The 109,307-nt window shown below is 57.2% G+C and carries 113 protein-coding genes, 3 tRNA genes, 1 other RNA gene, 1 pseudogene and 1 riboswitch (1 of these 119 only partly in view); of the genes and pseudogenes, 61 read left to right on the plus strand and 57 right to left on the minus strand.

Translation table 11 applies throughout. The annotated features are described in order from the left end of the window. Positions 1 to 31: 31 nt before the first annotated feature. The 4 genes from ACMWJS_RS00805 to ACMWJS_RS00820 form a co-directional block, all read right to left on the minus strand. Positions 32 to 250 carry an acyl carrier protein gene (locus tag ACMWJS_RS00805; RefSeq protein WP_414746457.1) on the minus strand — a complete coding sequence of 73 codons (219 nt, stop codon included), beginning with the start codon at positions 248 to 250 and terminating at the stop codon, positions 32 to 34. Between the two features lie 17 nt (positions 251 to 267). Continuing rightward, entirely contained in the window at positions 268 to 1,701 is a 1,434-nt protein-coding gene (locus tag ACMWJS_RS00810; RefSeq protein WP_111966963.1) for an AMP-binding protein, read from the minus strand. Further along, positions 1,698 to 2,816: an MBOAT family O-acyltransferase gene (locus ACMWJS_RS00815; RefSeq protein ID WP_234084137.1), complete on the minus strand. Its 1,119-nt coding sequence runs from the start codon at positions 2,814 to 2,816 to the stop codon at positions 1,698 to 1,700. The genes ACMWJS_RS00810 and ACMWJS_RS00815 overlap by 4 nt, the downstream gene beginning before the upstream one ends. Before the next feature lie 128 nt (positions 2,817 to 2,944). Continuing rightward, a complete protein-coding gene (locus ACMWJS_RS00820) occupies positions 2,945 to 4,081 on the minus strand; it encodes a D-alanyl-lipoteichoic acid biosynthesis protein DltD (RefSeq protein WP_048027280.1) in 1,137 nt (378 codons plus the stop codon). 278 nt (positions 4,082 to 4,359) lie between these two features. On the opposite strand from ACMWJS_RS00820, the gene ACMWJS_RS00825 reads away from it, so the two are divergent. Continuing rightward, positions 4,360 to 4,447 (plus strand) — tRNA-Ser (locus tag ACMWJS_RS00825). A 69-nt stretch (positions 4,448 to 4,516) separates the two neighbouring features. Here the strand turns inward: ACMWJS_RS00825 and ACMWJS_RS00830 are convergent. After that, positions 4,517 to 5,398 (minus strand): helix-turn-helix domain-containing protein, encoded by an 882-nt coding sequence (locus ACMWJS_RS00830; protein ID WP_414746458.1) that lies wholly within the window; start codon positions 5,396 to 5,398, stop codon positions 4,517 to 4,519. 229 nt (positions 5,399 to 5,627) lie between these two features. Here ACMWJS_RS00830 and ACMWJS_RS00835 point away from each other — a divergent pair, with 229 nt between their 5' ends. From ACMWJS_RS00835 to ACMWJS_RS00850, 4 genes are read left to right on the plus strand one after another with little or no spacing between them, the layout of a single operon-like run. Beyond that, positions 5,628 to 7,466, plus strand: coding sequence for a DUF2264 domain-containing protein (locus tag ACMWJS_RS00835; protein ID WP_414746459.1), 1,839 nt, complete (start codon positions 5,628 to 5,630; stop codon positions 7,464 to 7,466). After that, positions 7,463 to 8,743: an oligosaccharide MFS transporter gene (locus ACMWJS_RS00840; RefSeq protein WP_063621329.1), complete on the plus strand. Its 1,281-nt coding sequence runs from the start codon at positions 7,463 to 7,465 to the stop codon at positions 8,741 to 8,743. The genes ACMWJS_RS00835 and ACMWJS_RS00840 overlap by 4 nt, the downstream gene beginning before the upstream one ends. A gap of 13 nt (positions 8,744 to 8,756) precedes the next feature. Further along, positions 8,757 to 9,947 carry a glycoside hydrolase family 88 protein gene (locus ACMWJS_RS00845; protein ID WP_414746460.1) on the plus strand — a complete coding sequence of 397 codons (1,191 nt, stop codon included), beginning with the start codon at positions 8,757 to 8,759 and terminating at the stop codon, positions 9,945 to 9,947. A gap of 22 nt (positions 9,948 to 9,969) precedes the next feature. Further along, positions 9,970 to 10,569, plus strand: a complete 600-nt coding sequence (locus ACMWJS_RS00850) for a DJ-1/PfpI family protein (RefSeq protein WP_262810329.1) — start codon at positions 9,970 to 9,972, stop codon at positions 10,567 to 10,569. A 123-nt stretch (positions 10,570 to 10,692) separates the two neighbouring features. On the opposite strand, the gene ACMWJS_RS00855 is transcribed toward ACMWJS_RS00850, so the two are convergent. From ACMWJS_RS00855 to hpxO, 3 genes are read right to left on the minus strand one after another with little or no spacing between them, the layout of a single operon-like run. Continuing rightward, complete coding sequence (locus tag ACMWJS_RS00855; RefSeq protein ID WP_406915442.1) at positions 10,693 to 11,628, minus strand: PDR/VanB family oxidoreductase; 936 nt, start codon at positions 11,626 to 11,628, stop codon at positions 10,693 to 10,695. A gap of 11 nt (positions 11,629 to 11,639) precedes the next feature. Then, positions 11,640 to 12,677 carry a molybdenum cofactor-independent xanthine hydroxylase subunit HpxD gene (gene hpxD, locus ACMWJS_RS00860; protein ID WP_048027296.1) on the minus strand — a complete coding sequence of 346 codons (1,038 nt, stop codon included), beginning with the start codon at positions 12,675 to 12,677 and terminating at the stop codon, positions 11,640 to 11,642. A 14-nt stretch (positions 12,678 to 12,691) separates the two neighbouring features. Then, the gene (gene hpxO / locus ACMWJS_RS00865; RefSeq protein WP_262750103.1) at positions 12,692 to 13,846 is read right to left on the minus strand and encodes an FAD-dependent urate hydroxylase HpxO; all 1,155 of its coding nucleotides are present in this window, start codon (positions 13,844 to 13,846) and stop codon (positions 12,692 to 12,694) included. 239 nt (positions 13,847 to 14,085) lie between these two features. On the opposite strand from hpxO, the gene uraD reads away from it, so the two are divergent. Continuing rightward, the gene (gene uraD, locus ACMWJS_RS00870) at positions 14,086 to 14,586 is read left to right on the plus strand and encodes a 2-oxo-4-hydroxy-4-carboxy-5-ureidoimidazoline decarboxylase (RefSeq protein WP_196346100.1); all 501 of its coding nucleotides are present in this window, start codon (positions 14,086 to 14,088) and stop codon (positions 14,584 to 14,586) included. Beyond that, positions 14,583 to 14,906 carry a hydroxyisourate hydrolase gene (gene uraH / locus ACMWJS_RS00875; RefSeq protein WP_414746461.1) on the plus strand — a complete coding sequence of 108 codons (324 nt, stop codon included), beginning with the start codon at positions 14,583 to 14,585 and terminating at the stop codon, positions 14,904 to 14,906. Before uraD ends, uraH begins: the two co-directional genes overlap by 4 nt. Here the strand turns inward: uraH and guaD are convergent. Both guaD and ACMWJS_RS00885 read right to left on the minus strand, forming a co-directional pair. Continuing rightward, a complete protein-coding gene (gene guaD / locus ACMWJS_RS00880) occupies positions 14,886 to 16,205 on the minus strand; it encodes a guanine deaminase (protein ID WP_414746462.1) in 1,320 nt (439 codons plus the stop codon). The two genes, uraH and guaD, sit on opposite strands and share 21 nt — an antisense overlap. A 101-nt stretch (positions 16,206 to 16,306) precedes the next feature. Beyond that, on the minus strand, positions 16,307 to 17,803 hold the full coding sequence (locus tag ACMWJS_RS00885; protein WP_008499855.1) for an NCS1 family nucleobase:cation symporter-1: 1,497 nt from the start codon (positions 17,801 to 17,803) through the stop codon (positions 16,307 to 16,309). A 144-nt stretch (positions 17,804 to 17,947) separates the two neighbouring features. Between ACMWJS_RS00885 and ACMWJS_RS00890 the strand changes: the two genes are divergently transcribed. From ACMWJS_RS00890 to puuE, 3 genes and pseudogenes are all read left to right on the plus strand, one after another. Beyond that, positions 17,948 to 18,664: a GntR family transcriptional regulator gene (locus ACMWJS_RS00890; protein ID WP_325818647.1), complete on the plus strand. Its 717-nt coding sequence runs from the start codon at positions 17,948 to 17,950 to the stop codon at positions 18,662 to 18,664. Continuing rightward, positions 18,664 to 19,533, plus strand: a pseudogene (locus tag ACMWJS_RS00895) (aspartate/glutamate racemase family protein); the annotation flags it as partial. The gene ACMWJS_RS00890 and the pseudogene ACMWJS_RS00895, both read left to right, overlap by 1 nt. After that, positions 19,454 to 20,353 (plus strand): allantoinase PuuE, encoded by a 900-nt coding sequence (gene puuE, locus ACMWJS_RS00900; protein ID WP_414746654.1) that lies wholly within the window; start codon positions 19,454 to 19,456, stop codon positions 20,351 to 20,353. The pseudogene ACMWJS_RS00895 and the gene puuE, both read left to right, overlap by 80 nt. A 115-nt stretch (positions 20,354 to 20,468) precedes the next feature. Here the strand turns inward: puuE and hpxZ are convergent, their stop codons facing one another. The 4 genes from hpxZ to hpxW are packed head-to-tail and all read right to left on the minus strand — an operon-like array spanning position 20,469 to position 24,028. Then, positions 20,469 to 20,855: an oxalurate catabolism protein HpxZ gene (hpxZ, locus tag ACMWJS_RS00905; protein ID WP_095442421.1), complete on the minus strand. Its 387-nt coding sequence runs from the start codon at positions 20,853 to 20,855 to the stop codon at positions 20,469 to 20,471. Continuing rightward, positions 20,852 to 22,249 (minus strand): AtzE family amidohydrolase, encoded by a 1,398-nt coding sequence (locus tag ACMWJS_RS00910; protein WP_414746463.1) that lies wholly within the window; start codon positions 22,247 to 22,249, stop codon positions 20,852 to 20,854. Before ACMWJS_RS00910 ends, hpxZ begins: the two co-directional genes overlap by 4 nt. Further along, the gene (hpxX, locus tag ACMWJS_RS00915) at positions 22,246 to 22,434 is read right to left on the minus strand and encodes an oxalurate catabolism protein HpxX (RefSeq protein ID WP_334762591.1); all 189 of its coding nucleotides are present in this window, start codon (positions 22,432 to 22,434) and stop codon (positions 22,246 to 22,248) included. The genes ACMWJS_RS00910 and hpxX overlap by 4 nt, the downstream gene beginning before the upstream one ends. Before the next feature lie 10 nt (positions 22,435 to 22,444). After that, positions 22,445 to 24,028 carry an oxamate amidohydrolase gene (hpxW, locus tag ACMWJS_RS00920; RefSeq protein ID WP_414746464.1) on the minus strand — a complete coding sequence of 528 codons (1,584 nt, stop codon included), beginning with the start codon at positions 24,026 to 24,028 and terminating at the stop codon, positions 22,445 to 22,447. Positions 24,029 to 24,172: 144 nt separating this feature from the next. On the opposite strand from hpxW, the gene hpxU reads away from it, so the two are divergent. The 7 genes from hpxU to hpxK all read left to right on the plus strand — a co-directional run bounded on the left by hpxU (position 24,173) and on the right by hpxK (position 30,521). Continuing rightward, positions 24,173 to 25,012, plus strand: coding sequence for a MurR/RpiR family transcriptional regulator HpxU (hpxU, locus tag ACMWJS_RS00925; RefSeq protein ID WP_048027314.1), 840 nt, complete (start codon positions 24,173 to 24,175; stop codon positions 25,010 to 25,012). A 192-nt stretch (positions 25,013 to 25,204) separates the two neighbouring features. Then, entirely contained in the window at positions 25,205 to 25,987 is a 783-nt protein-coding gene (locus ACMWJS_RS00930) for a transporter substrate-binding domain-containing protein (RefSeq protein WP_334762589.1), read from the plus strand. 4 nt (positions 25,988 to 25,991) lie between these two features. Continuing rightward, positions 25,992 to 26,657: an amino acid ABC transporter permease gene (locus tag ACMWJS_RS00935; protein ID WP_414746465.1), complete on the plus strand. Its 666-nt coding sequence runs from the start codon at positions 25,992 to 25,994 to the stop codon at positions 26,655 to 26,657. Then, positions 26,657 to 27,313: an amino acid ABC transporter permease gene (locus ACMWJS_RS00940; RefSeq protein WP_083261469.1), complete on the plus strand. Its 657-nt coding sequence runs from the start codon at positions 26,657 to 26,659 to the stop codon at positions 27,311 to 27,313. Before ACMWJS_RS00935 ends, ACMWJS_RS00940 begins: the two co-directional genes overlap by 1 nt. Next, complete coding sequence (locus ACMWJS_RS00945; protein ID WP_023327069.1) at positions 27,294 to 28,031, plus strand: amino acid ABC transporter ATP-binding protein; 738 nt, start codon at positions 27,294 to 27,296, stop codon at positions 28,029 to 28,031. Before ACMWJS_RS00940 ends, ACMWJS_RS00945 begins: the two co-directional genes overlap by 20 nt. A gap of 13 nt (positions 28,032 to 28,044) precedes the next feature. Next, entirely contained in the window at positions 28,045 to 29,286 is a 1,242-nt protein-coding gene (locus ACMWJS_RS00950; RefSeq protein ID WP_414746466.1) for a pyridoxal-phosphate-dependent aminotransferase family protein, read from the plus strand. Beyond that, a complete protein-coding gene (hpxK, locus tag ACMWJS_RS00955) occupies positions 29,283 to 30,521 on the plus strand; it encodes an allantoate amidohydrolase (RefSeq protein WP_414746467.1) in 1,239 nt (412 codons plus the stop codon). Before ACMWJS_RS00950 ends, hpxK begins: the two co-directional genes overlap by 4 nt. Here the strand turns inward: hpxK and ACMWJS_RS00960 are convergent. Further along, a complete protein-coding gene (locus tag ACMWJS_RS00960; protein WP_167212583.1) occupies positions 30,518 to 31,633 on the minus strand; it encodes an ABC transporter ATP-binding protein in 1,116 nt (371 codons plus the stop codon). The two genes, hpxK and ACMWJS_RS00960, sit on opposite strands and share 4 nt — an antisense overlap. 321 nt (positions 31,634 to 31,954) lie before the next feature. Here ACMWJS_RS00960 and ACMWJS_RS00965 point away from each other — a divergent pair, with 321 nt between their 5' ends. From ACMWJS_RS00965 to ACMWJS_RS00990, 6 genes are all read left to right on the plus strand, one after another. Beyond that, the gene (locus ACMWJS_RS00965) at positions 31,955 to 33,169 is read left to right on the plus strand and encodes an extracellular solute-binding protein (RefSeq protein WP_167212586.1); all 1,215 of its coding nucleotides are present in this window, start codon (positions 31,955 to 31,957) and stop codon (positions 33,167 to 33,169) included. 57 nt (positions 33,170 to 33,226) lie between these two features. Further along, positions 33,227 to 34,531 carry a carbohydrate ABC transporter permease gene (locus tag ACMWJS_RS00970; RefSeq protein WP_024909615.1) on the plus strand — a complete coding sequence of 435 codons (1,305 nt, stop codon included), beginning with the start codon at positions 33,227 to 33,229 and terminating at the stop codon, positions 34,529 to 34,531. 11 nt (positions 34,532 to 34,542) lie between these two features. Beyond that, complete coding sequence (locus ACMWJS_RS00975; RefSeq protein ID WP_042715482.1) at positions 34,543 to 35,394, plus strand: sugar ABC transporter permease; 852 nt, start codon at positions 34,543 to 34,545, stop codon at positions 35,392 to 35,394. A gap of 2 nt (positions 35,395 to 35,396) precedes the next feature. Further along, complete coding sequence (locus ACMWJS_RS00980; protein WP_414746468.1) at positions 35,397 to 36,599, plus strand: arabinogalactan endo-beta-1,4-galactanase; 1,203 nt, start codon at positions 35,397 to 35,399, stop codon at positions 36,597 to 36,599. A 29-nt stretch (positions 36,600 to 36,628) separates the two neighbouring features. Beyond that, positions 36,629 to 38,686: a beta-galactosidase gene (locus ACMWJS_RS00985; RefSeq protein WP_414746469.1), complete on the plus strand. Its 2,058-nt coding sequence runs from the start codon at positions 36,629 to 36,631 to the stop codon at positions 38,684 to 38,686. Between the two features lie 139 nt (positions 38,687 to 38,825). Further along, positions 38,826 to 39,068 (plus strand): PTS transporter subunit EIIB, encoded by a 243-nt coding sequence (locus tag ACMWJS_RS00990; protein ID WP_167212595.1) that lies wholly within the window; start codon positions 38,826 to 38,828, stop codon positions 39,066 to 39,068. A gap of 104 nt (positions 39,069 to 39,172) precedes the next feature. Here the strand turns inward: ACMWJS_RS00990 and ACMWJS_RS00995 are convergent, their stop codons facing one another. Next, a complete protein-coding gene (locus ACMWJS_RS00995) occupies positions 39,173 to 40,438 on the minus strand; it encodes a maltoporin (protein WP_334762586.1) in 1,266 nt (421 codons plus the stop codon). Between the two features lie 269 nt (positions 40,439 to 40,707). Between ACMWJS_RS00995 and ACMWJS_RS01000 the strand changes: the two genes are divergently transcribed. Continuing rightward, the gene (locus tag ACMWJS_RS01000) at positions 40,708 to 41,784 is read left to right on the plus strand and encodes a LacI family DNA-binding transcriptional regulator (RefSeq protein ID WP_010429458.1); all 1,077 of its coding nucleotides are present in this window, start codon (positions 40,708 to 40,710) and stop codon (positions 41,782 to 41,784) included. A 42-nt stretch (positions 41,785 to 41,826) separates the two neighbouring features. Here the strand turns inward: ACMWJS_RS01000 and ACMWJS_RS01005 are convergent, their stop codons facing one another. Then, positions 41,827 to 42,828, minus strand: coding sequence for a magnesium transporter (locus ACMWJS_RS01005; RefSeq protein WP_414746470.1), 1,002 nt, complete (start codon positions 42,826 to 42,828; stop codon positions 41,827 to 41,829). Positions 42,829 to 42,888: 60 nt separating this feature from the next. After that, a riboswitch (M-box (ykoK) riboswitch) is annotated at positions 42,889 to 43,058 on the minus strand. Between the two features lie 159 nt (positions 43,059 to 43,217). On the opposite strand from ACMWJS_RS01005, the gene ACMWJS_RS01010 reads away from it, so the two are divergent. Next, positions 43,218 to 43,721, plus strand: a complete 504-nt coding sequence (locus tag ACMWJS_RS01010) for a DedA family protein (protein WP_048222448.1) — start codon at positions 43,218 to 43,220, stop codon at positions 43,719 to 43,721. 1 nt (position 43,722) lies between these two features. On the opposite strand, the gene ACMWJS_RS01015 is transcribed toward ACMWJS_RS01010, so the two are convergent. Further along, positions 43,723 to 44,472 (minus strand): SDR family oxidoreductase, encoded by a 750-nt coding sequence (locus ACMWJS_RS01015; protein ID WP_045908319.1) that lies wholly within the window; start codon positions 44,470 to 44,472, stop codon positions 43,723 to 43,725. A gap of 100 nt (positions 44,473 to 44,572) precedes the next feature. Between ACMWJS_RS01015 and ACMWJS_RS01020 the strand changes: the two genes are divergently transcribed. Beyond that, a complete protein-coding gene (locus tag ACMWJS_RS01020) occupies positions 44,573 to 44,932 on the plus strand; it encodes a winged helix-turn-helix transcriptional regulator (RefSeq protein WP_414746471.1) in 360 nt (119 codons plus the stop codon). A gap of 1 nt (position 44,933) precedes the next feature. Here the strand turns inward: ACMWJS_RS01020 and ACMWJS_RS01025 are convergent, their stop codons facing one another. Beyond that, the gene (locus ACMWJS_RS01025; protein ID WP_414746472.1) at positions 44,934 to 45,728 is read right to left on the minus strand and encodes an SDR family NAD(P)-dependent oxidoreductase; all 795 of its coding nucleotides are present in this window, start codon (positions 45,726 to 45,728) and stop codon (positions 44,934 to 44,936) included. Positions 45,729 to 45,852: 124 nt separating this feature from the next. Next, on the minus strand, positions 45,853 to 46,296 hold the full coding sequence (locus ACMWJS_RS01030) for a winged helix-turn-helix transcriptional regulator (protein WP_045908316.1): 444 nt from the start codon (positions 46,294 to 46,296) through the stop codon (positions 45,853 to 45,855). 152 nt (positions 46,297 to 46,448) lie between these two features. Here ACMWJS_RS01030 and agp point away from each other — a divergent pair, with 152 nt between their 5' ends. Beyond that, positions 46,449 to 47,690 carry a bifunctional glucose-1-phosphatase/inositol phosphatase gene (gene agp / locus ACMWJS_RS01035; protein ID WP_414746473.1) on the plus strand — a complete coding sequence of 414 codons (1,242 nt, stop codon included), beginning with the start codon at positions 46,449 to 46,451 and terminating at the stop codon, positions 47,688 to 47,690. Between the two features lie 33 nt (positions 47,691 to 47,723). Here agp and ACMWJS_RS01040 read toward each other — a convergent pair whose 3' ends face one another. Together ACMWJS_RS01040 and wrbA are read right to left on the minus strand one after the other, a co-directional pair. Next, positions 47,724 to 47,951: a YccJ family protein gene (locus tag ACMWJS_RS01040; protein WP_008499832.1), complete on the minus strand. Its 228-nt coding sequence runs from the start codon at positions 47,949 to 47,951 to the stop codon at positions 47,724 to 47,726. A 20-nt stretch (positions 47,952 to 47,971) separates the two neighbouring features. After that, entirely contained in the window at positions 47,972 to 48,568 is a 597-nt protein-coding gene (gene wrbA, locus ACMWJS_RS01045; protein ID WP_006809323.1) for an NAD(P)H:quinone oxidoreductase, read from the minus strand. Positions 48,569 to 48,959: 391 nt separating this feature from the next. Between wrbA and ACMWJS_RS01050 the strand changes: the two genes are divergently transcribed. Both ACMWJS_RS01050 and ACMWJS_RS01055 read left to right on the plus strand, forming a co-directional pair. Further along, positions 48,960 to 49,130 carry a general stress protein gene (locus ACMWJS_RS01050; RefSeq protein WP_023311077.1) on the plus strand — a complete coding sequence of 57 codons (171 nt, stop codon included), beginning with the start codon at positions 48,960 to 48,962 and terminating at the stop codon, positions 49,128 to 49,130. A 117-nt stretch (positions 49,131 to 49,247) separates the two neighbouring features. Beyond that, a complete protein-coding gene (locus tag ACMWJS_RS01055) occupies positions 49,248 to 50,168 on the plus strand; it encodes a DMT family transporter (RefSeq protein ID WP_334762583.1) in 921 nt (306 codons plus the stop codon). A gap of 106 nt (positions 50,169 to 50,274) precedes the next feature. On the opposite strand, the gene rutG is transcribed toward ACMWJS_RS01055, so the two are convergent. The 7 genes from rutG to rutA are packed head-to-tail and all read right to left on the minus strand — an operon-like array spanning position 50,275 to position 55,709. Continuing rightward, positions 50,275 to 51,597 (minus strand): pyrimidine utilization transport protein G, encoded by a 1,323-nt coding sequence (gene rutG / locus ACMWJS_RS01060; protein WP_414746474.1) that lies wholly within the window; start codon positions 51,595 to 51,597, stop codon positions 50,275 to 50,277. A 21-nt stretch (positions 51,598 to 51,618) separates the two neighbouring features. Then, positions 51,619 to 52,113, minus strand: coding sequence for an NADH-dependent FMN reductase RutF (gene rutF / locus ACMWJS_RS01065; RefSeq protein WP_023327078.1), 495 nt, complete (start codon positions 52,111 to 52,113; stop codon positions 51,619 to 51,621). A gap of 9 nt (positions 52,114 to 52,122) precedes the next feature. After that, entirely contained in the window at positions 52,123 to 52,713 is a 591-nt protein-coding gene (locus ACMWJS_RS01070; protein ID WP_414746475.1) for a malonic semialdehyde reductase, read from the minus strand. A 9-nt stretch (positions 52,714 to 52,722) separates the two neighbouring features. Continuing rightward, complete coding sequence (gene rutD, locus ACMWJS_RS01075; RefSeq protein WP_414746476.1) at positions 52,723 to 53,523, minus strand: pyrimidine utilization protein D; 801 nt, start codon at positions 53,521 to 53,523, stop codon at positions 52,723 to 52,725. A gap of 7 nt (positions 53,524 to 53,530) precedes the next feature. After that, the gene (gene rutC, locus ACMWJS_RS01080; RefSeq protein WP_167212620.1) at positions 53,531 to 53,917 is read right to left on the minus strand and encodes a pyrimidine utilization protein C; all 387 of its coding nucleotides are present in this window, start codon (positions 53,915 to 53,917) and stop codon (positions 53,531 to 53,533) included. An 11-nt stretch (positions 53,918 to 53,928) separates the two neighbouring features. Continuing rightward, positions 53,929 to 54,618: a pyrimidine utilization protein B gene (rutB, locus tag ACMWJS_RS01085; protein ID WP_414746477.1), complete on the minus strand. Its 690-nt coding sequence runs from the start codon at positions 54,616 to 54,618 to the stop codon at positions 53,929 to 53,931. After that, positions 54,618 to 55,709 carry a pyrimidine utilization protein A gene (gene rutA / locus ACMWJS_RS01090; RefSeq protein WP_414746478.1) on the minus strand — a complete coding sequence of 364 codons (1,092 nt, stop codon included), beginning with the start codon at positions 55,707 to 55,709 and terminating at the stop codon, positions 54,618 to 54,620. Before rutA ends, rutB begins: the two co-directional genes overlap by 1 nt. Before the next feature lie 245 nt (positions 55,710 to 55,954). Between rutA and rutR the strand changes: the two genes are divergently transcribed. After that, on the plus strand, positions 55,955 to 56,593 hold the full coding sequence (rutR, locus tag ACMWJS_RS01095) for an HTH-type transcriptional regulator RutR (RefSeq protein WP_008499819.1): 639 nt from the start codon (positions 55,955 to 55,957) through the stop codon (positions 56,591 to 56,593). A 70-nt stretch (positions 56,594 to 56,663) separates the two neighbouring features. Here the strand turns inward: rutR and ACMWJS_RS01100 are convergent, their stop codons facing one another. Both ACMWJS_RS01100 and putA read right to left on the minus strand, forming a co-directional pair. Next, complete coding sequence (locus ACMWJS_RS01100; RefSeq protein ID WP_262789925.1) at positions 56,664 to 57,053, minus strand: lysozyme inhibitor LprI family protein; 390 nt, start codon at positions 57,051 to 57,053, stop codon at positions 56,664 to 56,666. A 101-nt stretch (positions 57,054 to 57,154) separates the two neighbouring features. Then, entirely contained in the window at positions 57,155 to 61,117 is a 3,963-nt protein-coding gene (gene putA, locus ACMWJS_RS01105; RefSeq protein ID WP_414746479.1) for a trifunctional transcriptional regulator/proline dehydrogenase/L-glutamate gamma-semialdehyde dehydrogenase, read from the minus strand. Between the two features lie 423 nt (positions 61,118 to 61,540). Between putA and putP the strand changes: the two genes are divergently transcribed. Together putP and ACMWJS_RS01115 are read left to right on the plus strand one after the other, a co-directional pair. Continuing rightward, on the plus strand, positions 61,541 to 63,049 hold the full coding sequence (putP, locus tag ACMWJS_RS01110) for a sodium/proline symporter PutP (protein WP_045908304.1): 1,509 nt from the start codon (positions 61,541 to 61,543) through the stop codon (positions 63,047 to 63,049). Positions 63,050 to 63,164: 115 nt separating this feature from the next. Beyond that, positions 63,165 to 63,584, plus strand: a complete 420-nt coding sequence (locus tag ACMWJS_RS01115; protein WP_414746480.1) for a DUF3574 domain-containing protein — start codon at positions 63,165 to 63,167, stop codon at positions 63,582 to 63,584. A 70-nt stretch (positions 63,585 to 63,654) separates the two neighbouring features. On the opposite strand, the gene ACMWJS_RS01120 is transcribed toward ACMWJS_RS01115, so the two are convergent. Then, entirely contained in the window at positions 63,655 to 64,839 is a 1,185-nt protein-coding gene (locus ACMWJS_RS01120) for a NupC/NupG family nucleoside CNT transporter (RefSeq protein ID WP_196346118.1), read from the minus strand. Positions 64,840 to 65,090: 251 nt separating this feature from the next. Here ACMWJS_RS01120 and efeU point away from each other — a divergent pair, with 251 nt between their 5' ends. The 4 genes from efeU to phoH all read left to right on the plus strand — a co-directional run bounded on the left by efeU (position 65,091) and on the right by phoH (position 69,670). Further along, positions 65,091 to 65,924 (plus strand): iron uptake transporter permease EfeU, encoded by an 834-nt coding sequence (gene efeU / locus ACMWJS_RS01125; RefSeq protein WP_237423814.1) that lies wholly within the window; start codon positions 65,091 to 65,093, stop codon positions 65,922 to 65,924. Positions 65,925 to 65,964: 40 nt separating this feature from the next. Then, positions 65,965 to 67,092 carry an iron uptake system protein EfeO gene (efeO, locus tag ACMWJS_RS01130; RefSeq protein WP_045908300.1) on the plus strand — a complete coding sequence of 376 codons (1,128 nt, stop codon included), beginning with the start codon at positions 65,965 to 65,967 and terminating at the stop codon, positions 67,090 to 67,092. A 5-nt stretch (positions 67,093 to 67,097) separates the two neighbouring features. Continuing rightward, positions 67,098 to 68,381: an iron uptake transporter deferrochelatase/peroxidase subunit gene (efeB, locus tag ACMWJS_RS01135; protein ID WP_414746481.1), complete on the plus strand. Its 1,284-nt coding sequence runs from the start codon at positions 67,098 to 67,100 to the stop codon at positions 68,379 to 68,381. Between the two features lie 500 nt (positions 68,382 to 68,881). Next, positions 68,882 to 69,670 (plus strand): phosphate starvation-inducible protein PhoH, encoded by a 789-nt coding sequence (gene phoH / locus ACMWJS_RS01140; protein WP_024908976.1) that lies wholly within the window; start codon positions 68,882 to 68,884, stop codon positions 69,668 to 69,670. A 153-nt stretch (positions 69,671 to 69,823) separates the two neighbouring features. Here the strand turns inward: phoH and ACMWJS_RS01145 are convergent. The 4 genes from ACMWJS_RS01145 to ACMWJS_RS01160 all read right to left on the minus strand — a co-directional run bounded on the left by ACMWJS_RS01145 (position 69,824) and on the right by ACMWJS_RS01160 (position 71,799). Continuing rightward, positions 69,824 to 69,961, minus strand: a non-coding RNA gene (locus tag ACMWJS_RS01145) — RtT sRNA. A gap of 44 nt (positions 69,962 to 70,005) precedes the next feature. Beyond that, positions 70,006 to 70,093 (minus strand) — tRNA-Ser (locus ACMWJS_RS01150). 147 nt (positions 70,094 to 70,240) lie between these two features. Further along, the gene (locus ACMWJS_RS01155; protein ID WP_048027360.1) at positions 70,241 to 70,918 is read right to left on the minus strand and encodes an isochorismatase family protein; all 678 of its coding nucleotides are present in this window, start codon (positions 70,916 to 70,918) and stop codon (positions 70,241 to 70,243) included. Positions 70,919 to 70,938: 20 nt separating this feature from the next. Further along, positions 70,939 to 71,799 (minus strand): pirin family protein, encoded by an 861-nt coding sequence (locus ACMWJS_RS01160; protein WP_262764400.1) that lies wholly within the window; start codon positions 71,797 to 71,799, stop codon positions 70,939 to 70,941. Between the two features lie 109 nt (positions 71,800 to 71,908). Here ACMWJS_RS01160 and ACMWJS_RS01165 point away from each other — a divergent pair, with 109 nt between their 5' ends. Then, positions 71,909 to 72,814: a LysR family transcriptional regulator gene (locus tag ACMWJS_RS01165; RefSeq protein WP_032651284.1), complete on the plus strand. Its 906-nt coding sequence runs from the start codon at positions 71,909 to 71,911 to the stop codon at positions 72,812 to 72,814. A gap of 134 nt (positions 72,815 to 72,948) precedes the next feature. On the opposite strand, the gene ACMWJS_RS01170 is transcribed toward ACMWJS_RS01165, so the two are convergent. Then, a tRNA-Ser gene (locus tag ACMWJS_RS01170) sits at positions 72,949 to 73,036 on the minus strand. A gap of 232 nt (positions 73,037 to 73,268) precedes the next feature. Here ACMWJS_RS01170 and ghrA point away from each other — a divergent pair. The 4 genes from ghrA (at position 73,269) to ACMWJS_RS01190 (ending at position 76,184) form a co-directional block, all read left to right on the plus strand. Beyond that, positions 73,269 to 74,207, plus strand: coding sequence for a glyoxylate/hydroxypyruvate reductase GhrA (gene ghrA / locus ACMWJS_RS01175; protein ID WP_414746482.1), 939 nt, complete (start codon positions 73,269 to 73,271; stop codon positions 74,205 to 74,207). Between the two features lie 84 nt (positions 74,208 to 74,291). Next, positions 74,292 to 75,029: a phosphatase gene (locus tag ACMWJS_RS01180; RefSeq protein WP_008500850.1), complete on the plus strand. Its 738-nt coding sequence runs from the start codon at positions 74,292 to 74,294 to the stop codon at positions 75,027 to 75,029. 21 nt (positions 75,030 to 75,050) lie between these two features. Beyond that, a complete protein-coding gene (locus ACMWJS_RS01185; RefSeq protein ID WP_414746483.1) occupies positions 75,051 to 75,605 on the plus strand; it encodes a molecular chaperone in 555 nt (184 codons plus the stop codon). 96 nt (positions 75,606 to 75,701) lie between these two features. Next, a complete protein-coding gene (locus ACMWJS_RS01190) occupies positions 75,702 to 76,184 on the plus strand; it encodes a DUF1097 domain-containing protein (RefSeq protein ID WP_139125294.1) in 483 nt (160 codons plus the stop codon). Positions 76,185 to 76,227: 43 nt separating this feature from the next. On the opposite strand, the gene csgG is transcribed toward ACMWJS_RS01190, so the two are convergent. The 4 genes from csgG to csgD are packed head-to-tail and all read right to left on the minus strand — an operon-like array spanning position 76,228 to position 78,569. Then, positions 76,228 to 77,061, minus strand: coding sequence for a curli production assembly/transport protein CsgG (gene csgG, locus ACMWJS_RS01195; RefSeq protein WP_045357119.1), 834 nt, complete (start codon positions 77,059 to 77,061; stop codon positions 76,228 to 76,230). Positions 77,062 to 77,087: 26 nt separating this feature from the next. Continuing rightward, a complete protein-coding gene (gene csgF / locus ACMWJS_RS01200) occupies positions 77,088 to 77,501 on the minus strand; it encodes a curli production assembly/transport protein CsgF (protein WP_023311106.1) in 414 nt (137 codons plus the stop codon). Between the two features lie 23 nt (positions 77,502 to 77,524). Continuing rightward, complete coding sequence (csgE, locus tag ACMWJS_RS01205) at positions 77,525 to 77,914, minus strand: curli production assembly/transport protein CsgE (RefSeq protein ID WP_008500845.1); 390 nt, start codon at positions 77,912 to 77,914, stop codon at positions 77,525 to 77,527. A 4-nt stretch (positions 77,915 to 77,918) separates the two neighbouring features. Further along, the gene (gene csgD / locus ACMWJS_RS01210) at positions 77,919 to 78,569 is read right to left on the minus strand and encodes a biofilm master transcriptional regulator CsgD (RefSeq protein ID WP_021240790.1); all 651 of its coding nucleotides are present in this window, start codon (positions 78,567 to 78,569) and stop codon (positions 77,919 to 77,921) included. 764 nt (positions 78,570 to 79,333) lie between these two features. Here csgD and csgB point away from each other — a divergent pair. The 5 genes from csgB (at position 79,334) to ymdB (ending at position 81,806) form a co-directional block, all read left to right on the plus strand. Then, positions 79,334 to 79,789 carry a curli minor subunit CsgB gene (gene csgB / locus ACMWJS_RS01215; protein ID WP_048027369.1) on the plus strand — a complete coding sequence of 152 codons (456 nt, stop codon included), beginning with the start codon at positions 79,334 to 79,336 and terminating at the stop codon, positions 79,787 to 79,789. A gap of 41 nt (positions 79,790 to 79,830) precedes the next feature. After that, the gene (gene csgA / locus ACMWJS_RS01220; protein ID WP_063621360.1) at positions 79,831 to 80,283 is read left to right on the plus strand and encodes a curli major subunit CsgA; all 453 of its coding nucleotides are present in this window, start codon (positions 79,831 to 79,833) and stop codon (positions 80,281 to 80,283) included. 61 nt (positions 80,284 to 80,344) lie between these two features. Then, positions 80,345 to 80,677 carry a curli assembly chaperone CsgC gene (gene csgC, locus ACMWJS_RS01225; protein ID WP_104948888.1) on the plus strand — a complete coding sequence of 111 codons (333 nt, stop codon included), beginning with the start codon at positions 80,345 to 80,347 and terminating at the stop codon, positions 80,675 to 80,677. Positions 80,678 to 80,837: 160 nt separating this feature from the next. Beyond that, positions 80,838 to 81,158 carry a type 1 fimbrial protein gene (locus tag ACMWJS_RS01230; protein ID WP_196352605.1) on the plus strand — a complete coding sequence of 107 codons (321 nt, stop codon included), beginning with the start codon at positions 80,838 to 80,840 and terminating at the stop codon, positions 81,156 to 81,158. 105 nt (positions 81,159 to 81,263) lie between these two features. Beyond that, positions 81,264 to 81,806: an O-acetyl-ADP-ribose deacetylase gene (gene ymdB, locus ACMWJS_RS01235; RefSeq protein WP_045908290.1), complete on the plus strand. Its 543-nt coding sequence runs from the start codon at positions 81,264 to 81,266 to the stop codon at positions 81,804 to 81,806. Between the two features lie 32 nt (positions 81,807 to 81,838). Here ymdB and mdoC read toward each other — a convergent pair whose 3' ends face one another. Continuing rightward, a complete protein-coding gene (gene mdoC, locus ACMWJS_RS01240; RefSeq protein ID WP_048027372.1) occupies positions 81,839 to 82,978 on the minus strand; it encodes a glucans biosynthesis protein MdoC in 1,140 nt (379 codons plus the stop codon). A gap of 254 nt (positions 82,979 to 83,232) precedes the next feature. Between mdoC and mdoG the strand changes: the two genes are divergently transcribed. The 3 genes from mdoG (at position 83,233) to ACMWJS_RS01255 (ending at position 87,619) form a co-directional block, all read left to right on the plus strand. Beyond that, positions 83,233 to 84,786, plus strand: a complete 1,554-nt coding sequence (mdoG, locus tag ACMWJS_RS01245; protein WP_045357108.1) for a glucans biosynthesis protein MdoG — start codon at positions 83,233 to 83,235, stop codon at positions 84,784 to 84,786. Further along, on the plus strand, positions 84,779 to 87,307 hold the full coding sequence (mdoH, locus tag ACMWJS_RS01250; protein ID WP_045908288.1) for a glucans biosynthesis glucosyltransferase MdoH: 2,529 nt from the start codon (positions 84,779 to 84,781) through the stop codon (positions 87,305 to 87,307). The genes mdoG and mdoH overlap by 8 nt, the downstream gene beginning before the upstream one ends. A gap of 84 nt (positions 87,308 to 87,391) precedes the next feature. After that, complete coding sequence (locus ACMWJS_RS01255; protein WP_008500835.1) at positions 87,392 to 87,619, plus strand: YceK/YidQ family lipoprotein; 228 nt, start codon at positions 87,392 to 87,394, stop codon at positions 87,617 to 87,619. A 6-nt stretch (positions 87,620 to 87,625) separates the two neighbouring features. Here ACMWJS_RS01255 and ACMWJS_RS01260 read toward each other — a convergent pair whose 3' ends face one another. From ACMWJS_RS01260 to ACMWJS_RS01270, 3 genes are all read right to left on the minus strand, one after another. After that, on the minus strand, positions 87,626 to 88,000 hold the full coding sequence (locus ACMWJS_RS01260) for a MysB family protein (protein ID WP_008500834.1): 375 nt from the start codon (positions 87,998 to 88,000) through the stop codon (positions 87,626 to 87,628). Positions 88,001 to 88,096: 96 nt separating this feature from the next. Further along, positions 88,097 to 89,314 carry a multidrug efflux MFS transporter MdtG gene (gene mdtG / locus ACMWJS_RS01265; RefSeq protein ID WP_048222502.1) on the minus strand — a complete coding sequence of 406 codons (1,218 nt, stop codon included), beginning with the start codon at positions 89,312 to 89,314 and terminating at the stop codon, positions 88,097 to 88,099. 143 nt (positions 89,315 to 89,457) lie between these two features. Further along, positions 89,458 to 90,384 (minus strand): Kdo(2)-lipid IV(A) acyltransferase, encoded by a 927-nt coding sequence (locus ACMWJS_RS01270; RefSeq protein WP_045910183.1) that lies wholly within the window; start codon positions 90,382 to 90,384, stop codon positions 89,458 to 89,460. A gap of 221 nt (positions 90,385 to 90,605) precedes the next feature. On the opposite strand from ACMWJS_RS01270, the gene ACMWJS_RS01275 reads away from it, so the two are divergent. Continuing rightward, positions 90,606 to 91,655 (plus strand): rhodanese-related sulfurtransferase, encoded by a 1,050-nt coding sequence (locus tag ACMWJS_RS01275; RefSeq protein ID WP_008500831.1) that lies wholly within the window; start codon positions 90,606 to 90,608, stop codon positions 91,653 to 91,655. A gap of 41 nt (positions 91,656 to 91,696) precedes the next feature. Here ACMWJS_RS01275 and ACMWJS_RS01280 read toward each other — a convergent pair whose 3' ends face one another. From ACMWJS_RS01280 to mdtH, 9 genes are all read right to left on the minus strand, one after another. After that, positions 91,697 to 92,275: a YceI family protein gene (locus tag ACMWJS_RS01280; RefSeq protein WP_045401851.1), complete on the minus strand. Its 579-nt coding sequence runs from the start codon at positions 92,273 to 92,275 to the stop codon at positions 91,697 to 91,699. A 1-nt stretch (position 92,276) separates the two neighbouring features. Further along, the gene (locus ACMWJS_RS01285) at positions 92,277 to 92,843 is read right to left on the minus strand and encodes a cytochrome b (protein WP_414746484.1); all 567 of its coding nucleotides are present in this window, start codon (positions 92,841 to 92,843) and stop codon (positions 92,277 to 92,279) included. 207 nt (positions 92,844 to 93,050) lie between these two features. Then, positions 93,051 to 93,164: a DUF2770 family protein gene (locus tag ACMWJS_RS01290; protein ID WP_032645429.1), complete on the minus strand. Its 114-nt coding sequence runs from the start codon at positions 93,162 to 93,164 to the stop codon at positions 93,051 to 93,053. 60 nt (positions 93,165 to 93,224) lie between these two features. After that, positions 93,225 to 94,343 carry an N-methyl-L-tryptophan oxidase gene (gene solA, locus ACMWJS_RS01295; RefSeq protein ID WP_063621365.1) on the minus strand — a complete coding sequence of 373 codons (1,119 nt, stop codon included), beginning with the start codon at positions 94,341 to 94,343 and terminating at the stop codon, positions 93,225 to 93,227. Between the two features lie 116 nt (positions 94,344 to 94,459). Then, positions 94,460 to 94,714: a biofilm formation regulator BssS gene (gene bssS / locus ACMWJS_RS01300; protein ID WP_008500827.1), complete on the minus strand. Its 255-nt coding sequence runs from the start codon at positions 94,712 to 94,714 to the stop codon at positions 94,460 to 94,462. Between the two features lie 272 nt (positions 94,715 to 94,986). Beyond that, complete coding sequence (dinI, locus tag ACMWJS_RS01305; RefSeq protein WP_008500826.1) at positions 94,987 to 95,232, minus strand: DNA damage-inducible protein I; 246 nt, start codon at positions 95,230 to 95,232, stop codon at positions 94,987 to 94,989. 74 nt (positions 95,233 to 95,306) lie between these two features. After that, complete coding sequence (gene pyrC / locus ACMWJS_RS01310; protein WP_414746485.1) at positions 95,307 to 96,353, minus strand: dihydroorotase; 1,047 nt, start codon at positions 96,351 to 96,353, stop codon at positions 95,307 to 95,309. A gap of 126 nt (positions 96,354 to 96,479) precedes the next feature. Further along, a complete protein-coding gene (locus ACMWJS_RS01315) occupies positions 96,480 to 97,040 on the minus strand; it encodes a lipoprotein (protein ID WP_045910186.1) in 561 nt (186 codons plus the stop codon). Between the two features lie 267 nt (positions 97,041 to 97,307). After that, complete coding sequence (mdtH, locus tag ACMWJS_RS01320) at positions 97,308 to 98,516, minus strand: multidrug efflux MFS transporter MdtH (protein WP_063621367.1); 1,209 nt, start codon at positions 98,514 to 98,516, stop codon at positions 97,308 to 97,310. A 236-nt stretch (positions 98,517 to 98,752) separates the two neighbouring features. On the opposite strand from mdtH, the gene rimJ reads away from it, so the two are divergent. The 4 genes from rimJ (at position 98,753) to murJ (ending at position 102,588) form a co-directional block, all read left to right on the plus strand. After that, positions 98,753 to 99,337, plus strand: a complete 585-nt coding sequence (gene rimJ / locus ACMWJS_RS01325; RefSeq protein WP_008500822.1) for a ribosomal protein S5-alanine N-acetyltransferase — start codon at positions 98,753 to 98,755, stop codon at positions 99,335 to 99,337. Between the two features lie 9 nt (positions 99,338 to 99,346). Then, the gene (locus tag ACMWJS_RS01330) at positions 99,347 to 99,997 is read left to right on the plus strand and encodes a YceH family protein (protein WP_414746486.1); all 651 of its coding nucleotides are present in this window, start codon (positions 99,347 to 99,349) and stop codon (positions 99,995 to 99,997) included. Positions 99,998 to 99,999: 2 nt separating this feature from the next. Next, positions 100,000 to 100,923, plus strand: coding sequence for a Gfo/Idh/MocA family protein (locus ACMWJS_RS01335; RefSeq protein WP_262750233.1), 924 nt, complete (start codon positions 100,000 to 100,002; stop codon positions 100,921 to 100,923). 129 nt (positions 100,924 to 101,052) lie between these two features. After that, positions 101,053 to 102,588: a murein biosynthesis integral membrane protein MurJ gene (murJ, locus tag ACMWJS_RS01340; RefSeq protein WP_048975864.1), complete on the plus strand. Its 1,536-nt coding sequence runs from the start codon at positions 101,053 to 101,055 to the stop codon at positions 102,586 to 102,588. Between the two features lie 59 nt (positions 102,589 to 102,647). Here murJ and flgN read toward each other — a convergent pair whose 3' ends face one another. The 3 genes from flgN to flgA form a co-directional block, all read right to left on the minus strand. Beyond that, on the minus strand, positions 102,648 to 103,073 hold the full coding sequence (gene flgN, locus ACMWJS_RS01345; RefSeq protein ID WP_008500818.1) for a flagella biosynthesis chaperone FlgN: 426 nt from the start codon (positions 103,071 to 103,073) through the stop codon (positions 102,648 to 102,650). 4 nt (positions 103,074 to 103,077) lie between these two features. Continuing rightward, positions 103,078 to 103,371 (minus strand): flagellar biosynthesis anti-sigma factor FlgM, encoded by a 294-nt coding sequence (gene flgM, locus ACMWJS_RS01350; protein ID WP_008500817.1) that lies wholly within the window; start codon positions 103,369 to 103,371, stop codon positions 103,078 to 103,080. A gap of 93 nt (positions 103,372 to 103,464) precedes the next feature. Continuing rightward, positions 103,465 to 104,124, minus strand: a complete 660-nt coding sequence (gene flgA, locus ACMWJS_RS01355) for a flagellar basal body P-ring formation chaperone FlgA (protein ID WP_023327100.1) — start codon at positions 104,122 to 104,124, stop codon at positions 103,465 to 103,467. A 157-nt stretch (positions 104,125 to 104,281) separates the two neighbouring features. Between flgA and flgB the strand changes: the two genes are divergently transcribed. The 7 genes in view from flgB to flgH are tightly spaced (at most 57 nt apart) and all read left to right on the plus strand, a layout consistent with a single transcriptional unit that may run on beyond the window. Continuing rightward, positions 104,282 to 104,698, plus strand: coding sequence for a flagellar basal body rod protein FlgB (gene flgB / locus ACMWJS_RS01360; RefSeq protein ID WP_008500815.1), 417 nt, complete (start codon positions 104,282 to 104,284; stop codon positions 104,696 to 104,698). Positions 104,699 to 104,701: 3 nt separating this feature from the next. Continuing rightward, positions 104,702 to 105,106, plus strand: coding sequence for a flagellar basal body rod protein FlgC (gene flgC, locus ACMWJS_RS01365; RefSeq protein ID WP_008500814.1), 405 nt, complete (start codon positions 104,702 to 104,704; stop codon positions 105,104 to 105,106). 11 nt (positions 105,107 to 105,117) lie between these two features. Further along, complete coding sequence (gene flgD, locus ACMWJS_RS01370; protein ID WP_032650840.1) at positions 105,118 to 105,828, plus strand: flagellar hook assembly protein FlgD; 711 nt, start codon at positions 105,118 to 105,120, stop codon at positions 105,826 to 105,828. 26 nt (positions 105,829 to 105,854) lie between these two features. Then, complete coding sequence (gene flgE / locus ACMWJS_RS01375) at positions 105,855 to 107,105, plus strand: flagellar hook protein FlgE (protein ID WP_032650841.1); 1,251 nt, start codon at positions 105,855 to 105,857, stop codon at positions 107,103 to 107,105. A 20-nt stretch (positions 107,106 to 107,125) separates the two neighbouring features. Beyond that, positions 107,126 to 107,881, plus strand: coding sequence for a flagellar basal body rod protein FlgF (locus ACMWJS_RS01380; protein ID WP_008500811.1), 756 nt, complete (start codon positions 107,126 to 107,128; stop codon positions 107,879 to 107,881). 11 nt (positions 107,882 to 107,892) lie between these two features. Further along, the gene (gene flgG / locus ACMWJS_RS01385; RefSeq protein WP_008500810.1) at positions 107,893 to 108,675 is read left to right on the plus strand and encodes a flagellar basal-body rod protein FlgG; all 783 of its coding nucleotides are present in this window, start codon (positions 107,893 to 107,895) and stop codon (positions 108,673 to 108,675) included. A 57-nt stretch (positions 108,676 to 108,732) separates the two neighbouring features. Next, positions 108,733 to 109,307, plus strand: the 5' portion of a protein-coding gene (gene flgH, locus ACMWJS_RS01390) for a flagellar basal body L-ring protein FlgH (protein ID WP_032666985.1). Its footprint extends 124 nt past the window's final position; 575 of the gene's 699 nt are visible here — the first part of the coding sequence; its start codon is at positions 108,733 to 108,735; the stop codon falls past the right edge of the window.

A 109,307-nucleotide genomic window follows, 5' to 3' on the forward strand; every position in this document is an offset into this window, starting at 1 on the left:
CCCTTCAGGACAGGATTAACAGCAGAGGCGTTTAGCGGTTTTCTTCAATATAGCGGGCCAGGTCCGCCGGGGTTTTCAGCACCGTCGCCACGTCTGTCGGCGGGATCATGCAGCCGTAAACGTCCTGCACCTCCATGACCATATCGACCGCCAGAATGGAGTCGAGAATGTCGGATTCAATCAGTTCATCGTGAAAGCCCACCTTGCGGGATAACACTTTTTCGAACAGGGCGAGAATTTCTTGTTCCATAATTTTTCCTGGGGTCATTAATTTGTGCGGGCGTAAGCGTCCAGCAGCTTGCGGTCAATTTTGCCGTTAGGATTCAGCGGCAAAGCGTCTTTTACGATAATTTGTGAAGGCACCATATAGTGGGGAACCACCTTCGACAGCGAGGTTTTAATGGTATCCGGCGCCAGCTCCGTCACGCAGAACGCGGCAATGCGCAGCACGCTGCCGCAGGATTTCATCAGCGGCAAAACCACCGCTTCGTTGATGCCGGACATCGCCAGCAGGCGGTTTTCGATCTCGTTAATTTCAATACGGTAGCCATTCAGTTTGACCTGGCTGTCGTTGCGGCCCTGACAGTAGATGAGCCCCGCTTCATAACCCAGATCGCCGGTCCGGTAGCCGCGAAACGCCTCGTTTTCCCGATGAAGTAATTTCGCCGCGTTCTCCTGCGGCAGGCCGAGGTAGCCGCGCATGACATTTTTCCCCCAGATGATCAGCTCGCCTTCAGCGGAAATTTCCATTCTGCTCTCAGGCATCATGACCCCCACCGGCAGCACGGCGCTGTCGCTGTTCAGGATCGCATCCGTGATCTCGACGACGGTTGTTGCGATGGTCGCTTCCGTTGGGCCATAGGAATTAATAATTTTGGCCTGCGGGAAACGGCGGCGCAGCTGTTTGACCAGCGCTTTATTCAACACTTCACCAATGAAGATAAAGACGCTCAGCGCAGGCAAATACTCGCTGTTGAACTGCGGGGAAAGCAGCTGCTGATACGCAAAAGAGGGGGTGGAAACCCAGGCGGAGACGGCGTTGCTTTTCAGTCGCTCCAGCCAGTTCTCTTTCTGAATATCGTCTTTGGCGTTCAGCACGATGTGTCCACCCATCGCCAGATTCGCCAGCAAAGGGATCAGGGAGAGGTCAAAACTGAACACCGCGTGGTTCATCAGCACCGGTTTTTCCGGCAGCGAAAAGTCCTGGCTGACCCATTTCATGAAGTGCCACACGCTTTCACGCCCAATCTGCACCCCTTTAGGCTTGCCGGTGCTGCCTGAGGTAAACATGATATAGGCCAGATCCTGCTCCTCCAGCACCTTGCCCGGTTCACCCGTGGCGATGAACTGCCGGGTCGCGACGTCGTAATAGTAAGGGGCGCTGGCCAGATGGCAGATCTCCCGCAGGCGCTCCTGCGGGTAAATGCAGTCCACCGGAATGTACGGAATGTTGTGTAGCAGGCAGCTATAAATCGCCACGGCGAACTCGGCCTGCTGGTGTCCGTACAAGACGACCGGCGTACCGGCAACAGGCTGGCAACCCTGATAGCGCTGTGCCCAGTCCGTCACGGCAGCGGAAAGCTGCAGCCAGCTTAAGGCTTCGTCGCTGCCGCTGATGGCCAGCTGCTGCGGGGAGGCGGGATCGTATAATGCCGCACGCAAGAAATCCTGCAGTTCCTGAAGATCGGAGTGATTTTTCATAGAGGTGACATTCCACTAAAGATGTAAAGGGAGCCCGCGGCGCTTCCCAGCGTCAGAATGCGTCCCAAAAACGCAACAGCCGGATACTGCAACCCGCGGTGTAACGCCGGGCTGCGTTTGGCTGACCACAGCAGCATGTTGTGAGCGACAGAGATGGCGCCAAACAGCGCGCCGCTGATGACGTAATGGCGTTCCAGGCCATTCCATGCCCCCATGCAAAACAGGGTGCAAAAAATACCGATATTTTGCGCCAGCGTTTTGTTCTGACGGAAAAAGTTGAACTTCATCAGGTTCATATAAACGGGCATAAAGACCACATCGCGCAGCCATTCAGACAGGCTAATGTGGAAGCGGCGCCAGAAGTCCTGCGGATTCTTTGCCAGAAGCGGCATATTGAAGTTTGCCGGAATATTCAACCCAAAAAGGCGGCCCGCACCGATGGCCATATTGCTGTAGCCCGCAAAATCAAAGTAGAGGTAGGCGCTATAGGCAATCGACATCACCACGCCCACGGTCAGCGTAAACGGCTTATGGCTCCAGGGCTGCACGACAAGTGAATCAACCAGCATGGCAAACAGGAACTTCTGGACAATGCCGGTAATAATTTGCTCCAGTGCCACTAAAAACTGTTCGCGATTAAGGGCAAAGACGGGCTTACTGACGTCGCTCATCCATGTCCGCCAGCGATACATTGGGCCCGCCAGAATAATAAAGGGCATAAACAGATAGCAGAAATAATGCAGGAAATTCCGCCCTTCTTTTTTACTGCGATAGAGCAGCACGTCCACCGCGCGGAACGTCATAAAAGAGAGGCCGATCATGCCGAGATGATGATTAAGATGCAATTTCACCAAAAATAAAGGCAGCAGCGTTAACACAATCGCCTGCCAGGTTTTTAACCATCCTTTTTCTTTTAACGTGGCGACAAGGTAAAAACTGAAAAAAACGACCGCGGGAACACGGTAATCACCCTGAAAAATATAGCCCCAGCCTAATGCGGCGAGGACGGATAACGCCGATAAATACGTCAGGCGATGACGTAATACGCGATTGACCAGCGCAAACGCCAGGGCGGATGAAAATAAATAGACAAAAAACATGCCTGAGCTATACATCATTCGGCCTCAGAACTTTTGATATTCAAAATGCAGCTGCATACTCATGCTGTCATCGACAGAGGTCCACGCGACGATGGTGATCGCCAGCAGGAGATAAAGGAAAAAAAGACGGATCGCGATTTTCATTATTTAAAGCTCTGTGCAATAAAGCGAATCATAGGAACCCAGGCCAGCTCGGAAGGGTGCAAACGATCCCAGTTCCAGCCATTCTGATAAGGCATGGCGTACATATCTAAATAGGGGATCTGGTTCGCTTCCAGAATGGTTTGAATTTGCTTATCAACCGGGCGGAAGGTATCGGTGTTGTAAAGTGCCCAGGGGTTAACCGGGTCGACGATAGCAATCACCTGCACGTGACGGTCTTTCAGCAGCTGGACGGTTTTTCTGAACGCGGCGATTTGCGCAGGTACGACCGGCGTGTCATCCCACTGCTGCCGCGTACCGTCCTCCTCGTAAATCGTTTTGTCCATCCACAAGGTGGCCGCGCTCTGCTGGCGTTTTTTATTTAACTCGCGGGCATTCGCCAGCTCTTTATCCCAGTCTGGGGCAATATGGGTGGTTGGCTGCGGCGGCCACGGCTGTACCGTCCGGGGCGTGACGTGAAGCAGTGCCAGCCAGTCGTTTTTTATCAGGGTGCAGACGTTGGCAAACTGGAAACTCACCTCGTCCCATATCAGATCGGGGTGCCAGCCAAAGACACGCATTTGACCAAAGGTTAAATGGCTTATTTCTTTACTATCAATATGTTTTAAATAATTGACTAATATTGGGCGCGCCTGCGGATCCTTCATCAAAGGATTAAAAACAGAGCCCGGGAAATTATCGGCATAGATAGCGGGTGGCAGACCTTTTGAGTAAAAGCTGTCAGGTGCCAGAAGCAAAACAACTTTACTGTTTGCGTTAAGGCTATTTTTAAAACGTGAGAACAGTAAAAACTGCGTTTCGTCATCGACAAACGCATCGCCATACGCCACGACGGGTTTGTGTAATTGCTTATTAAAATAATTATAGACAGCGTAATGTTCATCTTCTGAGGTCGCCACCTCAGACGCACCAATGAAGAATATCGCATTCCCTTCTAAGGCATGAGAAATAGTGGCAATTTTTTCCGCTTGTTCTTTAGGCGTGCCCGCCATTGATTTAATCAGCGGCTGGAAGGCGAGCGGTGGATCGAAGCTCGTCACCAGCGGGTGAATACAAAGGAACAAAATGGCCAGGGTTGCCATCAGGATATGTAAGCAAAGCGTATTCTTGATTTTCATCATCAACCCGTAACACTGCATGGCAGTAATGTCTAAAATCTGCGGGAATTCAGATTTATAACAATTACACTACAAATGACCGTCTATTTTTGTGGCATTCTATACCAGAGCGATTTAAAAGGATGAGCGTTGCTATGTTACGGTATGTACAAGGTCGTGGAGAGTGACGTAGGGTCAGCGTGCGGGTGACTTTTTGCGCAGTCAAACGCGTGTGGGGAAAAATAGAAAAATTCCTGCTTTACAAGGCGCTAATAGATGTTTATAGTGCGCCTCACTTTGGAAGCGTGGCCGAGCGGTTGAAGGCACCGGTCTTGAAAACCGGCGACCCGAAAGGGTTCTAGAGTTCGAATCTCTACGCTTCCGCCAAATTCGAAACCCAGGTCGTTATGCGACCTGGGTTTTTTTGTGCATAAAACCTCCGGCCAGGCTGGAGGTTCAGCAAACCTGTCCAAAATCGCCCTGAGAGAGAATCCTGGTGCAGCGGATACTGCGCCGATACTGCAGTGGCGTCTGACGCATCATCTTTTTAAAGCAGGTAATGAAATAGGTCACCTCGCTAAACCCGACTGCCAGGGCAATAGCGTCAACAGGCTCATCGCTGTACCGTAACAGTTCGCAGCTGCTTTTTATTCGCCGGGTCAGCAAATATTCGTGGATGGTACCGCCGGTCTGCTGGCGGAAAATTCGTGAGGTATAGCAGCGTGAAAGCCCCAGGTCGTGAGCTAACTGGTCGAGCGAAAACTTGCTGGCATAGTGGGCTTCGACCCAGCTCATAATCCGCGAGGCGACGGTCTGCTGGCGCGGCGGGTAGGGCTGCGGCTGCTCGGGCAGAAACGTCATGAGCTGCATCATCAGAAAGGCCACCTCGCAGGCCTCTGTCTGCTCGTTGCCCTCCAGGCGCTGAAATTGTTCAAGGATCCTCTCGATAAACGCCGCGTGATTGCTGAGATCGTAAATCTGTGCTGGCAGATTGCTGGCGGCCAGCGCGGCGAACCGGGCCTGATGGCGCGGGAAGGCGCCGAGCGCACTTTCGACGACCGATTGCTCAATGTGCATCGTCGTGCGGTGATAGGGGTTCTTATCGCTATGATCGACCTGCACTTTGTGCAAACGGAAGGGCGGGAAGATAAAGAGTCGCCCCGGACGGGCGGTGTAGTGCTGGTTATCCACCACCACGATGCCGTAGCCGCTGGAGATATAGAGCAATTCAACGCATTGATGCCAGTGGTAGTAAATCGCGCTGGTGGTGTACATGCGGTTAAAAGAAATGGCCTGCCGATCGAGCGTAATGCGTTCCAGTAGTTGCGTTTCACCCATATTACCTCCAGAACAACAGATTTAAATTTTTAGGCCATCATTTGTAATTTATCCCCCTCGCGTTCGACAAAATCCAGAAAAAATGAAATGGCGGTTTAATTTTGTGAGTCTGCTCACTCAGCGCCAGGAATAAAAGCAGTTACTCTTCATTCAGACGTCGCACTCGTGGCTTTAAAAAAGCCTAATAACAATAACTTATCTCTACCCTCGTGTAATGCGGGAGGACCCTGTGCAACCTGAAAATATTCATCTGGATAATCCACTGACAAGCCGGGAAGAGGTGCTACGGCTGGTCAACGACATGCTGAACGCGGTGGCGCCCTGGTTTAAAAAAGACGCCAGCCGCATTGATTTAGCGAACTTTACCGCTCACTACGGTCAGCAGGTGGCGAGCATGGAAACGTTTTCCCGCCTGCTGTGGGGCGTGACGCCGCTGTTGGCTGGCGGCAGCGAGCCGCAGCACTTCTTATTCTATTTACAGGCGATAAAAAACGGCACCGATCCGCAGCATGCTGATTACTGGGGCGATGTCGGGCCTTACGATCAGCGAATCGTCGAGATGGCGGCCTACGGGCTGCTGCTGGCGCTGGCGGGTGAAACCGTACTGGCACACTTCACTGAGACGGAGAAAGAGCATTTATGGCGCTGGCTAAAGCAGTGCGAGACCCAGGACATCCCCGATAACAACTGGCACTTCTTCCCGATTCTGGTGCAGGTCGGCTTCCATTATTGCGGCATGCCGACCAACCCGCAGGCGCTGGAAGATCATTTTGCTGCCATGGAGCACTACTACCTCGGCGATGGCTGGTATTCCGATGGTCCGGGACGGCCGCGCGACTATTACATCTCGATGGGCTTCCATTTCTATGGCCTGATTTACGCGAAGCTCATGGCCGGGGTCGATCCGAAGCGCTGTGCAACGCTGCGCGATCGGGCCGCGCGTTTCTCCTCTGACTTCATCCATTTCTTTGCCGAAGACGGCGCGGCGATCCCGTTTGGCCGTAGCCTGACCTACCGCTTTGCCGAGGCGGCGTTCTGGAGTGCGGCGGCCTTCGCCGGACTGGAGGTCTTTTCGCCCGGCGTGATGAAGGGCATCGTCCTGCGTCATCTGCGCTGGTGGCTGAAGCAGCCGATATTCGACCGCGACGGCGTACTGAGCGTCGGTTACAGCTATCCGAACCTGGCGATGGCGGAAGACTACAACGCGCCGGGGTCGCCGTACTGGGGCCTGAAGACCCTGCTGGTGCTGGCATTAGATGAGGGTGATGCCTTCTGGCAGGCAGCTGAGCTGCCGCTGCCGCCGTTGCCCGCGCAGCACACGATAGCCCACGCGGATCAGGTGGTGGTACATCAGGCCGACCACCTGTGGATGCTGACGTCCGGCCAGCTGGAGCTGAACAACTTCGTGAACACCGAAACGAAATACTGCAAATTTGCCTATTCCACCCGCTTTGGCTTCACCATCGAACGCGGCCGCTACGGCCTGAACCATGCCGCGCCCGATTCGATGCTGCTGCTGGCCGAAAAGGACAACTACTGGCGTGGCCGTCGCGAATGTCAGCACGTGGTCACCGCTGACGGCACTATTTATAGCCGCTGGCTGCCGTGGCACGACGTGGTGATTGATAGCTGGCTGCTGGCGCTGGGCGACTGGCAACTGCGCGTTCATCGTATCAATACCCGGCGCGCGCTGGACTGCGCGGAAGGTGGCTTTAGCCTGGCAAACCGCCCGCAGCCGCAGGTCCTCGAGAGCGACAGCGCCTGCTGGTTACGCAATGCCCGGGATGTCTCAGCCATTTTCTGTTTACATCCGCACGCTCGCCGCGGCGAGACGGTGTTGACGCCGCCAAACAGTAATCTGCTGTTCGCCGAGCGCGCGGCGGTGCCGGTGCTGCGCGGCGAGCTCGACCCCGGTACGCATGTGTTAATCAGCGCGGTGTGGGCGGGAAATGCCGCCGACTTCGATCCGCAACGCTGCCCGCAGGCCTTCATTAGCGATGACGCGGTACGCTTCGTGACGGCACGACAAGAAACGACGCTCCTTCTGGCTCCGGAGGCATCGCTATGAGCACATCATCGTCCGTACGCGCCGCGCAGTACAAAATGAGTACCTTTATTTTCCTTTACTTCTTCACGTGGTCATCCAGCTTTGGCCTGTACGCCCTGTGGCTGAGCCAGAAAGTGGGCCTCGATAGCGTCACCATCGGCAGCGTGTTCGCTATAAATGGCGTCTTCGCGGTGGTCCTGAAGCCGGTGTACGGCTACATCATGGACAAAATCGGCATGAGCAAGTGGCTGCTCTATTTTGTCTGCGCCATTTCTGCGCTGATGGCGCCGTTTTTTGCGCTGGTTTACCAGCCGCTGCTGCAAAGCCATGCGATGGCGGGGATTATCATCGGCGCGCTGTATCTGAGCCTGGGCTGGTACGCCGGTGTGGCGGCATCTGAATCTTACGCCGACCGCTTTAGCCGCCTGTACGGGCTGGAGTTTGGCCGCATCAGAATGTGGGGCTCACTGGGCTGGGCGATGGCGGCGTCGGTCTCCGGGCTGTTGTTTAACGTCACCCCGCTGGCCAACTTTCTCCTCAGCAGCGGTACCTCGGTACTGATGCTGCTGGTGCTGATTAGCCTCAAAATCGGCGATGAGCAACTGCGCAATAACAGCGTCATTTCCGCTAATAAGATCGTCTTCGCCGATGTGCTGATGCTCCTGAAAAACCGCAAATTCTGGATGTTCAGCCTCTATGTCGCTGGAGTGGCGTGGATGATGTTTATCGCCGAACAGCAGTTCCCGCGCTACTTCGTCTCGTTCTTCGCCACCAAAGAGCAGGGGAATGCCTGGTACGGCTACCTGAGTACCGTCCAGTCGGGGATGGAGTTCGTGATGATGATGTTTATCCCGTGGCTGGTGAACCACTACGGCGCTAAGCGCGGCCTGCTGTTCTGCGGCTGCGTGGTCGGGGCACGCCTGATCGCCTCCGGGCTGACCAGTGACCCGATTGTTATCTCCATCATCAAACCGTTTTATGGCGTCGAGATCGCGCTGCTGCTCATCTCGGTCTTCAAATACATCGCCGAACATTTCCATCGTCGGGTTAACGCCACGATGTACCTGCTGGGCTACCAGGCGATGATTTACGTGGGTTCGATTGTGGTCGCCCCACCTGCCGGCTATCTGTACGACAAGATTGGCTTTGAGCATACCTATCTGCTGATGGGCAGCTGCGCCCTGGTATTTACGCTGATTTCCGCCTTTACGCTGTCGCGCTGCCAGTCGACGCGCGATGACTCACGATCCTTTGCTCCGGCTTTAGATACCGCCCCGGTTGAACCGGCCAAACATTAATTCAGGAGTTGTTATGACCAAATCTGTTATCACCGAAGCGCTGCGGCCGATCGAACTGCATCAGGTCGATCGCCTGGCACTGAGCCAGAAGCTGGAAGCGGCGTTAGCCCGCGTCACGCGCAAGCTCGACAACAATATTGTCGCCTTCGGCGATAAGTTCCCCGGTGAGGCCTGTGAGAAGGGGGTCTGGCCGCGCACCGATAACGTGGAATGGACCACCAGCTTTTGGCCAGGCCAGCTCTGGCTGGCGTGGGAGATGACTGGCAAAGCGCATTATCGCGAAGCCGCCGAACGCTATTTACCTTCGTTCGCCCGGCGTATTGAGCAGCGCATCGATACCGCAACGCACGATCTCGGGTTCCTCTATTCGCTCTCCTGCATCAGCGCATGGCGCCTCACCGGCAACGAGGCCGCTCGCCAGTCGGCGCTGCTGGCAGCCGAGCGCCTGATGGAGCGTTTTAACCCGACGGCCAACATTATTCAGGCGTGGGGTGATTTAAACGACCCGGAGCAGCAGGGGAGAATGATCATCGACTGCAACATGAACCTGCCGCTGCTGTACTGGGCCAGCGAACAGACCGGGGATCCGCGCTATGCGCAGGCGGCGACGGCTCATGCCGGACAGGCCGCGAACTATATCGTGCGTGAAGATGCCTCGACTTATCACACTTACTATATGGATGTGCAGACGGGTGAGCCGCGCTTTGGCAACACCCATCAGGGCTACAGCGATACCTCGTGCTGGTCGCGCGGCCAGGCATGGGGCATTTACGGCTTTCTGCTCAGCTATCAGCACACCGGTGATAAGCTGATGGTTGAGCTGTCCCGCAGCCTGGCGCATTACTTCCTCAACCGTCTGCCGGAAGATGATGTTTGCCACTGGGATTTGGCGCTGCTCGGTACCGACGCCGTGCGCGACAGTTCAGCGGCGGCGATTGCCGCCTGTGGCCTGCTGGAGCTGGTCAAGGCGCTGCCGACGCTCGACGCAAACCGTGCGTATTATGAAGAGATGGCGCTGCGTATTGCGCTGTCGCTGACCGATAACTACCTTGCTCACGACGACGATCCGACCGAAGGGCTGCTGCAGCACTCGGTTTATCATATGAGCAGCGGTAAGGGCGTCGATCAGTGCTGTAGCTGGGGAGACTATTTCTATCTTGAACTGCTGGCGCGGCTGCGACAGATTTGGCACCCGTACTGGTAACCCTTAAGCAATGGAGAGCAAAATGAAAAGCGTAGCCGTGCTATTAGCCCCTGGTTTTGAAGAGGGGGAAGCGATTGTCACTATCGATATCCTGCGCCGCCTGAATATTTCGGTGCAGACGATTGCCTGCGGCGAGAGTCGCGAAGTGGTGAGCTATCACGCCATCCCTATGGTGGCGGACAGTACTCTGCAGGCCAGCCTCGACCGGACCTTTGACGCCGTGGTGTTACCGGGCGGCCCGCAAGGCAGCATTAACCTGGCGAAAAGCGCGGAGGTCATTGCCTTCGTCCGCCGCCACGATGAAGCGGGCAAATATATCTGCCCAATTTGTTCCGCCGCCGCCCGCGTACTGGGCGGCAATGGACTGCTGAAGGGGCGTCGCTATGTCTGCTCCGGCGATCTGTGGAAAACAGTCAGCGATGGCATCTACGTTGATGCCGACGTTGTCGAAGACGGCAATCTGCTGAGCGGCCGTGGGCTGGGTAAAGTATTTGATTTCGCCTTTACCCTGGCGGCACGATTGCAGGGCGATGACGCGTTGGCGCGCGAGCAGGCCAGCCATATTGATTATGCGTGGCAGGATAGCGAGCCCGTTTACGGGCTGGCAAAGTGCGATTTGTAAGTTTCGCCCGGCGGCGCTACGCTTGCACGGGCCTACAATGAATAGTGCAATATATTGATATTGTTAAGGATTGTAGGCCGGGTAAGCGCAGCGTCACCCGGCAAGAAAGCGTGTGCAGACGGTTTACAGCCCTATCACCAGCTCCCCGGAATGGCTCCGCGAGCAGCACAGCGCCACCTGCTGGTCCGTTGCGCTTTTTTCCGCCTCCGACTGCACGCTATCCCGGTGATCCACCACGCCGTCAATCACCGGCGTCAGGCAGGCTCCGCAGATCCCCATCTCACAGGAAAGCGGGACCGCCACGCCATTTTCCTGCAGCACCTGGGCGATGGTTTTATCCGCAGGCACCGGCCAGCGCTCCCCGGTGGAGGCCAGCTTGACCGTGAAGATCTCACCGGTTTCACCGCCTGCGGCGGGCGCAACGGGCTGAAACGCCTCGCTGTGAAGATGGGCGTCAGCCCATCCCTTTGCCGTGGCGACCTCACGCACTTTTTCCATAAAACCTGCCGGACCACAGACCCAGGCGTGAAGGCCCGATTCGGCCGCCGGGAGATGTTCCGCCAGCGCGGTGCGCGGGCTGGCGGTATGAATGATGCACTCATCGCACAGCGAGAGTTCGCGCGCAAACGCCGCGTTTTCCCGGTTCCTGACGTAGTAGTGCAGCGTGAACGGCGTTCCGGTCGCCTTCAGCTGCAGGGCCATCGCGTACAGCGGTGTAATGCCAATTCCCGCCGCCAGGAGCAAAACCCGCTCTGCCTGCTGAAGCGGAAACAGGTTGCGAGGGGCCGATATCATCAACTTCTGCCCGGGACGCAGCGTCTCGTGAACGTAGCGCGACCCGCCGCGCGAGGCGGTTTCCCGCCCCACGCAGATCAGGTAGCTCTCGCCGCCACACGCTCCGGTCAGGGAATACTGGCGAACCACGCCGCAGGGCAGGTGAACATCAATGTGCGCACCGGGCTGCCACGGTGGCAGCGCTTCGCCATCTTCCGCCACCAGCCTGACGGCGAGGCTTTTGTCGCCCTCGCGCCACAACCCGTCAACAATCACGCTCAGCATATCGGCCTCCGTCATACCAGGAAAAACTCGCCAAAGCCCATCTTCTTCAGTCCCCGACGGTAGGCAATCGAGCTTTTATCTGCGGGGATATGCGCTTCCAGGGTCAGGTCCAGCGGCAGGCTTTCCGGGCGCTGGGTTTCCACCATCAGACGGTCCTCTTCAAAAATCCGCAGATTGAAGGCATGCACATCCTCCACCGGAATATGCAGGTCAAAATTGCGGGCGATAGGGGCGAACATGCGGGTCACGCGCGATGACACCGGCGATGCGGCGTTCATAATGACCAGTCTCGATTCACCCGGAAAATGAATCGTCAGGGTGGCGGTGAACGGCAGGTGCATCTCAAAATGGCGCAACCACTGGAACCCTTCCGGAGCCTGCACGGGGGAACTGGCGGGATAGTTGCTCACGGAGCTCCAGTAATCCGCCACGAAGCCAAACGGCGTCTCCTGCGGCTGATAGTGGGGCACCAGCGGGTTATTGGGGTCCGCAAAAGTATCAGTGTGGATCCAGGCAAAGTGCGCCACGTCCAGAAAACCCTCTACCTGACGTCCGGCAAAGCCGTTGACCTCAAATGCCGGGCAGTTAATCTGCTGAAATCCGTCGTCATCCCAGTGCGGCATGGTGGGCAGCGGCGCGGGGTTTTCCGGATCAAACGCCAGGCAGGTCCAGATGAGCCCGAACCGTTCCTCCACGGCGTAGTTAATCAGGTTCAGCTTCGCCGGAACGGGCTGGTCGGGGCTGGAGGGAATACGGTTGCAGCGCCCGTCCTCCCCAAAGCGTAAGCCATGATAGGGGCAGATAATCCCGTGCTCGTCGTGAAAGCCGAGCGTCAGCGGCACGCCGCGGTGCGGGCAAACGTCACGGGCGACCACGACCTGGTCGTTAATGCGGTAAATCACCAGCTGTTCATCCAGTAGCGTCGCTTTGACCGGCGCCGGACCGACGTCGCAGGCACGCGCGACCGGATGCCAGCATTTCGCCAGACGCAGCCAGTCCTCTGGCTCAAACGTACAGTGGGCGGGTGGAGTCGGTTCTCTTTTCATCATTATCCCTCTTACATTCAGCCTAACGGGCCGCCCTGAATGGTCTCGCACAGACCGTTGATGATGCGCTCTCCGGTCTCCTCACGAAGCTCCTGATACCAGGCCTGCGTCAACGCCATGTCTTTGCCGTGAGTGACGTCACAGCGCTTACGCGCCTTCAGCACCAGGTCGCGCACCCGGTCGCAGCGCAGCGCCTCGTACTGTCGCAGCGCCAGCGTGATGTTGTGGTTTTCACGCAGGCATTCCCCCAGCACCACGGCGTCTTCCATCGCTGCGCAGCCGCCCTGGCCGATATCCGGTGTGGTGCTGTGTCCGGCATCGCCCAGCAGCGCGACGTTGCCGCGTACCAGGCTGTCGAACGGCTCAATGTCGTGGATTTCAATGCGGTTGGTGGTTTCAGGATCCAGCGCCGCGATAAGCGTCTGCACCGGCGGCGCCCAGCCGCGGAAGTAGCCCGTGAGGTCGGCGCGCAGGGTAGTGCGATCCTCCGCCAGACCCGCAGGGAGCGGCACGTCAAAGAAGAAGTAGAAGCGTCCACCGGAGACGGGCATCAGCGACACGCGTTTGCCTTCGCCAACGAAGGTGGTCCACTGGTGCGCCGGGGCGATCTCCTCGTCAATCTTCACCAGCCCGTTCCAGTTCACGTAGCCGGCGTAGCGGCGCTCCGGCGTGTACCCCAGCACGTACGGGCGAACCGCCGAGTGGCTACCGTCGGCGGCAATCAGGAAATCCCCGGCAGCTGTGCTGCCATCGGTGAAGGTGACGCTCACGCCTGCGTCGTCTTCATGAACGCGTTCGACGCGCTTGCCGAACTGCACCTTGTCGCGCCCCCAGAAGTCCAGCATTTCGCGCTGAAGCTCAGCGCGCGAGACGGGGCAGGGACGCCCGCCGGTACGCTCAACCAGCGGGGCAAGGCTAAAGCGGGTCAGGGTATCGCCGCGCCGGTAATCCTTATAGGCCATAAAACGCATCGGTCCGCCCCAGGTCTCGATGATGTCGCCCATGCCGAGGTGCTGCATGCATTTCACGCCGTTCGGCCAGATGGAGATGGCCGCCCCGACGGGTCTGATCTCCTTTACGGCTTCAAACACGGTACAGTCGATACCCGCTTTCTTGAGCGCGACGGCGGCGCTCAGGCCGCCAATACCCGCACCAATAACGATTGCTCTCATGCTTCTCTCCTTTTGCAGGGTGTAAAGACATTCAGCAATTTGCGTACCAGGCTGCAGAGTGGTGAAAACGGCGTTGTGAGGGAGATGTTTGCACTGCTAAGGTGCGCAAACGCGGTGAGCGTGCCTTTTTATGAATCAAAAATTTCCTGGTCAGCCATCCGGAATCGACTGTTTCACGTTTGTCTCAAGAGTGGCGTGGTTTGTGCACTAACCTGAAGGAGGATAATCAAGGAGAACCTATGATCGCACTGCACGACTTCAATCAGCTGCCTGAGAAAGACGCTTTTACGCTGCTTCAGCCCTGCGTGGCGATACCCGGCTGGGCCGACGCGCTGGTGAGTGGGCGGCCTTATTCGAGCCGGGACGCGTTGTTCATTGCGGCGCAGGCTCTGACGCAACGCTGGGATGAAGCGGCCTTAACGCAAGCCCTGAGCGCCCATCCGCGCATCGGGGAAAAGCCCGCGGGTTCAGCGGCGGAGGCGGCACTGTCGCGCCAGGAACAGGGCGCGGTGAACGATCGCGATACCGCCCTTGCCAAGGCGCTGCGTGAAGGTAATGCCCGCTATGAAGCCCGCTTTGGGCGCGTCTTTCTGATCCGCGCGAAGGGACGCAGCGGCGAGGAGATATTACAGGCCCTGCACGCGCGGCTGGAGAACAGCGACGCGCAGGAAATCCGTGCCGCGCTGGAACAGCTGCGGGAAATTACGCTGCTGCGACTGGAAGGAGTCATTCACGAATGAGCACACTCAGCACCCATATCCTCGATATTTCGACGGGCAAGCCCGCTGAGGGCGTGACGGTTCATCTGCAACAGGACGGGAAGACGCTGGCCACGGGCGTGACCAACGTCCAGGGACGCATCGCCGCGTTCGCTCCCTCTCTGCCCGCGGGCCGCTATCGGCTGGTGGCGGAGATTGGGGCATGGTTTAGCGATACCGGCCGGGAGACAATCTATCCCTGCGCGCACATTGAGTTTGTGACGGGAGAAACGGCAGACGAGCATTTCCATCTGCCGTTTGTGATAGCCCCCGGCGGGTGGTCAACCTACCGGGGCAGTTGACCACACCCGATCGCCGTTGACCCAGGTCTCACTGATGTTGCGCTCGTCGCCGAGGGTCATCAGCACAAAGAGCTGCTCGTAGATATCCTGGCAGCGGCGATTGCGCAGGCGCTGCAGCGGCGTTACGTCGGGGTCGATAACCACGAAATCCGCCTCTTTGCCTGCCGCAAAGTTGCCAATCTTATCGTCCAGCCGGAGGGCGTGCGCACCGCCCAGCGTGGCGTGATAAAACGCCTCGCTGGCGCGCAGGCGGTAGCTCTGAAGCTGGCCCACCTTGTAGGCCTCCCCCAGCGTGCGCAGCATGCTGAAGGTGGTGCCCGCCCCGACGTCGGTGCCGATGCCCATCCGCACCCTGTGCTGCCAGCAGGCGGGCAGGCGAAACAGCCCGCTGCCGAGAAACAGGTTCGAGGTGGGGCAAAACGCCACCGCCGAGCCGGTGTCATGCAGGCACTGCCACTCGCTGTGGTGCAGATGGATCGCGTGGGCAAACACGCTGCGCTCGCCGGTCAGGCCGTAGTGGTGATACACGTCCAGATAGCGCTCATGCTCCGGCCAGAGATCGCTCACCCAGGCCACTTCGTTGGGGTTCTCGCTCAGGTGGGTCTGCAGCCAGGTGTCCGGGAACTCCTCTCTGAGCAGGCTGACCGCCGCAAGCAGCTCGGGTGATGATGTCGGCGCAAAGCGCGGCGTAATCGCATAGCCCAGCCGTCCACGGTGATGCCAGCGCTGGATCAGCGTCCGGGTCTGCCGGTAGCTCTGCTTCGCGTCTTCGCTCAGGTAGTCCGGCGCGTGCCTGTCCATCATAACCTTACCAGCGATAAGGCGCATGTTCAGGCGCAGGGCCTCGGTAAACAGTGCCTCGACCGATTCCGGATGCAGCGTGCAAAACACCAGCGCGGTGGTGGTGCCGTTGCTCACCAACTGGTTAATGAAAAATTCGGCGATCTCTTTTGCGTAGGCCTCATCGGCGAACTGGCTCTCCACCGGGAAGGTGTAGGTGGTCAGCCACTCCAGCAGCTGTTCGCCAAAGGCGCCAATCATCTCCGTTTGCGGATAATGGATGTGGGTGTCCACAAAACCGGGTAGCAGCAGCCTGCCGCGCAGGTCGGTATAGCCTTTGTGCGGGTCAAGATACTGCTCGCCCTCCTGCCACGGCATCTGTGCCAGAATTTTTCCGTGCTGGATAAACAGCAGGCCGTCCTCAAGGTAGCGCGCGTGCTGGGCAATGGCGTCTGCGCTGTCGCAGACCCGGGCAATATCAAAAAAAGCACCGCGTATCGCAGTCTGGTATTCCATCATGGTTCCTGCCTTCGTGTGTGCGTAGCGGGGGGGTAAGAAGGCTCAGCAAGAACGGTGCCAGAATGAACGGGCCGCAGAGATGCTGCGGCCGAAGGGAAAGGTTACTCTTTTTGCGTCGCCACGCGGGAGCCAAACGACGTCGCGCCTGCCGTCTCGCGCTCTTCCCGCGCCAGCCAGCGGTAGGTGACGCCGCCGAGGAAGACGCCAATAAACCAGCTGAAGTTTGCCACCTCATGCAGGGCCGGGATAAAGCTAATGACCAGGCCCACGGCAACGGACGGGATCAGCGCCCCAATGGCTTTCGGGTTAAAGCCGTTGCGGTACCAGTATTTGCCCTTTGGCGTGTCGTCGAACAGATCGTCAACCGACACCTTGCCGCGTTTAATCAGGTAGAAATCGGCGATCAGGATGCCGAACAGTGGGCCGATAAACGCCCCGAGCACGTCCAGGGTGTAGTGGATAAGCTCCGGCGAGTTGAACAGGTTCCACGGGGTGAGCAGGATCGAGCCGACGGCGGCAATCATGCCTCCGGTGCGGAAGCTGATTTTCTGCGGCGAGCAGTTAGAGAAATCAAACGCCGGTGAGACGAAGTTCGCCACGATGTTGATCCCGATGGTGGCGGTGATCATCGTCAGCAGGCCAATCGCCACGGCCAGATCGTTGCCCACGCGGCTGACGGTCTCAATCGGGTCGGTGATCATGCGGCCAAACAGCGACTGGGTGCCGGAGACAATCACTACGGTGACGATGGAGAACAGCAGGAAGTTAAACGGCAGCCCCCAGCGGTTGCCGCGGCGGATCTCACCCATGCTTTTGCCGTAGCGGGAGAAATCGCCAAAGTTGAGCAGCGGACCGGAGAAGTAGGAGACCACCAGCGCCGTGGCGGTGATCATCTGCCAGGTCTGCTCGCCCGCGCTCAGAGATTTGCTGGCGAGGGTAAAAGAGATCCCGTCAAAACCGGTCTTGTATACAATCCAGCCGGCGAGGGCCAGCATCACCACATAGACCGCCGGACCGGCGATATCAATAAAGCGCTTGATGGCGCTCATGCCGTGCCAGAAGACCATCGCCTGCAGGACCCACATAATGGCAAAGCAGATCCAGCCCAGATGTGACAGGCCAAGGAATGCGCCGGTAGTGAGTGAAGAGAGCGACGGCCAGAACTTCAGCGCCACCAGCATCAGCGCGTTGGCGGCGAGATAGGTCTGAATACCGTACCACGCGAAGGCAATCAGCCCGCGGATCACCGCCGGAATATTGGCCCCGAACACGCCAAACGCCTGACGGCTGATCACCGCGTAGGGCACGCCCGCCATCTGGCTCGGTTTGGCCACCAGGTTGGCGCACAGCTGCACGATGCAAATCCCCACCAGCAGGCAGAGCAGCACCTGCCAGCTTGCCAGCCCGAGCGTAAAGAAGCTCGCGGCGACAACATAACCCCCCATGCTGTGAACGTCCGACATCCAGAACGAAAAGATGTTGTACCAGCTCCAGTTCTGGTCACGCGTCGGTGCCAGATCCTCATTGCAAAGACGTGGGCTGTAAACCGCACCGGAATCAGCGGCCGTACCTTGCTGTGCGTTTTGACTGTTTGGCATGAAACCTGCTCCTGTGAATGAAAACCCGTTGAGTGGGAGTGCAAACGGTGTTGCAGGATCCAGGCCAAAATAATAAATCTTGTATGCAATATTTTATTTTTATGTATACGATTCGATAACGGAAAGTAAAATTCGGAGTGGTGAATGAACAACCTAAACGCCCTGCAGACCGCGCCAGACCTGCATGACAAAGACGAATCCATCTTCCAGGCGCTGATGACCGCGATTGTCGAACACCAGCTGCTGCCGGGGAGCAAATTGCCGGAAGAGGCGCTGGCCGAGGTCTTTGGCGTGAGCCGCACGGGCATCCGCAAGGTGCTTCAACGACTCGCCGCTGTGCAAATGGTCACCCTGACGCCCAAGCGTGGTGCACACGTCGCCAGCCCGACGGTGGAAGAGGCGCGGCACATCTTCCGCACCCGCGCCCTGCTGGAGGTCGCTAACCTGCCGGACGTGCTGGCGCACTGCCAGCCGCCGCATCTTGCCGCGCTGGAGGCCATTATTCGTCAGGAGCAGCAGGCGCACGAGGCCTATGACGGCCCGGCGGCGATCCGCCACTCCGCCAATTTCCATATTCAGCTGCAGGCCATCTCCGGCAACCAGGTGCTCACTGAGATGGTGACCAGCCTGAGCCAGCGTTCTTCGCTGGTGATTGCCACCTGGGGCGCGCCGTGGCGTCAGGGCTGCCGTTGCAACGATCACGAGCAGCTGGTGGATCTGCTGCGCCAGAAGGCGCTTGAGCCATTAAGCGATGCCCTCATGCACCATTTTGAACATATCGTCGCCAGCCTCTGCTTCGAGCGGGCGGGCGAGTGCCTGCCTGATTTTGCCCGGCTGTTTGCCGGCCACAAGGAGTCGTAATGTCTGTCTGTATACAAGTGATCAACCCCAACACCAGCCTCGCCATGACGGAAACCATCGGCGCGGCGGCGCGTGCGGCGGCGGCACCGGGAACGGAGATCCTCGCGGTCTGCCCAGGCGCGGGCGTGCCGTCGATAGAAGGCCACTTTGATGAGGCCATCGCCGCCGTCGGTGTCCTGGAGCAGATCAAAAAAGGCAGGGAGCAGGGCGTGGACGGTCACGTGATCGCCTGCTTTGGCGATCCGGGCCTGCTGGCGGCGCGCGAGCTGGCGCTGGGGCCGGTTATCGGCATCGCCGAAGCCGCCATGCATATGGCGACGCTGGTCGCGACGCGCTTTTCGGTGGTCACCACGCTGCCGCGCACGCTGATCATTGCCCGTCATCTGCTGCACCAGTATGGCTTTCAGGACCATTGTGCGGCGCTGCACGCCATCGACCTTCCGGTGCTGGCGCTGGAAGACGGCAGCGGTCTGGCGCAGGAGAAAGTGCGCGCGCGCTGTATACAGGCGCTGAAAGAGGATGGCTGTAGTGCCATCGTGCTGGGCTGCGGCGGCATGGCGACGCTGGCGCAAGAGCTGACCCGCGAACTGCGCGTGCCGGTGATCGACGGCGTCAGCGCGGCGGTGAAGATGGTGGAATCGCTGGTGGCGCTGGGGCTGTCGACCAGCAAGCACGGGGATCTGGCGTTCCCGGAGAACAAACCGTTAAGCGGGCATTTTCAGGCATTGAATCCATTTTAATTTTTTGGGGGTGGCAATGGGGCTTTTTGAACAGGATTATCCGCGGGATCTGCGCGGCTACGCGGGCAACCCGCCGCACGCGCGGTGGCCGGATCAGGCGCGCATCGCCGTGCAGTTTGTGCTCAATTACGAAGAAGGGGCAGAAAACCACGTTCTGCACGGCGATGCCGGGTCCGAGCAGTTCCTGTCGGACATCATCGGCGCGGCCAGTTACCCGGACAAACACATGTCGATGGACTCTCTCTACGAATACGGCAGTCGCGCCGGGTTCTGGCGGATCCACAATGAATTTCAGAAACGCAACCTGCCGTTGACGGTCTTCGGCGTGGCGATGGCGCTGGCGCGTCACCCGGAGATAGTCGAGGCGATCAAAGCCGCGGATTACGACGTGGTCAGCCACGGCTGGCGCTGGATCCACTACCAGAATATGGACATCAGCCAGGAGCGCGAACACCTGCACAAGGCGGTGCACGTTCTGACCGACCTGTTTGGCAAGCCGCCAGCGGGCTGGTACACCGGGCGCGACAGCCCCAACACCCGCCAGCTGGTGGTGGAGCACGGCGGCTTCGACTACGACAGCGACTACTACGGGGACGATTTGCCCTTCTGGACGGAGGTGGCCTGCAGTGACGGCTCCCGTAAACCGCACCTGATTGTGCCCTATACGCTGGATGCGAACGACATGCGCTTCGCGACCGCGCAGGGGTTTAACACCGCCGAGCAGTTTTATACCTATCTGAAGGACAGTTTTGACGTGCTGTACGAAGAGGGGGAAAGCGCGCCGAAGATGATGTCCATCGGCATGCACTGCCGCCTGCTGGGGCGACCGGGGCGTTTTCGCGCGCTGCAGCGGTTCCTGGATTATGTGCAGCAGCACGAGCGGGTGTGGGTCTGTACCCGCCAGCAGATTGCCGACCACTGGCGGGAGGTACATCCGTTTCAGAAGTAAGTGTGCGATGTTTTGCCGGGTGGCGGCTGCGCCTTACCCGGCCTACAGGGCCCACATGGCATACGGGACATCGTAGGCCCGGTAAGCGCAGCGCCACCGGGCAGGTTTTTCAGCGTTACACCATCAAACTCACCTGCGCCGCCACGATGCGCCACCCGTAGGCAAACCGCACCCACGTCTGCTGCTGGCGGCCAATGCGTTCTGTGTTCTCCCGGGTAAACTCGGTGCTGCACACGGCATAATCCTCCCCGAAGGTGGTGATGACGGTGTGGCGCAACGTCCGCTGCAGCCCGGCGGCGGGGCGCGCCGCGCGAAAGGCGCGGATTTCATCAATTCCGTACAGGTTTTCCCCCGCCCCCAGCCGCACCGTGTTTTTGTCGTGCCAGAACAGCTCGTCCAGCACCGCAACGTTGTTGCTCACCAGCGCGTCCTCATAGCGGTAAAACGCGGCCGTCACCTCGGCAACCACCCACGGGAGGTTAATGTCATCATGATTCATCATGCTGCTATCTCCGCCGGACGGGCATCGGTGATTCCGCTCTCCTCCAGAACCCGCGCGACGCGCAGGCAGGCCTGCTCGTTAAACGGCGCGGCAATCAGCTGCAGGCCGATGGGCGCGCCCTGCGCGGTGCGCAGCGGAACGGTGGTCACGGGCAGGCCCAAAAACGAAATTGGCTGGGTCAGCATCCCCATGCTGGCGCGAATGGGCAGCGGCTGACCGTTAATTTCCATGGTTTGCTCGCCCGCCAGCGTCGCGCTGCGCGGGGTGGCCGGGGCGATCAGCACGTCGGCCTGCGCGAATAAGGTTTTGAATGCCTGCCGGGCGTGAGCGCGAAACCGCTGGGCCTGAATGTACCAGGCGGAGGGGATCATCGCCCCGGCCAGCAGGCGTTCGCGGGAGTGAGGCTCAAAACGCGCTGGCTCCTGGCGAAGCGCGGGCAGGTACTGATTTCCCCCTTCGGCGGCGCTGATGATAAACGCCGCCGAACGCGCCAGCTCGGCTTCCGGGAACTGCAGCTCATCCTGCACGTCGAGCGCCTTCGCCACCCGCGCCACGGCGTCTCTGGCGTCCGCGTCGCACCAGGTGGTGAAGTAGCCGCCGAGTACCGCGCAGCGCAGGCCGTCAAGCCCGCGATCGAGCAGGGGGCGCGTCTGCTCCCGCGAGCTCTCTGCCTGAAAACCGTCGCTGGTGTCCCGTCCCTGCAGGGCGTCATACACGGACGCCAGGTCACACACGCGGCGGGCGAAGGGGCCGATATGATCCAGACTCGGGACAAACGGATGGCTTCCGGCGCGCGACAGGCGGCCAAAGGTGGGCTTCAGGCCGTAGATGCCGCACAGGGAGGCCGGAACGCGAATCGACCCGTTGGTGTCGGTGCCGAGCGAAAAGTGCACCAGCCCGGCAGCCACCGCGGCCGCTGACCCGCCGGACGACCCGCCCGCAATGCGCGCCAGGTCGTGCGGGTTACGCGTCGTGCCGTAGTGGCTGTTCTCGGTGGTAAAGCCGTAGGCGTAGGCGTCCATATTGACCATCCCGGTCAGCAGCCCGCCCGTGCTGCGCAGCTGGCGTACCGCAAAGCCGTCAGCCGCGGCGGCAGGGCGCTGGCTGAACAGCTCGGCCCCGGCGAGGGTGGGGTGACCGGCAACGTCGAACAGGTTTTTCACCGCATAAGGCACGCCCGCCAGCGGCGGCAGGGGACGCTTTTCCCGTCGCAGGGTATCAATATTATCGGCTTCGGCGAGCATGCGTGCTTCCGTCACGGTGGTCCAGGCGTTGATCTGCGGATTTACACGCGCAATCGCCTCCAGCGTCTGTCGGGCGATCTCATGGGCGCTCAGCTCTCCCGCGCTCAGCGCCTGCTGGATCGCGCTGATACTCATCTCGTGTAGCGTCATGCTTTATACACTCCTGCAATCTCCAGACGGTCGTCGAGCGGCAGCGCCATCAGCGGGGCGGCCATGCTGGCAATGCGGCTGAACTGCAGCTGCAGCTCGGCTCGGCGGGCGTCATCCAGCTCAACGCCGAGTATGGTTTCCATTTGCGCCAGGTACGGCTGCCAGTCGGGTTGGTGTGTCGTCATTGTTTTCTCCTCAGAATCCGGCGGCTGTGCCGTTGCTGCGCGGGTCAAATGCCCCTTCGAACAGCCCGTTGGGGTGGCGGACAATGGCGCCCGCGTGGCCCATGGCTTCACTAAAGTCAGGGAAAAGCTCCACCTCGTGACCGAGTGCCTGCAGGCGCGCGACCGTCTCGGGTGAAAAACGCCCTTCAAGCTTTAGGGTGTCCGAGGTTTGTCCCCAGGTGCGCCCCAGCAGCCAGCGCGGGCGGTTAATGCTCTCCTGCAGGGGGACGCCCTGAACAACGTAGCGGGTAAAGAGCGCTGCCTGGGTTTGAGGCTGTCCGTCGCCGCCCATCGATCCGTAGACCATCACGCGACCGTCCTTCAGACGTGCCGCCGCCGGGTTCAGGGTGTGGAACGGCTGTTTGCCCGGCGCGAGGGCCAGAAGATGGGCGGGATCGAGGCTGAAGGATGCGCCGCGGTTCTGCCAGACGATGCCGGTATCGGGCAGCACCACGCCGCTGCCGAACTCGTGATAAAGGCTCTGGATAAACGACACGGCAAGCCCGCTGCTGTCCATCACCCCCATCCACACCGTATCGCCGGGACCTTTTCCTGTTCCCCACGGCGCGGCGCGTCCGTCGTCAACCCTGTCGGCAAGCGCCTGCAGGGCGGCGGGATCCAGCAGTTGCTGAACATCGGTGTTCAGCGCGCGCGGGTCGGTGATGTGGGCATCCCGCAGGCCAAAGGCCAGCTTGGTGGCTTCCACGATACGGTGAAGGGTGTCGGCGTCGTCGGCCTCCGCCATGTTCAGGCGGTCGGTAATGCCGAGTATCGCCAGCGAGACCAGCCCCTGCGTCGGCGGGGCATGGTTAAAGATCTCCCCCTGCTGATGCTGCAGCTTCAGCGGCACGGTACGTCGGGCGGCGTGCGCGTTGAGATCGGCCAGCGTCACGGGGAGATCCAGCGTCTCCATGCCGCGCGCCAGGACTTCCGCCAGCGGGCCGCGATAAAAGCTGTCCAGACCATCCTCCACCAGGTGCGTCAGGGTCGTGGCCATGGCGGGCTGGTAAAAGCGGCTCCCGACCTGCGGCGGCTTGCCGTCCACCAGCCAGGTTTCCGCGAAGCCGGGGACGTCCTTCAGCTCGTCGAACTTGCTGGCCGTGGCGTGGGCCTGAGAAGCCGTGACCGGCGTGCCGTTTTGCGCATAGTCAATAGCATCGGCCAGCAGGCGGGCCAGCGGCAGCGCCTTGCCGGTCATCTCGCGCGAGACCGTCAGCGCCTCGTCCCAGCCGCTGACGGTTCCGGCGACGGTCAGCGCCGCACGGGGGCCGCGATGGGGGATCTGCGTGAGCCCGTCGTAGGCGGCCAGCGTCGCGCGCGATCCCGCCGCGCCGCTGGCATCGATGGCGATGGGATCGCCTTCCGGGGGCACAATAAGCCAGAATCCATCGCCGCCCAGTCCGTTCATATGCGGATAGACCACGGCGATGGTGGCCGCCGCCGCGACCATCGCTTCGATGGCGCTGCCGCCTTCGCGCAGCACCGCCAGCGCGCTCTGGCTGGCGAGGTGGTGGGGCGCAACCGCCATACCGTGTGTGGAGACATTACTTTGCATGAAGAGTCCTCGTAACCCTGAAAGTCACAAGGTGCTGCAAAAGCTGTTCCAGTTCTGAATAAAAAGTTTCATGCCAGTTGCCGCAGAAGCTGGCATGCTTAATGAATAATGAGCATGAGATGAAACAAACGTTACAGAGGCGTTATGGAACAGCTTGATGAACGACTGAAAGCACAATACGCGTCATTGTCGCCGCAGGAGCAGCGGGTGGCGGATTTTATTTTCGATCATTTTGACGACCTCATTAGCTACAACAGCGCCGAGCTGGCGCAGCTGAGCGGGGTGTCGAAAGCCACGGTGAGCCGTCTATTTAAGCGTCTGGGCTATGAGAAATATAAGGACATGCGCGAAGAGCTGCGCACCCTGCGCCAGAGCGGGATGCCGCTCACCGACAATCGCGACGCGGTGCAGGGTAATACGCTGCTGGCGCGCCACTATAAGCAGGAGATGGCAAACCTGACCCAGTGGGTCAATGCCCTCGACGCGCAGCAGTTTGCCGACGCCATGGCCTGCATGGTCAGGGCGCGCCGGATCGTCATTATCGGCATGCGTAACGCCTATCCGGCGGCACTGCACCTGCGCCAGCAGCTGCTGCAGGCGCGCGGTCAGGTGCTGGTGCTGCCGCAGCCGGGGCAGAGCCTGAGCGAGGAGCTGGTGGACTTAACGCCGGACGATCTGGTGGTGATGATGGCCTTTCGCCGTCGCCCGCGCATCATTCGCCCGCTGATGCAGCAGCTTCAGAGTAGCGGTATTCCGGTGCTGCTGATGTGCGAGCCGCAAGCCCACAGCCTGTTCCCGCTGGCGAGCTGGCAGCTCTGCACCCCGCTGGACAGCGTCTCCGCCTATGACAGCTATTCGTCGGTCAACAGTCTGATCAACCTGCTGGCGAACGCCTTCCTGCATGACATTCTCGATAAAGGCCGCCCGCGCATTCACGAGATTGCCTCCCTCTACCAGCAGCTGGACGAGCTGGAACAGCGATAATGGGGCATCAGGCTGGTGCTTTGCATTAAAACAGTGCAATCAGACGGGGCGTAAAAGAGCGCCCCCTTTTCGCCATTCCCCGATTTATCAGGCTTTATGACAATATCCCCCGTTTCGCCTGGCCTGGCACATTAGTTGCAAAATCACATTCAAAGAATCTTTTGTTTCATGTTAACGTTACGGGGAAGCACCATGAAAAAATTGTTGATTGCACTGGCCGGGGCAGCATGCCTCTTCACACAGCTGCCGGTAAAGGCTGACCAGCTTCAGGATATTGAGAAACGCGGCACCATCCGCATTGCCGTTCCGCAGGATTTCCCGCCGTTTGGCTCGGTGGGAACCGATCTGCAGCCGCAGGGCTATGACATCGATATGGCGCGCTATCTGGCTAAACAGATGAAGCTCAAGCTGCAGCTGGTGCCGGTGACCAGCGCCAACCGCGTGCCGTACCTGCAAACCGACAAGGTGGATCTGGTCATTTCCAGCCTGGGTAAAAACCCGGAGCGCGAGAAGGTAATCGACTTCAGCCGCGCCTACGCGCCGTTCTTCCTCGGCGTGTTTGGTCCGAAAGGGGCTGAGCTGAAGGATGCCGCCGCGCTCAGCGGAAAAACCATCGGCGTAACGCGCGGGGCGGTGGAGGACATGGTGCTGACCGGCCTGGCGCCGAAAGACGCGGATGTGAAGCGCTACGAAGACAACAACACCACGCTGTCGGCATATCTGTCCGGCCAGGTGCAGTACGTGGCGACCGGCAATCTCGTGGTGGCGGCCATTTCGCGCCAGAACGCGGCGAAAGCCCCGGTGCCGAGCTTTATGCTGAAAGACTCGCCGTGCTTCATTGGCCTGAAGAAAAACGAACCGGCCCTGAAGGCAAAAGTGGACGCGCTGATCGAGCAGGGCATTAAGGACGGCACGCTGAACGGTCTGTCTGAGCAATGGCTCAAGGCCCCGCTGCCGGCAAACCTTGGCGCCTGAGCCGATGACTGAGCAACTTGATTTTTCCGCCCTCTGGCCGCACTGGCCGGAGTTGCTGGCCGGGCTGTGGGTCACTATTCAGCTGACGGTGATGGCCACCGTCGGCGGGCTGGCAACAGGGATTGTCGGGGCGGCGATCCGCAGCGGACGCACCACCTGGTACAGCCGGATCTGGGGCGGGTATGTAGAGATCATCCGCAACACGCCGTTTGTGGTGCAGCTGTTTTTCATCGTCTTCGGCCTGCCGAATCTGGGGCTGAAGATGACGGCGGGGGAAGCGGCGCTGCTGGCCATGGTGGTCAACCTGGGCGCCTACAGCACCGAGATTATTCGCGCGGGCATTCAGGTCACGCCGAAAGGGCAGTGGGAAGCCGGTCGCGTGCTGGGGCTGACCCGCCTGCAGACCTTTATCCGCGTGGTGCTGCCGCCCGCGCTGCAGCGTATTTACCCGGCGCTGGTGAGCCAGTGCATCATCGTGATGCTCGGCTCGTCGGTGGTGTCGCAGGTCTCCTATGAAGAGTTGACCTTCGCCGCCAACCTGATCCAGTCCAGAACGTTTTTAAGCTTTGAGGTCTATCTGATGACCACCGGGATTTACTTAGCGCTGTCGATTACCCTGCGCCAGCTGATGATGGCGGCAGGACGGAAATGGCTGGGGGTGCAGGCATGATGACCACCTTTACCGACTGGGACATTATTCGCAATCTGCTGCTGGCCGGACGCTGGACGGTGCTGCTGTCGCTGGTGGCGTTCGTCGGCGGGGCGGTGGTAACGCTGCCGCTCCTGCTGCTGCGCCTGACGGGCGGGCGCACGGTGACGCGCATTATCCGCGGCTATATTGAGCTGTTTCAGGGCACGCCGCTGCTGATGCAGCTGTTCCTTGCCTTCTTCGGCGTGGCGCTGTTCGGCATCGACGTTTCGCCGTGGACCGCCGCCTCGCTGGCGCTGACGTTCTACACCAGCGCGTTTCTGCTCGATATCTGGTACGGCAGCATTCGTGCTTTACCGAAGGGGCAGTGGGAAGCCTCGCGCTGCCTGGGGCTGACCTTCGGCCAGACCCTGTTTCGCGTGGTCGCCCCGCAGGCGCTGCGCATCGGCATTGCGCCGACGGTCGGCTTTGCCGTGCAGGTGATCAAAGGCACCGCGCTGGCGTCGATTATCGGTTTTGTCGAGCTGACCAAGGCCGGGACCATGCTGACCAACGTGACCTATCAGCCTTTTAAGGTCTTTGCGCTGGTGGCGCTGGGCTACTTTATTCTGTGTTATCCGCTGTCGCGCTACAGCCGCTATCTGGAGACGAAATTCAATGCCTCTCATCACCATTAATCAGGTGCAGAAGTACTACGGCGATAACCACGTGCTCAAGGGCGTCGATCTGGATATCGACATGGGCCAGGTGATCTCCATCATCGGGCGCAGCGGATCGGGCAAAAGCACGCTGCTGCGCTGCATTAACGGCCTGGAAGGCTATCAGGACGGCAGCATCAAGCTGGGCGGCATGACCATTACCGACCGGGATTCCCAGGCGCGTGAAATCAGCCGCTCGGTCGGGATGGTGTTCCAGAGCTTCAACCTGTTCCCGCACATGACGGCGCTGGAGAACGTGATGCTCGCCCCACGTCGGGTGCTGAAAAAAAGCGCCGCCGAATGCCGGGCGCTGGCGCAGCAGATGCTGGAGAAGGTTGGCCTTGGCGATCGTCTGGATTACTACCCGTCTAGCCTCTCCGGCGGCCAGCAGCAGCGCGTGGCGATAGCCCGCGCGCTGGCGATGTCGCCGAAAGTATTACTCTGCGACGAGATCACCTCCGCGCTTGACCCGGAGCTGGTGGGCGAAGTGCTCAAAGTGCTGGAGCAACTGGCGGCCGAGGGGATGACGCTCATACTGGTTACCCATGAAATGAATTTTGCCCGCGAAGTGGGCGACCGCGTGGTGTTTATGCACCAGGGGAAAGTCTGGGAGCAGGGCGACAGCAAAACGCTGTTCGCCAACCCGCAGACCACGGAACTGAAGCAGTTCATCTCCTCCGTGCGCGGCCTCAACTGATAAGGACTGAACAATGGATATCGCACACTTTCCGCAAATCAACCCGCCGCAGCGCCTGCTGATGGGCCCGGGCCCGATCAACGCCGAACCGCGCGTGCTGCGCGCCATGTCGAGCCAGCTGATCGGCCAGTACGATCCGGCCATGACCCACTACATGAACGAGGTGATGGCGCTCTATCGCGGCGTATTCCGCACCGAAAACCGCTGGACGATGCTGGTGGACGGCACCTCCCGCGCGGGAATTGAAGCCATTCTGGTTTCCGCCATTCGACCGGGAGATAAGGTGCTGGTGCCGGTCTTTGGCCGCTTTGGCCACCTGCTGTGCGAAATTGCCCGCCGCTGCCGTGCAGAGGTGCATACCATCGAGGTGCCGTGGGGCGAGGTGTTTACCCCGGACCAGGTCGAGGATGCGATAAAACGTATTCGTCCGCGCCTGCTGCTGACCGTGCAGGGTGACACCTCCACCACCATGCTGCAGCCGCTCGCGGAGCTGGGCGCGATCTGCCGCCGCTACGACGTGCTATTTTACACCGACGCCACCGCATCGCTCGGCGGTAACGCGCTGGAGACCGACGCCTGGGGGCTGGATGCCGTCTCGGCCGGGATGCAGAAATGCCTCGGCGGCCCGTCGGGCACGTCGCCGATCACCCTGAGCGCGCGGATGGAAGAGGCGATCCGCCGCCGCAAGTGCGTGGAGGAGGGCATTCGCACCGACGCCCACCGCGACGGCGACGAGGAGATGATCTACTCCAACTACTTCGATCTCGGCATGGTGATGGACTACTGGGGGCCGGAGCGGCTGAACCACCACACCGAAGCCACCACCGCGCTGTTTGGCGCCCGCGAATGCGCGCGGCTGATCCTGCAGGAAGGGCTGGATAATGGCATCGCGCGTCATAAGCTGCACGGCGATGCGCTGCTTAAGGGGATTCAGGCGATGGGGCTGGAGACCTTCGGCGACCTGAAGCACAAGATGAACAACGTGCTGGGCGTGGTCATTCCGCAGGGCATCAACGGCGACCAGGTGCGTAAGCTGATGCTGGAGGATTTCGGAATTGAAATCGGCACCTCGTTTGGCCCACTGCACGGCAAAGTGTGGCGCATTGGCACCATGGGCTATAACGCGCGCAAGGACTGCGTGATGACCACCCTGAGCGCGCTGGAGTCGGTGCTGAACTACCTCAAATTTACCACCACGCAGGGGGCCGCCATGCAGGCCGCGTGGGACCACTATCGCCGCGAGACGCCGCAATGAGCCCGGCGGCAGAACGGGTGATGGCGCGCGCCGACGCGCTGGCCGCCATCAGCGAAACCCCGGATGCGCTGACAAGGGTGTATCTCTCCACGCAGCATCTGCAGGCCAACCAGCTGGTCGGGGAGTGGATGCGCCAGGCGGGCATGACCGTCTGGCAGGACAGCGTGGGCAATATCTGTGGACGCTACGAAGGCGCGCAGGAGGGAGCCCAGGCGGTGCTGCTTGGCTCGCATCTGGACACCGTACGCAACGCCGGGCGCTACGACGGCATGCTCGGGGTGCTTACCGCCATCGAAGTGGTGGATAGCCTGCACCAGCAGGGTGTGCATCTGGCGCAGGCCATAGAGATTGTCGGCTTTGGTGACGAAGAGGGAACCCGTTTTGGGATCACCCTGCTAGGCAGCCGGGGGCTGACGGGCACCTGGCCGCAGGGCTGGCTGGAGACGTGTGATGCTCAGGGCATCAGCGTGGCGCAGGCGATGGTGCAGGCGGGGCTCGATCCTGCCCGCGTGGCGCTCGCGGCACGTCATCAGGACGATTTTAGCGCCTGCCTGGAACTGCATATCGAACAGGGTCCGTGTCTGGAGCAGGAAGGGCTGGCGCTGGGCGTGGTGGAAGCCATTAACGGCGCGCGCCGCCTCAACTGCCGCTTCACCGGCGAGGCCGGGCATGCGGGTACCGTGCCGATGCATCACCGTAAGGATGCCCTGGCCGCCGCCGCCGAATGGATGGTGCTGATTGAAAACACCACCCGACAGCAGGGCGGCAACCGGGTGGCGACGGTCGGTGAACTGCGCTGCCTGCCCGGTGCGGTCAACGTCATCCCCGGCGAGGTTGCGATCTCGCTGGATATTCGCGGCCCGCAGGATGCCCCGCTTGACGCGCTGCTCGCTGAGCTGCTGGCGCAGGCGCAGGCGATTGCCGCTCGTCGCGGGCTGAGCTTCAGCGCCGAGGAGTTTTACCGTATCGCTGCCACGCCGTGCGATGCGCGTTTGCAGGATCTGCTGGGACAGGCCGTTGAGTCGGTGCAGGGGCGCTCATTATCGCTGCCGAGCGGTGCCGGGCACGACACCATCGCGCTGGCAGAGCGCTGGCCGGTCGGGATGCTGTTTGTGCGCTGCAGGGGGGGCGTCAGCCACCATCCGGCGGAATCGGTGATGGCTGAGGATGTTGCCCTGGCGATTGAGGCGTTTGGGCGGGCGGTGAGAAAGCTTGCTGACGGTGGCGCGCGTTAAGCCACCGAACGCACCGCATCTTCGATATCCGCGCTCACCCGGACATCCTGCTCGTCAAAGACCATGCAGTGGCGATCGTCGAAGGCCACGTCTATCTTCTGCCAGGGCGCGAACTTCACGTCGCCCGGCAGCAAGATCTTCACGTTGTCATGGCCGTAGCATTGTCCAAACAGGTAAGTATTGTTCCCCAGCCGCTCCACTACTTCACAGCTAAATTCCAGCCGCGTGCCGCGGTGAAGGTCAGTGGTTAAATGTTCCGGACGGATGCCCAGCGTAACCTGGCTGCCCGGCTGCAGCGGTGTGGTGGTTATCGCGAGCGTGAGCGACTTCTGCTGCGACAACCTGACGGTGAACTTGCCCGGCTGCCAGGCCTCAACGGTCGCCGGCAGAAAGTTCATCTTCGGAGAACCGATAAACCCGGCGACAAACTTATTCGCCGGTTTGTAATAGAGATCCATCGGGGCGCCCATCTGCTCCACTTTGCCGTAGTTCATGACCACAATTTTGTCGGCCAGGGTCATCGCTTCGATCTGGTCGTGCGTGACATACACCATGGTGGTTTTCAGCTCCTGATGCAGGCGGGCGAGGTGCAGGCGCATCTCCACGCGCAGTTCGGCATCCAGGTTGGAAAGCGGCTCATCGAACATAAAGACGCGCGGGTTACGTACGATAGCGCGGCCAATCGCGACGCGCTGGCGCTGGCCGCCGGAAAGCTGTTTAGGTTTGCGGTCTAGCAGGTGGGAGAGCTGCAGCGTTTTGGCGACCATCTCGACCTGATGGCGGATCTGATCTTTCGGCACTTTATTCACCTTCAGCCCGTAGCCCATGTTTTCGGCCACCGTCATATGCGGATAGAGCGCGTAGGACTGAAAGACCATCGCCACACCCCGATGGGAAGGGGCGATGTCGTTCATCACCTCGTTACCGATCAGCACTTCACCCTCGCTTATCTCCTCCAGCCCGGCAATCATACGCAGCATAGTGGATTTGCCACAGCCGGAAGGCCCGACGAATACGGCAAACTCACCGTCCTCAATATCAAGATTAACGTTGTGGAGCGTGACGGTGTCGCCAAAGCGCTTGGTGACATTCCTCAATTGTATGTTCGACATCAGTGTTCCCCAGGTAAACCGCCGAGTATGTTTTACGTATAACAATTGTGTTCAACGTGGCCGGACGGTGCAATTTGTCTGCCTTGACTATAACTTCCAGCATTCATGCGCCCTATATAGATATTCCATTAATGTTATGACGATCACACAACTTACAGTTTTATGTAGAGTTATCATGATGTGAAGGGTAGCGTATAACAAACCAAAAGCATTTGGTGTCAGACGTACAACGCCAGTTTAATCAGGATATATAGCGGGGTTTGTAGGGCGTCATATGCGATAACAACCATAAAATTGTTATACCTTCACATGAGGTTGATAATGAAAAAGAACATACTCGCTGCTCTGATCCTCTCTACGCTCGCGGTACAGGCTCACGCCACCGCGCAGCTTAACGTCTGGGAAGACATCAAGAAGTCGTCCGGTATTAAAGATGCGGTCGCGGACTTTGAAAAACAGTACGACGTTAAGGTCAACGTGCAGGAAACTCCTTACGCACAGCAGCTGGAAAAACTGCGCCTGGACGGCCCGGCAGGCATTGGCCCGGACGTGCTGGTCATTCCTAACGATCAGCTGGGCGGCGCCGTCGTGCAAGGGTTATTGGCCCCCCTGAATCTGGAGGCTAAGCAGACCGAACAGTACACCCCGGCCTCGATTAACGCCTTCAAAATGGATAACGCCCTCTACGGCGTGCCGAAAGCGGTTGAGACGCTGGTGCTGATCTACAACAAAGATCTCATCGACAAGCCGCTCAACTCGCTGCAGGACTGGTATGACTTTTCCAAACAGCAGCGCGCAAAAAACCAGTACGGTCTGCTCGCCAAGTTCGATCAGATTTACTACAGCTGGGGCGCGATCTCCCCGATGGGCGGCTACATCTTCGGTCAAAACGGCAAAGGCGGCTATAACGCCAGCGACGTCGGCCTTAACAAGCCGGGCGCGGTAGAAGCCGTGACGTACCTGAAAAAATTCTACGCTGACGATATTTTCCCGGCCGGGATAGTCGGTGACAACGGCCTGAACGCTATCGACTCCCTGTTTACTGAGAAGAAAGCGGCAGCCGTCATCAACGGCCCGTGGGCGTTCCAGCCGTATGAAGCGGCAGGCATCAACTACGGCGTGGCGCCGCTGCCCACGCTGCCGGACGGCAAGCCAATGAGCTCCTTCCTCGGCGTGAAAGGCTACGTCGTTTCCACCTGGAGCAAGGACAAAGCGCTGGCGCAGAAATTTATCGAATTCATCAACCAGCCGCAGTACGTGAAAACCCGCTACGTGGCCACGCGTGAGATCCCGCCTTTGACCGCAATGATCGACGACCCGGTAATCAAGAACGACGAGAAGGCAAGCGCCGTTGCGGTGCAGGCCGCGCGAGCCACCGCCATGCCGGGTATCCCTGAAATGGGCGAAGTCTGGGGGCCGGCCAACGCCGCGCTGGAGCTAAGCCTGACCGGCAAACAGGATCCCAAAGCCGCGCTGGACAGCGCAGAGAAACAGGTCCAGATGCAAATCGAAGCCATGCAGGCCAGCAACCAGTAATTTTCTGACGTCGCAGAACGGGAGGCCACTCTCCCGTTTTATTGAAAGGAGTTGTCTGTGAGTATCATCCCGGAAAATTTTGCCAGACCGCACGGGGCCGGGCGTCACGCCTGGACCGGCCTGCTGCTGGCGGTCATCCCCGGCTTCGGCCAGTTCTATCACCGCCAGTGGCTGAAGGGCGTTATCTTCCTGGTGCTGCTGGCCAGTTTTATCGGCGTTTTTGCCGATTTCCTGCGCGAAGGACTTTGGGGGCTGGTGACGCTGGGGGAGGAAGTGCCGCGTGATAACTCCATCTTCCTGCTGGCAGAAGGGATCATTAGCGTACTGATCGCCGCATTTGGCGTGATGGTGTATTACCTGTCGATGCGTGATGCCTGGGTCAACGGTCGAAAACGCGATGAAGGGCTGGGGCTAAACAGCGTGCGTAAGCAGTATCAGATGCTGCTGAGCGACGGCTTTCCGTATCTGATGATCACGCCGGGCTTTATTTTGCTGGTGTTTGTGGTGGTTTTCCCGATCCTCTTCGGTTTTGCCATCGCCTTTACTAACTACAATCTTTACCACACGCCGCCGGCTAAGCTGGTGGACTGGGTTGGGTTTAAGAACTTCATCAATATTTTCACGCTCTCCATCTGGCGCTCAACCTTCTTTGACGTCCTGCAGTGGACGGTGGTCTGGACGCTGCTCGCCACCACGCTGCAATGTACCGTGGGCGTGCTGCTGGCTATTCTGGTGAACCAGAAAGACCTGCGATTTAAGCCGCTTATCCGCACCATCTTCATTCTGCCGTGGGCGGTGCCGGGCTTTGTCACCATTCTGGTGTTTGCCGGAATGTTCAACGACTCTTTCGGTGTGATAAACAATGCCATTCTGGCCTTCTTCGGCATTGCGCCGAAAGCCTGGATGACCGATCCGTTCTGGACCAAAACGGCGCTGATCCTGATGCAGACCTGGCTCGGTTTCCCGTTTGTTTTCGCCATGACCACCGGCGTGCTGCAGGCGATCCCTGACGATCTGTACGAAGCCGCCACCATGGACGGGGCCAGCAGCGCGACCAAACTGCGCACCATCACGCTGCCGCTGGTGCTTTATTCCATTGCGCCAATACTGATCACCCAATACACCTTCAACTTCAATAACTTCAACATCATCTACCTGTTCAACAACGGCGGGCCGGCGGTGGTGGGCTCCAATGCGGGTGGGACAGATATCCTGGTGTCGTGGATCTACAAGCTCACCATGTCGTCGTCGCAGTACGCGATTGCGGCGACCATCACTATCCTGCTGTCGATCTTTGTCGTCGGCCTGGCGCTGTGGCAGTTCCGCGCCACCAAATCTTTCAAAAACGACGACATGGCGTAAGGGACGTAACAATGGCTCAATCACAAAGTATTAAACGTGAGAAGTGGGTACGCCTCTCGCTCTCCTGGCTGGTTATCGTGCTGGTGTCGACGATTATCATCTACCCGCTGGTGTGGACGGTCGGCGCGTCGTTTAACGCGGGTAATAGCCTGCTCAGCTCCTCAATTATTCCTGAGAACTTTTCGGTGCAGCACTACGCCGACCTGTTTAACGGCCAGGTGAACTACATGACCTGGTACTGGAACTCGATGAAAATCAGCTTCCTGACGATGGTGCTGACCTTAATCAGCGTCAGCTTTACCGCCTATGCCTTTTCGCGCTTTCGCTTTAAGGGACGCCAGAACGGGCTGATGCTGTTCCTGCTCCTGCAGATGATCCCCCAGTTCTCGGCGCTGATTGCCATCTTCGTGCTGTCGCAGCTTTTGGGCCTCATCAACAGCCATCTGGCGCTGGTGCTGATCTACGTGGGCGGCATGATCCCGATGAATACCTACCTGATGAAAGGCTACCTCGACGCCATCCCGAAAGATCTGGATGAATCCGCGCGCATGGACGGGGCCAGTAATTTCCGGATTTTCATCGAAATTATCATGCCGCTATCGAAGCCGATTGTGGCGGTGGTGGCGCTGTTCTCCTTCACCGGGCCGCTGGGGGATTTCATCCTCTCCAGCACGATTCTGCGCACCCCGGACAAATATACCTTACCCATCGGGCTCTATAACCTGGTGGCGCAAAAAATGGGTGCCAGCTACACCACCTACGCGGCAGGCGCGGTGTTGATTGCGGTGCCGGTAGCGATCCTCTATCTGGCATTACAAAAATACTTCGTCTCCGGCCTGACCTCCGGGAGTACCAAAGGATAATCATGAAAAGACTCAAACCTGCTTTACTTGCCGTTTGCCTCTCATGTGGCCTGGCCGCGAGCGTGTTTGCTGCGGACGGGGTGCAAACGCGTCCTTTTAACGCCATGCCCGCGGACTTTATCAAGGGCGCAGATATTTCGACGCTGCTGGAAGCGGAACAACATGGCGCCAAATTTTATAACCAGAGCGGCCAGCAGCAGGACGCGATTGCTATCCTCAAAGCCAACGGTGTGAACACCGTGCGCCTGCGCCTGTGGGTTGATCCGCAGGATGCCGACGGTAACACCTACGGCGGCGGCAGTAATAATCTCGAAAACACCCTCGCGCTGGCGAAGCGCGTAAAGGCGCAGGGCCTGAAGCTGCTGCTCGATTTCCACTACAGCGATTTCTGGACCGATCCGGGCAAACAGTTCAAGCCAAAAGCCTGGGAGAAGATGGACTACCCGCAGCTGAAAACGGCTATTCATGACTATACCCGCGACACGATCGCCCGCTTTAAGAAAGAGGGCGTATTGCCGGACATGGTGCAGATAGGAAACGAAATTAACGGCGGCATGCTGTGGCCGGAAGGGAAAAGCTGGGGGCAGGGCGGCGGCGAATTCGACCGCCTGGCCGGGCTGCTCAAGGCCGCGATTGGTGGGCTAAAGGAGAACCTGACCGATGGCGAGCAGGTGAAAATCATGCTCCATCTGGCCGAAGGCACCAAAAATGACACCTTCCGCTGGTGGTTTGATGAAATCACGAAGCGCGACGTGCCGTTCGATATCATCGGCCTGTCGATGTACACCTACTGGAACGGCCCGATTAGCGCGCTGAAGACCAACATGGATGATATCAGCAGGCGCTATAACAAAGACGTGATTGTGGTGGAAGCGGCCTATGGCTATACGCTGGAGAACTGCGATAACGCCGAGAACAGCTTCCAGGCCAAAGAAGAAAAGGACGGCGGCTATCCCGGCACCGTTCAGGGTCAGTACGACTATATTCACGATTTAATGCAGTCCGTTATTGATGTGCCTGACCATAGCGGCAAGGGCATCTTTTACTGGGAACCGACCTGGATTGCCGTTCCGGGCACCACGTGGGCCACCAAAACCGGCATGAAATATATCCATGACGAATGGAAAGAGGGTAATGCCCGCGAGAATCAGGCGTTATTTGATTGCCAGGGTAAAGTGCTGCCGTCAATAACGGTATTTAACTAGTTTTTATCTCCATTCAGGACGTTTTAAATATGAATAAATTTGCGCCTTTAAGTCCAAAGGTCGCGGCGTTATTGCATGGCGCCGACTATAACCCGGAGCAATGGGAGAATTACCCCGGTATTATTGAAAAAGATATCGCCATGATGCAGCAGGCGAAATGTAATGTCATGTCGGTGGGGATATTTAGCTGGGCGAAACTGGAGCCGCAGGAAGGGGAATATGATTTTGCCTGGCTGGACAGCATTATTGAAAAACTCTATGCGGCGGGCATTCATATATTTCTCGCTACGCCGAGCGGCGCGCGTCCGGCATGGATGTCGCAAAAATATCCGGAAGTGCTGCGCGTCGGGCGCAACCGCGTCCCTGCGCTGCACGGCGGGCGTCATAACCACTGCATGTCGTCTCCGGTCTACCGCGAAAAGACGATGAAAATTAACAGCCTGCTGGCGGCGCGTTATTCGCATCATCCGGCGGTGCTGGGCTGGCATATCTCCAATGAGTACGGCGGCGAATGCCACTGTAGCCTGTGCCAGGAACGCTTCCGCGACTGGCTAAAGGCGCGCTACAAAACCCTCGACGCGCTGAACCATGCGTGGTGGAGCACCTTCTGGAGCCATACCTACACCGACTGGTCGCAGATTGAGTCCCCCGCGCCGCAGGGAGAAATGTCGATTCACGGCCTGAATCTCGACTGGCGCCGCTTCAATACCGCGCAGGTCACCGATTTTTGCCAGCATGAGGTGGCACCGCTGAAGGCCGCCAATGCTGAACTGCCGGTGACAACCAACTTTATGGAGTATTTCTACGATTACGACTACTGGCAGCTGGCGAAAGCGATCGACTTCATCTCCTGGGACAGCTACCCGATGTGGCACAAGGAGAAAGACGAAACGCAGCTGGCCTGCTATACCGCCATGTACCACGACATGATGCGCAGCCTGAAGGGCGGTAAACCCTTTGTGCTGATGGAGTCCACGCCGAGCACCACCAACTGGCAGTCGACCAGCAAGCTGAAAAAGCCGGGGATGCATATTCTCTCCTCTATTCAGGCGGTAGCGCACGGGGCGGATTCGGTGCAGTACTTCCAGTGGCGTAAGAGCCGCGGATCGGTGGAGAAATTCCACGGTGCAATTATCGATCACGTGGGGCATCTTGATACCCGCGTCGGGCGCGAAGTAACGCGTCTGGGGGAGATGCTGGCACGTCTGCCTGAGGTGGTGGGTTGCCGCACCGACGCGCGCGTGGCCATTATCTTTGACCAGCAAAACCGCTGGGCGCTGGACGATGCTGAAGGCCCGCGGAACATGGGGCTGGAGTACGAAAAAACCGTCAACGAACACTATCGTCCGTTCTGGGAAAAGGGCATCGCGGTCGACGTCATCGACGCTGACGGCGATCTGAGCCGCTACGCGCTGGTGATTGCCCCCATGCTCTACATGGTGCGCGAAGGTTTCGCCGAGCGGGCGGAAGCCTTTGTGGCCGCGGGCGGGCATCTGGTGACGACCTACTGGAGCGGGGTAGTGGATGAGACCGATCTCTGCCACCTCGGCGGTTTCCCGGGCCCGCTGCGCAAGCTCCTCGGCATCTGGGCGGAAGAGATTGACTGTTTGGGCGAGGGGGAGCGAAACCTGGTCCAGGGGCTGGCGGGCAATGCGGCGGGCCTGCAGGGACCGTATCAGGTCAGGCATCTGTGCGAGCTGATCCATACTGAATCCGCGCAGGCGCTGGCGACCTACCGGGATGATTTCTACGCCGGTCGCCCGGCGGTGACGGTCAACCGCTTCGGCAAAGGCAAGGCGTGGCACGTGGCGTCGCGCAACGACCTGCCGTTCCAGCGCGATTTCTTCGCCGGGATTATCGACGAGCTGGCGCTGCCGCGCGCAGTCGAAGGAGATTTCCCTCCGGGCGTGGTCGCCGCGGCGCGCACGGATGGCGAAACCGCGTGGGTGTTTGTACAGAACTACACGGCCCAGCAGCAGCTCATCACGCTGCCGCAGGGGTATACCGACTGCATGACCGACGCCGCCGCGGCGGGCGATACCGTGCTGCTGGCGTGGGACTGTCGGGTGCTCAGGCGTAAAGCGTAAGAACCGCCCGGCGGCGCTGCGCTTGCACGGGCCTACAAAACCCGTAGGCCCGGTAAGCGCAGCGCCACCCGGCAACAAGGCACAAAACGCCTGCTCCCCGAGCAGGCATTTTTTTATCTGCATAAAAGAGAGGCGTATTATGGACAGTCAAATTACTCAGCGTTTAATTCCTGCATTTGGCGGCGACGATAATATCGAGCACGTCGAAGCCTGTATTACCCGCCTGCGCGTGACGGTAAAAGATTTAAATAAGGTCGATTCACAGACGTTACAGAGTGAGGGGGCGCTGGGGGTGATTATTATCGGTCAGCAGGTGCACGCTATATTCGGCAGGCAGTCTGATACATTACGGAAATTATTAGACGAACATTTTAATCAGTAAATATAAAAAAGGGATAGCCAAAGTAATGGCTATCCCAAAGCAGTAAAATAGACTGCAGGTTGCTGGAGATACGATAACGATTAACGCAAATTATGAATTAAGACTTACCACCAGGCCTCGACCTGCACACCAAAGTTCCAGGTATTGTTGGCCGTGCCATCTTCGAAGGATTGCCCTTTTTCGGAGTCATTCAGATAGGAGGCGAATACGCGCAGTTCAGGACGTGACATAAACTCAGGACCGTCTGCCAGGCCCAGCGCGAGGGTGTACTTCTCGCCGCTCTGCTTGTACTTAGTGCCGTCGGTGTAGGTATCTTCCTGGTAGAATCCGCCCACTTCGCCAATCAGACGCACGTACTCGGTAAACTGATACTGTGCGCGCCCCACCAGCGATACCAGGCGTGATTTGTCCGTATACTGCGTGATGTCGTCTGCCGAACCCCATGTCAGGACGTGGTTAAAAGAGAACTTGTCGGTAATCGGAATTAAGCCGGTGTTAATCACGCGGTAGCCGGTGGCGTCGTTCACGTAGTTCCACATGTCGTACCAGCCCCCACCCTGTGACACCATGTTCTGGGCCAGACCTTTATTGGCGTACTGCAGCACCAGCTTGTTATAGCCGCCAAACATATCCTGGCTGATCTCACCGGTGACCATCACGCCGTTATCGGCCTCGTACAGCCCGCCATACTCTTTCTGCTTGTTGGTCGGGTTTGGCATGGCGTAATCAATACCCACTTCCGTCCACGCGCCCGCCCACGGCTTCCAGCCCGCATAGCGAAGGTCGATATAGTTGATGTTAACGTCGCTGTCGCCATCCACGCGATAGTCCACGTCGTTAGCATCGCCGCGGATCCACGCAACGGAGACTGCGCCCGGGCCAAGCGTGTAGTTCTCGATACCCGCACCGGAGCCGGAAATATTCCAGTATTTGGTATCAATGATGTGCAGGTCATGGCGCTGGTAGTAGCGCTTACCGCCCCAAATCACCGCATTGGGATCCCCGGGGATCAGCCCCTTGATCTGCAGGTTAAGCTGGCGCAGGCCGAACTGGGCATCGTCATCTAAGGTGGTTTCATTGTCGTTGGAGCCGTCTGATACCATGCTCACCATGCTGTCGAGATAGAAACTGACGTCGTTCTTTTTGTATACCTCGGAGCCTAGCTCCAGCTCGCCGTAGGTGTCGGCCTCGTTACCCAGACGGCCAATCTTGTTTTTTTGCCACTCCTCCATCCCACCATCCCGTGAGACGCCCACACCGGAGCGAAGATATCCATGAAAATCAATCGGTACTGAAGACGCTGCAAACAGCGAAGGCGATGCCAGCGCGGCAGCCAACGCAACAGATACAGAGCGGATCGTCGTGTTCATTGTAACCCTCTTATTGTTTTGTAATACGTTCACAAATCCGCTGTCATAAAATGCCTAAACCCGTTGGCTGGCAATTACACGATCTGAAATGTGTGATTAACTGCAAATAAAATAGACAATTTTGTTACGAGTAATGAGATTGGACACAAATTATGGCATTGTGAGCGTCATACTTTTTGATGGTGTTATGCCCGCAGCGAGAGGGTGATAAGCGTTTTTTTTCAGCACCCCTGTTACAATCAGCGCATAACAACATAAGGAACCGGACCATGAAGTCGAAAAGCGCAACGTTAGAGGACGTGGCACGCCATGCGGGCGTCTCCTATCAGACCGTGTCCAGGGTACTGAATAAGTCTGCCAATGTATCCGACGCCACGCGCAGCAAGGTGGAGAAATCCATAGAGTTATTGCGGTATGTACCCAACCGACTGGCTCAGCAGCTGGTGGGCAAGCAGAGCCAGACCGTTGGGCTGGTGACCATTTCGCTGGCGCTGCACGCGCCTTCGCAGGTTGCGGCGGCGGTGAAACGCTATGCCAATGTGGAAGGCTACCAGGTACTGATCTCAATGATTGATGAGAACGTCAACCACAGCATCCAGGATTCCATCAACGAGCTGAAATCCCAGCTGGTGAGCAAAGTGATCATCAACGTGCCGCTGGAGGCTGAAGCGGCGCAGAAAATCGCCACCGACAACGATGACATTGTCTGCCTGTTCCTCGACGTGGACCCGTACAGTTCCGTGTTTAACGTTTCGTTTAACCCGGCGGACGGCACCCGCGCCAGCGTCAAATATCTTTACGAACTGGGGCATCGCGACATCGCCCTGCTGGCGGGGCCGACGTCTTCCGTCTCGGCGCAGCTGAGGCTGAAAAGCTGGATCGAGACCCTGAAGGGCTACGGCCTGGAGCCCGCATCGGTCATTCGCGGCAACTGGGATGCGCAAAGCGGTTATTCGGGAGCGTTGCAAATGCTGCGGGAGACGGCGCAGTTTACCGCCGTGCTGGTGGCTAACGACCAGATGGCGCTCGGGGTGCTGAGCGCGTTCCATCAGCAGCAGATTTCAATTCCGGGCGAGAAGTCGGTGATTGGCTACGATGACACCTATGAAAGCTCGTTCTTCTACCCGGCACTGACGACGGTATCGCTGGATTTAGATCTGCAGGGTAAAGAGGCGGTGCGCCGTATTCTCGACAGCGGTGAAGAGAATGCCCAGCGCATGTCCTCGATTTTACCTGCCCGTCTGGTGGTGCGTCAGTCCACCGGCCCAAAAGGGGAGAAGGGGAAAAACCTGCAGGCGCTTGCCCAGCAGTTGCGTGAGATCGCGCATCAGCTCGGCGATGCGTAGCGAAGTGAGCACCTCAATCACGTGAATGAGGTGCTCGCAAGCTTACTCTAGCCCCAGCGTGTACTGGGCAATTTTGAAGTAGATAATCAGCCCGGTCCCGTCAATCAGCGTGGCGATAAACGGCGCGGACACCACGGCAGGGTCGATCCGGCAGCGCTTGAGCACCATCGGGATCACGGACGACACAATCGCGCTCCAGAGCGTGATACACACCAGCGTCAGACTGACGATAAGCGTGATCTCCAGGCCGATACCCATCATCCAGGCGCGGATACACCCGGCGATACCGAGTGTGGCGGCAATCATCAGCGAGGTGGTCATCTCTTTGCGCAGCACGCGCCCGACGTCGCGAAGGTGGACTTCTCCCAGCGCCATCGCGCGCACCAGCGTGGAGGTGATCTGCGTCCCGCTGTTGCCGCCCGTGCCGATCAGCAGCGGAATGAAGAACGCCAGCGCGATGGCGGACTCCAGCGCCTCTTCAAAATGCTGAATAACCGAGCTGGTGTAGGCTTCGGCGACAAACAGCAGCAGCAGCCAGACGGAGCGTTTTTTCCACAGGCTATACGGGCTGGTCTCCAGATAAGGCTTCTCCAGGGGGAGCGTCGCCCCCTGAAGCTGGGCATCTTCGGTGACGTCATCTTCCAGCAGATGGGCGATTTCGCGCTCGGTCAGGCAGCCGACGAGCTTGCCGTGGGTGACCACGGGCACCACATCCGCGCCGCCGTGCGCCAGCAGTCCGGCAACATCGGCACGTTCATCTTCCGGTTTGACCTGCAAAAACTGCGAAATCATCAGCGATTTCAGCGGCTGCACCGTATCGGTGGTCTGCAGCAATTTGCGCACGGCAACCATCCCCGCCAGGCGGCCATGGTCTTCGATAAAAATATGCGACGGAATATCATCGTCTTTTAATTTTTCGAAGAATTGCTCGCGCGCCAGCGCCACGCATAATGCCATATCGAGGACGATAAAATCGGTATTCATATATTGCGCGATCGCGCTGTCATTGAATGCCGGGTTTTGGTTGTGAATAGCGTAAGACATAGTGAATTCCCTTTGAATAATAAAATCTCTCAGGGGCGAGCAAGACAGGGCATGTCGAAGAGGAGATCCCCACGTCCTGGGTTCAGCACTGTACACCGTATCCCGCGAGGGAAGTTATACTGACAAAGCCTTGATTCGACAGTGCCTGTTTTACCCTGTGTCGATTCTCTCGAACCTACCAGAGCGATAACGTGTATTTGTACAGGAGCCTCGCCATAACGAGATCGTTGTAAAACGAGAGGAATAATACGCTTATTTAACGTTGCCGCTCAGGAATTTATAAAATGTTTAAGAACGGTTTAGGAGAATATTATTAATAGAATGTTGAGGTTTTATTTAAGGTTATTCATTTTAAATGGAGAATTAAATAATTAACGGGGGAGGGGAAAATGGCGTGGCTTGATAATCTGCTGAATCATTTTGCGCTGTATCCGGCACATCTGTTCGCGCTGTTATTTATGATGGCGCTGAGCAAGTCGACGGTGCTGATCTCCTCCGTGCTGCCGCCCGCCTCGGTCATGCTGCTGGCGGGCATTACCGTCAGCCAGGCAAGCATGCATCCAGCCCTGGCGTGGCTGGCCGTGGTGATGGGGGCAACGGCGGGCTCGGCGCTGAACTACCACTTAGGGCAGCGGATGGGGCACACGCGCTGGATGACCCGCTTCACGGCAAAACACGCCGGTAAATTTCTGCGGGTGCAGCATCAGCTACAAAAAAACGGGGTGCTGGTGCTGTTCACCGCGCGTTTCCTGGCGGTACTGCGCTACATCGTGCCGCTGGCGGCAGGCATGCTCAGGCTGAACGTGGTGAAAGTTTACGGCGTGAGCCTGGCCTCTGCCGCCGTATGGGCGGCGCTGTATGTCGGCATCGTCACCGGCATCAGCGCCTTTTGAGTTACAGGCTCCCCATTCCGCCGTCCACCAGCAGTTCCGTTCCTACCGTGTAGCTCGACTCGTCGGAGGCGAGATAGAGCGCGGCTTTTGCCAGCTCCGTCGTCGAGCCCATTCTGCCCAGCGGCACCAGCGTGATGATCTCCGCCATCATTGCGTTAAGCGCCTCTTCGCTTAAGCCCGTTTTCGTAAAGGCCGGGGTTTCCACCGGACCGGGGCTCAGGCCGTTGACGCGGATCCCGCGCGGCAGCAGCTCCGCCGACAGCGTGCGCGCCAGCGACAGCAGGGCGGCCTTGCTCGCGGCATACACGCTGCTGGTGGGCAGTCCGATGCGCGCGCTCACGGAGCCGCAGAGGATCACCGACGACGGGTTATTCAGCAGCGGCAGCAGCGCCTGGATTAAAAAGAACGGTCCCTTCAGGTTGATGTTCATCAGACGGTCCCAGGTCTCTTCCTGCCAGGCTTCCAGCGGCGCGTGCGTCACGTCGCCGGCGTTGAGAAAGACCGCGTCCAGGCGTGGCCAGCGGGCGGCGAGGGTTGCCGCCAGCGCTTTTTGCGACGCGATATCGCCCGCATCGGTTGGGATCACCCAGGCCTTATCGCCCAGAATGCGCTCTGCTTCGGCGAGGGTGTCCGGGTTGCGTCCGGTCACGGCGACGTGCGCCCCTTCGGCGATAAATGCCTGCGCGGTGGCGAGACCGATACCGCTGGTGCCGCCGGTAATCAACGTATACTTATCGGTTAAACGACCCATGTTCTTCTCCTGAAATGTCACTGGAGAAAGCACTATAGAAACGTTAGTATCGAAAGGAAACCAGGTACCAAATGGATACTAAAGAGGCAAGAGGTGTGCTATGGCTGAAATGCTGGAGGAGTGCTGTGAAAAAAAATCTGAGGCCTATACCTGCCCGATGACGCAGTTTGTAAACCTGATTTCCGGCAAATGGGCAATCCCGATCCTCTATCGTCTTATTGTGATTAAAACGCCTGTCCGCTTTGGCGACCTGCTGCGGGCGGCTGCCCCCATCACCCAGAAAGAGCTGACGAAGCAGCTGCGTCTGTTTGAACAGCGCGGGCTGGTGACGCGGACGGTCTACCCGGAGATCCCGCCGCGCGTGGAGTATCAGATTACCGGGCTGGGGTTAACCCTGCAGGATGCGCTCTCGCCGCTGGCCGCCTGGATGAGCGAGTACGGCGACCAGCTTCAGCGTTAGGCTACTGTTTTACGTAGCGCGGTGCCGGGATGCCGGTGCGCGCGCTGCTAAACAGCTCAAGGCGCGCCGCTTCGTAGCGGTCCCACAGGCCTGCATCATGCATCGGCGGGATGGTGATCGGTTCGCCCTGATCCAGACCCGCCAGCGACGCATCCACCATATCGTCGGTGGTCATTACCGATCCTTCCGGCAGATCATCCACCGTGACGCCTGAATGGCTCCAGATCTCCGTCGCGGTGGCGGCGGGCAGCACGGCCTGAATGCGCACGCTGCTGTCGGCAAATTCTTCCTGTAGCCCACGGGTAAAGCTCAATACCCACGCTTTCGTGGCGCTGTAGAGCGCGCTGCCCGCCCGGACGTGCAGCGCCAGCACGGAGGCGATATTGATCAGCGTGCCGCGATTGTTCTGTGCCAGACGCGGCAGGATGGCGTAGGTCAGACGCATCAGCGCCGTGGTGTTCAGGGTGTTAATGGCCTGATGCTGCGCCACCTCGCCCGCGAGGAACGGTGCCATCTGCGCGGTGCCCGCGTTGTTAATCAGCGTATCAATGGCGGTATTGCTGCGCAGTTCGTCTTCCACCGCCTGGATCCCGGCTTCATCGGTGAGATCGGCCACCAGAATATCGACGGCCACGCCATAGCGTGCGCGCAGGTCGGCGGCGAGGGCTTTCAGGCGATCCTCGCGGCGGGCGACCAGGACCAGGTTAGCACCGCGCGCGGCAAGGCGATCGGCATAGACGGCACCGATCCCGGAAGAGGCACCCGTAATCAGGGCGGTGGTGATTTGCGTAGTCATCGTGCATTACCTCAGGCAAAGTGGGTTATTTGGTTTCAATATGAAACTGAATTAACTCTCGGCTATTTGGTTTTATAATGCAACCATATTGGCGATCATTTTGTGCTTTTGCCGTCGGGAACGGTCAGGAGGGGAGTTTAGCCACGATCTCTTCAGGCGTCAGTTCGCGGCCATCGTCGGCGATAAGCGCCAGTTTACGCAGGGGTTTGCGCTGTTCGCTATCGACCAGCACGGTGCCGCATTCGTTTTCCGCGAACAAAAATTCATTGCCCCACTGGGACAGGGCAACCAGCACGGTTTGCAGGGCGCGTCCCTTGTCGGTCAGGACGTATTCCTGCCAGGCGCTGCCGTCGGAGGCGGGCTGAAGCCGGAGAATGCCTTCGTCTACCAGCAGCTTGAGCCGCGTGGTCAGCATGTTTTTCGCGATACCGAGGCTTTTCTGAAACTCGCCGAAGCGTTTAATCCCCCGGAGCGCGTCGCGGACGATCAGCAGCGACCACCAGTCGCCGATGATATCCAGCGAACGGGCGACGGGGCAGGTGCTCTCTTCAAGGCGGGTACGTTTCACAGCGAATTCTCCGGTGGGGTATGGTTTTATTATAAAACTAATCCGTACACACCGTAAGCACGTTAATCATCAGTTTGAGAAATGCTTCCCGGAAAATTGTGACGAATCTGTCACACTGAGCGCGACATTTTAAAACGAGTGAGGAATTAGGGATGAGAAAAGCACTACTCGCGCTGGCAGTCGCCGGTTCCATTTCAGCAACGTTTGGCGTGCAGGCGCAAGAGACGCCGGAAGGGTATCAGCTGGAGCAAGTTTTAATCATGAGTCGCCATAACCTGCGTGCGCCGCTGGCTAACAACGGCAGCGTGCTGGAGCAGTCCACGCCGAAGCAGTGGCCGGAGTGGGAGGTGCCGGGCGGCCAGCTCACAACCAAAGGGGGCGTGCTGGAGGTCTATATGGGCCATTACATGCGCGAGTGGCTGGCGCAGCAGGGGATGGTGAAGACGGGAGAATGTCCACCGGCGGAGAGCATTTACGCCTATGCTAACAGCCTGCAGCGCACCGTCGCCACCGCGCAATTCTTTATCACCGGCGCGTTCCCGGGCTGCGATGTGCCCGTGCACCATCAGGAAAAAATGGGCACCATGGATCCGACATTTAATCCGGTGATCACCGATAATTCGCCGGAATTCCGCGAAAAAGCGCTGAAGGCGATGGAGGCGGAACGGCAGAAAATGCAGCTTGGCGAAAGCTATAAGCTGCTGGAGCAGATGACGAACTACGCCGACTCGCCGTCCTGCAAAGAGAAAAAGGTCTGCTCGCTGGCGGACGCGAAAGATACCTTCAGCGCCGACTATGAAAAAGAGCCTGGCGTATCCGGGCCGCTGAAGGTGGGCAACTCGCTGGTGGATGCGTTCACGCTGCAGTATTACGAAGGCTTCCCGGCCGACCAGGTCGCCTGGGGAGAAATCAAAACCGACCAGCAGTGGCGCGTGCTGTCGAAGCTGAAGAACGGCTATCAGGACTCGCTGTTTACCTCCACCGAGGTGGCGCAAAACGTGGCGAAACCGCTGGTGAAATATATCGATAAAACGCTGGTTACCGACCAGGCGAAGGCGCCGAAAATCACCCTGCTGGTGGGGCATGATTCGAACATTGCTTCCCTGCTCACCGCCCTCGATTTCAAACCGTATCAGCTGCACGATCAGCAGGAACGTACCCCGATCGGCGGCAAGATTGTCTTCCAGCGCTGGCATGACAAAAATGCCAACCAGGAGCTGATGAAAATTGAGTATGTCTACCAGAGCTCAGAGCAGTTGCGCAACGCCAGCGTGCTGTCGCTGCAGTCTCCGGCACAGCGCGTGACGCTGGAGCTGAAGGGCTGCCCGGTGGATGCGAACGGCTTCTGTCCTGTTGATAAATTCAATGCGGTGATGAATAACGCGGCGAAGTAAGAGAGAACCCCCCGCTGCGGCGGGGGGAAACGCTTAGACGTTTTTACGTTCGATGGTTTGCTCACCCCAGAAGAGCGAGTCTTTGTCCGTTTTTTCGAAGGCGCGCACCAGCACCTCATCGTTACCTTCCTCCCAAATCTGCTCGGCCAGCTTTTCATCGTATTTCGCGACTTCAAAGATAGCTTCGGCAATCTCCGGAGAGGTGTTGCGTAAACTTGCCCATTCGCCCACGTGGTGAGCTTTGGATTCTTGAGTTGGCATGCTTGTCCTCCTGTTGGGTGTTAGCCGTTCAGTTTTTTGGCCAGACCCGCGACGTATTCACCCTGATAGCGGGCGATAGACAGTTCTTCATTGCTTGGCTGACGTGAGCCATCCCCACCGGCAATGGTGGTTGCGCCGTACGGCGTACCGCCGCGCACCTGGGAAACGTCAAACAGCTCCTGCGCGCCGTAGCCAATCGGCACAATCACCATCCCGTGATGAGCAAGGGTAGTCCAGGTTGAGGTAATCGTCTGCTCCTGGCCGCCGCCGGTCCCGGTAGAGCTGAATACGCTGGCGAGTTTGCCGTAGAGCGCCCCGGATGCCCAAAGTCCGCCGGTTTGATCGAGGAAGGTACGCATCTGGCCTGACATGTTGCCGAAGCGGGTTGGGGTGCCGAAGATAATGGCATCATAATCCGCCAGCTCCTGCGGGGTGGCGACCGGGGCGTTTTGCGTTTTTCCCCCGGCTTTCGCGAAGGCTTCCGCCTGCATGGTTTCCGGTACGCGTTTCACCACAACCTCTACGCCATCAACCCTGTTTGCACCTTCTGCTACCGCGTGAGCCATGGTTTCAATGTGTCCATACATGGAATAATAGAGCACCAGAACTTTTGCCATTTTGCTTCACTCCTCGTTGGTTTCTCTGACAGCGGATCGCTGCGCTCTTTTAAAGATATGTCATCACAGCCAGACTGCAAAAATGAACGCCATTTATTTGATTTATAACAACATGAGGAGAAAAATGACTTTGTAGCAAAATGATACAACTTTCCCGGTGCGGATTTTTAAAATGATAAGAAAGGCTTATGAATAGCCGTCGCGTCATCTCACCCGAAAGACTGAGATCATGTTGCAGGATATTACCTTCAGCTTGCCGGATAACCTCATTCCACTAAGCTTAGTTTCACGCGGCACAGATAAAGGCGTTGTCCTTGAGCCGCGAGGTGAAAGAATCCTCTTTTACTGAATGCAATATGATGTCTAATGTTTCACATTCTGGAGGTTAGAGATGGCAAACCATCGTGGTGGTTCAGGTAATTTCGCAGAAGACCGTGAAAGAGCATCAGAAGCAGGCCGTAAAGGTGGCCAGCATAGCGGGGGGAACTTCAAGAATGACCCGCAACGCGCATCTGAAGCTGGCAAGAAAGGGGGGAAAAACAGCCACGGCAGCAGTAAGTAACACGCCGGGTTGAACCCCTGCCGCCGGGATATCCCGGCGGTTTTTTTATTTCTGCAACATTGAACTGTAACCAAAGGCAACGCACACTACAGAATTGTTCTCACTTGCTGGTGCCGCATGTCTGTCTCACGCTTTAAATTCTCCGTTAAACCGCAGGAAGCCATCCTCATTCTCATCACCATGTTCTGGGGCGGGACGTTTCTGGCCGTTCAGTACGCGGTGACCCTTAGCGATCCGTTCTTTTTTGTTGGTCTGCGCTTTGCAACGGCGGCGATAGCCGTGGGGCTAATATCCCTTAACACGCTGCGGGGTCTGACGCTCAAAGAGCTTAAGGCGGGCGTGGCGATTGGGGTGGCGATCGCGATGGGCTACAGCCTGCAGACATGGGGATTGCAGACCATCTCCAGCAGCAAATCCGCATTTATCACCGCCATGTATGTGCCCCTGGTGCCGCTGCTGCAGTGGCTGTGCCTGGGGCGGCTGCCGGGGCTGATGTCCTGTATTGGCATCGTGCTGGCGTTTATCGGTCTGATTTTGCTGGCCGGGCCGGAAAACAACCTCCTGGCGCTGGGGCCGGGCGAGATCATCACCCTGATTGGGGCGATTGCCATTGCGGCGGAAATTATTCTGATCAGCGCCTGGGCGGGCAAGGTGGACGTTAAGCGGGTGACGGTGGTGCAGCTCGCCACGGCATCGCTGGTGGCCTTTGCGACGATGGTGCCGGCAGGGGAGTCCGTGCCGCCGATGTCCACCGGCCTGGTCGTGGTGGCGCTGGGGCTGGGGATTTTCAGCGCCATTATTCAGGTCACCATGAACTGGGCGCAGCGTAGCGTATCGCCGACCCGGGCAACGGTCATTTACACCGGCGAACCGGTCTGGGCGGGCATTTTCGGGCGACTCGCCGGGGAACGTCTGCCGCTGCTGGCCCTGGTGGGCGCGGCGTTTATTGTCGCCGGGGTGCTGGTGAGCGAGTTGAAGTTAAAAAAACGACGTAAGGCGATTGCCGGGTTGGGCGCAGAACAAGGGGCAGATCGCTAGCAGCGTGCTGCCCGTTTTGCCCGGCGGCGCTTCGCTTGCGCGGGCCTACAACAGGCATGTAGGCCGGGTAAGCGTAGCGTCACCCGGCAAGAAAGCGGCATTTATTTCAGGTGGAGGGGCTGATGGCTTCTCCATGCGTTTCATCCCCTTTCCGGCGGCTCAGCAGGGCGTTAAGCAGGATCGCGCCAAAGGTCGCCGTGCCAATCCCGCCGATCGTAAACCCGCCCAGCGTCAGGGCAAAATCGCCCGCGCCCAGCACCAGCGTAACGGCCACCATAATCAGGTTGCCGTTCTGGCTGAGATCGACGCGATGCTGCACCCAGATCCGCGCCCCGGCCACGGCGATCAGCCCAAACACCACAATTGATGCCCCGCCGATGACCGGTGACGGAATGGTATGGATCAGCGCGCCGAATTTCGGCGAGAAGCCGAGCAGCATCGCCATCACCGCCGCCGCGACAAAGACCAGCGTCGAATAGACTTTGGTCACCGCCATCACGCCGATATTCTCGGCATAGGTGGTGACGCCGCTGCCGCCGACTGAGCCCGAAAGCATGGTCGCCAGCCCGTCGCCGACGAACGCGCGGCCCATGTACGGGTCCATACTGCGTCCGGTCATCCCCGCGACCGCCTTCAGGTGACCCAGGTTTTCCGCCACCAGGATAACGGCGACGGGGGCGATAAGCATCATCGCCTGGGTGTTAAAGGTGGGCGAGGTCACTTTCGGCAGGCCGCACCAGGCGGCCTGATGCAGCAGGGTAAAATCAACCGGCTTGCCGAGACCAAAAACGTTCGCCAGCAGGGCATACACCAGACAGGCAACAATCAGCCCGACCAGGATCAGCAGCCGCTGGATCATGCCTCGCGTAAATACCGCTACCAGGCCGATGCACAGCACGGTCACGACGGCCATCCAGCTTTCAAACGGCGAGCCGGAGACGCTTTTCACCGCAATCGGCGCAAGGTTAAGGCCGATCGCCATCACCACCGCGCCGGTGACCACGGGAGGCATCATGCGTTCGATCCAGCGCGTACCGATTTTCATCACCACCAGACCAATCAGGGTATACACCAGACCACAGGCGATGATGCCGCCGAGGGCCACGCTCAGGTTGGGGTTGATTCCCTGGCCGTTAAATCCGGTGGTGGCGATCACCACGCCGACAAAGGCGGCGCTGGATCCCAGATAGCTGGGCACGCGCCCGCCGGTGACAAAAAAGAACAGCAGGGTGCCGATACCGGACATCAAAATCGAGAGGTTGGGATCGAGTCCCATCAGCATCGGCATCAGCACCGTGGCGCCAAACATGGCGACCGCGTGCTGGACGCCCATCACCATCGTCTGCCCGAGCGGGAGGCGTTCATCCGGCGCGACCACGCCAGCGTCTGTGGAGGTCGATTTCAACTGCCAGTGGGGAAATCCGAACATGGTCTGTCTCCTTAGAGCGCCTTAACAGGCGGGTCGCATCAGCGCGTGGTAGCCGCGGTCAAACCACACCAGGCCCTGCGGCGCGGGGTGGCGAATAATCGAAACGATGTCGCAAAACAGAATGTCATGGGTACCGACGCTCACCACCTGGCTGATGCGGCAGTCAAACGAGGCCAGCGCATCCTCCAGACGTGGGCAGCCGGTGTCGCCCGTTTGCCAGCGGGCGGCGGCAAAGCGTTCTTCCATCGGCGTTTTGCCGCCAAACAGGTTTGAGAGCGGCTCCTGTCCGGCGCTGAGGGTATTGACGCACAGCGTGCGGTTCTCGCTGAACGTCGGCCAGACGGACGCGCCGCGGTTCAGGCACACCAGCAGGGTGGGCGGTGAATCCGTGACGCTGCACACCGCGCTGGCGGTGAAGCCTGCCATCCCCGCCGGACCGTCGGTGGTGATGATATTCACCGCCGCGCCGACGCAGGCCATGGCATCGCGAAAGGTTTGTTTATCCGGTGTCGTCATGATCGCTCCTTACGCCAGCCCGCAGGCATCGTCGAAGGACAGGCGCGGCAGGCGCCCGTAAAGTTTGCCCGGGTCGCCGTAGCCAATGTTGATCAGCAGATTGCTTTTAAGCGTCGTGCCGGTGAAAAAGGCCTCGTCGACCTTTTGGCGGTCAAAGCCCGACATCGGGCCGGTGTCCAGCCCCAGCGTGCGACAGGCGAAAATCATGTAGGCGGCCTGCAGCGAGCTGTTGCGAAAGGCGGTCTCTTCCGCCAGCGCGGGGCTTGCGGTAAACCAGCTTCTGGCATCGCCGTGCGGGAACAGTTCAGGCAGGCGCTCGTAGAATTCACTGTCCCAGGCCACAATCGCCGTGACCGGGGCGGTGAGTGTTTTCTCCAGGTTGCCGCTGGAGAGCGCCGGGCGCAGCTTCTCTTTTCCCTCCGCGCTTCGCACAAACACAATGCGCGCCGGGGAGCAGTTGGCAGAGGTTGGCCCCCATTTCATCAGGTCGTAGATTTCGCGCAGCGTCTCGTCGGTGACGGCAATATCCTGCCAGCCGTTATGGGTGCGGGCGCCGGTGAACAGCGTTTCCAGCGCGGTGGGATTAATGGCTTCGCTCATTACAGCTCCTTATAAAGCGGGTTCATGACGGTGCAGCAGGCTGGCCAGCCCGTTCAGCAGCAGGGTGTTAAAGGTGTCCGGCTCGGTGACGTTGCAGGCATGGCCGCCCTGACGCATCACCGCGCTGTGGCTGTGCGGGATCGCTGCCTGCAGCTCAGACGAGCAGACAGAGGGCACCAGCATGTCGTCGGCGGAACAGATGATCTGGACCGGGCAGCGAATGCGCGCCGCATGGCGGCTGAAGTCTGCCTTTTTCAGGGCGCTGAGCCGGTGCAGCAGGTTGGCTTTGCCCTGGAAATGGGCCAGCGCCAGCGCTTCTTCGGCCTCCAGGCGGGGAGCGCGAGCGGCCATCCAGTCTGCCGGGTAGAGAAACAGCGGCTGCGCCTCAACCCACGCCTGCGGGCCACCGTAATGCAGCAGGCGCTCGCGGATCTGAAAGCAGCGGCGGGTGTGGGCATTGAGGGTCAACCAGCCGTTGACGCACACCAGCGCGGTGAGGGCGTCGGGGCGGTCGAGGGCCAGCTGCAGGCCGACCAGTGCCCCCAGCGCATGGCCGACAACGCTGTAGCGCGCGATCCCGGCCTCAGCCAGCGCCTGGGCCAGTTCGTCTGCCATTTGTGCCAGGCTGTAGCCTTCCGGCAGGGCGTCGGGGTTAGTGCCCGTTCCACGCTGGTCATAACACACCACCTGATATTCCGGTTCCAGCGCGGCCAACTGGGGCAACCAGTAGCTGCCGCTGCCGCCGAGACCGGCAATAAGGACCACCACGGGCGCACCCTCATACGGGGGCGGTGAGACGGAGAGTTTCATGGCCGCCTCACTTCGCGATGTGCGCAACGGTGGCGATCTCAACCAGCGCGTCTGGCTTAACCAGCCCGCACTGAATGCAGAATCGGGCCGGCTTATCGCCGGGGAAGAACTCCGCGTAGATTTCATTAATCGCGGCGTAGTTTTTCCAGTCGGTGATAAAGATGCTGTTGAAGGTCACATCCTCCATCGTGCCACCCGCCGTTTCGATCACGGTTTTGATCGTCTCCAGCACGTGGCGGGTTTGCGCCTTTGGGTCGTTGATAAACACCACGTTGTTGTCTTTATCAAACGGCAGCGTGCCGGAGACATACACCACGCCGTCGGCGAGCGTGCCGGGGACAAACGGGGCGATGGGCGTGTTGGTGCCCGGCGGGATGATTACGGATTTCGACATCGTGCGTCTCCTCAGGCGATACGGGCGAGCGGGGGATTCAGGGCGTCGCTGAAATCCGCAACGTTACTGACCCAGCCAAAAAAGGTTTCGATATTGAACAGGGCCGCCTTCTGGGCGAAATCCGGCCCGGCCTGATGGGTCGCGTCTTCCAGCACCACGCCGAAATACTCGAGGAAAAAGCCGTCGCGCAGGGTCGACTCCACGCAAACGTTGGTGGCAATGCCGGTGAAGACCAGGTGGCGAATGCCCCGGCTGCGCAGCAGGCTGTCGAGCGGCGTGTTGAAAAAGCCGCTGTAGCGGGGTTTCGGCAGGACGATATCGTCCGCCTGCGGGACCAGCTCATCCACCAACTGATAATCCCAGCCGCCTTTTGCCAGCAGCTTGCCCTGCAGTTCGGGCCGCTTGCGCATGGTTTTCAGGGCGTTCGACTTGTGGAAGTTCGGTGAACCGGGGCCACCGGCTTCAACGTACTGGTCATCCCAGCCGTTCTGGAACCATATGATAAGCATGCCCGCAGCGCGCGCGGCGGCGACGGCGGTTTTGATGTTCGCTATCACAGGCTGCGTAGCGGAGACGTCGAAGCCCGCCAGATCAAGATAACCACCGGGGCTGGCGTAGGCGTTTTGCATGTCCACCACGATCAGCGCGCTCTGCTGTGGCGTGAAGGTAATGGCTTCCGGGCGTGCGTTAAGGGTTGTCATTACGCCACCTCCTTCGTGACGGCAGGGATGTGGGCGCGGCACTGCATCAGCGGCTGGATGCGCTCGCCGAAGGTCTCCACACCGGTGAGGAAGTCATCGAAGGTCAGCAGGACGCCTTCCGCACCGGGAACGGCCGCCACGTCATCGAGCATTCTGGCAACGCTCGCGTACGAGCCGACCAGCGTGCCCATGTTAATATTGACGGCGGAGGTCGGGTCGGCCATCTGACGAACGTTGGTATCCGCCCCGGAGCGGGTGTCCTTCTGGCTCTGCTCGGTGAGCCAGCTCAGGGCTTCCTCGTCGGCGCCGTCCTTATAGCGCTCCCATTTTGCGCGCGCGGCGTCGTCGGTTTCGTCGGCGATCACCATAAACAGCACGTAGGAGCCCACGTCGCGCCCGGTTTTGTCGGCGGCTTCTTTCATGCGCGCGGCGGTCGGGGCGAAGGCGGCAGGCGTGTTAACGCCTTTACCGAAGCAGAAGTTAAAGTCGGCGTATTTCGCCGAGAACTCCATTCCCGCGTCGCTCTGCCCGGCGCAAATCACCTTCATTGGCACCGACGGCTGCGGGCTGACGCGGCAGTCGTTCATGGTGAAGAAGTCACCCTTGAAATCGCTTTTGCCGGTACCCCACAGATCGCGCAGGACCTGCACGTACTCGGTCAGGTAGTCGTAGCGACGCGAGAAGTAATCGTCACCCGGCCAGAGCCCCATCTGCTCGTACTCGGGTTTTTGCCAGCCGGTCACCAGGTTGACGCCAAAGCGTCCGCCGGAGATGGAGTCGATGGTGGAGGCCATGCGCGCCACGATCGCCGGGGGCAGGGTGAGGGTGGCTGCGGTGGCGTAGATCTGGATCCGCGAGGTGACCGCGGCCAGCCCGGCCATCAGGGTGAAGGACTCCAGGTTGTGATCCCAGAATTCGGTTTTGCCGCCGAAGCCGCGCAGCTTGATCATCGAAAGCGCAAAGTCGAAATGGTAGTGCTCCGCTTTCTGCACGATGGCTTTATTCAGCTCAAAGGTCGGCATGTATTGCGGTGCAGTGGTCGAGATAAGCCAGCCGTTGTTGCCGATGGGTACAAATACGCCAATTTTCATCACGAACCTCTCTTCATTACGTCGCAGGTATAACGGTGTTTTTGCAAAGGCAGTGCCAGTTTTGAAAATGGCAGTGTTATTAATGTGTTAATCAGAGGTTGGAGGTTTGATGCGATTAAATGTGGACTAACTGGTCAAAAACATTGCACAGAAAACAGGCATTCATGCGCGATCGGAGTGCAGGATGTCGTGGCGAGACGGGGGTTTTGCTATGCTGAGGGCAACGCAGAATAAGGAGAGCGGGAATGACACAAGGCGCAGTGAAAACACCAGGTAAACGTTCGCAGGCGGTGAGCGCCAAGAAGCAGGCGATCCTCAGCGCGGCGCTGGAGACCTTCTCGCAGTTTGGTATTCACGGCACGCGCCTGGAGCAGGTGGCGGAGCAGTCCGGGGTATCCAAAACCAATCTGCTCTACTATTACCCGTCGAAAGAGGCGCTGTATGTTGCGGTGATGCAGCAGATCCTCGATATCTGGCTGGCGCCGCTGAAAGCGTTCCGCGAAGAGCTGGCCCCGCTGGTGGCGATCAAAGAGTACATTCGCCTGAAGCTGGAGGTGTCGCGCGATTACCCGCAGGCATCACGGCTGTTCTGCCTTGAGATGCTGCAGGGGGCGCCGCTGTTGCAGGCGGAGCTGACCGGAGATTTGAAACAGCTGGTGGACGATAAGTCGGCCATTATCGCCGGATGGGTGGCCAGCGGAAAACTGGCTCCGGTCGATCCGCATCATCTGATCTTTATGATTTGGGCCTCCACCCAGCATTACGCTGACTTTGCGGCCCAGGTCGAGGCGGTGACCGGTAAAACGCTCCAGGACGAAGCGTTTTTCCACAGCACCCTGGAAAACGTGCAGCGGATGATTATCGAAGGGATCCGCTTGCGCTAGTTCCCCTCACCCTAACCCTCTCCCCAGAGGGGAGAGGGAACTGTTCTGCGCTGTCTTTTCTCCCTCGCCCCTATGGTGAGAGGGGACAGCTTAGGTTGCCCTCTTCACACTGCATCAGCGAGGCCAGAAACGCTTCGCGCTCGACCGTTTTCTCCGCCAGGCACTGGTTAACAATCATTGGCTGGACGCTGCCGCCTTCCGTTCCCGAACCGATAAACGCACAGTCCGCGTCGCGCAGGGCAATCCAGGCCTGCTGCGCCTTTTTCAGCAGCTCGCGCTGGGGAGCTCCCGCGCGCTTGACGGCGGCCTGATAGGTCTGGTTGAGTTTTTTATCGGCAGCCTGGTACTGCTGCGCGCTACAGGTATTCAGTTCAAGCTGAGTGGTCGCTTTGTCGCACTCGTCGGCCAGCGCGCTGGCGCTCAGCAGCAGTGCTGCGCCTGCGAGAAATACTCTTTTCATCTTTCCCTCAGTGTAAAAAAGCCGGATGCGCTGCGCTTATCCGGCCTACGATTGTTTTGTCGCCCCGGTAAGCATAGCGCCACCGGGGAGAGTTTACACGATTAACCGATGGTCATCAGGCTGGCGTTACCGCCCGCTGCCGCGGTGTTGACGCTGAGGGAACGCTCCACGTACAGACGCTCCAGCAGCAGGTTGGTTTCCCCGCGCGCGAAGCCCTGCACCGAAACAATTGCCCCGCTGCGGGCCGCAACCTGCTCGCACAGCTCGCGCAGCTGATCGGAATCACCGTGATAAATCACGGCATCGAACGCCTGCGTCAGCAGCGCATCGGCTTTCGCGAAGTGGATACGGGCCGAGACCGCTTTCGGCAGCTGTTTGGCCAGGTCGCGATGCAGCGCATCGTCCGGCCACAGCACTTCACACCCAGTGGCCATCGCGGCGGCCAGCTGTACCAGCGCGTCCTGCTCGTTATCCGCCACGCACAGAACGCGCTCGCGCGGCATCAGCGTCCAGGTATTGCGCTCGCCGGTCGGCCCCGGCAGCAGACGCTGCGTACCGGCCTGTGCCAGCTCGCCATACTGCTGCGCCACGGCACGCAGTTCAGGACGTTTTTCCGCCCAGGCGATCAGCGCTTCCAGCGGCTGGGTCAGCACGGTTTTCAGCTGCGCATCCACCGGATACTCCGCATCCTGACGCGCCAGGGTGACGCCCAGCGCGTTCTCAGGACGGTTCGCCAGCAGACGGTACAGATAGAGCGGACCGCCCGCTTTCGGGCCGGTGCCGGAGAGACCTTCACCGCCGAACGGCTGCACGCCCACGACCGCGCCAACCATGTTGCGGTTAACGTACAGGTTGCCCACTTTGGCGCTGCCGGTTACCTGCGCGATGGTCTCGTCGATACGGGTATGTACGCCGAGCGTCAGGCCATAGCCGGAGGCGTTGATCTGCTCAACCAGCTCGTTGAGGTTGTTACGGTTGTAGCGCACCACGTGCAGCACCGGACCGAAGACCTCTTTTTTCAGCTCGTCGAAGCTTGCCAGCTCGATAAGCGTAGGCGGCACAAAGGTGCCGGAACGCCACTCGCGGGCGTCTTCGCTGTTGTCTCGCACCGCCTGGAACACCGGACGGCCTTTCGCGCGCATGGCCTGAATGTGGTTTTCAATATTGGCTTTGGCTTCCGCGTCGATCACCGGCCCGATGTCGGTGGTGAGACGGCCCGGGTTGCCCATGCGACATTCGGCCATCGCGCCGCGCAGCATTTTCAGCGTGTGGTCTGCCACGTCATCCTGCAGGCACAGCACGCGCAGGGCGGAGCAGCGCTGACCGGCGCTGTCGAAGGCGGAGGCCAGTACGTCAACCACCACCTGCTCGGTGAGGGCAGAGGAGTCAACGATCATGGCGTTCATGCCGCCGGTTTCCGCGATAAGCGGCGTAGGACGACCCTGCGCATCCAGACGGGTGGCAATATTGCGCTGCAGCAGCGAGGCCACTTCGGTCGAACCGGTAAACATCACGCCGCGCACGCGGTTATCGGAGGTCAGTTTGGCGCCCACGGTTTCACCGCGGCCCGGCAGCAGCTGGACCACGCCCGCCGGTACGCCTGCTTCCAGAAGAATGTTGATGCCCTGCGCGGCAATCAACGGGGTCTGCTCTGCCGGTTTTGCCAGCACGCTGTTGCCAGCGGCCAGGGCGGCGGCAATCTGGCCGGTGAAGATCGCCAGCGGGAAGTTCCACGGGCTGATACAGACGACCGGGCCGAGCGGGCGGTGGGTTTCGTTGTCGAAATCATCGCGCACCTGACCGGCGTAGTAGTGCAGGAAGTCGACCGCCTCGCGCACTTCGGCGATGGCGTTGCTGAAGGTTTTACCCGCTTCGCGCACCAGAATGCCGATGAGTGACTGCATCTGGTCTTCCATCAGCACCGCCGCGCGCTCCAGAATGGCGGCACGTTCCTGCGGCGGGGTGGCGAACCAGATAGGTGCGTTATTCACCGCGCTGTCCAGCGCCTGATCCACTTCCGCATCGGTGGCTTCACGCACGTAGCCGACGATGTCTTTTGGCTCAGCCGGGTTGATGACCGGCTGCATGTCGCCGTCAGCAACGGGCTGCTCCAGCATCGGTTTGGCCTGCCACTTCTGCAGCGCGCTGTTGAGCAGGGCAGAGGAGAGGGACGCCAGACGGTGTTCGTTGGCGAGATCCAGCCCCGCCGAGTTGACGCGACCCTTGCCGTACAGCTCGCGCGGCAGGGCAATCTTCGGATGCGGCAGACCAATCTGGCCTTCCTGCGCAGCCATCTTCTCAACGGCCTGCACCGGATCGGCGACCAGCTCGTCGAGCGGCAGAGTGGTGTCAGCGATGCGGTTAACGAAGGAGGTGTTCGCCCCGTTCTCCAGCAGACGACGCACCAGGTAGGCCAGCAGGGTTTCGTGGGTACCTACCGGGGCATAAATTCGGCACGGACGGTTCAGCTTGCCGTCGGCCACTTTACCGGTCACCTGCTCGTACAGCGGTTCGCCCATGCCGTGCAGACACTGGAACTCGTACTGGCCCGGATAGTAGTTCTGACCCGCCAGGCTGTAGATCGCCGCCAGGGTGTGGGCGTTGTGGGTGGCGAACTGCGGATAAATCAGGTTCGGCACGCCAAGCAGCTTTTTCGCGCAGGCGAGGTAAGAGACGTCGGTATAGACCTTGCGGGTATAGACCGGATAACCTTCCAGCCCTTCCATCTGGGCGCGTTTGATTTCGCTGTCCCAGTAGGCCCCTTTCACCAGGCGGATCATCAGGCGACGGCGGCTGCGGCTGGCCAGGTCAATCAGGTAATCAATGACGAACGGGCAGCGTTTCTGGTAGGCCTGGATAACGAAACCAATCCCGTTCCAGCCCGCCAGCTCCGGCTCGAAGCACAGTTTTTCCAGCAGATCGAGGGAGATCTCCAGACGGTCGGCCTCTTCGGCGTCGATGTTGATGCCGATGTCATACTGGCGCGCCAGCAGGGTCAGGGACTTCAGGCGCGGGTAGAGCTCTTCCATCACCCGGTCGTACTGCGCGCGGCTGTAACGCGGGTGCAGGGCGGAGAGCTTAATCGAGATGCCCGGGCCTTCATAAATACCGCGACCGTTGGACGCTTTACCGATGGCGTGGATCGCCTGCTGGTAAGAGACCATGTAGGCCTGCGCGTCGGCGGCGGTCAGCGCCGCTTCGCCGAGCATGTCGTACGAATAGCGGAAACCTTTATCTTCCAGCTTGCGGGCGTTCGCCAGCGCTTCGGCAATGGTTTCTCCGGTCACAAACTGTTCGCCCATCAGACGCATCGCCATATCCACGCCTTTGCGGATCAGCGGCTCGCCGCTCTTACCGATAATGCGGTTCAGGGAGCGTGACAGGTTGGCTTCGTTATGGGTGGAGACCAGTTTGCCGGTAAACAGCAGGCCCCAGGTCGCCGCGTTAACGAACAGCGACGGGCTGCGGCCAATGTGCGAATGCCAGTTACCGTTGCTGATCTTGTCGCGGATCAGCGCGTCGCGGGTAGCTTTATCCGGAATACGCAGCAGCGCTTCCGCCAGGCACATCAGCGCCACGCCCTCCTGTGAGGAGAGGGAGAACTCCTGCAGCAGACCCTGAACCATCCCGGCGCGGCCGGTGGCGGTCTTCTGGTTACGCAGTTTGTCAGCCAGCTGGTACGCCAGGCTGTGCGCCTGGGCGGCAACGGCTTCCGGCAGGCGAGCCTGCTCCAGCAGCATCGGCACGGCGTCGGTTTCGGCGCGACGGTACGCGCCGGTAATGGCGGCGCGGCTGACGGACTGCGGCAGGATCTGCTCGGCGAATTCCAGGAACGGCTGATGGCTCTCGTCGCCAGCGGCCGGCGCTTCCTCGCTTTCATTGGCGGCGCCGACGAGCAGGGCAGGCAGCTCCGGCAAGCCCTCGTCGCTCTCGAGTCTTTCGAGATAGTTAAAAATCGCCTGCTTAATTAACCAGTGCGGCGTGCGGTCAATGCGGGTTGCTGCGGTCTTAATCCGTTCGCGGGTTGCGTCATCCAGCTTAACCCCCATGGTGGTCATACCCATGCCAAAGCTCCTGTTGTGCTTTCATCGTGTTTGGTCGTTAGCGTGAAATATCCACCATGTTGCAACTTTGTGCAACCGTGTTAAATGTGACCTGGTTTGCAACCCGGGAAATGAATGAATTGTTAACGGATGGTTAGCTGGAAAAACGTGCTGCCTTTGTCCCGGGAAGCCTGTTTTTATGCGGGAGTTAACACTTTTAAAAGGTGCAACCCGTAAAAGCGTGAGCGAGTGCAACCTATAGGAAACTCGTATCAAACCGGGGATGAAATTGATGTAAATGCAGTGTTAAATCGTTTGTCAGCGGAGGGCACATACGGCAGGATAGCGCGCCTCACCGAAACACAAGATACCGTCACCTCGTTCCGGTGATCATATAACAAGGCAACCCGGACGGTTGTCGCTCGACACTTTTGGAGAATTTGAATGGCAATTAGCACACCGATGCTGGTGACATTTCTCGTTTATATTTTTGGCATGATCCTGATAGGGTTTTTGGCGTGGCGTTCAACGAAAAACTTTGACGACTACATCCTGGGCGGACGCAGTTTAGGCCCGATGGTGACTGCACTCTCTGCGGGCGCATCGGACATGAGCGGCTGGCTGCTGATGGGTCTGCCGGGTGCGATTTTTATCTCTGGTATCTCGGAAAGCTGGATTGCCATCGGTCTGACCGTGGGCGCATGGATCAACTGGAAGCTGGTGGCAGGCCGTCTGCGCGTGCACACCGAGGCCAACAACAACGCCCTGACGCTGCCGGACTACTTCACCGGACGCTTTGAGGATAACAGCCGCGTGCTGCGTATTATCTCAGCGGTGGTGATCCTGGTGTTCTTCACCATCTACTGTGCCTCCGGCATCGTGGCCGGTGCGCGTCTGTTCGAAAGCACCTTCGGCATGAGCTACGAAACCGCCCTGTGGGCCGGTGCGGCGGCAACCATCCTCTATACCTTCGTGGGCGGCTTCCTGGCCGTCAGCTGGACCGACACCGTGCAGGCGAGCCTGATGATCTTCGCGCTGATCCTGACCCCGGTGATTGTGATTTTCACGGTTGGCGGCTTTGGCGATTCGCTGGAAGTGATCAAGCAGAAGAGCATCGAAAACGTCGACATGCTGAAAGGGCTCAACTTTGTCGCCATCGTCTCCCTGATGGGCTGGGGTCTGGGCTACTTCGGTCAGCCACACATTCTGGCGCGCTTTATGGCGGCGGATTCTCACCACACCATCGTCCATGCGCGTCGCATCAGTATGACGTGGATGATTCTGTGTCTGGCGGGCGCGTGTGCGGTCGGCTTCTTCGGGATCGCCTACTTCAGCAATAACCCGGCGCAGGCGGGCGCGGTGAACCAGAACGCCGAACGCGTGTTTATCGAGCTGGCGCAGATCCTGTTTAACCCGTGGATTGCCGGCATTCTGCTCTCCGCGATCCTGGCCGCGGTGATGTCCACCCTGAGCTGTCAGCTGCTGGTCTGCTCCAGTGCCATCACCGAAGATCTCTATAAGGCCTTCCTGCGCAAGGGCGCGAGCCAGAAAGAGCTGGTATGGGTAGGGCGCTTTATGGTGCTGCTGGTGGCGCTGATTGCGATTGCGCTGGCGGCCAACCCGGAAAACCGCGTGCTGGGTCTCGTGAGCTACGCGTGGGCGGGCTTCGGTGCGGCATTTGGTCCGGTCGTCCTGTTCTCCGTCATGTGGTCCCGTATGACCCGTAACGGCGCGCTGGCGGGGATGATTATCGGTGCGGTGACCGTTATCGTCTGGAAACAGTTCGCCTGGCTGGGCCTGTACGAAATCATTCCGGGCTTCATCTTCGGCAGCATCGGTATCGTGGTCTTCAGCCTGTTGGGTAAAGCGCCGTCTGCCTCCATGCAGAAACGCTTTGCGGAAGCCGACGCGCATTACCACTCCGCACCGCCGTCTAAGCTGCAGCCAGAATAATTTTCTCACGCAGTACCGTAGGCCGGGTAAGCGCAAGCGCACCCGGCTTTTTTCTTGCCAAAATCCGTCTTTTCCTGTGATATCCCTGTGCTTATAACAATGAGGATAGCGAAGCATGACAATCAAAACAGGGTTAATGGCGGCGGCATTATTGATGCTGGTGGGCTGCAACGCGCCATCGCAACACGCGGCGGTGGAAACCTGCAAAGCGGATAGCCAGATGCAGCAAACCACGCTCTATTTCGGCTTAAACCGTCCCGCCGGGGCGCAGATTACCCCCAATGAGTGGCAGCAGTTTGTTGACCAGGACGTGACGCCGCGCTTTCGCGATGGCTTAACGGTATTTGATGCCCGCGGGCAGTGGCTGGGGAACGACGGAAAAGTGGCGCGTGAACCGAGCAAGGCGCTGATGCTGATCCACGGTAAAGATGCGCAGAGTGAGAAGAACATCGAAGCGTTACGCGGGATTTATAAGTCACGCTTCGCGCAGGAGTCGGTGATGCGTGTCGATCAGCCGGTGTGCGTACAGTTTTAATGAAAACGGCGGGAATTCCCGCCGTTGTTGTTTTGCAGGCCGGGATCGCTGCGCGCCACCCGGCATTGCATCAGAGCACCAACCCCGCAAAGCTCGCCGACAGCAAACTCACCAGCGTCGCGCCGTAGACCAGACGCAGCCCGAAACGCGATACCACGTTACCCTGTTGTTCGTTCAGGCCCTTAATCGCCCCGGCCACGATGCCGATGGAGGCGAAGTTAGCGAACGAGACGAGGAAGACGGATAAAATCCCCAGCCCGCGCGGGGACATCTGGTGTGCTATTTTCTGCAGCTCAATCATCGCCACAAATTCATTCGCCACCAGCTTGGTCGCCATAATGCTGCCCGCGTTTAAGGCATCGCTCAGTGGTATACCCACCAGCCATGCCAGGGGATAAAATACATAGCCAAGGATCTGCTGGAAGCTCATGCCAAATACGCTGGAGAAGAGGGCGTTAATGGCACTAATAAGGGCGATAAAGCCAATCAGCATCGCCAGAATAATCATCGCCACCTTAAAACCGGCCAGAATATACTCGCCGAGCATCTCGAAGAAGCTCTGCGATTCATGCAGTTTTTCAAGCTTGATATCCGGCTCCGCTTCCGGGCGCGCCGGGTTGATGACGGAGAGAATAATAAAGGTGCTGAACATGTTCAGAATCAGCGCCGCGACGACAAATTTGGCATCGAGCATGGTCATATACGCCCCGACAATCGACAGGGAGACCGTCGACATGGCCGTGGCCGCCATGGTGAACAGACGACGCGAGGAGAGATCGCCCAGCACGCCTTTGTAGGCAATGAAGTTTTCCGACTGGCCGAGGATCAGCGAGCTCACCGCATTAAAGGATTCCAGCTTGCCCATGCCGTTCAGTTTGGAGAGCAGCGTACCGATCACCCGAATAAAAATCGGCAGGATCCGCCAGTGCTGAAGAATACCAATCAGCGCGGAAATAAAAATAATCGGGCAAAGTACGCCGAGGAAAATGAACGCCAGCCCTTTTTCTCCCATACCGCCAAAGACGAAATTAGTCCCTTCGCCAGCAAATTTGAGTAGTGACTCAAAAAATCCCGAGACGTATTTAATCAGGAATAACCCGCTTTCGGCGTGCAGGAAAAAGAATGCCAGGGCAATTTCAATGACAATCAGCTGTAAAACAAAACGAATGCGAATTTTTCGGCGGTCGAAACTCGTAAGCCAGGCAAGCGCGAGAATAATGACCAGCGCCAGCAGGAAATGGACAATTTTAAACATAATTTATTTTCACCAGGTGTTTGAGGCGGATATTTAGCCACAGCCCTGAATCAGCGTAAATGGGCATTTTCGTTATAACTTATAAACTTGACCGTTACGTATGTAACTATTATCAGGCTCTGCGTTTACAACTCGTCATCAAAACACCGCACATTTCGCTTGTGTTTCTTTCTGCCGTAATGATAATCACTATCACAAGAATTTACCTTTCTTTGCATCAGTTGACCGCGATAAACATTTAAGGTGTCGGCATGTTTGTTCCATTTCTCATTATGTTACGTGAAGGGCTCGAAGCCGCCCTTATCGTGAGCCTCATCGCCAGTTATCTGAAGCGAACCCAGCGCGGGCGCTGGATTGGCGTCATGTGGATCGGGGTCTTCCTTGCCGCGGCGCTCTGCCTGGGCTTAGGTGTCCTCATCAACGAAACCACCGGCGAGTTTCCGCAGAAAGAGCAGGAGCTGTTTGAAGGTATCGTCGCCGTGATTGCGGTGGTGATCCTCACCTGGATGGTGTTCTGGATGCGTAAAGTCTCCCGTAACGTGAAGGTGCAGCTGGAGCAGGCGGTGGATAACGCCCTACAGAAGGGGAACAACCACGGCTGGGCGCTCATTATGATGGTCTTTTTCGCCGTAGCGCGCGAAGGGCTGGAGTCTGTTTTCTTCCTGCTGGCGGCGTTTCAGCAGGATGTGGGGATCTGGCCGCCGCTGGGGGCCGTGCTGGGCCTTGCCACAGCCGTGGTGCTCGGTTTCCTGCTCTACTGGGGCGGTATTCGCCTGAACCTGGGCGCCTTCTTCAAGTGGACCAGCCTGTTTATTCTGCTGGTAGCCGCGGGTCTGGCGGCAGGGGCGATTCGCGCCTTCCATGAAGCGGGCCTGTGGAACCATTTCCAGGACGTGGCGTTCGACCTCAGCAACGTTCTCTCCACGCACTCTCTGACCGGCACCCTGCTCGAAGGTATCTTCGGCTATCAGGAAACGCCGAGCGTCAGCGAAGTGGCGATGTACTTTATCTATCTGGTTCCGGCGCTGGTGCTGTTCGCAATGCCGCCGCGTACCGGCACGCAGGCGTCGCGCGTTGCGCCGTAATCTTTGATTGAGTAACAACATACTTTTAAAGGGAAGAGTCATGGCAATTCAGTTCCGTCGTAGTGCGTTATGCGCAGGCATTGCCGCGCTGTTCGCTTCTGCATTTTCCGCCTGGGGCGCGGATGTTCCACAGGTTAAGGTCACCGTCAACGACAAGCAGTGTGAGCCGATGACCCTCACGGTGAACAGCGGAAAAACCCAGTTTATTATTCAGAACCACAGCCAGAAGGCGCTGGAGTGGGAGATCCTGAAAGGTGTTCTGGTGGTGGAGGAGCGCGAAAATATCGCTCCTGGCTTCAGCCAGAAGATGACCGCCAACCTGCAGCCGGGCGAGTATGAGATGACCTGCGGTCTGCTGACCAACCCGAAAGGGAAGCTTATCGTCAAAGGTGAAGCGACGGCCGATGCGGCGAAAGGCGCTGCGGTACTGAGCCTTGGCGATGCGATTACCGCGTATAAAGCGTACGTCACGAAAGAGACGGCGGATCTGGCAGCGGCAACCAAAGCCTTTACCGATGCGGTGAAGGCCGGTGATATCGAAAAAGCGAAATCCCTCTACGCGCCAACCCGTCAGCATTACGAGCGCATTGAGCCGATCGCCGAGCTGTTCTCTGACCTTGATGGCAGCATTGACGCCCGTGAAGATGATTTCGAGCAGAAAGCGGCCGATCCGAAATTCACCGGTTTCCACCGTCTGGAGAAAGCCCTGTTTGGCGATAATTCTGCCAAAGGGATGGAGAAGTATGCCGACCAGCTGAACAGCGACGTGCTGGAGCTGCAAAAGCGCATCAGCGAGCTGGCCTTCCCGCCATCAAAAGTGGTGGGCGGTGCGGCCGGGCTGATTGAAGAAGTGGCCGCGAGCAAAATCAGCGGCGAAGAAGATCGCTACAGCCATACCGACCTGTGGGACTTCCAGGCTAACGTCGACGGCGCGCAGAAAATTGTTAACCTGCTGCGTCCTCAGCTGCAGAAAGAGAACGGCGAGCTGCTGGCCAAAGTGGATGCCAACTTCAAAAAAGTCGACACCATTCTGGCGAAGTACCGCACCAAAGACGGGTTTGAGACCTACGACAAGCTGACCGATGCCGACCGTAATGCGCTGAAAGGCCCGATTACCGCCCTGGCGGAAGATCTCTCCCTGCTGCGTGGCGTACTCGGTCTGGACTAAGCACGATGAATAAGCATAACGAGAGCGACGTGGCTGAACCTTCCCGTCGCCGGTTGTTAAAAGGGGTAGGGGCGCTGGGGGGCGCGCTTGCTCTGGCTGGCGGGTGTCCGGTGGCGCACGCGGCGAAACCGCAAAGCGCGCCCGGCACGCTGTCACCCAATGCCCGCATGGAGACGCAGCCGTTTTATGGCGAGCATCAGGCCGGTATCCTGACGCCGCAGCAGGCGTCGATGATGCTGGTGGCCTTTGATTCGCTGGCCAGTGATAAAGCCGATCTGGAACGTCTGTTCCGCCTGCTGACGACGCGCATCGCGTTTCTTACCGCCGGTGGACCGACGCCCGATACGCCGAACCCGCGTCTGCCACCTATGGACTCCGGCATTCTGGGGCCATTCATTGCCCCGGATAACCTGACCATAACCGTTTCGCTGGGAGAATCGCTGTTTGACGCGCGCTACGGGCTGGCAAAACAGAAGCCGAAAGCGCTGCAAAAAATGACGCGCTTCCCGAATGATTCCCTGGATGCCACCCTTTGTCACGGCGACCTGCTCCTGCAGATCTGCGCCAATACCCAGGACACGGTGATCCACGCCCTGCGCGACATCATCAAGCACACGCCGGATCTGCTGAGCGTGCGCTGGAAGCGGGAAGGGTTTATCTCTGACCACGCCGCCCGCAGCAAGGGTAAAGAGACCCCGGTGAACCTGCTGGGCTTCAAGGACGGCACGGCCAACCCGGACAGCCACGATAGCGCGCTCATGAAGGAGGTGGTGTGGGTCACTGCCGACCAGAATGAACCGGCATGGGCGGTGGGCGGCAGCTATCAGGCGGTGCGGATTATTCAGTTCCACGTGGAGTTCTGGGACCGCACGCCGCTGAAAGAGCAGCAGACGATCTTCGGTCGCGATAAGCAAAGCGGAGCTCCGCTCGGCATGAAGAACGAGCATGATGTGCCCGACTACGCCAGCGATCCGAATGGCGATGTAATTGCGCTGGACAGCCATATTCGTCTGGCCAATCCGCGCACCAAAGAGACGCAGTCGAGCCTGATGATGCGTCGGGGATACAGCTACTCGCTCGGCGTCACCAATTCCGGTCAGCTCGATATGGGGCTGCTGTTCGTCTGCTATCAGCACGATCTGGAAAAGGGCTTCCTGACCGTGCAGAAGCGGCTCAACGGCGAAGCGCTGGAAGAGTACATTAAACCCATCGGCGGCGGTTATTTCTTTGCCCTGCCAGGCGTGCGCGACAGCAACGCGTATCTCGCTCAAGGTCTTATTGAAGCCTGATAATTGTCCCTGCGACGATTCGCAGGGACATTATTTTTTCATATGACTATCCTGCTGTTATATTTCTGTAATATTTCTATATGAGACTGATTTCAACTGTAGGGACAGTCTTAAAAGTTGCATTCAGGTAAAATAAATGTTGCATTTATGATAACTCCTGATGTACTTAAGATAAGACAGCGGTAGTTCCCGGCAGTGATGCTGAATCACTATGGAGATCGCGAATGGTTGCGTCCTGTACTGGACAAGGTAAACATAACAACCGCAGCACCCGGCGCGGAGGCTCAGACTCCGGCAGCGATTTCCTCACCACTAAATTTTCCCCCCTCCCTCAAGAATCTGATTCGACCGACGTGCAGAACGGTGCGCGTAGCTGTTCCGTATCGTCATCCGATAGTGCAAGCAATGGCTTACAAGGAAGCCAACCCTCTGATGTTCGTGCGCATAATCGTGCCGACACTGGCGCGTGTGATGAATACCAACAACTCAAGGTGCTATCCATGGGAAGACAAAAAGCAGTGATCAAAGCTCGTCGCGAAGCAAAACGTGTGCTGAGACGGGATTCACGTAGCCATAAACAGCGTGAAGAAGAATCGGTCACCTCGCTTGTGCAGATGAGTGGCGTAGAAGCAATTGGCATGGCCCGTGACAGCCGTGATAATTCTCCAATTGTGGCGCGCAATGAGGCTCAGGCGCACTACCTGAATGCTATCGAGAGTAAACAGCTCATCTTTGCAACCGGTGAAGCCGGATGCGGGAAAACCTGGATCAGTGCAGCCAAAGCGGCGGAAGCGCTGATCCATAAGGACGTGGAGAGAATCATTGTTACCCGTCCGGTACTGCAGGCTGATGAAGATCTCGGCTTCTTGCCCGGTGATATTTCGGAGAAGTTTGCCCCGTACTTCAGGCCCGTCTATGACGTGCTGGTGAAGCGGCTGGGTGCATCCTTTATGCAGTACTGCCTGCGGCCAGAGATTGGCAAGGTGGAAATCGCGCCGTTCGCCTATATGCGCGGACGTACATTTGAAAATGCGGTCGTCATTCTTGACGAGGCTCAGAACGTGACCGCTGCGCAAATGAAGATGTTTTTAACGCGCCTCGGGGAGAACGTGACGGTTATCGTTAACGGCGATATTACCCAGTGTGACCTGCCGTCCGGCGTGAAATCCGGACTGAGCGACGCCATGTCACGTTTTGAGGAAGATGAGATGATTGGGGTGGTACGCTTCACCAAAGAGGATTGCGTGCGCTCGGCGCTCTGCCAGCGCACGCTGCAAGCCTATTACTGAGTTTGCTGTTGCGTTCAAGGCCCGGGAAACCGGGCTTTGTTTTTTGTGCGGGCATGTCGTCGGGTGGCGCTGCGCTTACCCGACCTACAATACTGCATGCGTGCAATATGCGAAAAAAAAGCCCGCATTTTCATGCGAGCTCTTCTTTAAAGATGGCGGTGAGGGGGGGATTGACTCGCTTCGCTCGCCCTGCGGGCAGCCTGTTCGCTACGCTCACAGTCTGTCCAACTGGCTGTCGCCAGTTGTCGAACCCCGGTCGGGGATTCTCATCCCCCCCTTTCGGAGAAGATAAAAGAAAAAAGCCCGTACTTTCGTACGAGCTCTCATCTTAAATATGGCGGTGAGGGGGGGATTCGAACCCCCGATACGTTGCCGTATACACACTTTCCAGGCGTGCTCCTTCAGCCACTCGGACACCTCACCATATTGTTTTGCTGCCTGACCGCTTGGGGGGCAACGGGGCGCTACTATAGGGAGTTGCGCTGACACGGTCAAGCAGATTTTCAGCTTTAGTGCCTGTTCGGTTAAGCAATAATCAGCTCCACGGTTTTTACGCCGTGTAGCAGGGGATTAACGCTGTGAATCGAGCACTTCGCTGTTTTTAACCACTTCCTGCGCTTTGCTGTAGCTTTCGATCAGTAGCTGATAAGCCGGGAAGATGTGGGTATACACTTCCGCCCACTCCGCTGCATCTTCACGGTTCCATGTACGCTGGATCTCAGAGGCTACCGCCGCCGTATCCATCGGGACCACGCCCGCCTGTACAACGCGCGCCAGCGTGATCTCCTGCGCCATTTTGCTGTAGGTGCCGGAGGCATCAATCACCGCAAACACTTTATACCCGTCCGCCACCGCGCTGATTGACGGGAAGGCCATGCAGACGCTGGTGATGGTGCCCGCAATGATCAACGTCTTACGCCCGGTGGCTTTTACCGCTGCCACGAACTCCGGGTTATCCCAGGCGTTGATTTCGCCTTTACGGGCAACATATTGCGCATGCGGCGCGTTGGCGTGGATCTCCGGGATAAGCGGTCCGTTTGGTCCTTGTGGGACGGACGCGGTGGTGATCACCGGGATCTTCGCCAGGGTTGCGATTTTTGCCAGCGCTGCCGCACGGGCACGCAGTTCCGGCATTGGCATATCCCCAACGGTCTGGAACAGACCGCTCTGGTGATCGATAAGCAACATCACCGCATCGTTTACATCGATGGCCGGACGGGTTCCGTTAAAATTCGCAGGTGTAGACATCTTCTTCTCCTTTATTACGTTCAGATCTGACCAAAGCGGCCGGAATTGAAATCACGAATGGCTTCGTTGATTTCGGTTTTACTGTTCATCACAAACGGGCCGTAGCCCACGATCGGTTCATTCAGCGGCTCACCGGCCATCAGCAGCACTTTTGCGTCGCTGTTCGCTTCCAGGTGCAGTTTGTCGCCTTCCTGACTTAACACGACCAGCTGGGCTTCACCCGCCTGAGCGGTACCGTTTACCGTGATGCTGCCTTCAAGCACGACCAGCGCCGTGCTCCAGCCTTCCGGCTGAGCGAGCGTCAGATGGCTTCCCTGGTTCAGCGCGATGTCCCAGACGTTGAGCGGCGAGAAGGTGTGTGCCGGGCCGGTCACCGTGTCGTAGCGACCGGCAATAACCCGCAGCGTTCCACCACTGTCAGGCAGCGTCACCACCGGGATGTCGGCTTTCGTGATGCTCTGGTAGCCCGGTGCCGCCATCTTGTCTTTCGCCGGTAGATTGACCCAAAGCTGCATCATTTTGAGTTCCCCGCCTTTCTGCGAGAACGCGCTGGAGTGGAACTCCTCGTGCAAAATACCTGCGCCTGCGGTCATCCACTGCACGTCGCCGGGGCCAATGACGCCGCCTTTGCCCGTGGAGTCGCGATGCTCCACTTCACCGGAATAGACGATAGTGACCGTTTCAAAACCCCGGTGAGGATGCTGGCCGACGCCGCGTTTCGCACCATCTGCCGGAAAGGTGTATGGACCCGCATAGTCCAGCAGCAGGAACGGACTGAGCGGCTCGCCGTGGGTTTGATAAGAGAACATTGAACGGACCGGGAAACCGTCACCCACCCAGTGCTGACGTGGAGCGGTATAAACGCCAGTGATGTTTTTCATGATTAACTCCTGATGTTCTGTTGATGTAATTAGCTTATATTCAGGGTTAATATCCCGGTAGATAGTGAAAATGGCATTCACTGTTCTGAAAATAGAACGATGAGGATTTATGCAGGATCTCAATGACTTCGTCTGGTTTGTGAAGGTTGTGGAGTACGGGGGGTTTGCGGCGGCGGGAAGGGCGCTTGATTTGCCGAAGTCCAGGCTAAGCCGCCGGATCGCGCAGCTGGAGGAGCGACTTGGCGTACGGTTGATACAGCGCACGACGCGGCAGTTTACGGTGACGGAAGTGGGGCACACTTTCTATCAGCACTGTAAGGCAATGCTGATAGAAGCAGAAGCGGCAGAGGAGGCCGTTGCTGCGCTGCAGGCTGAGCCGCGCGGCGTCGTCAGGATCACCTGTCCCGTCACGTTACTGCACGTCCACGTGGGACCGATGCTGGCGCGGTTTATGGCGCGCTACCCCGGGATTAATCTCCAGCTTGAGGCCACCAATCGTCGGGTCGATCTTGTTGGCGAAGGTATTGATGTGGCTATCCGCGTGCGTCCGCGTCCGTTTGATGACAGCGACCTGGTGTTAAGGGTGCTGGCTGACAGGGGGCATTGCCTGGTGGCAAGTCCGCAGTTGATTGAACGTATGGGTAAACCGCGAATGCCTTCCGAGCTCAGTGAATGGCCTGGATTAAGTATGGGGGCCGGTAAACAGGTGCATAAATGGGAGCTCAGTGGTCCAGAAGGGGCGAAAGCGGAGATCCACTACGCACCGCGCTTTATTACCACCGACATGCTGGCATTGCGGGAAGCAGCGATGGCGGGCGTGGGCGTTGTACAGTTGCCGATATTGATGGTGAAGGATCAGCTTGCGTCAGGGGAACTGGTACGGGTGCTGGACGCGTGGGAACCCCGACGGGAAGTGATTCACGCGGTTTATCCTTCGCGGCGCGGCATGCTGCCGTCGGTCAGGACGCTGGTGGATTTTCTGACTGAAGAGTATGCGAAGATGGTGGAGGAGTAGCTTTTTGTAGGTCGGGTAAGCGCAGCGCCACCCGACATAAAGAGCGCAGGGAGTTTCAAGGTTCGAATCCCCCCTGCATGCGTGCAATATGCGAAAAAAAAGCCCGCATTTTCATGTGAGCTCTTCTTTAAATATGGCGGTGAGGGGGGGATTCGAACCCCCGATACGTTGCCGTATACACACTTTCCAGGCGTGCTCCTTCAGCCACTCGGACACCTCACCATATTGTCATCCCGTTGTTGACGGGACGGGCGCTAATGTAAGGAAAAGCCGAACTGCCGTCAACTCACTTTTTCAGTAATTTAGCGCGTTTAGACAAACTTCAGACAACATGATTCTTAAATGTGCTGAAAGCGTCTTTTTTATCAACAACACAGCCGTGCAATAAATTTGTTATGCTGACAACCTCGTTAAAAAACAAAATAAATCAGCGCAATAAAAGGCAGGAATGACTATGGATATACTTTTCTATCACCCCACGTTTGATACGGCCTACTGGATCGAGGCGCTCACGGCGGCACTACCCGGCGCACGCGTTCGCGAGTGGAAGCGTGGAGATAACGAACATGCTGACTATGCGCTGGTCTGGCATCCGCCGGTAGAAATGCTCCAGGGCCGTAAACTGAAGGCCGTTTTTGCCCTGGGAGCCGGTGTGGATTCCATTCTGAGCAAGCTGAAGGCGCACCCTGACATGCTGCCGGAAGCGATTCCCCTGTTCCGCCTGGAAGATACCGGAATGGGGCAGCAGATGCAGGAATATGCGGTCAGCCAGGTGCTGCACTGGTTCCGCCGCTTCGATGACTATCAGGCATTTAAACAGCAGGCCCACTGGGAGCCGCTGCCGGATTACCGTCGTGAAGACTTTACCATCGGCATCCTCGGTGCGGGCGTGCTGGGCTCAAAGGTGGCTGAAGCCCTCACACCGTGGGGCTTTCCGCTGCGCTGCTGGAGCCGCAGCCGCAAAGATTATCCGGGCGTCGAGAGCTTTGCCGGCACGGATGAACTCCCGGCCTTTCTGAACGGCACGCGCGTGCTGATCAACCTGCTGCCCAATACGGCGGAAACGGTCGGTATCATCAATGAAGACTTGCTCAACCAGTTAGCCGATCAGAGCTACCTGATGAACCTGGCGCGCGGGGTGCATCTGGTCGAGACCGATCTGCTGAAGGCGCTGGACAGCGGAAAGCTAAAAGGCGCCATGCTGGATGTCTATAGCCGTGAGCCGCTGCCGGTGGAAAGCCCGCTGTGGGCACATCCGCGTGTGGCGATGACCCCGCACGTGGCCGCCGTGACGCGTCCGGCAGAAGCGGTGGCGTACATATCCCATACCATCAGCGAAATGGAGAAGGGTAACGCGGTCACCGGCCAGGTCGACAGACAGCGCGGCTACTGAGAGAAACCCGGCGTTCGCCGGGTTTTTGCTAATATTCGCCGCTGATAACTGCTATCCTTTGGAAAAACCGCAGAGGAGAGAGAGATGTATCCCGTTGACCTGCATATGCACACCGTCGCCAGTACCCACGCGTATAGCAACCTCCATGATTATATCGCCCAGGCGAAGCTTAAGGGGATTAAGCTGTTCGCAATCACCGATCATGGTCCGGACATGGCGGATGCGCCGCACTACTGGCATTTTGTGAATATGCGGATCTGGCCACGTCTGGTGGACGGCATTGGGATACTGCGAGGCATCGAGGCGAATATCAAAAATACCGACGGTGAGATCGACTGCACCGGCCCGATGCTGACGTCTCTGGACCTTATCCTCGCCGGTTTCCACGAGCCGGTTTTTGCACCTCAGGATAAAGAGACCAACACCGCGGCGATGATTGCCACCATTGCCAGCGGCAATGTGCATATTATCAGCCACCCCGGCAACCCGAAGTACCCGATTGATATTCAGGCTGTCGCGCAGGCGGCAGCGAAGCACCGCGTGGCGCTGGAGATTAACAACTCCTCCTTTGTTCACTCGCGTAAGGGCAGTGAAGCCAACTGCCGCGAAGTGGCGGCCGCCGTCCGCGATGCGGGCGGCATGGTGGCGCTGGGTTCGGATTCCCATACCGCCTTCACGCTGGGCGATTTCAGCGAGTGCCTGAAGGTGCTGAATGACGTTAACTTCCCGGAAGCGCAAATCCTGAACGTCACCCCGCGCCGCATGCTCGATTTCCTCGAATCGCGCGGCATGGAGCCGATTGCCGAATTTGCCGATCTTTAATTGTGTAATGGAATAATAAAAATGAACGAGTTTTCCATCCTTTGCCGCGTGCTGGGTACGCTCTATTATCGCCAGCCGCAAGACCCGCTGTTGGTTCCGCTTTTTACGTTAATTCGTGAAGGTAAAATGGCGGAGAACTGGCCGCTGGAACAGGATGATTTACTGGCGCGTCTGCAAAAAAGCTGCGACATGCAGCAGATTGCGACCGATTACAATGCGCTGTTCGTCGGTGAAGAGTGCCGCGTTTCGCCATACCGTTCTGCCTGGCAGGAAGGGGCGACGGAAGCGGAAGTCCGTGCTTTCCTCTCCACCCGCGGTATGCCGCTAAGCGATACGCCAGCCGATCATATCGGTACGCTGCTGCTTGCTGCCTCCTGGATCGAAGACAACGCCGGGGATGATGAGAACGAAGCCATCGAAACCTTGTTCGAAACGTACCTGCTGCCGTGGGTCGGCACATTCCTGGGTAAAGTCGAAGCCCATGCCACCTCGCCATTCTGGAGAACGCTAGCACCGCTGACCCGCGACGCGATCGCGGCGATGTGGGATGAGCTGGAAGAAGAGAATGAAGAGTGATTTAGATCACATAAATTCTGCAACTCCGCATTTCAATTTGCACATAATGTGCTTCTGATCGCATTTCTATGGTGCGCTTCTGCTAAGATGCGCGCCATGAACATATTACTTTGTATCGCAATAACGACGGGCATTCTCTCCGGACTTTGGGGATGGGTGGCCGTGTCTCTCGGATTGCTCAGCTGGGCCGGATTCCTTGGCTGTACGGCCTATTTCGCCTGTCCGCAGGGGGGCGTCAAAGGGCTCTTCATCTCAGGCTGCACGCTGATGAGCGGGGTTATCTGGGCGCTGGTGATCATGAAAGGCAGCGCGCTGGCACCGCATCTGGAGATACTGGGGTACGTCATGACGGGCGTGGTTGCCTTCCTGATGTGCGTTCAGGCTAAGCATCTGCTGCTTTCGTTTGTGCCGGGAACCTTTATGGGAGCGTGCGCGACCTTTGCAGGGCAGGGTGACTGGAAGCTGGTGGTGCCTTCCCTGGCGCTGGGGTTGCTGTTTGGCTATGCCATGAAAAACAGCGGTCTTTGGCTGGCGTCGCGGCGGGAAAAAGCGCAAAACATCACGGCGGTGAGCGAATAAAAAAAGGCGAGATAATCATCTCGCCTTTTTTATGCGCTTCCTGTCAGGATTCCGGAGGGACTGACATATCGCGGTATTTCACCAGTATCGGGTTCTGCACGTCTGCTTTGTTTTGCAGATCCCACAGCCCGCGGTCAATACCGTCGTTGATTAAGAAGATCACGCCGGTTTCAATGGCTGACATCAGACACATCATGACCGGCTCGTTAGAGGTGTAACCAATTTCACCCTCAAGCAAACGCTGGTAATCGATGAAGCGGAATACCCCTGCCTGAACTTCATAGGACAGTATGGTTTTGCTGGTGGTTACCGAAGAGAGCACTTCGCCTGTACTGACGTTGACCACACGCAGGTTAACGGCGATTTGGTCGAGCTGATATTGGGTATCTGCACCGATACCGAAGTACCGCGCGCCCGCACCACCCGATTTAACGTTACTTTCGTAACCAATAATCGATCCTTCAATCATCACGTTTGCTGCCGCCAGAGATTCCAGAGGCGTGCGGTTATTGGCCGCGACGGTACCATTCTCCTGTGCGGCACGAATGATTTTCCGTTCATTCAACAGGTTCTGAAGACCCTGACGTTCCAGCGGAATAAACCAGTGCGAATCCTTGAGTGCGGTAACCAGCATCGCGGTGGCGCTTTGCGGCACGGCCGTGGAGAAGTTACTTGCCGGGTAAGGTTTGAATTGCCCTGTTTCGTCCTGAATGTTGTATACGGAGACAAATATTTTCCCCGTTGGAGCAGGTAAATGCGTTAAATCACGATAACTCTGGGCCCGAGGCATTAATGTTGGTTTTGCAGCTTCTTTAGGTGGAGCAGTTAAACAACCGCTCAATAAGCACACTGCAACAAATATCAGGAAGCGCTGCATGATCGTTGTCCTTATTTAGCTATTGTTTAAAAGTCAGTTGAATTACTTTGAAGACCGGAAACCTGAATGGTGGATATTCTTCCGGTTTTACGATCGGTCACGTTCAGCTGAAGCTGTCCATCAGTGTTGGCGATATCAACGATAAAATCGTTGGTCACCATCCGGCCGGGTTTACCGGTATTAATGTTGGTCAATAATCCGCCTAAAATCTGCGACTGGATAGCCTGAGTGAAGTTGTCCAGGGCGGATGGGGTATCAATGCTAAAATCCTTTAAGCTTGGATCCTTATAGGAGTTTTGCGCCTGAGCCTCATTCAGCAGAAACGCACCGTTGTTAGGGTTACCGCCAAAGTTTGGGTTACGGAACTGAAACGTCATGTTTCCGGCCCAGCTTATGGGGGTGATCAGCATTATCGAAACAACTGCATATGCAATACGCATGACAGCCTCCGCATATCGGTTCGCTAGAACTCGTCTTTTGCTAAATCGCTGGTGCTTAATAGGGCTTTATCTATTTGCAGGCGATTAATAGCGTCTTCTGATTGTGCCAGTGCTAAGGCTACGTTTTTATCGAAGTCCATTTTTGTGGGGAATAAAAACGTTTGATAAATAACGTACTGATTGGCCGTTATTGTTATCCAACTTCCCCATCGTGCACTGGGCCGCTCGTTGATTGTTATATTTCCGGTATAGGTACTGTCCCATTTGTCACTGAAGGCCCGGTAAAAACTGTGCCCGACCGATGAGACAGTGTGGTCTGTTAACAATCCGGGAACTTCGACCTCGACGGCCTTCAGATTCCCTGCAGCGAGCAGGAAACTCGCTGCGGCGATCCAACTCAACGTGCGTTTCATGTGATTAACGCCTGAGGTTATCGTTAGCCCACGAAACCGCCTGAGTTCGGTTTTTCACAGCTATCTTCTTGAAAAGATTATAAAGGTGCGTCTTTACCGTATTTTCGCTGATAAATAACGAACGGGCGATTTCAATATTTGAAGCACCAATGCGTAACTTATTCAGGATCTCTTTCTCACGGTGCGTGAGCAGTGCTGACTCTGAGCTGTTATAGCGATAATTTCCGGAGTGCGTAATGAGATAGCTTGCAAGCTTTTGCGAAAAATAACACTCGCCGCGCAATATACCTTGCAGGCCCTCAACCACCCGGTCTTCTTCTTCCGTGACGTAGAACACGCCATTGATATGCGGCCAGCTTTCAATATCTCTGAAGGGATATTCGTCAGGTGTATTCAACAATAGCACGCGGATATTATTGTTTTTCCTGCTTAAAATATCTTGCCAGTAATGGATAAGCTTTTTATCAGCTTCCATCATATCGAACAGAATGATGCTGCCAGGGGCAATATCATCAAAAGAACGTTGAATATTATGCAATTTCCCGTTCAGTGATAAAGATTGCTTTAAATGTTGTAATAACGCTGTCGCTTGCAAAGAAGGTTTTGTGATCAACAGTAATGTATGACCATGTAAACTATGGACTTCATTATACATGATGAAACCCCACTTTTTTTGGCACCTGGCAGCTGCCCTCCTGTTTATTAGAGGACACCAGAAGTACTGACAGATGTTGCACTGCTGTGTGTAGAATCAGACCATAACCTCCACAGGGAGGTAAATATAAAACCAATTTCGTACATCTAATTTCAATCTAGCTTTTACGAAGTTTAAAGCAAGTGTTAAACATGTAACTGAATGTAAAAATCAATATTAATTTGTGAAATTAGCTTGTAATGAATGGCGAGAAATGATGAGAAAGTTGTACATATTAATAGAGGTGCACAGATTTTAAAAATCATACAAATATTTATAATTATTTGATTTATACAGTTATTTGTTATTTTGATGAAACGATAATTAAGTATGAGTTACAGGTTGGTTCTAAGTCCAGGAATGAGCAGTGGTCTGGCTTAAGAAAACAGGTGTCGTGTCACGCACTGAGAAAAAATGTTCTTCAGCCGTTACGTTTAAACACCCCGGGAAGACCCGTGGACAGCCTTCGCCTCGCTGTACAACCCTTTCGCAAAACACCTGCAATAAAAAATATAAGCTGGCCTGAATAAAGTGTTTTTTGATGGAAATTACGACTTTGTGGTGATCTGAAAAATAAAAATAAGCCGCGCGGGTGAGATATTTAAAATGTTTCAGCGGACATACTCTTCACCGTAACGACGCGTTAACACAATACGAATCGTTTTTACAATTAACTCGGTTATACGGTTATGGCGTGATTCAATAACCAGGTCCAGGGTGACAACATGAAATACACATCGTTATTTATGGTGTTTACATTACTGGGTGCGCCTGGATTTGTAACCGCAGCGAATTCAGATTTAGCCAATCCTGAATATAACTTTGCGGTTAACGAATTAAGTCTTTCATCACTCAATCAGGCAGCCATTATTGGTCAACAGGGTGTTTTCAATGACGCTCAGGTTCGCCAGGAGGGTTCAAAACTCTTGTCCATTGTTTCCCAGGATGGGGCAGGTAACAGAGCGAGAGTTGATCAATCAGGGGGTTACAATATTGCCTGGATCGATCAGAGCGGTAACGCGAATGATGCAGGTATTACGCAAGATGGATACGGTAATAGCGCGAAAATTATCCAGAAAGGGTCGGGTAATAGAGCAAATATTACGCAGTACGGTACGCAGAAAACCGCAGTTGTAGTGCAGAAACAGTCGCAAATGGCGATTAACGTTATTCAACATTAGCGCCTTCGCGACGACTTTAATCAATCCGATGGGGGTTTACCATGAAATTTCTCAAAGTGGCAGCGCTTGCAGCAATCGTAGTTTCTGGTAGTGCTATGGCGGGTTCTATTAATCAGGGCGGCTGGGGTCATGGACATGGTCATGGCGGATACAGTGGCCCAAATTCAACCCTGAATATTTATCAGGACGGTGGCGGTAACTCCGCGGTTGCTCTGCAGACAGACGCCAGAAATTCTGTGCTGAATATTACCCAGAAAGGTGGCGGTAACGGCGCTGACGTTGGTCAGGGTTCTGATGACAGTAAAATCAACCTGAGCCAGAAAGGATTTGGCAACAGTGCAACACTTGATCAGTGGAACAGTAAAAAATCTGTTATGAACGTTAGCCAGTCCGGCGGCTTTAACGGTGCCCTCGTAGACCAGACTGCTTCTAACTCTACTGTCAACGTTACTCAGATCGGCTTCGGTAACCACGCGACAGCTCATCAGTACTGATACTGAAATCTGTGCTACAAAAAAACAGGGCTGATGCCCTGTTTTTTTTCGGGAGTTCATCATGAATACCTTAATTCTCCTTGCCGCGCTTTCCAGCCAGATAACCTTCAAAACGTCGCAGCAGGAAAATATGACCACCATTATTCCCCAGGTCACTCTGGCGCAGCCGTGTGATTGTCAGGTTCAGATTGTTTCCGTTCGGGAAGGGCAGGGGGGACAAAGTTCGTCCCGACAGCAAAATACCCTTTTTATCCCCGCTAATCAGACGATTGATTTAATGCGCCTGAGTTTAAATATTAACGCAGGAGACACGGTAAAAATCGTTGTCACCGTCTCAGATGGAAAATCGCTTCATTTATCACAACAGTGGTCGCCAGCGGGAAGTTCGATCTAAACATTCATGGAATCAATGGTTTGCGAATGTGGCGGGTCTGCACCGTTGAGCTATGCTGATATCAGGGACCAGGTCATTATGTTCCTTAACGTGAGACTTCGTTTGTCATAATGAAGTGCGTTTACCCCTCAAGGACGATTTTCATTGAGGAGTACCTATAATGAACCACTCTTTCGCTCGACTCGTGACGGGTCTGGGCCTGATCGTTTCTGTTTTTAGCCTCCCGGTTTATTCCGCTACCATTGTGAACGGTGGCGTCATTCATTTTCGCGGTGCCATTGTTGCCGACCCCTGTGAAGTTTCGCCGCAGCAGAGACAGTTTGCCTTGTCCTGCCCGGATAATAATCGTATGCAAACGCGCATGGTCAGCTATGAAGAGGCGCTTAATGGCCATGTGTCTGATTCGAACCTGGCATCGCTGCGCATGAAATACCTCAACCCTGAAAAAACGCTCGCGGTTGTCGAAATACAGTATCGATAACGCTCTCTCTTCCGCTTTGTGCGGAAGAGGATTTTTTCTGATAGTTTTTTCTCCCGGGCAGCCCTGCGATACACTTAAGAAAAAGGCGGGTTGCAGAGGGGCTTTATGAAACCGCAAATTGAAGTTATTCATGGCGATATTACGACCATGCATGTCGACGTCATCGTCAATGCGGCCAATCCCTCCCTGATGGGGGGAGGCGGTGTGGACGGGGCTATCCACCGGGCTGCCGGACCGCAGCTGCTGGAAGCCTGCAAAACCGTGCGGCAACAGCAGGGTGAGTGTCCTCCCGGTCATGCGGTCATTACGCTTGCGGGCGATCTGCCTGCCAGAGCGGTCATTCACGCCGTAGGGCCTGTCTGGCACGGTGGCGATCGGCATGAGGCGAGTATTCTGGAAGAGGCGTACCGGAACTGTCTGCGGCTGGCTGCCGACAACGGCTATAAAACAATGGCGTTTCCGGCCATCAGTACCGGTGTGTATGGCTATCCTAAGGCGGCTGCCGCGACGATCGCCGTCGAAACCGTTTACCGCTACCTGTCGCTAAAACCGATGCCTGAGAAGGTTATCTTTGTCTGTTTCGACGAAGAAACTACCCACCTTTATCAACGGTTGCTGACCCAGCGCGGGCAGGAACTGGACACCTGAAGAAAGCGCGGCGCACTCAGTGCGCCGGTTGTTTATGAGGCTTTTACCTGTGGTTTTCCTGAAAAGAGGAAACGCAGGAGCGGGATCCGCAGATGGATTTCATAGAGCACGATCGCAATCCCCACGACAAACACCAGACCGGTAAAGAACCCCAGCGTGTTAGAGGCGATATGCGGGGTGATATAAGCCCCGAAGAAAAGCGTTAACGGGTGATGCACCAGATAAATAAACAGCGAAGCATTGACGAAGTAGGTCACGCGGCTGGACTTAAAGTTCAGCAGGCGGTGGCCGAGCGCGAATACCACGTTCACCATCCACAAACCCAGCAGCATGGTGATCACGCTTTCCGTTTCGTACATCCAGGCGTCGCCGCTGCCGTAGCGCTGATTCAGCAGATAGGCTGCGAACGCGAAGGCCGCACCTATCGCGCACCACGGTGACGGAGTGGTAAACAGTGCTTTCAGCTTCGGATAAATAAACGCCAGCGCGCCGATTAAAAAGAACGGGATGTAGAACAGCGACTGCATCACCACGAAATTAAAGAGCCCGTCGCTTAAAATCGGCGAATAGACGATAAGCAGGGTCCGTCGCACGGCAGCATAAGCGATCCCCAACAGCAAGAAGAGCACTGACAGTTTGCCCATCGTAACGTTGGCGAAAAAGGCGTCGGCTGTCGAACTCAGGTGGTGGCGCAGGCGGCTAAAAATGAACAGACTCACCGTGGTGAGCACCACCAGGACCAGCAGGAACCACAGGTGAGACACCAGCTCCCAGACCAGCGTATTGTACTTTTCATACAGCGACAGATTCGGCCAGTTCTCCGCTTTGCCTTTGACGTACTGCAGCATAATGAACTGAGGCAGCGTCAGCAGCGGAATCGCGGTCAGCATGGGGATCCCCACGCGCTCGACGCGCACCTTCCACCAGCGTTTAAGCGGGTATCGCAGAAACAGCATGTAAGAGAAATAGCCGGAGATGACAAAAAACACCTGCATACGGAAGGCGTGAATAAAGTCATTAAACAGCGTCAGCCACCAGGACGGCATCTGGCTATTCACATGCCAGGTGTGGCTGGAGTAAATCAGTGATATGTGAAAAGGGATCCCCAATAGCATCAGCCATGCCCGGATCGAGTCGAGGAAATATTCACGTTCTGTTGGTGTTGTGCTCATATAACGTTGTGCATTCTCAGACTTTTCGTCTTATCCCTAAGACTCATAATGGTTACATTCGAAAGCAACCCTACACCAAGACCGACACCCTGTCTCCAGGATAAGCACGCAAAGTGAATAATGGGTTCTTTCATTTGCTTAATCCATGAGCCAGCAGCTGAACAAAGCAGTGATAATGTTGTCGGATTGCCTGAGTTTCCATTAAAATGGATCGGATCGATATAAGCACACAAAGGGGGAAGTGCTTACTTATTATGAAACATAAACCACAGATGAAGAAAATGCGTTGGTTAGGTGCTGCAGTGGTGTTATCACTGTATACCTCATCGGCACTGGCCTTTAACATCGACGATGTCGCAAAACAGGCAAAATCGATGGCGGGCAAGAGCTACGAAGCGCCGAAAAGTAACTTGCCCTCCGTTTTCCGCGATATGAAATATGCGGACTATCAGCAGATCCAGTTCAATCACGACAAAGCCTACTGGAGCAACATCAAGACCCCGTTCAAGCTTGAGTTTTATCATCAGGGTATGTATTTCGACACGCCAGTTGCCATCAATGAAGTGACGGCCACAGCGGTACGTAAGATTAAATACAGCCCGGATTACTTCAATTTTGGCAATGTGCAACACGACAAAGATACGGTGAAAGACCTGGGCTTCGCTGGCTTTAAGGTGCTTTACCCGATCAACAGCAAAGATAAAAACGACGAAATCGTCAGCATGCTTGGTGCCAGCTATTTCCGCGTGATTGGCGCGGGGCAGGTATACGGGCTTTCTGCGCGCGGACTGGCTATTGATACCGCGCTGCCATCAGGTGAAGAATTCCCACGTTTCCGTGAGTTCTGGATTGAACGTCCAAAACCAACGGACAAACGTCTGACTATATATGCGCTGCTGGATTCTCCGCGTGCGACCGGCGCCTATCGCTTTGTGATCATGCCGGGTCGTGACACGGTGGTTGACGTGCAGTCTAAGGTTTACCTGCGTGATAAAGTGGGCAAGCTGGGCGTTGCGCCGCTGACCAGTATGTTCCTGTTTGGGCCGAACCAGCCGTCACCAGCAACCAACTTCCGCCCGGAACTGCATGATTCCAACGGTCTGTCTATTCACGCCGGTAACGGCGAGTGGATCTGGCGTCCGCTGAACAACCCGAAACATCTGGCGGTGAGCAGCTTCGCAATGGAAAACCCACAAGGTTTTGGCCTGCTGCAGCGTGGTCGTCAGTTCTCCCGCTTTGAAGATCTGGACGACCGCTATGACCAGCGCCCAAGCGCCTGGGTCACGCCAAACGGTGACTGGGGTAAAGGTAAGGTCGAGCTGGTAGAAATTCCGACCAATGACGAAACCAACGATAACATTGTCGCTTACTGGACGCCGGATCAGTTGCCGGAAGCCGGTAAAGAGATGAACTTCAAGTACACCATCACCTTCAGCCGCGACGAAGATAAGCTGCATGCGCCGGATAACGCGTATGTTATGCAGACTCGCCGCTCAACGGGTGATGTGAAGCAGTCTAATCTTATCCGTCAGCCTGACGGTACCGTGGCCTTTGTCGTGGACTTCACAGGCCAGGATATGAAGAAACTGTCACCGGACACCGCCGTTGCCGCTCAGGCCAGCATCGGTGATAACGGTGAAATCGTTGAGAATACCGTGCGTTACAACCCGGTAACCAAAGGCTGGCGTCTGACCCTGCGCGTGAAAGTGAAAGATCCGAAACAGACCACTGAAATGCGTGCAGCGCTGGTCAGTAACGATCAGCCACTGAGTGAAACCTGGAGCTATCAGCTACCTGCCAATGAATAATACATCTGAATATATTGATGCCATGCCGCTGACGGATATCGAAAAAGCGGCACTGCCTAAGAGCGACATCCGCGCGGTTCACACCGCGCTGGATGGTGAACATCGTCAGTTTTCCCGTGATGATGATACGCCGCTGGGGTCAGTAAAGGCACGTCTGGAGCAGGCCTGGCCGGACTCGCTGGCAGAAGGGCAGTTGATTAAAGACGACGAAGGGCGCGATCAGCTTCAGGCGATGCCGAAGGCCACGCGTTCCTCAATGTTTCCCGATCCATGGCGCACCAACCCGGTGGGCCGCTTCTGGGATCGCCTGCGCGGGCGTGATGTGACGCCCCGCTACCTGTCACGCCTGACGAAAGAAGAGCAGGCTTCCGAACAGAAATGGCGTACCGTGGGGACCATCCGTCGCTACATCCTGCTGCTGCTGACGCTGGCGCAGACGGTCGTCGCGACCTGGTATATGAAAACCATCCTGCCTTATCAGGGCTGGGCGTTTATCAACCCGACGGACATGATGGGCCAGGATCTCTGGGTCTCCTTCATGCAGCTGCTGCCGTACATCCTGCAGAGCGGCATCCTTCTGCTGTTCGCGGTTCTCTTCTGCTGGGTCTCGGCTGGTTTCTGGACCGCGCTGATGGGCTTCCTGCAGCTGCTGATGGGGCGTGACAAATACAGCATTTCGGCGTCTACGGTCGGGGATGAACCCCTCAATCCTGAGCACCGTACCGCGCTGATTATGCCTATCTGTAACGAAGACGTTGATCGCGTGTTTGCGGGCCTGCGTGCCACCTGGGAATCCGTAAAGGCGACCGGCAACGCGGAGCATTTCGACGTCTACATCCTGAGCGACAGTTACAACCCGGATATCTGCGTGGCGGAACAAAAAGCGTGGATGGAGCTGATTGCGGAAGTGCAGGGCGAAGGGCAGATCTTCTACCGTCGCCGCCGCCGTCGTGTGAAGCGTAAAAGCGGTAACATCGATGACTTCTGCCGTCGCTGGGGTAATCAGTACAGCTATATGGTCGTGCTGGATGCGGACTCCGTCATGAGCGGTGACTGCCTGAGCGGTCTGGTGCGTCTGATGGAAGCCAACCCGAACGCGGGTATCATTCAGTCTTCGCCAAAAGCCTCCGGTATGGACACGCTCTATGCGCGCTGCCAGCAGTTCGCCACCCGTGTTTACGGGCCGCTGTTTACGGCGGGTCTGCACTTCTGGCAACTGGGTGAATCGCACTACTGGGGTCACAACGCGATTATCCGCGTGAAGCCGTTCATTGAACACTGTGCGCTGGCGCCGCTGCCGGGCGAGGGTTCGTTTGCCGGTTCTATTCTGTCGCATGACTTCGTGGAAGCGGCGCTGATGCGTCGTGCTGGCTGGGGCGTCTGGATTGCCTACGACCTGCCGGGATCGTACGAGGAGCTGCCGCCGAACCTGCTGGACGAGCTCAAACGTGACCGCCGCTGGTGTCACGGTAACCTGATGAACTTCCGCCTGTTCCTGGTGAAAGGGATGCACCCGGTTCACCGTGCAGTGTTCCTGACGGGCGTGATGTCTTATCTCTCCGCACCGCTGTGGTTTATGTTCCTTGCGCTCTCCACTGCGCTGCAGGTCGTGCATGCCCTGACCGAGCCGCAATACTTCCTGCAACCGCGGCAGCTGTTCCCGGTGTGGCCACAGTGGCGCCCGGAACTGGCGATTGCGCTGTTTGCCTCCACCATGGTGCTGCTGTTCCTGCCTAAGCTGCTCAGCATCATCCTGATCTGGTGCAAAGGCTCGAAAGAGTACGGCGGTTTCTTCCGCGTGACCCTTTCACTGCTGCTGGAAGTGCTGTTCTCCGTGCTGCTGGCACCGGTGCGTATGCTGTTCCACACCGTGTTCGTGGTCAGTGCGTTCCTGGGCTGGGAAGTGGTCTGGAACTCACCGCAGCGTGATGACGACTCCACGCCGTGGAGCGAAGCCTTTATGCGCCACGGTTCTCAGCTGCTGCTGGGTCTGGTGTGGGCAGCCGGGATGGCGTGGCTGGATCTGCGCTTCCTGTTCTGGCTGGCGCCGATTGTCTTCTCGCTGATCCTGTCGCCGTTTGTCTCCGTGATCTCCAGCCGTTCGACGGTGGGGCTACGGACCAAACGCTGGAAGCTGTTCCTGATCCCGGAAGAGTATTCCCCGCCGCAGGTGCTGGTGGATACCGATCGTTATCTCGAGCAGAACCGCAATCGCACGCTGGATGACGGCTTTATGCACGCCGTGTTTAACCCGTCATTCAACGCCCTGGCAACGGCGATGGCCACTGCGCGCCACCGTGCCAGCCAGGTGCTGGAGATTGCCCGCGATCGTCACGTTGAGCAGGCGCTGAACGAGACCCCGGAAAAACTCAACCGTGACCGTCGTCTGGTCCTGTTGAGCGACCCGGTCACGATGGCGCGTCTTCACTACCGCGTGTGGTCCGCTCCGGAGAGATACTCTTCGTGGGTAAACTACTATAAAGAACTGAAGCTGAACCCGCTGGCGTTGAAGGCGAAGTAAGTGGTTAAGTAGAGCGGGTAAGCGAAGCGCCACCCGCCAGATAAAATACCGGCTTAATCGCCGGTATTTTTTTAGAGGTTACTCATGAGAATAATCATCGTCGTTCTGATGGCATGCCTGCTCAGCGGCTGCGGCAGCATCATCAGCCGCACCATTCCAGGGCAAGGCCACGGGAATCAGTATTACCCGGGCGTGAAATGGGATCTCCGTGACTCCGCATGGCGCTACCTCACCGTGCTGGATCTGCCATTCTCGCTAATTTTCGACACGCTGCTGCTGCCGATCGATGCCAGCCACGGCCCTTACGAGTAGCGTAAATTAACGCTCGTCCCACTCATCGGCTGCGGTTTGACCTTCTTCCGTATCGAGTGGTGGCTCGAGCTGAAATTCGCCCTCATCCCACTCGTGCAGGGTGTTCTCTTCCAGCCATTCCTGCCGCAGTTCGATTTCATCATAGTCACCGTCAAAGACGGCCTGCGCACCTTCACCGCTCAGGACCGGCAGGCATTCCCCTTCTTCACCTTCATCGGCAAAGAATTCGGCCTGCCACATAATATCCCCATCCTGCAGAACGTATTTTTGGATATTAAGTTGTTGCACGTCAGCATCTTCTTCTTCAACGCCGGGGTTGTCGGCGAGGAACTCTTCACGAGCGGCATCAATAGCTTCTTCCAGCGTGGCGTACATGGTCATTGGTGTCTCCCTGTTTTCCAGAAGGTTTCAGGGAAAGAATAGCTGAATATCTGATTCTGCAAGTATGAATACGAAAATAAGCTTCAGGCGTTCGTCTTATTCCGCCACCGGCCGTAACGCGCGGGATAAACTGAACCACGAATAGATCGCATTAAACAGCACTACGCCTGCCGTCACGATAAAGACGGCGCGAAAACCGAAGCTGGCGGAAATGCCAGCCCCGAGGAGCGGCCCGGTGACGTTACCGATGTCGCGAAACGACTGGTTATAGCTGAAAATACGCCCGGCAATCTGGTTTGTGGAGTTGTAGACCAGCAGGGTCTGAACGGCGGGCAGTAACGCGCCGTCGGCGGCGCCCAGCAAAAAGCGCAGAACACCAAGCTGCCAGGGCGAGTGCACCATCGACATGGGGATCAGCAGCAGGACGGAGATCACCAGCGCACAGATCAGAATTTTTTCCGGGCCGACGCGGTCTCCCAGTTTCCCCAGCCTCGGGGCGCTGAGCAATGCCGCCACGCCAGGCACGGAGGCGATCAGCCCGCTAATAAATGCAATATTGCTGACGTTGCCCGCCAGATCGCGAACGTACAGCGTGAGGATAGGGGCAATCGATCCGGTTGCAACCTGAATAATCAGGGTCGTCACGAACAGGCTCAGCACCAGTCTGGGATTTTTGAGCGAGGTCAGCACCTCCCTGGCGTGGAGCATCTCTTTCTTCGCAACGGGCGTGAAGTTTTCCCGAATACAGAGCAGGGTGACGATAAAGCACAGGAACAGCACGCTGGCGGTGATGAAGAACACCGGGCGCAGGCCATAGCTGTCGGCCAGGAGTCCGCCGGCCAGTGGCCCCAGCAGGGCACCGCTCACGCCGCCGGTTGAGAGCGTGCCCAGCGCCCAGCCGCTCTTATGGCGAGGAATTTGTGTGGCAATCAGGGCATTGGCATTGGGAATAAAGCCTCCCAGTAGGCCCAGCAACGCGCGCAAAATCAGGAACTGCCAGACGTTTTGCGCCACGCCCATCAGCGCCATGATAATGGCCATCCCCAGCGCCGAGCGGAGCAGCATGATTTTTCGCCCCTTGCGGTCGGCAAGGCCACCCCAGAAGGGCGAGGCCATCGCGGAAAACAGGAACGTGATGCTGAATACCAGGCCGGACCACATATTGAGCGCGCTGTGGCCCGTCACGCCCAGCTGTTCGACGTAAAGCGGCAGGAAAGGCATGACCAGGCTAAACGCTGCACCGGTGAGAAAACAGCCAAGCCACGCAACCGTGAGGTTACGCTTCCAGTTTATGGGGGCATCTGAGGGTGACATAACAATCCGCATAATGAGGTGCTGAGCACCTGAAGCATGAAGTAATAAGCCTGCTAATTATGCGCCTGGGTTATGATTGCCGCAATGAGGGGGAGCTTTTAAAGCTAAAACAGCATGCGGCCCTGAGGGCCGCACGTTGAAAATCAATAGCGGGAAGGCGTGCCTTTTGGCCGGGTTTTAAAGCGACGGTGCAGCCACATATACTGCTCCGGGGCGAGCATGATGCACTTCTCCACAACGCTGTTCATCCAGCGTGCGGTGGTTTCTGCATCGTCAAGCGGCGGTGCGAGTTCCGGCTCCAGCATCATCAGCTCGTAGCCTGAACCGTCCGGCTTACGGCGGGGAACAAAAGGCACGATGGCGGCTTTGGACATCCGCGCCAGCATCCAGGTACCGGTGGTTGTCGCGGCCTCTTCAACGGCGAAGAAGGGGACAAAAACGCTGGCCTGTGGGCCATAGTCGTGGTCGGGGGCATACCAGACCACTTCACCGGATTTCAGCGCGCGGATCATTCCCTTCAGATCTTTACGGTCGATCATGCTTTTGTTAGAGCGCATGCGGCCGTTGGTCTGGATTAAATCGATGACCGGGTTATCGTTAGGGCGATAAACGCCAATGCCGGGCGCCTGCATGCCGAACATACGCGCCCCGATTTCCAGCGTCAGAAAATGGACGCCGATCAGCAGAACGCCCGTCTGGTTGGCCTGAAGCGTATGCACCGGATCCATGCCGGTTCCCGTCACCTCACTCCAGCGAGCCATGCGTTTGTCCGGCCAGAACCACGCCATGCCGGTTTCCATAAGCCCCATCCCGACGGATTCGAAATTCTTTGCGACCATGTCGTGACGCTCTGATTCGCTCATCTGGGGAAAACACAGCTCAAGGTTGCGGTACGCGATTCTGGCGCGACGCTTCATAAACAACTGTGCGAAACGGCCCAGAAATTTACCCAACCGAAAAATAACAGGGTAGGGAAGCTGTACCAGAAGCCATAAAAAGCCGATGCCAAGCCAGGTCAACCAATAACGGGGATGCAAAAGGGCGGCAGTAAATGTTGGTAACTGGGTCATGTCTTTCCTGTGTTCAAACGTCCTGTTTTGCTAGTGTCTCATTTTTTGAGGCGTAGCCAAAATATCTGCTTTCGAAGCGTGCACGAATACAGCAATTGTTAAGCCTGATTAATCAGGGTGTGTGAAATGTAGCGTAAATTGTGTGGATGTAAATTGGTTTTGTTTGCTATATGATGCCGACCGAATTTTCCTTCTCTCTAACGATTCCAGGACTGTACACCATGCCAGTGTTACACAACCGCGTGTCGAATGAGATGTTAAAAGCGCGTATGTTGGCTGAAACCGAACCGCGCACCACCATCTCATTCTATAAATACTTCACGATCGACGATCCGCAGGCGACCCGCGATGCGCTTTATCAGGCGTTCACAGCGCTGAACGTCTTCGGCCGCGTCTACCTTGCCCGTGAAGGCATTAACGCGCAGATTAGCGTACCGGAAAGCAAAGTCAGCGCCTTCCGTGACGTACTTTATCAGTTTGACCCGGCCCTTAACGGCTTACGCCTGAACATTGCCCTGGATGATGACGGGAAATCCTTCTGGGTGCTGCGCATGAAGGTGCGTGAACGCATCGTGGCGGACGGTATCGACGATCCTGAGTTTAACCCGGCGGACGTCGGTGAATACCTGAAGGCGGCGGAAGTGAATGCGATGCTGGACGATCCGGATGCCGTGTTTATTGATATGCGTAACCACTATGAGTATGAGGTGGGGCATTTCGAGAACGCGATGGAAATCCCGGCCGATACCTTCCGCGAGCAGCTGCCGAAAGCGGTTGAGATGATGCAGGAGCATAAAGATAAAAAGATCGTTATGTACTGCACCGGCGGTATCCGCTGTGAGAAAGCCAGCGCGTGGATGAAGCACAACGGCTTTAATAAGGTCTGGCACATTGAAGGCGGCATTATCGAGTACGCACGCCGCGCCCGTGAGCAGGGGCTGCCGGTACGCTTTATCGGGAAAAACTTTGTCTTTGACGAGCGTATGGGCGAACGTATTTCGGACGACGTCATTGCCCAGTGCCACCAGTGCGGCGCGCCGTGCGATACCCACACCAACTGCAAAAATGACGGTTGCCATCTGCTGTTCATTCAGTGCCCGGCCTGTGCCGAGAAGTTTAACGGTTGCTGTAGCGAGCTGTGCAGCGAAGAGAGCATCCTGCCGGAAGAAGAGCAGCGTCGCCGTCGCGCAGGACGTGAAAACGGCAACAAGATTTTCAATAAATCACGCGGTCGTCTGAATACCAAACTGGGTATCCCTGACCCGGAATGATAATAACGCCCGGCACGGTGAAAGCCTGCCGGGCGACGTTATTACGATTTCTGCTGTACACCTTCAACGGAAATAATCAGCTCCACGTCCTGAGACGCCGGGCCTAAATCCGTTGTGATATTAAAATCTTTCAGGTGAATTTTCCCTGCCGCTTCAAAACCTGCGCGTTTACCTCCCCACGGGTCATCACCCTGACCCAGTAATTTCGCATCAAGCGTGACCGGTTTGGTTACGCCGTTAAGCGTCAGGTTGCCGGTAATATTCAGCTTATCGCCGTCTTTCTTCACCTCAGTAGAAGTGAAGGTCGCCTGCGGGAATTTCGCGACGTTGAGGAACTCCCCACTGCGCAGGTGTTTATCGCGCTCTGCGTGGTTTGTGTCGACGCTGTTCGTATTAATCGTCACATTGACTTTATCGGCCGCGGGATTTTTTTCGTCAAAGGTGAACGTGCCGTCAAAATCCTTAAAGGTGCCGTACAGCCAGCTATATCCCAGGTGCTGAATACGGAAATTGACGAAAGCGTGCTGGCCCTCTTTATCAATTTTATAATCCGCCGCCACGGCGGAACCGGCGGTGAATAACAGAGAACCCAGTGCGATACCCAGCAGGTGTTTTTTCATTTTATGCTCCAGAGTCAACTGACGAGCGGCCAAGCATGCGCTTTAGCGTATCGTCTTTGTCAATAAAATGGTGTTTGAGGGCGGCAAGCCCGTGAAGTACGGACAGGATCACCACGCTCCAGGCAAGCCAGAGGTGAATGACCCCCGCCGTGTCGGCCTGCGCCCCGGCATCGCTCAGTGTTGCCGGAACGTCGAACAGGCCGAAGACGTTAATCGGCTTACCGTCAGCCGTCGAAATGAGATAGCCGCTAATCAGGATGCCAAACAGCAGTGCATAGAGGGCAATATGCGCGGCGACGGCACTGAGGCGGGTAAATTTAATGTGGGTCTTTGGCGCAGCGGGCGGCGGGGAAATATGTCGCCAGATCACGCGGAAAACCAGCCCCAGCATCAGCAGGACACCAATGCTTTTATGCAACTCCGGCGCCTGGTGATACCAGCCATCGTAATAGCTGAGCGTGACCATCCAGAGTCCAAGTCCAAACATACCGTAGACGGCAAGAGCAAATATCCAGTGCAAACTTATGGATATTATTCCGTAGCGCCGGGAGGAGTTACGCAATTGCATGAGAATGTCCATTTTCAAATTAACCGGAAAGTAAAAATGAACGGGAAGGCGGGATATTGCAACTGAAATAATTGTCTATTGATTTTTATTTTATTTATTTCAGCAATTTTGAAAAGGATCGCTGGCGCTAATTCAATCTCTTCGTGCAAGCGAAATGGTGAGTTTCAATAAAGATAAATTAACGTCAATTATTGTCAGTAAGGCTTTTCAGTAAAATACAATGTAAACAAAATCAATAATGGCCAACAGCGCCCACAATAAGAGATAGAGCATAAAATGCTCGCGAATATTATTCATCAGAAAGCTAACGATCCTGCGCATAACGCCCCGTAATGCAGTGTGAATGAAACGGGCCCCGGGACGTCCGGCGCCCGTGGCGAATTATCCGTTAAAACGCGAGAGGGAGAAGGGCGTCAGATCAAACTGCGGTGCAATACCCTGGGCAAACTGCGCGGCGATTTCACCCAGCACGGAAGCAAACTTAAAGCCGTGGCCGCTCAGGCCGGTGATGAGCAGCGTGTTGTCATGCCCCGGCAGCGTATCAATGATAAAGTCTTCATCCGGCGTGTTGTCGTAGGTACAGGCCGCGCCATACAGCAAGCCGCCGACGCCCGGAAGAATAGTGCGCAGGAACGAGAAGGCTTCCGAACCATCCTGAGGAAAGGCGCCGAAAGGCTTACGCTCTTCAGGGGAGGTGATAGCCTGGCCCCCGTTGTGTTTACCGATTTTCAGCGCGTCTTTTTCTGACGGGAAGCCGTAGAACTGGTCGCCGTTGGGTAATTCGCCGGTGAAGGCCGGGAATTTATTCTGGACGCTGTAACGACCATCCGACTGGAACCAGGAGAAGACCTTGCGCACCGGCTGGATCGGCAGATCGGGCAGCAGGCGGGTAACCCAGGTTCCCGCGCTGACCAGCAGGCGATCCGCGGAATATTCACCGTCAAGGGTCGTTACCGTGACGCCATTATCGTCATGGGTGATGGCGTCCACCGGACAGTTGAACAGCTGCGCGCAGCCTGCCTTCTCTGCCAGCTCGATCCAGGTCTTGATCGCCGTTTCACAATGCAGCACACCAGAGTGGGCTTCAAAGAGGCCAATATAATCGTCCGGGACGCTAATTTCGGGCCAGCGCGTGCTAATGCCCGTCGCGTCCAGTTTCTCAACGTCCAGATTAAACGCTTTCGCGCTGCGTTCGACGCCGGCGAGAAATGCAGAATGGGCCGGGCCCAGGTTGATAACGCCGGTACGTTCGAAAATGCGGTCTTCAGTCTGTTTCGCCAGTTCGTCCCACAGCGTCTGGGCGCGAAGCACCAGCGGAACATAGCGCTCGCCTTCGCCATACGCATGGCGGATGAGGCGGGTATCGCCATGATGGCTGCCCTCCGCATGAGGCGGAAGATGGCTATCGATCATCAGGACCTTCAGGCCCGCCTGCGTCGCGTAATAACCGGCGGCAGAACCCACGGATCCGCTGCCAATAATGATTAAGTCGTATCTCATATGCATCTCGTAAACTGATGTTTTGTTAGCAGAGTAATTAACAACGCGGGGTTAGACAAGGGAGAAATAAATAAGGCACCGCGAGGGTGCCTGTTGAGTGAAAAGTGGGCATAAGCTTAGTGCCGTTTATACTCATTTTCCTGATAGTCGCCAGATTCTATTTTTGCAATACCTGCCTCTAAAATAGAAATAAACTGACGGGCGACGTCTGTTGTTAGCCACAGCGTCTGTCCAACTTCCGCTTCTTCACGGTTGAGTTGATTTGGGGTCTGGTAGTGCAAACGCAGCATCAGCGCATCGTAGCTATCTACGGTACTGATATCCCAGCCAACGAGTGGATGGGTCTGGATGACTTCACTATTCTTTTCCATTATAACCCCCTTAATGCGTGTTAGAAGACAACGGCTTTGAGGTTCAATGCATGTTTTTCTGAAAGCAACTTCAGTATACCAAGTAATAAGGGTTCCGAAGGGAAAAATAAACAGGTGGCAACACATTTTTCTGCTTTTTAGGATTGTTCGAACAATAAAACACCATCTCGTTCACGATTTTTAAAGAAGATGCCGAATTAATTTGAACTTACGGGATTTTAGGCAAAAAAAAGCCGGGGCGACCCGGCAAAAAACACAATGAGGGAGCAGTGTTAATCCGTGATGAACCAGTCGTCAGCGCTTTCCCACGTTTCCTGCAGGATTTCGCTGATGCGATCTTTATCTTCTTTTGCGGCACCAATAACGGAAAGGTTGTTTGCCGCGGCGTAACGCACCGTGACGGCACCGGCGTTGTCAGGAAAGGTATTGTTAATACGACGGGATAATTCGCCTGCCAGTGCATCAAGCGCGCCGGCAGGCAGAACGGTAGTTTTGGCTATGGTGACTTCAATACGCATAAATGCCCCCTGTGTAATATACTGTTTATTTATACAGGCATATTATCAGTTTGACAACAAGGGGCATTGATTTTTTAACGTTTTACCGTCCAGCTTACGGTTTCACCCGCCAGGAATGGGATCAGCGTGTCATCCGTCAGGGCAATGGATTCCTCTACGTGGCTCGCTTTACGCTCCAGTTCGATGAAGGTGTCATTGACCGGCAGGCCGTAGAAGCGCGGGCCGTTAAGGGAGCAGAACGCTTCGAAATGTTCCAGCGCGTTCATCTCTTCAAATACGGTTGCGTAGCTGGCAAGCGCCGTTGGGGCGTTGAAGCAGCCTGCACAGCCGCAGCTTGCCTCTTTACGATGGCGGGCGTGAGGCGCGGAATCGGTACCGAGGAACGCGCGGGAGAACCCGCTGGCGACCAGCTCACGCAGCGCCTGCTGGTGGATGTTGCGCTTGAGGATAGGCAGACAGTAGAGGTGAGGGCGCACCCCGCCCACCAGCATGTGGTTACGGTTAAACATCAGGTGTTGTGGCGTAATGGTGGCGGCGATGAGATCGTTGCCGTCACGTACGTACTCTGCCGCGTCTTTGGTGGTGATATGCTCAAAGACCACCTTCAGCGCGGGCAGGCGCTGGCGCAGAGGCTCCATCACGGTCTCGATAAAACGGGCTTCACGGTCGAAGATGTCAATGTCAGCATGCGTCACTTCACCGTGAACCAGCAGCGGCATACCCAGTTTCTGCATGCGTTCCAGAACCGGCATAATGGCATCAATGCTGGTGACGCCGTGGCTGGAGTTGGTGGTGGCATTCGCCGGGTAGAGTTTCGCTGCCGTAAACACGCCTTCGTTAAAGCCGCGCTCTACTTCGTTCGGATCCAGTGAATCGGTCAGGTAGCAGGTCATCAACGGGGTAAAATCGTGTCCCGCAGGAACGGCGCCGAGGATGCGCTGGCGATAGGCTATCGCGGCATCGACGGTGGTGACTGGTGGCACCAGGTTAGGCATGACAATCGCGCGGCCATAAATTTCGCTGGTATAAGGCACGACGGTTTTCAGCATATCACCATCACGCAGATGAATATGCCAGTCGTCAGGGCGGCGGATTTTAAGAACCTGGGGTTGTGCAGTCATGGAAGCTCCGGCTTGTCAGGAATCAGTCATTAGGATGGCTGTTTTTGCCGGACACAAATCATAAGCGGAAACGTTTTCGTTTGCACACTTTTCCGTAAAAAAAAGGGCGCCGCAGCGCCCTTCAGGTTAATCGGTGAAAGGAATGATAATTTCACCCGGCTTAACCTCTATCCCTTTTGCGTATTTTTTCGCCAGGGCTTCACCCTTGCTTTTGTCTTCACTTAAGACGTACGCGGGCTGCTGGTTAAAGTAATTCCGCAGCGACTGATTCAGATAGGGCATCAGGGTTTGCAGAACCGGCGCCATTTTGTCCGGAGACACCTGCGCATCGACGACTTCCATCTCCTGCAGGAAAATTGCCCCTTTCTCTTTATTGAAAACAGGGAGTGCCTTCAGCTTGAGCTTGATGTTGGCTTTCTGGTTACCAAAGAGGGAGGACATATCGAGGTCTGCATCACCGGCCAGGGTGACTTTGTTTGGCTCTTCACGTCCGATCTGGCTGGTGAGATTTGTGAGCACGATATGCGCATCGGCAAGACCCGGTACGCCAATGTCTTTCGAGAAATTGTTATGTTTTTCCAGCGCCTGATTAATTTCCTGTTCACTGACGGTATATTGCGTGAGCTGGTTACAGCCAACCAGCAGACCGCTGACAACCAATGCCGCGGCTAAGACAATTTTCTTCATAGTGTTCCTCAACGAAAAATCGGCGCTTCTGTCCTGTTACGCCAGTATGTCAGCGTGAATGGGTAGAAACCAGCAGAAAAAACTGAGAAGTGGGGCGGGAGCCGCCCTGGCACGTTCACCGGTCATGTCGTTAAAGAGTAGCAAGAAATATAAAGTGAACGGAATGACCACCACAGCCGTATGTTCCCCTCACCCTAACCCTCTCCCCAAAGGGGCGAGGGGATTGTTCTCTGCCCACATTAATCCGTGGGGATACCTCAGGAAAGGCTACGCGCCAGGCTCGAGCATGCCGCTCGCGCTGCGTTTCTGGCTGAACTGCCACCACAGGGCAAGGAGCGTCATAAAGCCCACCGCCCCAAGCATCATCCACGGGAGTTCAGGTTGATTTAACGCTTTGCCGGCATCAAACAACCAGCCGCCCCCGGCGTAACCTAATGCCCCGCCGAGTGCCAGCCCCAGGCGGCTGAACCCCATATAGCTGCCGCGCGCACGCGCATCCGCAAGCGAGGCGCTCAGCGTTTCGCGGGCAGGCTCGGCGATGATCGAGCCAATATAGAATGTGCAAATCAGCGTAAACAGCTGCTGGAGCGTGTTCACAAGGCCGATCGGCATCATGCTCAGCGTCATCAGGAACAGTCCGGCCATCAGACGATGTTCCAGACGAAAACGTCGCTCGCTCCAGCGGGCAATCGGATAGAGCAGCGTTAACGACAGGCAGGCTTCGATGGCGTACATCCATTTCACCGCCGCAGGGGTACCTGCAATGTCGTTAACCATGATCGGCAGCATCAGCATGACCTGCACGGCCAGCATGTAATATCCCGTCAGGGTCAACACATAGGTGACAAAGCGCTTGTCATGCAGCACGCGACCAAGCCCTTCCCGGACCGGCGCTTTCACCGTCGACAGTTTCCACGCCGGCAGGAACAGGCCATTAAACAGCGCGCACAGAATAAAGAGTACCGCGCCAGCCGCACAGACCAGACGGAAGTCATACTGCAGCAGCCAGCTTCCCAGCAGGGCGCCGACAACCGCCCCGGCACTGTCCTGCATCATGAGAATCGAGAAGAAGCGGCCGCGGTGCTGCGGGCGAATCAGCTTTACCACCAGCGCGGTGCGGGGCGGATCGAACAGCGTGCCCCCGATACCGGAGAGGAAACAGGAGAACCAGAGCAGCCATGGCTCCTGAGCGACCGCCATCGTGGCAAACCCTGCCGCGCGCAGCAGCATACCGGTTACGATCATCGGTTTCGCACCAAAGCGGTCGGCGATGGCCCCGCCAAAGACGCCCAGGCCCTGCTGGACAAACTGGCGTAGCCCCAGGGCAATGCCGACCATTAATGCCGCCCAGCCCATCTGATCGACAAAGCGGATCGAAATAAGCGGAAAAACGACAAAAAAGCCGAGCACGACCAGCATGTTATCGACGAGCAGGAAATATTTACCCAGGCTCCTGGCCTGTGATACGCGGGACATTTTCCCTCCAGGGAAAATAAGATGGTGAGCACGCTAACATTCTGCGGTGTCGCCGCGTTTTTTCCCACCCCTGAACGCGACAATATTTTTTTATCAAAAGGGTGCTTTGATAGAGAGTTCTCATCGAAAAGTGTGAAAAGAGGTGAAAATGGTATGTCACTGTTTTCACAGACGGCGCAGGCGCAGGTATAGTAAAGCTAATGGGTAAGCTGAAGTGACGGGAAGGAGTGGTATCGATGTTTGGCTATCGCAGTAATGTGCCAAAAGTGCGTCTGACAACGGACAGGCTGGTCGTTCGTCTGGTGCATGAGCGTGATGCCTGGCGTCTGGCGGATTATTACGCCGAGAATCGCCAGTTTTTAAAACCCTGGGAACCCGTTCGGGATGAGAGCCATTGTTACCCTTCCGGCTGGCAGGCGCGCCTCAGCATGATTACGGAATTTCACAAGCAGGGCAGCGCGTTTTACTTCGCGCTGCTGGATCCTGAAGAGAAAGAGATTATCGGGATCGCCAATTTTTCAAACGTGGTGCGGGGATCGTTTCACGCCTGCTACCTTGGCTACTCCATTGGCCAAAAGTGGCAGGGGCAGGGGCTGATGTACGAGGCGCTGACGGTAGCGATCCGCTATATGCAACGCACGCAGCACATCCATCGCATTATGGCGAACTATATGCCGCATAACCAGCGCAGCGGAAATCTGCTGGCGCGTTTAGGGTTCGAGAAAGAGGGTTACGCCAAAGACTATCTGCTGATAGACGGAGAGTGGCGCGACCACGTTCTGACGGCATTAACCACCCGGGACTGGACTGCAGGTCGTTAAGGAGAAAAGATGAAGTATCAGCTAAACGGTACAGAAGCGCGCGTGATTGGGTGCTTACTCGAAAAACAGGTCACCACGCCGGAGCAGTATCCGCTCTCCGTCAACGCCGTGACCATGGCCTGCAACCAGAAAACCAACCGCGAGCCGGTGATGAACCTCAGTGAACATGATGTTCAGGAGGTGCTGGACGCCCTGGTAAAACGCCACTATCTGCGCACCGTCAGCGGATTCGGCAACCGGGTGACCAAATATGAACAGCGCTTTTGTAACTCCGAATTTGGCGACCTGAAGCTGAGCAGCGCGGAAGTGGCGGTCATCACCACGCTGTTGCTGCGCGGGGCACAGACGCCGGGGGAACTGCGCACCCGCGCTTCCCGCATGCATGAGTTCAGCGACATGCAGGAGGTTGAGCAGACCCTGGAAGGGCTGGCTTCTCGCGAAGACGGCCCATACGTGGTGCGTCTGGCGCGCGAGCCGGGCAAACGCGAAAGCCGCTATATGCATCTGTTCAGCGGTGACGTTGATATTTCAGTGAAATCCAGCGCAACTGATATCAATGCTGGAGGTGACGATTTGGTTGCCCGCGTAGAGGCGCTGGAAGACGAGGTCGCAGGGCTGAAACAGCGTCTGGATGCCTTGCTGGCACATTTGGGAGACTGACGGTGAAAAAATTACGCGTAGGCGTGGTGGGGCTGGGCGGTATCGCACAAAAAGCCTGGCTGCCTGTTTTAGGTGCGGCGACGGACTGGACCCTGCAAGGGGCATGGTCACCCACCCGAGAAAAGGCAGAACGTATCTGCGAAACCTGGCGCATGCCGTATGCTGCCTCATTGCAGGATCTGGCCCGCGAGTGCGATGCGGTCTTTGTCCATACCTCAACGGCAACTCATTATCAGGTGGTGAGCGAACTGCTCAATTTGGGGGTTCACGTCTGCGTGGACAAACCGCTGGCTGAAAATGTTCAGGATGCCGAGCGGCTAATTGAGCTGGCCGCACGTAAAAAACTGACGCTGATGGTGGGCTTCAACCGCCGCTTCGCACCGCTTTACCAAAAGCTTAAGGCACAGTCGGGCACGCTTTCCTCGCTGCGGATGGATAAACACCGCACAGACAGCATCGGGCCGAACGATCTGCGCTTCACGCTGCTGGATGACTATCTGCACGTTGTGGATACGGCGCTGTGGCTCGCCAGCGGCAATGCGCAGCTGCAAAGTGGCACGCTACTGACGAACGAGCAGGGTGAAATGGTCTACGCCGAACATCATTTCTCGATTGATCATCTGCAGGTAACCACCAGCATGCATCGTCGTGCGGGCAGCCAGCGAGAATGCGTCCAGGCCGTCACCGACGGCGCGTTGTTCGACATTACCGACATGCGTGAATGGCGTGAGGAGAAGGGCAGCGGCGTGGTGACGCTACCTGCCCCTGGCTGGCAGAGCACGCTTGAACAGCGCGGTTTTGCCGGCTGTGCCCGTCACTTTATCTCCTGCGTGCAAAATCAGACGGTTCCTGAAACGTCCGGCGAGCAGGCCATCATGGCGCAGCGCGTTGTGGAAAGGCTCTGGCGCGAGGCCATGAGTGAATAACTCGCTGTAACATCTGCGGATAGTAATTCGTTGAAATCCGGGTAGACTAAGCGCCGCTTGTAGGCTTTGCCGGGTGGCGCTTACGCTTGCCCGTCCTGGAAATCCGTATGGTTCTGGAAATTCACGTTAATGAACTTATTAAAATCGCTGGCGGCCGTCAGCTCGATGACCATGTTTTCCCGCGTGCTGGGTTTTGCGCGCGACGCCATTGTGGCAAGGGTATTTGGTGCAGGGATGGCCACGGACGCCTTTTTCGTCGCGTTCAAATTACCGAACCTGCTGCGTCGTATATTTGCGGAAGGGGCGTTTTCTCAGGCATTCGTCCCGATCCTGGCGGAATATAAAAGCAAGCAGGGCGAGGACGCAACGCGCGTCTTTGTGTCTTATGTCTCCGGCCTGCTGACGCTGGCGCTGGCGGTGGTGACCGTCCTCGGGATGCTGGCTGCGCCCTGGGTGATTATGGTGACCGCGCCCGGCTTTGCCGATACGGCCGACAAGTTTGCCCTGACCTCGCAGCTTTTGCGCATCACCTTCCCTTATATTCTGCTGATCTCGCTGGCCTCGCTGGTGGGGGCGATCCTCAACACCTGGAACCGCTTCTCTGTTCCCGCGTTTGCGCCGACGTTCCTTAACGTCAGCATGATCGGCTTTGCCCTGTTCGCCGCGCCGCACTTCAACCCGCCGGTACTGGCGCTGGCCTGGGCGGTCACCGTGGGCGGCGTGCTGCAGCTGGCGTATCAGCTACCGCATCTGAAAAAAATCGGCATGCTGGTGCTGCCGCGCATCAACCTCAAAGATGCCGGGGCGATGCGCGTCATCAAGCAGATGGGGCCCGCCATTCTCGGCGTCTCCGTCAGCCAGATCTCGCTGATTATCAACACCATCTTTGCCTCGTTCCTGGTGTCCGGCTCGGTTTCCTGGATGTACTATGCCGACCGCCTGATGGAGTTCCCGTCCGGGGTGCTGGGCGTGGCGCTGGGGACCATCCTGCTGCCGTCGCTGTCGAAAAGTTTTGCCAGCGGCAACCATGATGAGTATTGCCGCCTGATGGACTGGGGCCTGCGTCTCTGCTTCCTGCTGGCCCTGCCAAGCGCGGTGGCGCTGGGTATTCTGGCCAAACCGCTGACGGTGTCGCTCTTCCAGTACGGGAAGTTCACCGCCTTCGATGCCGCCATGACCCAGCGCGCGCTGATTGCCTACTCGGTGGGCCTGATGGGGCTGATCGTGGTGAAAGTGCTGGCGCCGGGCTTTTATTCGCGTCAGGACATCAAAACGCCGGTAAAAATTGCCATCGTGACGCTGATTATGACGCAGCTGATGAACCTGGCGTTTATTGGTCCGCTGAAGCATGCAGGCCTGTCATTATCGATTGGTCTGGCGGCCTGTCTGAATGCCGGGCTGCTGTACTGGCAGCTGCGCAAGCAGGATATTTTCACGCCGCAGCCGGGCTGGGGGAGTTTCCTGGCGCGCCTGATCGTTGCGGTACTGGTGATGTCTGCTGCGCTGCTTGGCATGATGTACGTGATGCCGGAATGGTCCCTGGGTACCATGCCTTATCGACTGATGCGGCTGATGGCCGTAGTAGGCGTCGGGGTGGTGGCGTACTTTGCCACGCTCGCGGTGCTGGGTTTCAAAGTCAAAGAGTTTGCCCGCCGGACGGCATAAACGCCAAAAGGGGAGTTCACCTTAGGGTGCTCCCCACTGCATAATTTGTCGCTTTAGCGTCAAATCGAAATCTTTTTCACACCCGCAATACGTGCAGTCGCTGTCTGACCATCCGCACCGTACAGTCCGGTTTCTTTATGCGGTTTCAACACCTCAAGCGCCTGCTGATTACGCTCAATCTGACCTTCCAGTAGCCAGCCGTTATGCTGGTTAAGATCGCGCAGGTGCTGGGTTTTTTCGGTAATGGTCTGCCAGCGCTCAATAATATCGTCATTGGCGCTGCGCTTAGGATCCTGCTCAGCGCGTCGCTGCTGCTCCAGATAATCCAGCGTTGCCAGAAGCGAACTTTTGTCTTCAGTAATACGCTGCAACGCGCTGCCGTTGATGTGACCGGAAGAGAGATGCTGCTGTTCAGCGTCCATTACCGTTTTCAGGTCGTTCAGGACAACCGTCATTTGATCCAGTATTTCTGACAGTCGACTCATACGGTTAGTTACTCTGTAAGAAACTCTGTGCTTCCTGAATCAGGGCGTCAGCGATTTTGCTGGTGTCCATTTTCAGCTCACCGTTACGAATAGCTGTTTTCAGCGCTTCAACACGTTCCATATTGATATCGTTGCTGCCCGGCTGCATCAGTTTTGCCTGCGCGTCGCTCAGGGTCACGCTGGTGCTGTTGGACGTTGACGGTTTTTCCAGACGCGTTTTCTGCGCCGTAGCGTCATTCGTTTCGCGAGGTTGTACAGCGCTTACCGGCTTCAGGGCTGATGTACGATCAATGCTCATAGTGTTGTCCTCATCGAGGGTTCGCGGCGTTTGCGCCTGACATCATCATTAGTGGAATATTTATCGGCACGCGCCGCGAAATCTTTAAAAAGATTATAGGTTAATCAGAATATTCCCATCAGCATCGACGGTTCCGCTCACCACCTGGCCTGAGGACATTCTGACGCGGGCGTTTTGCGCCACCGCGGCATTGTTCAACGCTTTCCCTTCACTGTTGATGCTAAAGCCATCTCCGTTGGCGACCACCATCACCTGCTGGCCTGCTTTTACCCGCCATGCCTGACGCAGCATGGAGATCTGTATCGGTTGGCCTGGCGCGACGTCGCGCAAGCTGACGGCGTCCTGTGCCTGGTTAATATCCAGCATGGTGCGTGGCGGCAGTTGATCCAGACGGCCGCGCTTCAGCGTCACGCTGTTTGTCTGCAGCACGCTGCCGCGCGCAATGGGCACGGCAGCGACAACATAATTGCCCGTCGCCTGAACGGCAACCTGTAAATAGCGTTTTTCGTTGGCGCAGCGTGCCAGCACGTTCACATTCCCCCAAAGCTTTGTGAACCCCACCACGCTGAAGGACGGCTGATCACACGTCGGGTACAGATTCGGTGGCGTGCGCACGGTAACGGTCACGTCATCGCTAAAGCCTGCCAGTTTTTCAGCAAAAAAAGCCGTTAGCCGATCCTGTAACCCTTCAGCCTGCGCCAGAGGGCTTAACAGTAAGAGAGCCGCCACCAGACCACGTTTTAACGTTTGCATCGCAAGTTCCACCGTTTCCAGAGTTGAACGAATTCTACCTGCAGTGGTTTTGCATCAACGGAATAAATAGCGACGCATTTTGCGCTTATTCCGTCGATAGGGGAGACCGGGTGAGATTTAAGCTGTGAACTGAAATTTTGCCATCAGCGGAGGAGACATGCTCGATAAACTCGACGCCGCGTTACGTTTTCAGCAGGAAGCGCTCAACTTACGCGCCCAGCGGCAGGAGATTTTAGCCGCCAATATCGCTAACGCCGATACCCCGGGGTATCAGGCGCGCGATATTGATTTTTCCAGTGAACTCAAAAAGGTGATGGAGCGTGGACGTGCCGAAGGAACGGGTGTTGCACTTGCCATGACATCCTCTCGCCATATTCCTGCTCAGGCGATGACCGCGCCAGCGACCGATTTACTTTATCGCATTCCCGATCAGCCCTCACTCGACGGTAACACCGTGGATATGGACCGGGAGCGTACCCAGTTTGCCGACAACAGCCTGAAATACCAGACGGGCCTGACCGTACTCGGCGGACAAATCAAAGGCATGATGAACGTCCTGCAGGGGGGGAACTGATAGATGGCCTTGCTGAATATTTTTGATATCGCCGGTTCGGCGTTAACCGCACAGTCCAAACGCCTGAACGTGGCCGCCAGTAACCTGGCGAACGCCGACAGTGTCACCGGACCCGACGGCCAGCCCTATCGTGCCAAACAGGTTGTCTTTCAGGTCGATGCTGCGCCAGGCGCGGCGACGGGCGGCGTGAAGGTCTCTGATGTGGTAGAGAGCCAGGCGCCGGACAGGCTGGTGTATGAGCCGGGTAACCCGCTTGCGGATGCCAGCGGATACGTGAAGATGCCAAACGTGGATGTGGTGGGTGAGATGGTGAACTCCATGTCGGCTTCCCGTAGCTACCAGGCCAACGTCGAAGTGCTTAATACCGTGAAGAGCATGATGCTCAAAACACTCACTCTCGGCCAGTAAAGGAGACATGCATGTCCATCGCCGTAAATGTGAATGATCCTACGAACTCGGGTGTTAACAACACAAAGAGTACGACAGGTTCTAACTCCCTGACGGGGAGTAACGCCGCCGACCTTCAGGGCAGCTTTCTGACGCTTCTGGTGGCGCAGCTTAAGAACCAGGATCCCACCAACCCAATGCAGAACAACGAACTGACCACGCAGCTTGCGCAGATCAGTACCGTGAGCGGCATTGAGAAACTGAACACCACCCTCGGTTCCGTCTCTGGGCAGATTAACAGCGCCCAGTCTCTGCAGGCGGCAAGCCTGATTGGTCACGGGGTGATGATCCCGGGAACCACGATTCTGGCAGGCACCAGCACCACCGACGGCAATACCACCACGACGACCACGCCGTTTGGCGTTGAGCTCCAGCAGCCGGCTGAGAAGGTGACGGCAACGATCACGGATGCCAATAACGTGGTGGTTCGCACCATTGATATCGGCGAGCTGAAGGCGGGCGTTCACACCTTTACCTGGGATGGCAGCCTGACCGACGGCACCAAAGCACCAAACGGATCCTACAAAGTGGCAATCAGCGCCAGCAACGGGACGACCCAGCTGGTAGCGCAGCCGCTGCAGTTCGCGCTGGTCCAGGGCGTGATTAAAGGAAGCGACGGCAACAAACTGGATTTGGGAACCTCTGGTTCCACCACACTCGACGAAGTTCGGCAGATTATCTAAGCCTTAACACTTATCAGGAGTAAGTCATGGCCTTTTCTCAAGCGGTCAGCGGCCTGAATGCTGCGGCCACCAACCTGGACGTCATTGGCAACAACATCGCCAACTCCGCGACCTATGGTTTTAAATCCGGTTCTGCTTCCTTTGCAGACATGTTTGCCGGTTCCAAAGTCGGCCTGGGCGTGAAAGTTGCGGGCATCACTCAGGACTTTAGCGACGGCACCACCACCAACACCGGTCGTGGTCTGGACGTTGCCATCAGCCAGAACGGTTTCTTCCGTATGGTCGATTCCAACGGCTCTGTGTTCTACAGCCGTAACGGCCAGTTCAAGCTGGATGAAAACCGTACGCTGGTTAACATGCAGGGCATGCAGCTGACGGGCTACCCGGTAGCGGGAACGCCGCCTACCGTTCAGACCGGTGCGAACCCTCAGGCAATTACCATTCCGAATACCCTGATGGCGGCGAAATCGACCACCACCGCGACGCAGCAGATCAACCTGAACTCAACCGATCCTGTTCAAACCGCTCCCTTCGATGCGACTAACCCGGATACCTACAACAAAAAAGGGACCGTGACCGTATTCGACAGCCAGGGTAACGCCCATAACATGTACGTCTACTACGTTAAGACGGCTGACAATAAATGGGATCTTTACACTCAGGACGGCAGCGTAGCGGGTTCTGCAGCGACGAAAGCGGCGCAGATGAACTTTGATGCGAACGGTAACCTGGCGGGTGTGTATAACTACGACGCGGCGGGTGTGCTGAGCGCAGCGCCAAACGCCACGCCGGCCATTAACATCACCACGGGCTCCGTCAGCGGTGCAACGGCGGCGACTTTCTCCCTGAGCTTCCAGAACTCCATGCAGCAGAATACCGGCGCGAACAGCGTGGTGGCTACCAATCAGAACGGCTACAAGCCAGGCGATCTGGTGAGCTACCAGATCAACGACGATGGCACCGTGGTGGGAAGCTACTCTAACGAACAGTCTCAGGTTCTGGGTCAGATCGTGCTGGCAAACTTCGCCAACAACGAAGGTCTGAAATCGGAAGGCGACAACGTCTGGTCTGCCACCCAGTCCTCTGGCGTGGCGCTTCTGGGTACCGCAGGCACCGGTAACTTTGGCAAGCTGACCAACGGCGCGCTGGAAGCTTCCAACGTGGATATGAGTAAAGAACTGGTGAACATGATCGTCGCGCAGCGTAACTATCAGTCGAACGCGCAGACCATCAAAACCCAGGACCAGATCCTCAACACGCTGGTTAACCTGCGTTAAGCGGCTAACAGGAAAGCGCAATGGATCACGCAATATATACCGCGATGGGCGCGGCAAGTCAGACGCTCAATCAGCAGGCCGTTACCGCCAGCAACCTGGCAAACGCCTCAACGCCGGGCTTTCGCGCGCAGCTTAATGCGCTGCGCGCGGTGCCGGTAGAAGGGCTTTCCCTGCCGACCCGTACACTGGTGACCGCATCGACCCCTGGCGCCGATATGACGCCAGGGCAGATGGACTACACCTCACGCCCGCTGGACGTGGCTCTGCAGCAGGACGGCTGGCTGGCGGTGCAAACGGCGGACGGCAGTGAAGGCTATACCCGTAACGGGAACATTCAGGTGAGCGCGACGGGCCAACTGACGATTCAGGGGCATCCGGTGATGGGGGAAGCGGGTCCGCTGACCGTACCGGAAGGCTCTGAGCTGACTATCGCTGCGGACGGCACCATTTCGGCGCTCAACCCGGGCGACCCGGCCAATACCGTTGCGCCCGTCGGTCGTCTGAAGCTGGTTAAGGCGGAAGGCAAAGAGGTGCAGCGTGGCGACGACGGCATGTTCCGTCTGACCCAGGCGGCGCAGGCGACGCGGGGTGCCACCTTACAGGCCGATCCGAGCATCCGCGTGATGTCCGGCGTTCTGGAAGGCAGTAACGTCAAGCCGGTCGAAGCCATGACCGACATGATCGCCAGCGCCCGCCGCTTTGAAATGCAGATGAAGATCATCAGCAGCGTGGATGAAAACGCGGGCAAGGCTAACCAACTTCTGGCTATGAGCTAACAGGATTCCTTATGATCAGTTCTTTATGGATCGCGAAAACTGGCCTGGACGCCCAGCAAACCAATATGGACGTGATTGCTAACAACCTGGCAAACGTCAGCACCAATGGTTTCAAGCGTCAGCGCGCCGTTTTCGAAGATTTGCTTTATCAAACCATCCGCCAGCCGGGGGCGCAGTCTTCTGAACAGACGACGCTGCCTTCGGGCCTGCAGATCGGTACCGGTGTTCGTCCGGTGGCCACCGAGCGTCTGCACAGTCAGGGCAACCTGTCTCAGACCAACAACAGCAAAGACGTGGCGATCAAAGGCCAGGGCTTCTTCCAGGTGCAGCTGCCTGACGGGACTTCTGCCTACACCCGCGACGGCTCGTTCCAGGTCGATCAGAATGGCCAGCTGGTGACGGCGGGCGGTTTCCAGGTCCAGCCTGCGATTACCATCCCGGCGAACGCACTGAGCATCACCATCGGACGTGACGGTGTGGTCAGCGTAACCCAGCAGGGGCAGGCCGCGCCGGTTCAGGTTGGGCAGCTCAACCTGACCACCTTCATGAACGATACCGGTCTGGAAAGCATTGGTGAGAACCTCTACACCGAGACGCAATCCTCCGGTACGCCAAATGAAAGTACCCCGGGCCTGAACGGCGCGGGCCTGCTGTATCAGGGCTATGTTGAAACCTCCAACGTGAACGTGGCGGAAGAGCTGGTGAATATGATCCAGGTCCAGCGCGCGTATGAAATTAACAGTAAAGCAGTGTCGACGACCGACCAGATGCTGCAGAAACTGACGCAACTCTAAGGTGTAGCCCGGTGCGGTAAACGCCGCGCCGGCTCCCTGTTTTCGAAGATGAAGGCAATGCAAAAAAACGCGGCGTTTCGTTATCCGATACTGACTGTTCTGGCCGTCACCCTCAGCGGGTGTGCCTGGATCCCGTCTAAACCTTTGGTCCAGGGTGCGACGACTGCCCAACCCGTTCCTGGCCCTGCGCCAGTGGTAAACGGCTCCATTTTCCAGACCGCGCAGCCGATTAATTACGGCTATCAGCCGCTGTTTGAAGATCGCCGCCCGCGTAACGTCGGCGATACATTGACCATTGTGCTGCAGGAAAACGTCAGCGCGAGCAAGAGCTCGTCGGCGAACGCCAGCCGCGATGGCAAAACGAATTTTGGCTTCGACACTGTGCCACGCTATCTCGAAGGGCTGTTCGGCAACGCACGTGCTGATGTGAACGCGTCCGGCGGCAATACCTTTAACGGTAAAGGCGGCGCGAATGCCAGCAACACCTTCAGCGGTACGCTGACGGTGACGGTTGACCAGGTACTGGTTAACGGCAACCTACACGTTGTGGGTGAAAAACAGATCGCCATCAACCAGGGCACTGAATTCATTCGCTTCTCGGGCGTGGTTAACCCTCGCACCATCAGCGGCAC

The organism is Enterobacter sp. HK-058-C-ECC, assembly GCF_047531125.1.
Lineage (GTDB): Bacteria > Pseudomonadota > Gammaproteobacteria > Enterobacterales > Enterobacteriaceae > Enterobacter > Enterobacter quasiroggenkampii.

What these genes read in the sequence shown, in the direction of transcription:
- ACMWJS_RS01010 (WP_048222448.1), top strand. Translation starts at nt 43,218, where the DNA reads ATGGCGTGGCTTGATAATCTGCTGAATCATTTTGCGCTGTATCCGGCA.
- ACMWJS_RS01190 (WP_139125294.1), top strand. Translation starts at nt 75,702, where the DNA reads ATGAACATATTACTTTGTATCGCAATAACGACGGGCATTCTCTCCGGA.
- ACMWJS_RS01380 (WP_008500811.1), top strand. Translation starts at nt 107,126, where the DNA reads ATGGATCACGCAATATATACCGCGATGGGCGCGGCAAGTCAGACGCTC.
- hpxX (WP_334762591.1), bottom strand. Translation starts at nt 22,434, where the DNA reads ATGACGACACACCAACCCGACTGGCAGCCGTACCTGGCGCAAATGGAA.
- mdoG (WP_045357108.1), top strand. Translation starts at nt 83,233, where the DNA reads ATGAAACATAAACCACAGATGAAGAAAATGCGTTGGTTAGGTGCTGCA.
- ACMWJS_RS01115 (WP_414746480.1), top strand. Translation starts at nt 63,165, where the DNA reads ATGACAATCAAAACAGGGTTAATGGCGGCGGCATTATTGATGCTGGTG.
- ghrA (WP_414746482.1), top strand. Translation starts at nt 73,269, where the DNA reads ATGGATATACTTTTCTATCACCCCACGTTTGATACGGCCTACTGGATC.
- mdoC (WP_048027372.1), bottom strand. Translation starts at nt 82,978, where the DNA reads ATGAGCACAACACCAACAGAACGTGAATATTTCCTCGACTCGATCCGG.
- ACMWJS_RS00890 (WP_325818647.1), top strand. Translation starts at nt 17,948, where the DNA reads ATGAACAACCTAAACGCCCTGCAGACCGCGCCAGACCTGCATGACAAA.
- rutD (WP_414746476.1), bottom strand. Translation starts at nt 53,523, where the DNA reads ATGAAACTCTCCGTCTCACCGCCCCCGTATGAGGGTGCGCCCGTGGTG.
- ACMWJS_RS01050 (WP_023311077.1), top strand. Translation starts at nt 48,960, where the DNA reads ATGGCAAACCATCGTGGTGGTTCAGGTAATTTCGCAGAAGACCGTGAA.
- flgD (WP_032650840.1), top strand. Translation starts at nt 105,118, where the DNA reads ATGTCCATCGCCGTAAATGTGAATGATCCTACGAACTCGGGTGTTAAC.
- ACMWJS_RS01260 (WP_008500834.1), bottom strand. Translation starts at nt 88,000, where the DNA reads ATGACCATGTACGCCACGCTGGAAGAAGCTATTGATGCCGCTCGTGAA.
- wrbA (WP_006809323.1), bottom strand. Translation starts at nt 48,568, where the DNA reads ATGGCAAAAGTTCTGGTGCTCTATTATTCCATGTATGGACACATTGAA.
- rutB (WP_414746477.1), bottom strand. Translation starts at nt 54,618, where the DNA reads ATGACAACCCTTAACGCACGCCCGGAAGCCATTACCTTCACGCCACAG.
- flgN (WP_008500818.1), bottom strand. Translation starts at nt 103,073, where the DNA reads ATGAGTCGACTGTCAGAAATACTGGATCAAATGACGGTTGTCCTGAAC.
- ACMWJS_RS01275 (WP_008500831.1), top strand. Translation starts at nt 90,606, where the DNA reads ATGCCAGTGTTACACAACCGCGTGTCGAATGAGATGTTAAAAGCGCGT.
- efeO (WP_045908300.1), top strand. Translation starts at nt 65,965, where the DNA reads ATGGCAATTCAGTTCCGTCGTAGTGCGTTATGCGCAGGCATTGCCGCG.
- flgB (WP_008500815.1), top strand. Translation starts at nt 104,282, where the DNA reads ATGCTCGATAAACTCGACGCCGCGTTACGTTTTCAGCAGGAAGCGCTC.
- ACMWJS_RS00965 (WP_167212586.1), top strand. Translation starts at nt 31,955, where the DNA reads ATGAAAAAGAACATACTCGCTGCTCTGATCCTCTCTACGCTCGCGGTA.
- flgM (WP_008500817.1), bottom strand. Translation starts at nt 103,371, where the DNA reads ATGAGCATTGATCGTACATCAGCCCTGAAGCCGGTAAGCGCTGTACAA.
- mdoH (WP_045908288.1), top strand. Translation starts at nt 84,779, where the DNA reads ATGAATAATACATCTGAATATATTGATGCCATGCCGCTGACGGATATC.
- agp (WP_414746473.1), top strand. Translation starts at nt 46,449, where the DNA reads ATGAGAAAAGCACTACTCGCGCTGGCAGTCGCCGGTTCCATTTCAGCA.
- ACMWJS_RS01185 (WP_414746483.1), top strand. Translation starts at nt 75,051, where the DNA reads ATGAACGAGTTTTCCATCCTTTGCCGCGTGCTGGGTACGCTCTATTAT.
- ACMWJS_RS01100 (WP_262789925.1), bottom strand. Translation starts at nt 57,053, where the DNA reads ATGAAAAGAGTATTTCTCGCAGGCGCAGCACTGCTGCTGAGCGCCAGC.
- ACMWJS_RS00810 (WP_111966963.1), bottom strand. Translation starts at nt 1,701, where the DNA reads ATGAAAAATCACTCCGATCTTCAGGAACTGCAGGATTTCTTGCGTGCG.
- uraH (WP_414746461.1), top strand. Translation starts at nt 14,583, where the DNA reads ATGAGCACACTCAGCACCCATATCCTCGATATTTCGACGGGCAAGCCC.
- hpxK (WP_414746467.1), top strand. Translation starts at nt 29,283, where the DNA reads ATGAGCCCGGCGGCAGAACGGGTGATGGCGCGCGCCGACGCGCTGGCC.
- ACMWJS_RS00990 (WP_167212595.1), top strand. Translation starts at nt 38,826, where the DNA reads ATGGACAGTCAAATTACTCAGCGTTTAATTCCTGCATTTGGCGGCGAC.
- ACMWJS_RS01040 (WP_008499832.1), bottom strand. Translation starts at nt 47,951, where the DNA reads ATGCCAACTCAAGAATCCAAAGCTCACCACGTGGGCGAATGGGCAAGT.
- solA (WP_063621365.1), bottom strand. Translation starts at nt 94,343, where the DNA reads ATGAGATACGACTTAATCATTATTGGCAGCGGATCCGTGGGTTCTGCC.
- ACMWJS_RS00985 (WP_414746469.1), top strand. Translation starts at nt 36,629, where the DNA reads ATGAATAAATTTGCGCCTTTAAGTCCAAAGGTCGCGGCGTTATTGCAT.
- bssS (WP_008500827.1), bottom strand. Translation starts at nt 94,714, where the DNA reads ATGGAAAAGAATAGTGAAGTCATCCAGACCCATCCACTCGTTGGCTGG.
- hpxO (WP_262750103.1), bottom strand. Translation starts at nt 13,846, where the DNA reads ATGAGAGCAATCGTTATTGGTGCGGGTATTGGCGGCCTGAGCGCCGCC.
- rutG (WP_414746474.1), bottom strand. Translation starts at nt 51,597, where the DNA reads ATGTTCGGATTTCCCCACTGGCAGTTGAAATCGACCTCCACAGACGCT.
- ACMWJS_RS01230 (WP_196352605.1), top strand. Translation starts at nt 80,838, where the DNA reads ATGAACCACTCTTTCGCTCGACTCGTGACGGGTCTGGGCCTGATCGTT.
- ACMWJS_RS00850 (WP_262810329.1), top strand. Translation starts at nt 9,970, where the DNA reads ATGAAAAGCGTAGCCGTGCTATTAGCCCCTGGTTTTGAAGAGGGGGAA.
- flgC (WP_008500814.1), top strand. Translation starts at nt 104,702, where the DNA reads ATGGCCTTGCTGAATATTTTTGATATCGCCGGTTCGGCGTTAACCGCA.
- hpxU (WP_048027314.1), top strand. Translation starts at nt 24,173, where the DNA reads ATGGAACAGCTTGATGAACGACTGAAAGCACAATACGCGTCATTGTCG.
- ACMWJS_RS01120 (WP_196346118.1), bottom strand. Translation starts at nt 64,839, where the DNA reads ATGTTTAAAATTGTCCATTTCCTGCTGGCGCTGGTCATTATTCTCGCG.
- ACMWJS_RS01280 (WP_045401851.1), bottom strand. Translation starts at nt 92,275, where the DNA reads ATGAAAAAACACCTGCTGGGTATCGCACTGGGTTCTCTGTTATTCACC.
- flgE (WP_032650841.1), top strand. Translation starts at nt 105,855, where the DNA reads ATGGCCTTTTCTCAAGCGGTCAGCGGCCTGAATGCTGCGGCCACCAAC.
- ACMWJS_RS01270 (WP_045910183.1), bottom strand. Translation starts at nt 90,384, where the DNA reads ATGACCCAGTTACCAACATTTACTGCCGCCCTTTTGCATCCCCGTTAT.
- ACMWJS_RS01330 (WP_414746486.1), top strand. Translation starts at nt 99,347, where the DNA reads ATGAAGTATCAGCTAAACGGTACAGAAGCGCGCGTGATTGGGTGCTTA.
- mdtH (WP_063621367.1), bottom strand. Translation starts at nt 98,516, where the DNA reads ATGTCCCGCGTATCACAGGCCAGGAGCCTGGGTAAATATTTCCTGCTC.
- rimJ (WP_008500822.1), top strand. Translation starts at nt 98,753, where the DNA reads ATGTTTGGCTATCGCAGTAATGTGCCAAAAGTGCGTCTGACAACGGAC.
- ACMWJS_RS01005 (WP_414746470.1), bottom strand. Translation starts at nt 42,828, where the DNA reads ATGTCTTACGCTATTCACAACCAAAACCCGGCATTCAATGACAGCGCG.
- csgE (WP_008500845.1), bottom strand. Translation starts at nt 77,914, where the DNA reads ATGAAACGCACGTTGAGTTGGATCGCCGCAGCGAGTTTCCTGCTCGCT.
- ACMWJS_RS00980 (WP_414746468.1), top strand. Translation starts at nt 35,397, where the DNA reads ATGAAAAGACTCAAACCTGCTTTACTTGCCGTTTGCCTCTCATGTGGC.
- rutF (WP_023327078.1), bottom strand. Translation starts at nt 52,113, where the DNA reads ATGACGACACCGGATAAACAAACCTTTCGCGATGCCATGGCCTGCGTC.
- csgB (WP_048027369.1), top strand. Translation starts at nt 79,334, where the DNA reads ATGAAATACACATCGTTATTTATGGTGTTTACATTACTGGGTGCGCCT.
- ACMWJS_RS00945 (WP_023327069.1), top strand. Translation starts at nt 27,294, where the DNA reads ATGCCTCTCATCACCATTAATCAGGTGCAGAAGTACTACGGCGATAAC.
- csgG (WP_045357119.1), bottom strand. Translation starts at nt 77,061, where the DNA reads ATGCAGCGCTTCCTGATATTTGTTGCAGTGTGCTTATTGAGCGGTTGT.
- flgG (WP_008500810.1), top strand. Translation starts at nt 107,893, where the DNA reads ATGATCAGTTCTTTATGGATCGCGAAAACTGGCCTGGACGCCCAGCAA.
- ACMWJS_RS00805 (WP_414746457.1), bottom strand. Translation starts at nt 250, where the DNA reads ATGGAACAAGAAATTCTCGCCCTGTTCGAAAAAGTGTTATCCCGCAAG.
- ACMWJS_RS01070 (WP_414746475.1), bottom strand. Translation starts at nt 52,713, where the DNA reads ATGAGCGAAGCCATTAATCCCACCGCGCTGGAAACGCTGTTCACCGGC.
- csgF (WP_023311106.1), bottom strand. Translation starts at nt 77,501, where the DNA reads ATGCGTATTGCATATGCAGTTGTTTCGATAATGCTGATCACCCCCATA.
- csgD (WP_021240790.1), bottom strand. Translation starts at nt 78,569, where the DNA reads ATGTATAATGAAGTCCATAGTTTACATGGTCATACATTACTGTTGATC.
- rutR (WP_008499819.1), top strand. Translation starts at nt 55,955, where the DNA reads ATGACACAAGGCGCAGTGAAAACACCAGGTAAACGTTCGCAGGCGGTG.
- ACMWJS_RS00840 (WP_063621329.1), top strand. Translation starts at nt 7,463, where the DNA reads ATGAGCACATCATCGTCCGTACGCGCCGCGCAGTACAAAATGAGTACC.
- ACMWJS_RS01020 (WP_414746471.1), top strand. Translation starts at nt 44,573, where the DNA reads ATGGCTGAAATGCTGGAGGAGTGCTGTGAAAAAAAATCTGAGGCCTAT.
- csgA (WP_063621360.1), top strand. Translation starts at nt 79,831, where the DNA reads ATGAAATTTCTCAAAGTGGCAGCGCTTGCAGCAATCGTAGTTTCTGGT.
- ymdB (WP_045908290.1), top strand. Translation starts at nt 81,264, where the DNA reads ATGAAACCGCAAATTGAAGTTATTCATGGCGATATTACGACCATGCAT.
- efeU (WP_237423814.1), top strand. Translation starts at nt 65,091, where the DNA reads ATGTTTGTTCCATTTCTCATTATGTTACGTGAAGGGCTCGAAGCCGCC.
- ACMWJS_RS00940 (WP_083261469.1), top strand. Translation starts at nt 26,657, where the DNA reads ATGACCACCTTTACCGACTGGGACATTATTCGCAATCTGCTGCTGGCC.
- rutC (WP_167212620.1), bottom strand. Translation starts at nt 53,917, where the DNA reads ATGTCGAAATCCGTAATCATCCCGCCGGGCACCAACACGCCCATCGCC.
- ACMWJS_RS00820 (WP_048027280.1), bottom strand. Translation starts at nt 4,081, where the DNA reads ATGAAAATCAAGAATACGCTTTGCTTACATATCCTGATGGCAACCCTG.
- ACMWJS_RS01180 (WP_008500850.1), top strand. Translation starts at nt 74,292, where the DNA reads ATGTATCCCGTTGACCTGCATATGCACACCGTCGCCAGTACCCACGCG.
- ACMWJS_RS00845 (WP_414746460.1), top strand. Translation starts at nt 8,757, where the DNA reads ATGACCAAATCTGTTATCACCGAAGCGCTGCGGCCGATCGAACTGCAT.
- flgA (WP_023327100.1), bottom strand. Translation starts at nt 104,124, where the DNA reads ATGCAAACGTTAAAACGTGGTCTGGTGGCGGCTCTCTTACTGTTAAGC.
- putP (WP_045908304.1), top strand. Translation starts at nt 61,541, where the DNA reads ATGGCAATTAGCACACCGATGCTGGTGACATTTCTCGTTTATATTTTT.
- dinI (WP_008500826.1), bottom strand. Translation starts at nt 95,232, where the DNA reads ATGCGTATTGAAGTCACCATAGCCAAAACTACCGTTCTGCCTGCCGGC.
- ACMWJS_RS01285 (WP_414746484.1), bottom strand. Translation starts at nt 92,843, where the DNA reads ATGCAATTGCGTAACTCCTCCCGGCGCTACGGAATAATATCCATAAGT.
- putA (WP_414746479.1), bottom strand. Translation starts at nt 61,117, where the DNA reads ATGGGTATGACCACCATGGGGGTTAAGCTGGATGACGCAACCCGCGAA.
- murJ (WP_048975864.1), top strand. Translation starts at nt 101,053, where the DNA reads ATGAACTTATTAAAATCGCTGGCGGCCGTCAGCTCGATGACCATGTTT.
- ACMWJS_RS00910 (WP_414746463.1), bottom strand. Translation starts at nt 22,249, where the DNA reads ATGACGCTACACGAGATGAGTATCAGCGCGATCCAGCAGGCGCTGAGC.
- ACMWJS_RS01155 (WP_048027360.1), bottom strand. Translation starts at nt 70,918, where the DNA reads ATGTCTACACCTGCGAATTTTAACGGAACCCGTCCGGCCATCGATGTA.
- hpxW (WP_414746464.1), bottom strand. Translation starts at nt 24,028, where the DNA reads ATGCAAAGTAATGTCTCCACACACGGTATGGCGGTTGCGCCCCACCAC.
- ACMWJS_RS01315 (WP_045910186.1), bottom strand. Translation starts at nt 97,040, where the DNA reads ATGAAGAAAATTGTCTTAGCCGCGGCATTGGTTGTCAGCGGTCTGCTG.
- ACMWJS_RS00930 (WP_334762589.1), top strand. Translation starts at nt 25,205, where the DNA reads ATGAAAAAATTGTTGATTGCACTGGCCGGGGCAGCATGCCTCTTCACA.
- ACMWJS_RS00975 (WP_042715482.1), top strand. Translation starts at nt 34,543, where the DNA reads ATGGCTCAATCACAAAGTATTAAACGTGAGAAGTGGGTACGCCTCTCG.
- mdtG (WP_048222502.1), bottom strand. Translation starts at nt 89,314, where the DNA reads ATGTCACCCTCAGATGCCCCCATAAACTGGAAGCGTAACCTCACGGTT.
- ACMWJS_RS01000 (WP_010429458.1), top strand. Translation starts at nt 40,708, where the DNA reads ATGAAGTCGAAAAGCGCAACGTTAGAGGACGTGGCACGCCATGCGGGC.
- hpxD (WP_048027296.1), bottom strand. Translation starts at nt 12,677, where the DNA reads ATGATGAAAAGAGAACCGACTCCACCCGCCCACTGTACGTTTGAGCCA.
- ACMWJS_RS00935 (WP_414746465.1), top strand. Translation starts at nt 25,992, where the DNA reads ATGACTGAGCAACTTGATTTTTCCGCCCTCTGGCCGCACTGGCCGGAG.
- efeB (WP_414746481.1), top strand. Translation starts at nt 67,098, where the DNA reads ATGAATAAGCATAACGAGAGCGACGTGGCTGAACCTTCCCGTCGCCGG.
- hpxZ (WP_095442421.1), bottom strand. Translation starts at nt 20,855, where the DNA reads ATGATGAATCATGATGACATTAACCTCCCGTGGGTGGTTGCCGAGGTG.
- uraD (WP_196346100.1), top strand. Translation starts at nt 14,086, where the DNA reads ATGATCGCACTGCACGACTTCAATCAGCTGCCTGAGAAAGACGCTTTT.
- ACMWJS_RS01015 (WP_045908319.1), bottom strand. Translation starts at nt 44,472, where the DNA reads ATGGGTCGTTTAACCGATAAGTATACGTTGATTACCGGCGGCACCAGC.
- ACMWJS_RS00885 (WP_008499855.1), bottom strand. Translation starts at nt 17,803, where the DNA reads ATGCCAAACAGTCAAAACGCACAGCAAGGTACGGCCGCTGATTCCGGT.
- ACMWJS_RS01165 (WP_032651284.1), top strand. Translation starts at nt 71,909, where the DNA reads ATGCAGGATCTCAATGACTTCGTCTGGTTTGTGAAGGTTGTGGAGTAC.
- ACMWJS_RS01160 (WP_262764400.1), bottom strand. Translation starts at nt 71,799, where the DNA reads ATGAAAAACATCACTGGCGTTTATACCGCTCCACGTCAGCACTGGGTG.
- ACMWJS_RS00830 (WP_414746458.1), bottom strand. Translation starts at nt 5,398, where the DNA reads ATGGGTGAAACGCAACTACTGGAACGCATTACGCTCGATCGGCAGGCC.
- ACMWJS_RS00960 (WP_167212583.1), bottom strand. Translation starts at nt 31,633, where the DNA reads ATGTCGAACATACAATTGAGGAATGTCACCAAGCGCTTTGGCGACACC.
- ACMWJS_RS00995 (WP_334762586.1), bottom strand. Translation starts at nt 40,438, where the DNA reads ATGAACACGACGATCCGCTCTGTATCTGTTGCGTTGGCTGCCGCGCTG.
- pyrC (WP_414746485.1), bottom strand. Translation starts at nt 96,353, where the DNA reads ATGACTGCACAACCCCAGGTTCTTAAAATCCGCCGCCCTGACGACTGG.
- guaD (WP_414746462.1), bottom strand. Translation starts at nt 16,205, where the DNA reads ATGATGGAATACCAGACTGCGATACGCGGTGCTTTTTTTGATATTGCC.
- ACMWJS_RS01025 (WP_414746472.1), bottom strand. Translation starts at nt 45,728, where the DNA reads ATGACTACGCAAATCACCACCGCCCTGATTACGGGTGCCTCTTCCGGG.
- ACMWJS_RS01055 (WP_334762583.1), top strand. Translation starts at nt 49,248, where the DNA reads ATGTCTGTCTCACGCTTTAAATTCTCCGTTAAACCGCAGGAAGCCATC.
- csgC (WP_104948888.1), top strand. Translation starts at nt 80,345, where the DNA reads ATGAATACCTTAATTCTCCTTGCCGCGCTTTCCAGCCAGATAACCTTC.
- phoH (WP_024908976.1), top strand. Translation starts at nt 68,882, where the DNA reads ATGGGAAGACAAAAAGCAGTGATCAAAGCTCGTCGCGAAGCAAAACGT.
- ACMWJS_RS01290 (WP_032645429.1), bottom strand. Translation starts at nt 93,164, where the DNA reads ATGCGCAGGATCGTTAGCTTTCTGATGAATAATATTCGCGAGCATTTT.
- rutA (WP_414746478.1), bottom strand. Translation starts at nt 55,709, where the DNA reads ATGAAAATTGGCGTATTTGTACCCATCGGCAACAACGGCTGGCTTATC.
- ACMWJS_RS00950 (WP_414746466.1), top strand. Translation starts at nt 28,045, where the DNA reads ATGGATATCGCACACTTTCCGCAAATCAACCCGCCGCAGCGCCTGCTG.
- ACMWJS_RS01255 (WP_008500835.1), top strand. Translation starts at nt 87,392, where the DNA reads ATGAGAATAATCATCGTCGTTCTGATGGCATGCCTGCTCAGCGGCTGC.
- ACMWJS_RS00815 (WP_234084137.1), bottom strand. Translation starts at nt 2,816, where the DNA reads ATGTATAGCTCAGGCATGTTTTTTGTCTATTTATTTTCATCCGCCCTG.
- ACMWJS_RS00855 (WP_406915442.1), bottom strand. Translation starts at nt 11,628, where the DNA reads ATGCTGAGCGTGATTGTTGACGGGTTGTGGCGCGAGGGCGACAAAAGC.